117 protein-coding genes, 1 tRNA gene and 2 pseudogenes (2 of these 120 only partly in view) are annotated in these 109423 nt (G+C 62.4%); 75 read left to right on the plus strand and 45 right to left on the minus strand.

The annotated features are described in order from the left end of the window. From hisC to flhB, 30 genes and pseudogenes are all read left to right on the plus strand, one after another. A protein-coding gene (hisC, locus tag POR01S_RS00510) for a histidinol-phosphate transaminase (RefSeq protein WP_027601679.1) crosses the window boundary here: on the plus strand, positions 1–436 show its final stretch. The gene continues 677 nt to the left of window position 1, outside the view; the window shows 436 of its 1113 coding nt (coding positions 678–1113); its start codon lies beyond the left edge, outside the window; it ends in the stop codon at positions 434–436. After that, positions 429–1352 (plus strand): annotated as a pseudogene (locus tag POR01S_RS00515) (prephenate dehydrogenase/arogenate dehydrogenase family protein); the annotation flags it as partial. The gene hisC and the pseudogene POR01S_RS00515, both read left to right, overlap by 8 nt. A 20-nt stretch (positions 1353–1372) precedes the next feature. Beyond that, positions 1373–2059 carry a (d)CMP kinase gene (gene cmk, locus POR01S_RS00520; protein ID WP_007160398.1) on the plus strand — a complete coding sequence of 229 codons (687 nt, stop codon included), beginning with the start codon at positions 1373–1375 and terminating at the stop codon, positions 2057–2059. Between the two features lie 140 nt (positions 2060–2199). Then, complete coding sequence (gene rpsA / locus POR01S_RS00525; RefSeq protein WP_007160397.1) at positions 2200–3879, plus strand: 30S ribosomal protein S1; 1680 nt, start codon at positions 2200–2202, stop codon at positions 3877–3879. A gap of 186 nt (positions 3880–4065) precedes the next feature. After that, positions 4066–4353 (plus strand): integration host factor subunit beta, encoded by a 288-nt coding sequence (gene ihfB / locus POR01S_RS00530; protein ID WP_007160396.1) that lies wholly within the window; start codon positions 4066–4068, stop codon positions 4351–4353. A gap of 244 nt (positions 4354–4597) precedes the next feature. Further along, on the plus strand, positions 4598–4819 hold the full coding sequence (locus POR01S_RS00535) for a hypothetical protein (RefSeq protein ID WP_007160395.1): 222 nt from the start codon (positions 4598–4600) through the stop codon (positions 4817–4819). Positions 4820–4959: 140 nt separating this feature from the next. Beyond that, the gene (locus POR01S_RS00540) at positions 4960–5934 is read left to right on the plus strand and encodes an NAD-dependent epimerase/dehydratase family protein (protein ID WP_027601681.1); all 975 of its coding nucleotides are present in this window, start codon (positions 4960–4962) and stop codon (positions 5932–5934) included. After that, positions 5934–6980 (plus strand): MraY family glycosyltransferase, encoded by a 1047-nt coding sequence (locus tag POR01S_RS00545; protein ID WP_042133252.1) that lies wholly within the window; start codon positions 5934–5936, stop codon positions 6978–6980. The genes POR01S_RS00540 and POR01S_RS00545 overlap by 1 nt, the downstream gene beginning before the upstream one ends. A gap of 10 nt (positions 6981–6990) precedes the next feature. Continuing rightward, complete coding sequence (locus POR01S_RS00550; RefSeq protein ID WP_037006952.1) at positions 6991–8973, plus strand: polysaccharide biosynthesis protein; 1983 nt, start codon at positions 6991–6993, stop codon at positions 8971–8973. Between the two features lie 221 nt (positions 8974–9194). Continuing rightward, positions 9195–10259 (plus strand): dTDP-glucose 4,6-dehydratase, encoded by a 1065-nt coding sequence (rfbB, locus tag POR01S_RS00555; protein WP_027597984.1) that lies wholly within the window; start codon positions 9195–9197, stop codon positions 10257–10259. A gap of 72 nt (positions 10260–10331) precedes the next feature. After that, positions 10332–11213 carry a glucose-1-phosphate thymidylyltransferase RfbA gene (gene rfbA, locus POR01S_RS00560; protein ID WP_007160390.1) on the plus strand — a complete coding sequence of 294 codons (882 nt, stop codon included), beginning with the start codon at positions 10332–10334 and terminating at the stop codon, positions 11211–11213. After that, positions 11213–11749, plus strand: a complete 537-nt coding sequence (gene rfbC, locus POR01S_RS00565) for a dTDP-4-dehydrorhamnose 3,5-epimerase (RefSeq protein WP_007160389.1) — start codon at positions 11213–11215, stop codon at positions 11747–11749. Before rfbA ends, rfbC begins: the two co-directional genes overlap by 1 nt. Continuing rightward, positions 11746–12660: a dTDP-4-dehydrorhamnose reductase gene (gene rfbD / locus POR01S_RS00570; RefSeq protein ID WP_042132995.1), complete on the plus strand. Its 915-nt coding sequence runs from the start codon at positions 11746–11748 to the stop codon at positions 12658–12660. The genes rfbC and rfbD overlap by 4 nt, the downstream gene beginning before the upstream one ends. A gap of 59 nt (positions 12661–12719) precedes the next feature. Continuing rightward, positions 12720–13022: a ComEA family DNA-binding protein gene (locus tag POR01S_RS00575; RefSeq protein ID WP_042132997.1), complete on the plus strand. Its 303-nt coding sequence runs from the start codon at positions 12720–12722 to the stop codon at positions 13020–13022. A gap of 145 nt (positions 13023–13167) precedes the next feature. Further along, positions 13168–13509: a flagellar hook-basal body complex protein FliE gene (gene fliE / locus POR01S_RS00580; protein ID WP_007160386.1), complete on the plus strand. Its 342-nt coding sequence runs from the start codon at positions 13168–13170 to the stop codon at positions 13507–13509. A 14-nt stretch (positions 13510–13523) separates the two neighbouring features. Continuing rightward, the gene (gene fliF, locus POR01S_RS00585; RefSeq protein WP_027601686.1) at positions 13524–15332 is read left to right on the plus strand and encodes a flagellar basal-body MS-ring/collar protein FliF; all 1809 of its coding nucleotides are present in this window, start codon (positions 13524–13526) and stop codon (positions 15330–15332) included. Further along, a complete protein-coding gene (fliG, locus tag POR01S_RS00590; RefSeq protein ID WP_007160384.1) occupies positions 15319–16329 on the plus strand; it encodes a flagellar motor switch protein FliG in 1011 nt (336 codons plus the stop codon). Before fliF ends, fliG begins: the two co-directional genes overlap by 14 nt. A 67-nt stretch (positions 16330–16396) precedes the next feature. Further along, positions 16397–17176, plus strand: coding sequence for a flagellar assembly protein FliH (gene fliH / locus POR01S_RS00595; RefSeq protein ID WP_042133000.1), 780 nt, complete (start codon positions 16397–16399; stop codon positions 17174–17176). Then, positions 17166–18512 (plus strand): flagellar protein export ATPase FliI, encoded by a 1347-nt coding sequence (fliI, locus tag POR01S_RS00600; protein WP_027601688.1) that lies wholly within the window; start codon positions 17166–17168, stop codon positions 18510–18512. The genes fliH and fliI overlap by 11 nt, the downstream gene beginning before the upstream one ends. 6 nt (positions 18513–18518) lie before the next feature. Next, on the plus strand, positions 18519–18962 hold the full coding sequence (fliJ, locus tag POR01S_RS00605) for a flagellar export protein FliJ (protein WP_027597978.1): 444 nt from the start codon (positions 18519–18521) through the stop codon (positions 18960–18962). A 46-nt stretch (positions 18963–19008) separates the two neighbouring features. Beyond that, positions 19009–19365 carry an Hpt domain-containing protein gene (locus tag POR01S_RS00610; RefSeq protein WP_042133002.1) on the plus strand — a complete coding sequence of 119 codons (357 nt, stop codon included), beginning with the start codon at positions 19009–19011 and terminating at the stop codon, positions 19363–19365. Between the two features lie 76 nt (positions 19366–19441). Continuing rightward, on the plus strand, positions 19442–20845 hold the full coding sequence (locus POR01S_RS00615; RefSeq protein ID WP_027597976.1) for a flagellar hook-length control protein FliK: 1404 nt from the start codon (positions 19442–19444) through the stop codon (positions 20843–20845). A 119-nt stretch (positions 20846–20964) separates the two neighbouring features. After that, positions 20965–21486: a flagellar basal body-associated protein FliL gene (gene fliL, locus POR01S_RS00620; protein WP_027597975.1), complete on the plus strand. Its 522-nt coding sequence runs from the start codon at positions 20965–20967 to the stop codon at positions 21484–21486. 8 nt (positions 21487–21494) lie between these two features. Then, entirely contained in the window at positions 21495–22466 is a 972-nt protein-coding gene (gene fliM / locus POR01S_RS00625; protein WP_007160377.1) for a flagellar motor switch protein FliM, read from the plus strand. A gap of 56 nt (positions 22467–22522) precedes the next feature. Further along, on the plus strand, positions 22523–22978 hold the full coding sequence (gene fliN, locus POR01S_RS00630) for a flagellar motor switch protein FliN (protein WP_007160376.1): 456 nt from the start codon (positions 22523–22525) through the stop codon (positions 22976–22978). Between the two features lie 3 nt (positions 22979–22981). Beyond that, positions 22982–23395, plus strand: coding sequence for a flagellar biosynthetic protein FliO (gene fliO / locus POR01S_RS00635; protein WP_027597974.1), 414 nt, complete (start codon positions 22982–22984; stop codon positions 23393–23395). Beyond that, the gene (gene fliP, locus POR01S_RS00640) at positions 23392–24189 is read left to right on the plus strand and encodes a flagellar type III secretion system pore protein FliP (protein WP_027597973.1); all 798 of its coding nucleotides are present in this window, start codon (positions 23392–23394) and stop codon (positions 24187–24189) included. The genes fliO and fliP overlap by 4 nt, the downstream gene beginning before the upstream one ends. A gap of 28 nt (positions 24190–24217) precedes the next feature. Further along, positions 24218–24487, plus strand: a complete 270-nt coding sequence (gene fliQ / locus POR01S_RS00645) for a flagellar biosynthesis protein FliQ (RefSeq protein WP_027597972.1) — start codon at positions 24218–24220, stop codon at positions 24485–24487. A 3-nt stretch (positions 24488–24490) separates the two neighbouring features. Next, positions 24491–25267 carry a flagellar biosynthetic protein FliR gene (gene fliR, locus POR01S_RS00650; RefSeq protein ID WP_027597971.1) on the plus strand — a complete coding sequence of 259 codons (777 nt, stop codon included), beginning with the start codon at positions 24491–24493 and terminating at the stop codon, positions 25265–25267. Positions 25268–25279: 12 nt separating this feature from the next. Further along, on the plus strand, positions 25280–26428 hold the full coding sequence (flhB, locus tag POR01S_RS00655; protein ID WP_042133005.1) for a flagellar biosynthesis protein FlhB: 1149 nt from the start codon (positions 25280–25282) through the stop codon (positions 26426–26428). Here the strand turns inward: flhB and sodC are convergent. After that, the gene (sodC, locus tag POR01S_RS00660) at positions 26421–26948 is read right to left on the minus strand and encodes a superoxide dismutase family protein (RefSeq protein WP_007160370.1); all 528 of its coding nucleotides are present in this window, start codon (positions 26946–26948) and stop codon (positions 26421–26423) included. The two genes, flhB and sodC, sit on opposite strands and share 8 nt — an antisense overlap. A gap of 225 nt (positions 26949–27173) precedes the next feature. On the opposite strand from sodC, the gene flhA reads away from it, so the two are divergent. The 14 genes from flhA (at position 27174) to POR01S_RS00730 (ending at position 41461) form a co-directional block, all read left to right on the plus strand. Continuing rightward, on the plus strand, positions 27174–29300 hold the full coding sequence (gene flhA / locus POR01S_RS00665) for a flagellar biosynthesis protein FlhA (RefSeq protein WP_027601690.1): 2127 nt from the start codon (positions 27174–27176) through the stop codon (positions 29298–29300). A gap of 10 nt (positions 29301–29310) precedes the next feature. After that, on the plus strand, positions 29311–30639 hold the full coding sequence (gene flhF / locus POR01S_RS00670; RefSeq protein ID WP_042133008.1) for a flagellar biosynthesis GTPase FlhF: 1329 nt from the start codon (positions 29311–29313) through the stop codon (positions 30637–30639). 92 nt (positions 30640–30731) lie between these two features. Beyond that, positions 30732–31562, plus strand: coding sequence for a flagellar synthesis regulator FleN (gene fleN, locus POR01S_RS00675; protein WP_017642087.1), 831 nt, complete (start codon positions 30732–30734; stop codon positions 31560–31562). Further along, the gene (gene fliA / locus POR01S_RS00680) at positions 31559–32299 is read left to right on the plus strand and encodes an RNA polymerase sigma factor FliA (protein WP_027597968.1); all 741 of its coding nucleotides are present in this window, start codon (positions 31559–31561) and stop codon (positions 32297–32299) included. The genes fleN and fliA overlap by 4 nt, the downstream gene beginning before the upstream one ends. A gap of 87 nt (positions 32300–32386) precedes the next feature. Next, entirely contained in the window at positions 32387–32761 is a 375-nt protein-coding gene (locus POR01S_RS00685; protein ID WP_169853335.1) for a chemotaxis response regulator CheY, read from the plus strand. Between the two features lie 19 nt (positions 32762–32780). Continuing rightward, the gene (locus tag POR01S_RS00690; RefSeq protein WP_007160364.1) at positions 32781–33569 is read left to right on the plus strand and encodes a protein phosphatase CheZ; all 789 of its coding nucleotides are present in this window, start codon (positions 32781–32783) and stop codon (positions 33567–33569) included. A gap of 26 nt (positions 33570–33595) precedes the next feature. Further along, positions 33596–35839: a chemotaxis protein CheA gene (locus POR01S_RS00695; RefSeq protein WP_042133010.1), complete on the plus strand. Its 2244-nt coding sequence runs from the start codon at positions 33596–33598 to the stop codon at positions 35837–35839. An 82-nt stretch (positions 35840–35921) separates the two neighbouring features. After that, positions 35922–37040 carry a protein-glutamate methylesterase/protein-glutamine glutaminase gene (locus POR01S_RS00700; RefSeq protein ID WP_027597966.1) on the plus strand — a complete coding sequence of 373 codons (1119 nt, stop codon included), beginning with the start codon at positions 35922–35924 and terminating at the stop codon, positions 37038–37040. Between the two features lie 34 nt (positions 37041–37074). Continuing rightward, positions 37075–37815, plus strand: a complete 741-nt coding sequence (locus POR01S_RS00705) for a flagellar motor protein (RefSeq protein ID WP_027601693.1) — start codon at positions 37075–37077, stop codon at positions 37813–37815. A gap of 11 nt (positions 37816–37826) precedes the next feature. Beyond that, a complete protein-coding gene (gene motD, locus POR01S_RS00710) occupies positions 37827–38690 on the plus strand; it encodes a flagellar motor protein MotD (protein ID WP_042133012.1) in 864 nt (287 codons plus the stop codon). A 35-nt stretch (positions 38691–38725) separates the two neighbouring features. Then, positions 38726–39514 (plus strand): ParA family protein, encoded by a 789-nt coding sequence (locus POR01S_RS00715; protein ID WP_027597964.1) that lies wholly within the window; start codon positions 38726–38728, stop codon positions 39512–39514. A 57-nt stretch (positions 39515–39571) separates the two neighbouring features. After that, positions 39572–40492, plus strand: a complete 921-nt coding sequence (locus POR01S_RS00720) for a chemotaxis protein CheW (protein WP_027597963.1) — start codon at positions 39572–39574, stop codon at positions 40490–40492. Positions 40493–40565: 73 nt separating this feature from the next. Further along, a complete protein-coding gene (locus POR01S_RS00725; protein WP_007160357.1) occupies positions 40566–41045 on the plus strand; it encodes a chemotaxis protein CheW in 480 nt (159 codons plus the stop codon). Further along, entirely contained in the window at positions 41045–41461 is a 417-nt protein-coding gene (locus tag POR01S_RS00730) for a DUF2802 domain-containing protein (RefSeq protein ID WP_007160356.1), read from the plus strand. The genes POR01S_RS00725 and POR01S_RS00730 overlap by 1 nt, the downstream gene beginning before the upstream one ends. A gap of 34 nt (positions 41462–41495) precedes the next feature. Here the strand turns inward: POR01S_RS00730 and POR01S_RS00735 are convergent, their stop codons facing one another. Then, positions 41496–42419: an aspartyl/asparaginyl beta-hydroxylase domain-containing protein gene (locus tag POR01S_RS00735; protein ID WP_027597962.1), complete on the minus strand. Its 924-nt coding sequence runs from the start codon at positions 42417–42419 to the stop codon at positions 41496–41498. 170 nt (positions 42420–42589) lie between these two features. Here POR01S_RS00735 and POR01S_RS00740 point away from each other — a divergent pair, with 170 nt between their 5' ends. Beyond that, the gene (locus tag POR01S_RS00740; protein ID WP_007160354.1) at positions 42590–43129 is read left to right on the plus strand and encodes a DUF2058 domain-containing protein; all 540 of its coding nucleotides are present in this window, start codon (positions 42590–42592) and stop codon (positions 43127–43129) included. Positions 43130–43138: 9 nt separating this feature from the next. On the opposite strand, the gene POR01S_RS00745 is transcribed toward POR01S_RS00740, so the two are convergent. Both POR01S_RS00745 and POR01S_RS00750 read right to left on the minus strand, forming a co-directional pair. Beyond that, on the minus strand, positions 43139–43783 hold the full coding sequence (locus POR01S_RS00745) for a YciC family protein (protein ID WP_027597960.1): 645 nt from the start codon (positions 43781–43783) through the stop codon (positions 43139–43141). A 30-nt stretch (positions 43784–43813) separates the two neighbouring features. Beyond that, positions 43814–44380 carry a cysteine hydrolase family protein gene (locus POR01S_RS00750; protein WP_042133016.1) on the minus strand — a complete coding sequence of 189 codons (567 nt, stop codon included), beginning with the start codon at positions 44378–44380 and terminating at the stop codon, positions 43814–43816. A 273-nt stretch (positions 44381–44653) separates the two neighbouring features. On the opposite strand from POR01S_RS00750, the gene POR01S_RS00755 reads away from it, so the two are divergent. Beyond that, a complete protein-coding gene (locus POR01S_RS00755) occupies positions 44654–45439 on the plus strand; it encodes a DUF2076 domain-containing protein (RefSeq protein ID WP_042133018.1) in 786 nt (261 codons plus the stop codon). Between the two features lie 60 nt (positions 45440–45499). Here POR01S_RS00755 and POR01S_RS00760 read toward each other — a convergent pair whose 3' ends face one another. Next, positions 45500–45937: an Lrp/AsnC family transcriptional regulator gene (locus POR01S_RS00760; RefSeq protein WP_042133020.1), complete on the minus strand. Its 438-nt coding sequence runs from the start codon at positions 45935–45937 to the stop codon at positions 45500–45502. Between the two features lie 149 nt (positions 45938–46086). Here POR01S_RS00760 and yedA point away from each other — a divergent pair, with 149 nt between their 5' ends. After that, positions 46087–46992, plus strand: coding sequence for a drug/metabolite exporter YedA (gene yedA, locus POR01S_RS00765; RefSeq protein ID WP_042133022.1), 906 nt, complete (start codon positions 46087–46089; stop codon positions 46990–46992). Positions 46993–47191: 199 nt separating this feature from the next. Further along, positions 47192–47857: a YceH family protein gene (locus POR01S_RS00770; protein ID WP_027601701.1), complete on the plus strand. Its 666-nt coding sequence runs from the start codon at positions 47192–47194 to the stop codon at positions 47855–47857. Here the strand turns inward: POR01S_RS00770 and POR01S_RS00775 are convergent. Genes POR01S_RS00775 through POR01S_RS00800 form a run of 6 tightly spaced genes read right to left on the minus strand, consistent with a single transcriptional unit; the run spans position 47845 to position 54473 of the window. Then, positions 47845–49425: a BatD family protein gene (locus tag POR01S_RS00775; protein WP_027597954.1), complete on the minus strand. Its 1581-nt coding sequence runs from the start codon at positions 49423–49425 to the stop codon at positions 47845–47847. The genes POR01S_RS00770 and POR01S_RS00775 overlap by 13 nt on opposite strands. Beyond that, complete coding sequence (locus POR01S_RS00780) at positions 49422–51095, minus strand: tetratricopeptide repeat protein (protein WP_042133024.1); 1674 nt, start codon at positions 51093–51095, stop codon at positions 49422–49424. Before POR01S_RS00780 ends, POR01S_RS00775 begins: the two co-directional genes overlap by 4 nt. Then, the gene (locus tag POR01S_RS00785; RefSeq protein ID WP_007160345.1) at positions 51092–52090 is read right to left on the minus strand and encodes a VWA domain-containing protein; all 999 of its coding nucleotides are present in this window, start codon (positions 52088–52090) and stop codon (positions 51092–51094) included. Before POR01S_RS00785 ends, POR01S_RS00780 begins: the two co-directional genes overlap by 4 nt. Then, positions 52083–52577, minus strand: a complete 495-nt coding sequence (locus POR01S_RS00790) for a DUF4381 domain-containing protein (protein ID WP_007160344.1) — start codon at positions 52575–52577, stop codon at positions 52083–52085. The genes POR01S_RS00785 and POR01S_RS00790 overlap by 8 nt, the downstream gene beginning before the upstream one ends. Then, positions 52574–53512: a DUF58 domain-containing protein gene (locus POR01S_RS00795; RefSeq protein WP_007160343.1), complete on the minus strand. Its 939-nt coding sequence runs from the start codon at positions 53510–53512 to the stop codon at positions 52574–52576. The genes POR01S_RS00790 and POR01S_RS00795 overlap by 4 nt, the downstream gene beginning before the upstream one ends. Before the next feature lies 1 nt (position 53513). Continuing rightward, positions 53514–54473 carry an AAA family ATPase gene (locus POR01S_RS00800; RefSeq protein WP_007160342.1) on the minus strand — a complete coding sequence of 320 codons (960 nt, stop codon included), beginning with the start codon at positions 54471–54473 and terminating at the stop codon, positions 53514–53516. Between the two features lie 317 nt (positions 54474–54790). On the opposite strand from POR01S_RS00800, the gene POR01S_RS00805 reads away from it, so the two are divergent. Next, a complete protein-coding gene (locus POR01S_RS00805) occupies positions 54791–56881 on the plus strand; it encodes an LTA synthase family protein (RefSeq protein ID WP_042133029.1) in 2091 nt (696 codons plus the stop codon). 58 nt (positions 56882–56939) lie between these two features. Here POR01S_RS00805 and POR01S_RS23935 read toward each other — a convergent pair whose 3' ends face one another. The 3 genes and pseudogenes from POR01S_RS23935 to POR01S_RS00815 all read right to left on the minus strand — a co-directional run bounded on the left by POR01S_RS23935 (position 56940) and on the right by POR01S_RS00815 (position 58221). After that, entirely contained in the window at positions 56940–57155 is a 216-nt protein-coding gene (locus POR01S_RS23935) for a cold shock domain-containing protein (RefSeq protein WP_160923550.1), read from the minus strand. Positions 57156–57275: 120 nt separating this feature from the next. Continuing rightward, positions 57276–57584 (minus strand): annotated as a pseudogene (locus POR01S_RS24090) (cold shock domain-containing protein membrane protein); the annotation flags it as partial. Positions 57585–57750: 166 nt separating this feature from the next. After that, positions 57751–58221: a Dps family protein gene (locus POR01S_RS00815; protein ID WP_007160339.1), complete on the minus strand. Its 471-nt coding sequence runs from the start codon at positions 58219–58221 to the stop codon at positions 57751–57753. Between the two features lie 211 nt (positions 58222–58432). Here POR01S_RS00815 and aspS point away from each other — a divergent pair, with 211 nt between their 5' ends. From aspS to POR01S_RS00890, 15 genes are all read left to right on the plus strand, one after another. After that, positions 58433–60208 (plus strand): aspartate--tRNA ligase, encoded by a 1776-nt coding sequence (gene aspS / locus POR01S_RS00820; protein WP_042133032.1) that lies wholly within the window; start codon positions 58433–58435, stop codon positions 60206–60208. Positions 60209–60312: 104 nt separating this feature from the next. After that, complete coding sequence (locus POR01S_RS00825) at positions 60313–61059, plus strand: YebC/PmpR family DNA-binding transcriptional regulator (protein WP_042133034.1); 747 nt, start codon at positions 60313–60315, stop codon at positions 61057–61059. Further along, positions 61059–61619, plus strand: coding sequence for a crossover junction endodeoxyribonuclease RuvC (ruvC, locus tag POR01S_RS00830; protein WP_007160336.1), 561 nt, complete (start codon positions 61059–61061; stop codon positions 61617–61619). The genes POR01S_RS00825 and ruvC overlap by 1 nt, the downstream gene beginning before the upstream one ends. Before the next feature lie 46 nt (positions 61620–61665). Beyond that, positions 61666–62268 (plus strand): Holliday junction branch migration protein RuvA, encoded by a 603-nt coding sequence (gene ruvA / locus POR01S_RS00835; protein ID WP_007160335.1) that lies wholly within the window; start codon positions 61666–61668, stop codon positions 62266–62268. A gap of 4 nt (positions 62269–62272) precedes the next feature. Beyond that, complete coding sequence (gene ruvB, locus POR01S_RS00840; protein WP_007160334.1) at positions 62273–63325, plus strand: Holliday junction branch migration DNA helicase RuvB; 1053 nt, start codon at positions 62273–62275, stop codon at positions 63323–63325. A 51-nt stretch (positions 63326–63376) separates the two neighbouring features. Then, the gene (gene ybgC / locus POR01S_RS00845; protein ID WP_007160333.1) at positions 63377–63826 is read left to right on the plus strand and encodes a tol-pal system-associated acyl-CoA thioesterase; all 450 of its coding nucleotides are present in this window, start codon (positions 63377–63379) and stop codon (positions 63824–63826) included. A 2-nt stretch (positions 63827–63828) separates the two neighbouring features. Beyond that, entirely contained in the window at positions 63829–64521 is a 693-nt protein-coding gene (gene tolQ, locus POR01S_RS00850; protein ID WP_007160332.1) for a protein TolQ, read from the plus strand. A gap of 11 nt (positions 64522–64532) precedes the next feature. Beyond that, positions 64533–64979: a protein TolR gene (gene tolR, locus POR01S_RS00855; RefSeq protein WP_007160331.1), complete on the plus strand. Its 447-nt coding sequence runs from the start codon at positions 64533–64535 to the stop codon at positions 64977–64979. After that, on the plus strand, positions 64979–66082 hold the full coding sequence (gene tolA, locus POR01S_RS00860) for a cell envelope integrity protein TolA (protein ID WP_037006956.1): 1104 nt from the start codon (positions 64979–64981) through the stop codon (positions 66080–66082). Before tolR ends, tolA begins: the two co-directional genes overlap by 1 nt. After that, positions 66079–67377, plus strand: coding sequence for a Tol-Pal system beta propeller repeat protein TolB (tolB, locus tag POR01S_RS00865; protein WP_027597944.1), 1299 nt, complete (start codon positions 66079–66081; stop codon positions 67375–67377). The genes tolA and tolB overlap by 4 nt, the downstream gene beginning before the upstream one ends. Positions 67378–67436: 59 nt before the next feature. Beyond that, a complete protein-coding gene (pal, locus tag POR01S_RS00870; RefSeq protein WP_007160328.1) occupies positions 67437–67958 on the plus strand; it encodes a peptidoglycan-associated lipoprotein Pal in 522 nt (173 codons plus the stop codon). Positions 67959–67964: 6 nt separating this feature from the next. Then, entirely contained in the window at positions 67965–68792 is an 828-nt protein-coding gene (gene ybgF / locus POR01S_RS00875; RefSeq protein WP_042133036.1) for a tol-pal system protein YbgF, read from the plus strand. A gap of 71 nt (positions 68793–68863) precedes the next feature. After that, positions 68864–69514 carry a 7-carboxy-7-deazaguanine synthase QueE gene (gene queE / locus POR01S_RS00880; RefSeq protein ID WP_039975761.1) on the plus strand — a complete coding sequence of 217 codons (651 nt, stop codon included), beginning with the start codon at positions 68864–68866 and terminating at the stop codon, positions 69512–69514. 2 nt (positions 69515–69516) lie between these two features. Then, entirely contained in the window at positions 69517–70191 is a 675-nt protein-coding gene (gene queC, locus POR01S_RS00885) for a 7-cyano-7-deazaguanine synthase QueC (protein WP_042133038.1), read from the plus strand. 59 nt (positions 70192–70250) lie between these two features. Continuing rightward, positions 70251–70326: transfer RNA gene (locus tag POR01S_RS00890), tRNA-Lys, on the plus strand. 177 nt (positions 70327–70503) lie between these two features. On the opposite strand, the gene POR01S_RS24110 is transcribed toward POR01S_RS00890, so the two are convergent. Both POR01S_RS24110 and mobH read right to left on the minus strand, forming a co-directional pair. Next, positions 70504–71637, minus strand: coding sequence for a site-specific integrase (locus POR01S_RS24110; protein ID WP_081875133.1), 1134 nt, complete (start codon positions 71635–71637; stop codon positions 70504–70506). Beyond that, positions 71634–73499 (minus strand): MobH family relaxase, encoded by a 1866-nt coding sequence (gene mobH, locus POR01S_RS00895; RefSeq protein ID WP_042133040.1) that lies wholly within the window; start codon positions 73497–73499, stop codon positions 71634–71636. Before mobH ends, POR01S_RS24110 begins: the two co-directional genes overlap by 4 nt. 362 nt (positions 73500–73861) lie before the next feature. Between mobH and POR01S_RS24115 the strand changes: the two genes are divergently transcribed. Beyond that, the gene (locus POR01S_RS24115; protein ID WP_081875134.1) at positions 73862–74224 is read left to right on the plus strand and encodes a DUF3742 family protein; all 363 of its coding nucleotides are present in this window, start codon (positions 73862–73864) and stop codon (positions 74222–74224) included. A gap of 26 nt (positions 74225–74250) precedes the next feature. Here POR01S_RS24115 and POR01S_RS00900 read toward each other — a convergent pair whose 3' ends face one another. From POR01S_RS00900 to POR01S_RS23205, 12 genes are all read right to left on the minus strand, one after another. Further along, complete coding sequence (locus POR01S_RS00900) at positions 74251–75837, minus strand: conjugal transfer protein TraG N-terminal domain-containing protein (RefSeq protein WP_042133042.1); 1587 nt, start codon at positions 75835–75837, stop codon at positions 74251–74253. A gap of 9 nt (positions 75838–75846) precedes the next feature. Further along, a complete protein-coding gene (locus POR01S_RS00905; RefSeq protein WP_042133045.1) occupies positions 75847–76215 on the minus strand; it encodes a hypothetical protein in 369 nt (122 codons plus the stop codon). Then, positions 76212–77606, minus strand: coding sequence for an integrating conjugative element protein (locus POR01S_RS00910; RefSeq protein WP_081875135.1), 1395 nt, complete (start codon positions 77604–77606; stop codon positions 76212–76214). The genes POR01S_RS00905 and POR01S_RS00910 overlap by 4 nt, the downstream gene beginning before the upstream one ends. Beyond that, complete coding sequence (locus POR01S_RS00915) at positions 77603–78550, minus strand: TIGR03756 family integrating conjugative element protein (RefSeq protein ID WP_042133047.1); 948 nt, start codon at positions 78548–78550, stop codon at positions 77603–77605. The genes POR01S_RS00910 and POR01S_RS00915 overlap by 4 nt, the downstream gene beginning before the upstream one ends. Next, positions 78547–78984: a TIGR03757 family integrating conjugative element protein gene (locus POR01S_RS00920; RefSeq protein WP_052382599.1), complete on the minus strand. Its 438-nt coding sequence runs from the start codon at positions 78982–78984 to the stop codon at positions 78547–78549. Before POR01S_RS00920 ends, POR01S_RS00915 begins: the two co-directional genes overlap by 4 nt. A 485-nt stretch (positions 78985–79469) precedes the next feature. Beyond that, positions 79470–79745 (minus strand): Ada metal-binding domain-containing protein, encoded by a 276-nt coding sequence (locus tag POR01S_RS23180; RefSeq protein ID WP_222932028.1) that lies wholly within the window; start codon positions 79743–79745, stop codon positions 79470–79472. Positions 79746–79759: 14 nt separating this feature from the next. Further along, positions 79760–80461, minus strand: coding sequence for a 2OG-Fe(II) oxygenase (locus tag POR01S_RS24120; protein WP_081875136.1), 702 nt, complete (start codon positions 80459–80461; stop codon positions 79760–79762). 13 nt (positions 80462–80474) lie between these two features. Then, positions 80475–81539: a bifunctional DNA-binding transcriptional regulator/O6-methylguanine-DNA methyltransferase Ada gene (gene ada, locus POR01S_RS23190; protein WP_081875137.1), complete on the minus strand. Its 1065-nt coding sequence runs from the start codon at positions 81537–81539 to the stop codon at positions 80475–80477. A gap of 83 nt (positions 81540–81622) precedes the next feature. Continuing rightward, the gene (locus tag POR01S_RS23195) at positions 81623–82273 is read right to left on the minus strand and encodes a DNA-3-methyladenine glycosylase family protein (protein WP_081875138.1); all 651 of its coding nucleotides are present in this window, start codon (positions 82271–82273) and stop codon (positions 81623–81625) included. A 91-nt stretch (positions 82274–82364) separates the two neighbouring features. Then, positions 82365–82556, minus strand: coding sequence for a hypothetical protein (locus POR01S_RS00925; RefSeq protein WP_042133049.1), 192 nt, complete (start codon positions 82554–82556; stop codon positions 82365–82367). 41 nt (positions 82557–82597) lie between these two features. Further along, on the minus strand, positions 82598–83242 hold the full coding sequence (locus POR01S_RS23200) for an alpha-ketoglutarate-dependent dioxygenase AlkB (RefSeq protein WP_081875139.1): 645 nt from the start codon (positions 83240–83242) through the stop codon (positions 82598–82600). A 2-nt stretch (positions 83243–83244) separates the two neighbouring features. Then, the gene (locus tag POR01S_RS23205) at positions 83245–83979 is read right to left on the minus strand and encodes a 2OG-Fe(II) oxygenase (protein WP_081875140.1); all 735 of its coding nucleotides are present in this window, start codon (positions 83977–83979) and stop codon (positions 83245–83247) included. Positions 83980–84447: 468 nt separating this feature from the next. Here POR01S_RS23205 and POR01S_RS00930 point away from each other — a divergent pair, with 468 nt between their 5' ends. From POR01S_RS00930 to POR01S_RS24160, 9 genes are all read left to right on the plus strand, one after another. After that, on the plus strand, positions 84448–85866 hold the full coding sequence (locus POR01S_RS00930) for an iron-containing redox enzyme family protein (RefSeq protein ID WP_255211780.1): 1419 nt from the start codon (positions 84448–84450) through the stop codon (positions 85864–85866). Next, positions 85847–86143 (plus strand): Rieske 2Fe-2S domain-containing protein, encoded by a 297-nt coding sequence (locus POR01S_RS24125; protein ID WP_081875141.1) that lies wholly within the window; start codon positions 85847–85849, stop codon positions 86141–86143. Before POR01S_RS00930 ends, POR01S_RS24125 begins: the two co-directional genes overlap by 20 nt. Positions 86144–86189: 46 nt before the next feature. Further along, a complete protein-coding gene (locus POR01S_RS23215) occupies positions 86190–87155 on the plus strand; it encodes a 50S ribosomal protein L11 methyltransferase (protein ID WP_081875142.1) in 966 nt (321 codons plus the stop codon). Between the two features lie 69 nt (positions 87156–87224). After that, on the plus strand, positions 87225–88460 hold the full coding sequence (locus POR01S_RS23220) for an MFS transporter (RefSeq protein ID WP_042133052.1): 1236 nt from the start codon (positions 87225–87227) through the stop codon (positions 88458–88460). Positions 88461–88476: 16 nt separating this feature from the next. Then, positions 88477–89409, plus strand: a complete 933-nt coding sequence (locus POR01S_RS00945; RefSeq protein ID WP_042133053.1) for an alpha/beta hydrolase — start codon at positions 88477–88479, stop codon at positions 89407–89409. Beyond that, the gene (locus POR01S_RS00950; protein ID WP_042133054.1) at positions 89402–90682 is read left to right on the plus strand and encodes an ATP-grasp domain-containing protein; all 1281 of its coding nucleotides are present in this window, start codon (positions 89402–89404) and stop codon (positions 90680–90682) included. The genes POR01S_RS00945 and POR01S_RS00950 overlap by 8 nt, the downstream gene beginning before the upstream one ends. A 325-nt stretch (positions 90683–91007) precedes the next feature. Beyond that, on the plus strand, positions 91008–91901 hold the full coding sequence (locus tag POR01S_RS00955) for a DMT family transporter (protein WP_042133056.1): 894 nt from the start codon (positions 91008–91010) through the stop codon (positions 91899–91901). Positions 91902–91967: 66 nt separating this feature from the next. Beyond that, positions 91968–92918, plus strand: coding sequence for a PLP-dependent cysteine synthase family protein (locus POR01S_RS00960; RefSeq protein ID WP_042133058.1), 951 nt, complete (start codon positions 91968–91970; stop codon positions 92916–92918). Positions 92919–93461: 543 nt separating this feature from the next. Beyond that, the gene (locus POR01S_RS24160) at positions 93462–93746 is read left to right on the plus strand and encodes a hypothetical protein (protein ID WP_042133061.1); all 285 of its coding nucleotides are present in this window, start codon (positions 93462–93464) and stop codon (positions 93744–93746) included. 154 nt (positions 93747–93900) lie between these two features. On the opposite strand, the gene POR01S_RS00970 is transcribed toward POR01S_RS24160, so the two are convergent. From POR01S_RS00970 to POR01S_RS01020, 11 genes are all read right to left on the minus strand, one after another. Continuing rightward, entirely contained in the window at positions 93901–94212 is a 312-nt protein-coding gene (locus POR01S_RS00970; protein ID WP_042133063.1) for a hypothetical protein, read from the minus strand. Continuing rightward, positions 94209–97127, minus strand: coding sequence for a conjugative transfer ATPase (locus POR01S_RS00975; RefSeq protein ID WP_420893606.1), 2919 nt, complete (start codon positions 97125–97127; stop codon positions 94209–94211). Before POR01S_RS00975 ends, POR01S_RS00970 begins: the two co-directional genes overlap by 4 nt. 131 nt (positions 97128–97258) lie before the next feature. Continuing rightward, positions 97259–97705, minus strand: coding sequence for a TIGR03751 family conjugal transfer lipoprotein (locus POR01S_RS00980; protein WP_042133067.1), 447 nt, complete (start codon positions 97703–97705; stop codon positions 97259–97261). After that, the gene (locus POR01S_RS00985; protein ID WP_042133069.1) at positions 97683–99197 is read right to left on the minus strand and encodes a TIGR03752 family integrating conjugative element protein; all 1515 of its coding nucleotides are present in this window, start codon (positions 99195–99197) and stop codon (positions 97683–97685) included. The genes POR01S_RS00980 and POR01S_RS00985 overlap by 23 nt, the downstream gene beginning before the upstream one ends. Beyond that, positions 99181–100086, minus strand: coding sequence for a TIGR03749 family integrating conjugative element protein (locus POR01S_RS00990; protein WP_042133071.1), 906 nt, complete (start codon positions 100084–100086; stop codon positions 99181–99183). The genes POR01S_RS00985 and POR01S_RS00990 overlap by 17 nt, the downstream gene beginning before the upstream one ends. After that, positions 100083–100739 carry a PFL_4703 family integrating conjugative element protein gene (locus tag POR01S_RS00995; protein ID WP_042133073.1) on the minus strand — a complete coding sequence of 219 codons (657 nt, stop codon included), beginning with the start codon at positions 100737–100739 and terminating at the stop codon, positions 100083–100085. The genes POR01S_RS00990 and POR01S_RS00995 overlap by 4 nt, the downstream gene beginning before the upstream one ends. Continuing rightward, positions 100736–101116, minus strand: a complete 381-nt coding sequence (locus POR01S_RS01000; RefSeq protein WP_042133075.1) for a TIGR03750 family conjugal transfer protein — start codon at positions 101114–101116, stop codon at positions 100736–100738. The genes POR01S_RS00995 and POR01S_RS01000 overlap by 4 nt, the downstream gene beginning before the upstream one ends. A 15-nt stretch (positions 101117–101131) precedes the next feature. Next, positions 101132–101497, minus strand: a complete 366-nt coding sequence (locus POR01S_RS01005) for a TIGR03745 family integrating conjugative element membrane protein (protein ID WP_042133077.1) — start codon at positions 101495–101497, stop codon at positions 101132–101134. 18 nt (positions 101498–101515) lie between these two features. Then, entirely contained in the window at positions 101516–101755 is a 240-nt protein-coding gene (locus POR01S_RS01010; protein ID WP_042133079.1) for a TIGR03758 family integrating conjugative element protein, read from the minus strand. Then, positions 101752–102105 carry an integrative conjugative element protein, RAQPRD family gene (locus POR01S_RS01015; protein WP_042133081.1) on the minus strand — a complete coding sequence of 118 codons (354 nt, stop codon included), beginning with the start codon at positions 102103–102105 and terminating at the stop codon, positions 101752–101754. The genes POR01S_RS01010 and POR01S_RS01015 overlap by 4 nt, the downstream gene beginning before the upstream one ends. A 106-nt stretch (positions 102106–102211) precedes the next feature. Further along, a complete protein-coding gene (locus POR01S_RS01020; RefSeq protein ID WP_042133082.1) occupies positions 102212–102541 on the minus strand; it encodes a DUF4177 domain-containing protein in 330 nt (109 codons plus the stop codon). Between the two features lie 150 nt (positions 102542–102691). Here POR01S_RS01020 and POR01S_RS01025 point away from each other — a divergent pair, with 150 nt between their 5' ends. After that, on the plus strand, positions 102692–102985 hold the full coding sequence (locus POR01S_RS01025; RefSeq protein ID WP_042133083.1) for a hypothetical protein: 294 nt from the start codon (positions 102692–102694) through the stop codon (positions 102983–102985). Between the two features lie 972 nt (positions 102986–103957). Here POR01S_RS01025 and POR01S_RS01030 read toward each other — a convergent pair. From POR01S_RS01030 to POR01S_RS01055, 6 genes are all read right to left on the minus strand, one after another. Further along, the gene (locus POR01S_RS01030; protein ID WP_042133085.1) at positions 103958–105424 is read right to left on the minus strand and encodes a UvrD-helicase domain-containing protein; all 1467 of its coding nucleotides are present in this window, start codon (positions 105422–105424) and stop codon (positions 103958–103960) included. Between the two features lie 108 nt (positions 105425–105532). Further along, on the minus strand, positions 105533–106279 hold the full coding sequence (locus POR01S_RS01035; RefSeq protein WP_042133088.1) for a TIGR03747 family integrating conjugative element membrane protein: 747 nt from the start codon (positions 106277–106279) through the stop codon (positions 105533–105535). Continuing rightward, positions 106279–106761 carry a hypothetical protein gene (locus POR01S_RS01040; RefSeq protein WP_042133090.1) on the minus strand — a complete coding sequence of 161 codons (483 nt, stop codon included), beginning with the start codon at positions 106759–106761 and terminating at the stop codon, positions 106279–106281. Before POR01S_RS01040 ends, POR01S_RS01035 begins: the two co-directional genes overlap by 1 nt. Beyond that, a complete protein-coding gene (gene traD, locus POR01S_RS01045) occupies positions 106758–108923 on the minus strand; it encodes a type IV conjugative transfer system coupling protein TraD (RefSeq protein WP_042133092.1) in 2166 nt (721 codons plus the stop codon). Before traD ends, POR01S_RS01040 begins: the two co-directional genes overlap by 4 nt. A 2-nt stretch (positions 108924–108925) precedes the next feature. After that, the gene (locus POR01S_RS01050; RefSeq protein WP_042133094.1) at positions 108926–109183 is read right to left on the minus strand and encodes a hypothetical protein; all 258 of its coding nucleotides are present in this window, start codon (positions 109181–109183) and stop codon (positions 108926–108928) included. Positions 109184–109192: 9 nt separating this feature from the next. After that, positions 109193–109423 carry the end of an integrating conjugative element protein gene (locus tag POR01S_RS01055; RefSeq protein WP_042133095.1) on the minus strand. The gene runs 264 nt beyond the window's last position, so only the last 231 of its 495 coding nucleotides appear in the window; its start codon lies beyond the right edge, outside the window — the gene reads right to left on this strand; the stop codon is at positions 109193–109195.

Here is a 109423-nt window from a genome sequence, read left to right on the forward strand (position 1 = left end):
GACCTTTTCCAAGGCCTATGGCCTGGCCGCCCTGCGCGTCGGCTATGCCTTCTCCTCGCCGACCGTGGCCGATGTCCTCAACCGGGTGCGCCAGCCGTTCAATGTCAACAGCCTGGCCCAGGCCGCGGCCTGTGCGGCCCTGGCCGACAGCGACTACCTGGCCCGCAGCCGGGCGCTCAACGATGCCGGTATGGCCCAGCTGGAAGCCGGTTTCCGCGATCTCGACCTCAAGTGGATTCCCTCCCGTGGCAATTTCATCGCCGTGGACCTGGGGCGCGACGCTGCGCCGATCAATCAGGGGCTGCTGCAGGAGGGCGTCATCGTGCGGCCCGTCGCCGGCTATGGCATGCCCACCTTCCTGCGCGTCTCCATCGGCACCGAAGCGGAAAATGCCCGTTTCCTGGCGGCGCTGAGCAAGGTCCTGGGTCGTGGCTGAAGTGGCCACCCCCCTGATCGAACGTCTCGTCGTTGTCGGCCTGGGCCTGATCGGCGGCTCCTTCGCCAAGGGCGCCCGCGCCAGCGGCCTCTGCCGTGAGGTGGTCGGGATCGATCGCGATCCGGAGACCCGCCGGTTGGCGGTCGAGCTGGGCGTCGTCGACCGCTGCGTCGCCGAGCTGGCCGAGGCCTGCCCGGGTGCCGACGTCATCCAGCTCGCCGTTCCCATCCTGGCTATGGAGCGGGTGCTGGCCGAGCTTGCGGCCCTGCCGCTGCAGGGCGCCATCCTCACCGACGTCGGCAGCGCCAAGGGCAACGTGGTGCGCGCCGCGCGTCAGGCCTTCGCCGGCCAGTCGCTGCGCTTCGTGCCGGGTCATCCCATCGCCGGCTCCGAACGCAGCGGCGTGACGGCGGCCAACGCGGCGCTGTTCAATCGTCACAAGGTCATCCTCACACCGCTGGAAGAGACCCTGCCGGCCGATCTGGACAAGGTCGATCGGCTCTGGCGCGCCATAGGGGCCGATGTCGAGCACATGACCGTCGAGCACCACGACCAGGTCCTCGCCGCGACCAGCCATTTGCCGCATCTGCTGGCCTTCAATCTGGTGGACTCCCTGGCCAAGCGCAGCGAGAACCGCGAGATCTTCCACTATGCCGCCGGCGGCTTCCGCGACTTCACCCGCATCGCCGGCAGCGATCCGACCATGTGGCACGACATCTTCATCGCCAATCGCGAAGCCGTGCTGCAGGCCCTGGACACCTATCGCGCCGATCTCGACGAACTGCGTGGCGCCATCCAGGCCGGCGATGGTCAGTTCCTCATGGAGGTGCTGACCCATGCGCGCGGCGCACGCGAATATTTCGGGCGCATCCTCGCCAGTCGTACCCAGGCCGGCGCCCAGGTCGCCGCCCATCATTCTCTTACGGAGGGGCACTCATGAGCAGTACCGCACCCGTCATCACCCTCGATGGTCCCGGCGGTTCGGGGAAGGGCACCCTTGCGGCGCTGGTCGCCCGTCAGTTGGGCTGGAATCTGCTGGATTCCGGCGCGCTCTATCGCCTGCTGGCCTTCGCTGCGCGCAACCATGGCGTGGACTACACCAACGAGGAGTCGCTCAAGCTGCTGGCGGCCCATCTGGACGTCCAGTTCCTTGCCGGGCATGAGCACGGCCAGCGCATCATTCTCGAAGGCGAGGACGTCACCGACGTCATCCGGACCGAGGAAGTCGGCGCCGGTGCCTCCCAGGTCGCCACCCTGCCGGCCGTGCGCGATGCCCTGCTGCAGCGCCAGCAGGCCTTCCGTGAGGCGCCCGGTCTGGTCGCCGACGGTCGCGACATGGGCACCGTGGTGTTCCCGGACGCCGAGCTGAAGATCTTTCTGACCGCCGGTGCCGAGGAACGGGCACAGAGGCGTTATCTTCAGTTGAAGCAGAAGGGCGAAAATGTTAGCTTGCCTGCCCTCCTGGAAGAGATCCGTGAGCGGGACGCCCGCGATAGTCAGCGTAGCGTTGCTCCGCTCAAGCCGGCCGACGATGCCGTCGAGCTGGATTCCACGCATCTCTCCATACAACAGGTATTGGAACGCATCCTGACCCTGGCCGCCGAGCGCGACCTGGCGGGATGAAGGCCGAGACTCATCCGAGTCGTCGGTGAAAGCTGCCGGGAACCAGTCGCATCCCGGCAGCCGGATGGTAACCACTCACCCCGCATGGGCTGGTCATGCGGTAGCCGGATACATCGGGTATCCATACAACAGGTATGAACATGAGCGAAAGCTTCGCAGAACTCTTTGAAGAAAGTCTGAAATCCCTCGACATGCAGCCGGGCGCCATCATCGTCGGCACCGTGGTGTCGATCGATGGCGACTGGGTTGTGGTCGATACCGGCCTGAAATCCGAAGGCCTGGTTCCGCTCGAGCAGTTCTACAACGAACAAGGCGAGCTGACCATCAACGTGGGTGACGAAGTCCACGTAGCCCTGGATGCCGTCGAAGACGGTTTCGGCGAAACCAAAGTGTCTCGCGAAAAGGCCAAGCGCGCCGAGTCCTGGCTGGTCCTGGAAGCCGCGTTCAGCGCCGACGAAGTGGTCAAGGGTGTCATCAACGGCAAGGTCAAGGGCGGTTTCACCGTCGACGTCAGCGGCATCCGCGCGTTCCTGCCGGGCTCCCTGGTCGATGTCCGTCCGGTGCGTGACACCACCCACCTGGAAGGCAAGGAACTCGAGTTCAAGGTCATCAAGCTGGACCAGAAGCGCAACAACGTTGTCGTTTCCCGTCGTAGCGTCCTGGAAGCCGAGAACAGCGCCGAGCGTGAAGCGCTGCTGGAATCCCTGCAGGAAGGCCAGCAAGTCAAGGGTATCGTCAAGAACCTCACCGACTACGGTGCGTTCGTCGACCTGGGCGGCGTAGACGGCCTGCTGCACATCACCGACATGGCTTGGAAGCGCATCAAGCATCCGTCGGAAATCGTCAACGTCGGCGACGAGATCGACGTCAAGGTGCTGAAGTTCGACCGCGAGCGCAACCGCGTCTCCCTGGGTCTGAAGCAGCTGGGCGAAGATCCGTGGGTCGCCATCAAGGCCCGTTACCCGGAAGGCACCCGCGTTCAGGCGCGCGTCACCAACCTCACCGACTACGGCTGCTTCGCCGAGCTGGAAGAGGGCGTGGAAGGCCTGGTGCACGTGTCCGAAATGGACTGGACCAACAAGAACATCCACCCGTCCAAGGTCGTTCAGGTTGGCGACGAAGTGGAAGTCATGGTCCTGGATATCGACGAAGAGCGTCGTCGTATCTCCCTGGGCATCAAGCAGTGCCGCGCTAACCCGTGGGAAGAGTTCTCGGGTCAGTTCAACAAGGGCGACCGCATCTCCGGCACCATCAAGTCGATCACCGATTTCGGTATCTTCATTGGTCTGGAAGGCGGTATCGACGGCCTGGTACACCTGTCCGACATCTCCTGGAACGAAACCGGCGAAGAAGCCGTGCGTCGCTTCAAGAAGGGTGACGAGCTGGACACCGTGATCCTGTCGGTCGACCCGGAGCGCGAGCGCATCTCCCTGGGCATCAAGCAGCTGGAAGACGATCCGTTCTCCAACTACGCCTCCCTGAACGAGAAAGGCACAATCGTGCGCGGTACCGTCAAGGAAGTCGATGCCAAGGGCGCTGTCATCACCCTGGCCAACGAGATCGAAGGCGTCCTGAAGGCGTCCGAAATCAGCCGTGACCGCGTCGAAGACGCCCGTAACGTGCTGAAGGAAGGCGACGAAGTCGAAGCCAAGATCATCAGCATCGATCGCAAGAGCCGCGTGATCAGCCTCTCCGTCAAGTCCAAGGACGTCGACGACGAGAAGGAAGCCATGAGCTCCCTGCGTAGCAAGCAAGAGCCTGCTGCTGGCCCCACCACCATCGGCGACCTGATCAAGGCGCAGATGGAAAGCCAGAACTAAGTTCGAGCTTGAATAAAAGGCGACCCTTCGGGGTCGCTTTTTTTTGTCCGGAAGAAAGCGGGCAGGGTGGTCACGGCCCGTAAAAAGTTGTGGAGGTGAAGCCGCCGGCTTGACTTTTCAAAAATCGGCCAGCGTGCTAAAAGTCCTTGAAGGTGATCTAGCCGCTTGATAACGAAGGAAAAATCCATGACCAAGTCGGAGTTGATCGAGCGCATCGTTTCCTATCAGGGGCAGCTGTCGTCCAGGGATGTCGAGCTGGCGATCAAGACCATGCTGGAGCAGATGGCCCAGGCGCTTTCCACCGGGGACCGTATCGAGATTCGGGGCTTTGGCAGCTTCTCGCTGCACTATCGGGCTCCCCGTACCGGACGCAATCCCAAGACCGGCGAGTCGGTGCTGCTGGACGGCAAGTTCGTCCCGCACTTCAAGCCTGGCAAGGAGTTGAGAGACAGGGTCAATGAGCTGGAGCCATAAAGCCGTCGCCCCTTTTTCCTTTGTCCGCTGCTTTCTGGCAAACCACTGATTTCTCTGTATTTTTAGTTTCTGTTGCGGTCGTCAAAAAAGCGTTATCGAGCAAGCCACTAGCGGATTTTTGACGTTTACAAAAAAAGTCAAGTCTTTTTGATTTTTTTGTAGACGAGTTCCGATTTTTGTATGAGACTTCCTTCACATAAGGTCTTGGGTGACCTCGTAGTCCACGCCGAGTGAGGAAGTTGTCATGCGCCACTATCTTTTCATCTGGATCGGTATCGCCGCCTGCTTCACCAGCATGCAACTCGGTCACCCTTTCCTGGCTGTAGCCGCTCTGGCCGGTAGCTGGATGGTTGCCCTGTTCCTGCAGCCCGCTCAGCGCGTCGAGAGCTTCTCGCGCCACTACGTCGCCCAGCCGGCCGCGCGCTTCCAGGCCGTTGAAGTCCAGACTTCCGCCAAGACCTTCTAAGGTTCTCACGTTTTTTCGGCCCGCCGCGCTCAGGTTCGGCGGGCTTTTTTATGCCTGCGTTTTGCGTCGCTAGGCCCCTGCGGGGCAATGTCTTACCATAAGCGCCCTTTCCTGGCTGACTGGCACGGCGCAACGCATTGATGGAACGCAAGATTCTGGTGACAGGGGCAGGGGGCTTCGTCGGCGCGGCCCTGGTTCGGCAGCTGCAGACCCGGGGTTATCCGGTGGTCGCCGCGCAACGCCGACCGACAGCCGCCGCGGTCGATGGCGGGGTCATTCCGGTGATCCGCGACCTCTCCGCCGCTACCGACTGGTCCGCGCCTCTGGCAGGGGTAGACACCGTCATCCACCTCGCTGCCCACGTCCACCAGCTGGGCGAGCAGCCAGGGGCCGCCAGCGAGGCGCGCTACGACGAGGTGAATCGGGCCGCGACCCTCAAGCTGGCCCGGGACGCCCAGGCTGCCGGCGTCCGTCGCCTCATCTTTGTCAGCAGCATCAAGGTCAATGGCGACTGGACCCTCCCCGGCAAGCCTTTTCGCGCCGACGACCAGCCTGCGCCCACCGATGCCTACGCACGTTCCAAGGCGGCGGCTGAGCGGCAACTGCTGGCGCTGATGGCCGAGACCGGACTGGAGGTGGTCATCGTGCGCCCCCCACTGATCTACGGACCCGGGGTAAAGGCCAATGTGGCGCGCCTGCTGGACACCCTGGCGCGGGGCGTGCCGCTGCCCCTGGGGGGCGTTCGGCACAACAGGCGTAGCCTGCTGGCGCTGGAGAACCTGCTCGATCTGTTGATCCTGTGCATCACCGCGCCGGAGGCCGCTGGCGCCATCCTGCTGGTCAGCGACGATGAAGATATTTCCACCGCCGAGCTGCTCGAATTGCTCGGTGAAGGTTTGGGTCGCAAGCCCAGGCTGATCGCCGTTCCGCCCGCCTGGCTCGAATGGGGTGCCCGACTGCTGGGCCGAGGCGAGGTGGCGCAACGCCTCTGTGGTTCACTGCAGGTCGACATCCGACCCACCAAGACCCTGCTGGGCTGGCAGCCCCCCGTGTCGGCGCGAGCCGCCTTGCGTGCGCTGGGGGCGCAGCGGGCCGCTGCGGAGGGACGCAGATGATGCTGCTTCTCTTGCTCCTGGCCGGTGGCTGCAGTTGGCTGGGCACCGCGGCGCTCCGTCGCTACGCCCTGTCCGGCGGCCTGCTCGACGAGCCCAACGCCCGCAGTTCGCACCAGGTGGCGACGCCCCGCGGCGGTGGTCTGGCGATCGTCGTAACGTTCGTGCTCGGTTGTGTCGTGCTGCGCCTGCTGGGACAGCTTGATCCGGTTTCCTGCGGCGTCCTGATAGGGGCGGGGCTGCTGGTGGCCGTGCTCGGCTTCGTCGACGATCATCGGCACGTGGGCGCCGGCTGGCGTCTGCTCGGCCATTTCCTGGCCGCGATCGCTGCGCTGCTGTGGCTGGGCGGCTATGGCGCCTTGCCGGCGCAGCTCTCCGCGGTGCTGGGATTGCCCGACTGGCTGGTGATGACCCTGGGCGTCCTCTATCTGGTCTGGCTGCTGAATCTCTACAACTTCATGGATGGCATCGACGGCATCGCCGGCGGCGAAGCGCTCGTCGTCTGTCTGGGCATGGCGCTGATCTATGCCATGACCGGCCATGGGACCTTGCTGGGTGCGCCTCTGCTGCTGGCCGCGGCCGTAGGGGGGTTCCTGTGCTGGAACTTCCCGCCGGCGCGCATCTTCATGGGCGATGTGGGCAGTGGCTTTCTCGGCCTGATCCTCGGCATGCTGTCCTTGCAGGCGGCGCTGATCGAGCTGTCGCTGTTCTGGGCCTGGCTGATCCTGCTCGGCGTCTTCGTGGTCGATGCGACCTGGACCCTGTTGCGGCGTCTGAGTCGGGGCAAGAAACCCTACGAGGCCCATCGCACCCACGCCTACCAGTGGGCCTCGCGGCGGCATGGCGCCCATCGGCCGGTGACCCTGGCGGTGCTGGCCATCAACCTGTTCTGGTTGCTGCCTATCGCTTTGCTGGTGGGGCTGGGGCTTTTAAGTGCCATACTGGGGCTCTTGCTTGCCTATGGGCCCTTGCTTTGCCTGGCCCTCCGATACCATGCTGGGACCGATGAGGTAGCCATGGCTGCGCAGTCCACGGGATTCAGGGATTAGGGACACTGACATGTTGCGTGACCATCTGGTCAAGCTGAACCGGCGTACCAAGAGAGTCATCCAGGTCGCGGTCGACCTCCTGCTGATCTGGCTTTCGCTTTGGTTGGCCTTCTATCTGCGCCTGGGCTCCGTGCAGATGATCGAGCCTTTCAGCGGGCATGCCTGGCTGTTCATCACCGCGCCGGCCATCGCCATTCCCCTGTTCATTCGCTTCGGCATGTACCGCGCGGTCATGCGTTACCTGGGCAACGATGCCCTGATCGCCATCGCCAAGGCGGTGACGCTGTCGACGCTGCTGCTGTCGGTGGTCATCTACTGGTATCGCGATCTACCGGAGATCGTCCCGCGCTCGATGATCTTCAACTACTGGATCGTCAGCCTGATCCTGATCGGCGGCCTGCGTCTCGCGCTGCGCCAGTACTTTCTGGGCGACTGGTATCGCGCCATCACGGTGCCCTTCATCAAGCAGCCGGACGAGCTGCCGCGGGTTGCCATCTATGGCGCCGGCTCGGCGGGCAACCAGCTGGTCGCGGCGCTGCGCATGGGTCGCGCCATGCGTCCGGTGGCCTTCATCGACGACGACAAGAGCATCGCCAATCGCATCATCGCCGGGCTCAAGGTCTACACCCCCAAGCACATCCAGCAGATGATCGACGAGACGGGTGCCGAAGAGATCCTCCTGGCGATTCCCTCTGCCACCCGGGCACGGCGGCGCGAGGTGCTCGGCCTGCTGGAACCCTATCCGCTGCACGTCAGAACCGTGCCGCGGATCAGCGACCTGGCCTGCGGCAAGGTACAGGTGGACGACCTCCAGGAGGTCGATATCGCCGACCTGTTGGGACGGGATCCGGTCACGCCCCGGCCCGAGCTGTTCGCGCGCTGCATCACCGGTCAGGTGGTGATGGTGACCGGGGCAGGGGGGTCCATCGGTTCCGAACTGTGCCGGCAGATCATCGGCCAGAAACCGCGCACCCTGATCCTGCTCGACCACGCCGAATTCAATCTCTACAGCATCCATCGCGAGCTGGACGCCCATCTCCAGCGCGAAGCCCTGCCGGTCACCCTGGTGCCGGTGCTGGGCTCCATCCGCAACGCTCCGCTGCTCCTGCAGGTGATGCGGCACTGGAAGGTGGCCACCCTCTACCATGCGGCGGCCTACAAGCACGTGCCCATGGTCGAGCACAACATCGCCGAAGGGTTCGGCAACAACGTCCTGGGGACCCTGAATGCCGCCCAGGCGGCCATCCAGGCCGGAGTCACCAGCTTCGTGCTGATCTCCACCGACAAGGCGGTACGGCCCACCAACATCATGGGCAGCACCAAGCGCCTGGCCGAGATGATCCTGCAGGCGCTCAGTCGCGAAGCGGCGCCCGTGCTGCACGGCCAGGCCGACGGTATCCACCAGGTCAATCGCACCCGCTTCACCATGGTGAGATTCGGCAACGTGCTGGGTTCGTCTGGTTCGGTCATCCCGCTGTTCCGCACGCAGATCCGCAAGGGCGGGCCGGTCACCGTCACCCATCCCAAGATCACCCGCTTCTTCATGACCATCACCGAGGCCGCTCAGCTGGTCATTCAGGCCGGCGCCATGGGCGAGGGCGGCGACGTCTTCGTGCTGGACATGGGCGAGCCGGTGCGCATCGTCGAGCTGGCCGAGCAGATGATCAAGCTGTCGGGTCTGAGCGTGCGTTCGCCGGCCAACCCCCATGGCGATGTCGCCATCGAGTTCACCGGCCTGCGCCCCGGCGAAAAGCTCTATGAAGAGTTGCTCATCGGTGACGACGTGAGTCCGACGTCCCATCCCAAGATCATGCGTGCGAGTGAAGACTTCCTGGCCTGGGAGGCCTTCCGCGCCGCCCTCGTCGAGCTCAGTCGCGCGATCGATGCGGGTGATTACCTCCGCGTCCGGCAACTGCTGCGGGACGTCGTCGCCGGCTATTCCCCCGAAGGCGATATCGTCGACTGGCTGCACGGCAAGCGATCCATCGAGTGATCCCGTCCACGCTTTCTTTCGGCCTGGATTTGAAGCCGAGCACAGAAGCGGCAGCCTCCCCCCGCTAGGCTGAACTTTCTTTTCCTGCCACTGTTTAACTCAGGTCTTTGGGTACATAGCTGTAGCTGTGACCCGAGCCAGGGATGGCTGCGCCGTCCTCCGATGTCTCGCCCGCAGCGCCGGGCGCGATGATGTACAAATCGATATAGGCAGGATTCAGGATGAAGGTACTGGTAACAGGTGGCGCGGGTTTCATTGGTTCCGCCGTAGTACGTTTTCTTATCAACGAAACCCAATGCAAGGTTGCCAACGTCGACAAGCTGACGTACGCCGGTAACGTGGACTCCCTGGCCGAAGTCGCCGACTCCGACCGCTACGAATTCCACCAGGTGGACATCTGCGATTTCGCCGCGCTACAGCAGGTCTTCACGTCCTTCCAGCCCGACGTGGTCATGCACCTGGCTGCCGAGTCCCACGTGGACCGCTCCATCGAGGGCCCTGCCGCCTTCATCCAGACCAACGTGGTCGGTACCGGCGTCATCCTGGAAGTGACCCGTGCCTACTGGAACGAGCTGGCGCCGGAAGCCAAGGCGGCCTTCCGGTTCCACCACATCTCCACCGACGAGGTATACGGCGACCTGCACGGCACCGACGACCTCTTCACCGAGACCACCCCCTATTCTCCGAGCTCGCCCTATTCGGCCAGCAAGGCCGGCAGCGACCATCTGGTGCGCGCCTGGGGCCGGACCTACGGCCTGCCGGTTCTGGTGACCAACTGCTCGAACAACTACGGCCCCTATCACTTCCCCGAGAAGCTGATCCCCCACGTCATTCTCAATGCCATCCATGGCAAGCCGCTGCCGATCTATGGCGACGGCTCCCAGGTGCGTGACTGGCTGTTCGTCGAAGACCATGCCCGCGCCCTCTATACCGTGGTGACCCAGGGCGAGGTCGGTGAGACCTACAACATCGGCGGCCACAACGAGAAGCGCAACCTGCAGGTCGTCGAGACCATCTGCGACCTGCTCGAAGAGCTGGCGCCGCAGAAGCCTGAGGGCGTCGAGCGCTATCGCGACCTGATCACCTTCGTCAAGGATCGTCCCGGTCACGACATGAGATACGCCATTGATGCCAGCAAGATCGGCCGCGAGCTGGGCTGGACGCCGGCAGAGACCTTCGAGACCGGCATGCGCAAGACCGTCACCTGGTACCTGAACAATCGCGAGTGGTGGCAGCGGGTGCTGTCCGGCGCCTACCGCCTCGAGCGTCTCGGCGAAGCCGTTTAACGATCCTATCGCGGACACGCCCGTGGGCGTGTCCGACCGACAGCAACAGTCAATTTTCAGAGGACGATTGCCATGAGCAAATACAAGGGAATTCTGCTGGCCGGTGGCTCCGGTACCCGTTTGCACCCCATTACCCTGGGCGTGTCCAAGCAGTCGCTGCCGATCTACGACAAACCCATGATCTACTATCCGCTGTCCGTGCTGATGCTGGCCGGTATCCAGGAAGTGCTGATCATCTCGACGCCCGCCGACCTGCCGGGCTTCCAGCGCATGCTCGGCGACGGCAGCCACTTCGGCATGCAGCTGAGCTATGCCGAGCAGCCCAGCCCGGACGGCCTGGCCCAGGCCTTCATCATCGGTCGCGAATTCGTTGGCGATGACAACGTCTGCCTGGTCCTCGGCGACAACATCTTCTACGGCCAGCGCTTCAGCGAGACGCTGCTGAAGGCCGCGAGCGTGGAGAAGGGCGCCACCGTGTTCGGCTACTACGTCGCCGACCCCGAGCGTTTCGGTGTGGTCGAGTTCGACGAGCAGGGCAAGGCCCTGAGCATCGAAGAGAAGCCCAAGAAGCCGAAGTCCAACTACGCCGTCACCGGTCTGTATTTCTACGACAACGACGTGCTGGATATCGCCGCCAACATCAAGCCGTCGCCCCGCGGCGAGCTGGAAATCACCGACGTCAACAACGAGTACCTGCGCCGCGGCTCGCTGAACGTCTCCCTGCTGGGCCGTGGTTTCGCCTGGCTGGATACCGGTACCCATGACGCCCTGCTGGAAGCCGGCCACTTCGTTCAGACCATCGAGAAGCGTCAGGGGCTGAAGGTCGCCTGCCTCGAAGAGATCGCCTTCCAGAAAGGCTGGATCACCTGCGAGCAGATGGCGCTGCAGGCCGAAGCCCTGAGCAAGACCGGTTATGGCCAGTACCTGGCGCGTCTGTGCAAGGAGCAGGACTGATGCAGGTCTTCGAAACCGCGATCCCGGACGTCAAGCTGATCGAACCCAAGGTCTTCGGTGACGACCGCGGCTTCTTCCTGGAATCCTTCCAGGCGGAGCGCTATGCCGAGCAGGCGGGGATCACCCTGGCGTTCGTGCAGGACAACCACTCGCGTTCCGCCCGCAACGTGCTGCGTGGCCTGCACTTCCAGCGCAGCAAGCCGCAAGGCAAGCTGGTGCGTGTCGTGCGTGGCGAGGTGCTGGACGTGGCCGTCGACATCCGTCGCGGTTCGCCCACCTTCGGCAACGTGGTCGCCGAGATCCTCTCGGAAGACAACAAGCGTCAGCTCTGGATACCGCCGGGTCTGGCCCACGGCTTCGTGGTGCTGTCGGAAACCGCTGATTTTGAATACAAGTGCACAGATTATTACGATCCCTCTGATGAAGGGTCTTTGATCTGGAATGATCCGGATCTGAATATCGACTGGCGGGTTACGGATCCCATCCTGTCCGCCAAAGATGCACAAGGCCTTCGATTGGCGGAGCTGTATAGATGAAGATACTGGTTACCGGAGCGAACGGTCAGGTCGGACGTTGTCTGACCGATCGTCTTCAGCGTTCAGAACTGGCATGGGAGGCCCATGGACGTGCCACTCTGGATATCGCTGACGAAGGCTCGGTAACCAGCCATCTCGAGCGATTCGCTCCCGACGTCGTGATCAACGCGGCCGCCTACACGGCGGTCGACAAGGCCGAGCAGGAGCCGGAGATCGCTGCCCGCGGCAATATCGAAGGCCCTGCGGTGCTTGCCCAGGCCTGCGGCGCCGCCGGCATCGCGCTGCTGCACCTGTCTACCGACTACGTGTTCGACGGCACCGCCACCGAACCCTATCAGGTCGAGGATCCGGTCAGCCCGTCCGGGGTCTACGGCATGACCAAGCTGGAAGGGGAGAACCGTGTGCTCTCCGCCTGCCCGCGCTCGGTGGTGCTGAGAACCGCCTGGGTGTTCAGCGAACACTGCAACAACTTCCTCAAGACCATGCTGCGGCTCGCTGCCGATCGCGACGAACTGCGGGTGGTGAGTGATCAGGTGGGTTGCCCGACCTACGCTGGCCATATTGCCGACGCCCTGCTGCAGATCGCCGCCCAGGCTCATGCTCAGCCTGAGCAGACCGCCTACGGCCTCTATCACTTCGGCGGTGACAGCGGCCTGAGCTGGTGCGACTTCGCGCGCTACATCATCGACGCCGGCCAGGAGCTGGGCATGCTGGAGCGGGCGCCGCTCATCACCGGCATCGCCACCTCCGAATTTCCGACCCTGGCCAAGCGTCCGGCCTATTCCATGCTGGATTCCAGCGCGCTGGAGCAGCGCTTCGGCATCCCGCCCAGCGACTGGCGCCAGGGCGTTCGCCAGACCCTGCTGGCGCTGCGGACCGAGCGTGCCCAGGCGGGCTCGCTGGTGAGTTGACCGCCTGACCCGTTGCGTTAAGCTCTGCGAATCAAACAGCGGAACACGGAGGTTCCTCTATGAGATTCGTCTGGATAGTCACCTTGCTCGCTCTGTTCGGCTCCTGGGCCAATGCCTGCGAGTCCGGCCCGGGGGCTGCAACCAAGCCAGCCTCGACGGCCAGCCTGGCGCCCCTGAACATCAATGTCGCCGACGCCACCGCGCTGCAAGGGCTGCGGGGGATAGGGGCCGTCAAGGCCCAGGCGATCGTCGACCATCGCCAAGCCCATGGCGCCTTTGCCTCGGTGGACGAGCTGCTCGAGGTCAAGGGGATCGGCAAGGCCCTGCTGCAGCGCAACCGCGACCGCCTCAGCGTCGACTGATTTTCGGCAAACTTTAGTCGGTTCTCGGCACCTTTTTACCAAGCCATTGTTTTCGCTGGATTTTTTAGGATCTGGCACAGGCATTGCTCTATCTCTGACACGAGTGGGTACGGCGTCAATTTCCCGTGCCAGAGGAGCAGAGCAAATGGTTCAAGGTGTCGAGTTCAATCGGTTGATGCTGGAAATGCGTTCCATGCAGACCGAAGCCATGGCCCGGTCGAAAGCCGTCGTAGCTCCGGCTGCCGGCGCGGAACAGGTCCAGGGTCCGAGCTTTGCCGACATGCTCAGCAAGGCCGTGGGCTCCGTCAACGAAACCCAGCAGACCGCCGGCGAGCTGGCCAAGGCCTTTGAGCTGGGTCAGGGCGGCGTCGACCTCACTCAAGTCATGATCGCTTCGCAGAAGGCCAGCGTCTCCGTGCAGGCCTTGACCCAGGTACGCAACAAGTTCGTGCAGGCGTACCAAGACATCATGCAAATGTCGATTTGAGGACGGTCTAGAAAATGGCCGACGCTCTTACCAACGCACCCGTCCCGACGACCCAACCTGCGGCTGAAGACAAGCCCAAGAAGTCGCTGCTGGGTCTCAGCTTTCTCGACAACCTGTCCGACATGCCGCTGCTGCGGCAGATGGGGCTGCTGATCGGCCTGGCCGCCAGCGTCGCCCTGGGTTTCGCCGTGGTGCTCTGGACCCAGCAGCCGGACTATCGGCCGCTGTACACCAGCATGAACGGTCTCGACGCCAACCAGGTGCTGCAGGCCCTGGGCGCGGCCGACATCGGCTACAAGGTCGATCCGAATTCCGGTGCCCTGCTGGTCAAGTCCGATGACCTCGGCCGGGCGCGCATGAAGATGGCCGCGGCCGGCATCACCGCCTCCGATGGCAACGTCGGCTTCGAGCTGCTGGACAAGGAGCAGCCGCTGGGCACCAGCCAGTTCATGGAGGCGGCCAACTACCGTCGCAGCCTGGAAGGCGAACTGGCCCGGACCATTTCCAGCCTCAACAACATCAAGGGCGCCCGGGTGCACCTGGCGATCCCGAAGAGTTCGGTGTTCGTTCGTGACGAGCGCAAGCCGAGCGCCTCGGTACTGGTAGAGATGTACCCTGGCCGTACCCTGGATGCCGGTCAGGTCATGGCCATCATCAACCTGGTCGCCACCAGCGTGCCGGAACTGGACAAGTCCCAGGTCACCATCGTCGACCAGAAGGGCCAGCTGCTGTCCGACCAGCAGAATCTTTCCGAGCTGTCGATCGCCGGCAAGCAACTGGACTACACCCGCAAGATGGAAGGCTCCCTGACCCAGCGCGTGCAGAACATCATGCAGCCGGTGGTGGGCAATGGCCGCTTCAAGGCCGAAGTGGCCGCCGACGTGGACTTCAATGCCGTGGAGTCGACCTCCGAGCAGTTCAACCCGGATCAGCCGGCGTTGCGCAGCGAGCAACAGAACAGCGAACAGCGTCAGACTTCCGGCGGCGGCGCCCAGGGCGTGCCGGGGGCCCTGTCCAACCAGCCGCCCGGTCCGTCCTCGACCCCGGAAAAGGCCGGTGCCCAGGGTGGCGGTGCGAACTACATCGCTCCCGGCCAGCCGCTGCGCGACGCCAATGACCAGTTCATCTACGACAGCAAGACCAGCCTGCCGGCGACCCTGCCGTACCCGACCGACAAGCGTGAGCAGAACACCCGCAACTACGAACTGGACCGCAGCATCAGCTACACCCGTCAGCAGCAGGGTCGTCTGCGTCGGCTTTCCGTCGCCGTGGTACTGGACGACCAGGTCAAGGTCGATGCCGCCGGCAAGGTCAGCCACCAGCCCTGGACCACCGAAGACCTGGCTCGCTTCACCCGTCTGGTGCAGGATGCCGTGGGCTTCGACGCCAGCCGTGGCGACAGCGTGAGCGTGATCAATGCGCCCTTCGCCCCGGTGCAGCAGGAAGAGATCGAGAGCATTCCCTTCTACCAGCAGCCCTGGTTCTGGGGTGTGGTCAAGCAGGCCCTCGGCGTCCTCTTCATCCTGGTGCTAGTCTTTGGGGTGCTGCGTCCGGTGCTGAAGAACCTGTCCGGCGGCAACACCAAGGACGCCGCTGCCCTGGCCGCTGCCGGTGGTGCCGGTGCCCTGGGTGCCGGTGGTCTGGATGGGCTGTCGGACGATCTGGCCGACGACAAGGTGAGCCTGGCCGGTCCTGCGCCGCTGTTGCTGCCCAGCCCCAGCGAGGGTTATGACGCTCAACTGACCGCCATCAAGCAGCTGGTCAACGATGATCCGGGCCGTGTCGCCCAGGTAGTGAAGGATTGGATCAATGGCGACGAATGACGCGCAACTTTCCAAGGTCGAGAAGGCCGCGATCTTCCTCCTGTCGCTGGGTGAGGCCGATGCCGCGCAGATCCTGCGCCACATGGGACCCAAGGAGGTACAGAAGGTCGGTACCGCCATGGCGCAGATGCGCAACGTCAACCGCGAGCAGGTCGAGCGGGTACTGGGCGACTTCATCGAGGTGGTGGGCGACCAGACCAGCCTGGGCGTGGGCGCCGACGGCTACATCCGCAAGATGCTCACCCAGGCCCTGGGCGAGGACAAGGCCAGCGGCCTGATCGACCGCATCCTGCTGGGCGGCAACACCAGCGGCCTGGACAGCCTGAAGTGGATGGAGCCGCGGGCGGTGGCGGACGTGATCCGCTACGAACACCCGCAGATCCAGGCCATCGTGGTGGCCTATCTGGACCCGGACCAGGCGGCCGAGGTGCTCGGTCACTTCGATCACAAGGTGCGCCTGGACATCGTCCTGCGCGTTTCCTCGCTGAACACCGTGCAACCGGCGGCGCTCAAGGAGCTGAACCTGATCCTGGAGAAGCAGTTCTCCGGCAGCGCCAGCACCACCCGTACCGCCCTGGGCGGCGTGAAGCGCGCCGCCGACATCATGAACTACCTGGACAGCTCGGTCGAAGGCCCGCTGATGGATGCGATCCGCGACGCGGACCAGGATCTGTCGGGGCAGATCGAGGACCTGATGTTCGTCTTCGACAACCTGGCCGACGTCGACGACCGCGGCATCCAGGCGCTCCTGCGCGAGGTGTCTTCCGATGTGCTGGTGCTGGCGCTCAAGGGCGCCGACGACGGCATCAAGGAAAAGTTCTTCCGCAACATGTCCAAGCGCGCGGCCGAGCTGCTGCGCGACGACCTGGAAGCCAAGGGCCCGGTGCGACTGTCCGAGGTGGAGGGCGCGCAGAAGGAGGTCCTCGCCGTGGCTCGTCGCATGGCCGATGCCGGCGAGATCGTTCTGGGCGGCAAGGGTGGCGAGGAAATGGTCTGACGGCTTGCCGGGGTTGGCCTGTGCTTTGCTAATGTCTGCTCAGTAGCGGTTTTCTGACGGACAGGTAATGAGCAAAGAAGCGGCGAGCGAACTGATCAGGGCGCGGGATCTGGAAGCCTTCGATGTCTGGCGACTGCCGGCCTTCGACAGTTTCGACGAGCCCGAGGAGATCCCTGCGCCCGCGGCCGCCGAGCCCGAGCTCCAGCCGGAGCCGCAGATCGAAGAAGTGCCGGTCGAAGAGGTCCAGCCGATCACCCTCGAAGAGCTGGAGGCGATCCGCCAGGAGGCCTACAACGAAGGCTTCGTCACCGGCGAGCGCGACGGCTACCACGCCGGTCAGCTCAAGGCGCGCCAGGAGGCCGAGGCGGCGCTGACCGCCCGGCTGGCCAGCCTGGAAACCCTGATGAGCCATCTGCTCGATCCCATCGGCGAACAGGACCAGGCCCTGGAAGCCGGGATGGTGCAGCTGGTCCGGCACATCACCCGCGAAGTCATCCAGCGCGAACTCACGCTAGACTCCAGTCAACTGGGTCAGGTGGTGCGCACGGCGCTGAAGCTGCTGCCCATGGGGGCCGAGAACATCCGCATCCAGGTCAGCCCCCAGGACTTCGAGCTGATGAAGGCCCTGCGTGACCGCCACGAGGAGAAATGGCGCATCCTCGAGGACGAGACCCTGATGCCTGGCGGCTGCCGGATCGAGACCGAGAGCAGCGTCATCGATGCCAGCATCGAGACCCGTCTGACCCAGGCACTGACGCAGCTGGCCGAACAGCAGCGTCACCAGGCGACCCAGCCCCAGGAAGCCGATCTGCACATCGACATCGAGGATGCCCCCCATGCGTCTTGAGCGTCTGAGTTTCGAACGCCGCCTCGGCGGTTACGATGAAGCCATCCGGGTCGAACAGCAGCCGGTGATCGAGGGCCGCCTGCTGCGCATGGTCGGCCTGACCCTGGAGGCCGAGGGCCTGCGTGCCGCCGTCGGCAGCCGCTGCCGGCTGATCAATGGCGGTGGCTACCAGCCGGTGGAAGTCGAGGCCGAGGTGATGGGCTTCAACGGCAACAAGACCTTTCTCATGCCGGTGGGCAGCCTCGCCGGTATCGCGCCCGGCGCCCGGGTGGTGCCGGTGCCGGATACCGGCCGTCTGCCCATGGGCATGTCCATGCTCGGTCGCGTGCTGGATGGCCTGGGCAATGCCCTGGACGGCAAGGGCCGCATGCGTGCCGAAGACTGGGTGCCGATGGACGGCCCCACCATCAACCCGCTCAAGCGCGAGCCCATCAGCGAGCCCCTGGACGTCGGCATCCGCAGCATCAACGGTTTGTTGACGGTGGGTCGCGGCCAGCGTCTCGGTCTGTTCGCCGGTACCGGCGTGGGCAAGAGCGTGCTGCTCGGCATGATGACCCGGCTGACCAAGGCCGAGATCATCGTGGTCGGGCTGATCGGCGAACGGGGCCGCGAGGTGAAGGAATTCATCGAGCACATCCTGGGCGAGGAGGGCATCAAGCGGGCGGTGGTCGTGGCCTCGCCGGCGGACGATGCGCCCCTGCTGCGCCTTCGTGCGGCCATGTACTGCACCCGCATCGCCGAATACTTTCGCGACAAGGGCAAGAACGTGCTCCTGCTGATGGATTCCCTGACCCGCTATGCCCAGGCGCAGCGGGAGATCGCCCTGGCCATCGGCGAGCCGCCGGCGACCAAGGGCTATCCGCCGTCGGTGTTCGCCAAGCTGCCGCGGCTGGTGGAGCGGGCTGGCAATGCAGAAAAAGGTGGGGGTTCGATCACGGCGTTTTATACTGTGCTCTCGGAAGGCGACGATCAGCAGGATCCCATCGCCGACTCGGCGCGGGGCGTGCTGGATGGCCACTTCGTGTTGTCGCGGCGGCTGGCCGAGGAAGGCCACTATCCGGCGATCGACATCGAGGCGTCCATCAGCCGGGTCATGCCCCAGGTGGTCAGCCCGGAGCACCTGCGCAACGCCCAGCGCGTCAAGCAGCTCTGGTCGCTCTATCAGCAGGCCAAGGACCTGCTCAGCGTCGGTGCCTATGTGCCCGGCGGAAATGCCGAAACCGATCTGGCGATCGCTCGCTACGCCCCCATGCAGCACTTCCTGCGCCAGGGGCTGCGCGAGAGCGAATCGCTGGAACAGAGTGCCGCCAATCTCCAAGCTGTGTTGGGAGGCTGATAGATCATGAAAGGCAGAGCCGAACGTCTGGGCCCCGTGGTGGAGATGAGCGAGCGCGACGAGCGTGACGCGGCCCAGCGCCTGGGGCAGTGCCAGCAGCAACTGGCCCAGGCCGAGTTCAAGCTCGGCGAATTGCAGCGCTATCGCGAGGATTACCAGCAGCGCCTGGTGGCCAATGGCAGCCGCGGCGTCACCGGCCAGTGGCTGATCGGCTATCAGCGCTTTCTCAGCCAGCTGGAAGAGGCTATCGGCCAGCAGGAGCGCAACGCCCAGTGGCACCGCGATGTGGTGGCCAAGGCCCGCACCCAGTGGCAGGAGCACTATGCGCGCCTCGAAGGCCTGCGCAAGCTGGTCGAGCGCTATCGCCAGGAGCAGCGCCTGGTCGAGGACAAGCGCGAACAGAAACAGATGGACGAATACGCCCAGCGGGCGCGCTCGACCTATATCTAGGCCGGGCCTTGCCCCTCGTCCCTTGTCTTAGCCAGTGAGAATGCCGATGTTTTCCTCCCATATCGATCCGGAAACGCTCGCCGCCCTGCGCGACTGCATGGAGGAGGAGTATGTCGACCTCATCGAAACCTTTCTGGTGGATTGCGAAGAACGTATCGCCGAACTCAAGCGCAGCGTGATCGGCGGCGATGCCGAACAGGTCCGCCAGCTGGCGCACAGCTTCAAGGGCAGTGCCGGCAACATGGGGGCCGCACCGCTGGCGGAGCTGTGCCGAGCCGTGGAGGAGGGCGCGCGGCGTCGGGCGACCACCGCCGAGCTGGCCATGGGGGTATCCGCCATGGAGCGCGAATTCGCCATCGTCCGCATCCTGTTCAAGGTCGAGCGGCAACGCTACGCGGGCTGACCTCGTCAAAGCGCTGGCGTTTAGGGCTGGCGCGCAACTTGCTAGTTATCCGAAAACCCGTCCTTCGGAGTCCTCCATGGCCGTCGTGCCCGATTTCCTTCTGAACACCGCCACCTCGCCAGCCAGCACCGGCCGGGCGGCGGCCAAGACCCCTTCCCAGGATCGCCCGGCCGCGCAGGAGCGCTTCGCCGATGTCTTTGCCCAGGAGCAGCCGCGTGAGCCGGTGCGCAGCGAAAAGCCGCGTGACACCAGCGACAGCAAGGCCCCCAGCCAGGCGCGCAAGAGCGAATCCGGGCGTGCCCGTGATGGGGATGACCGGGTGAAACGCGCGGGCGATGACGACCGCACGGCGGACGCCAAGCCCGAGGCCGACAGCACCGCCAAGAGCGACGCGCCGTCGGCAACCACCGCCGACGACAGCGGCAAGACCTTGCCGGTGGCCCAGGGCGAAGACGCCAAGGCGCCGGTGGACGCGGTTCTGGATCCGCTGTTCATGTTCGGCATGACCGGCCAGTTCCCGCAGCCGGTAGCCACGCCTGTGGCAACGCCTCAGCTGCCCACCGGGACGGCCGCGGACGCCGCAGCCACCGCCACTGCCCAGGCCCTGGATCCGGCGGCGCTGCTGGGCGCTGCCGTGGCAACCGTAGCCCAGACGACCACCCCGGGTATCGGCGCGGGCGCCACGGCCACCCCGGCCAAGCCCGGCGAGCAGCAGACGACCGACGATGGTCTGGCACAGCTGCTGGGCCAGGTGCCCCAGGCCCAGGGTGACGCCGCCAAGCTCACCAGCAACGCCAACAACCTGGCGGCCACCCAGCTGCAAGGGCTGTTGCCGGCAGATGGCACGCCCGCCCAGGCGGCGGATCAGGCAGCCAGTGCGGCCCTGGCCGCGACCCTGGACAAGGGCGATGGTCAGGACGCGGCGGCCCCGAGCAAGACCGATGCCTTCGCCGACAAGCTCACCGCCCTGTCGCAGGCGCTCAGCAGTCCGGCGCAGACCGCTCGTCCGGTCACCGCTGCCGTACCGGGCCAGCCGCTCAATCCCCAGGCCGGCAACTTCAGCGAGGCGGTGGTCGACAAGGTCATGTGGATGTCCAGCCAGAATCTCAAGACCGCCGACATCCAGATGGAGCCGGCGCAACTGGGCAAACTGGAGGTGCGCATCGACATGACCCAGGACCAGACCCAGGTCACCTTCGCCAGTCCCCACGCCGACGTGCGCGAGGCGCTGGACAACGGCAGCCAGCGCCTGCGGGAGCTCTTCGCCCAGCAGGGCATGAACCTGGCCAACGTCAACGTCTCCGATCAGTCGTCCGGCCAGGCCTGGCAGCAGTCCCAGCAGGGCGCTCAGCACGAGGGCTCGCGCCGGGGCCGCGGGGGTGTCGCAGGGGATGGCGCGGACGAAGCGGTGGCGAATGTCGCCGAAACCCGCGGCTCGGCGACCCTCGCCGCGCGCAGTCTGGTCGACTATTACGCCTGACGGGCCAACGGCTCCCAGGTGACAGCCTGGGCCGCACCTGCTATATCCCCTTCGTATCAATAGGTTAGCTGCGTCACCCAACAGGGTTGACGAGCCGCACAGGATTCGGTCGAACACTTATGGCGAAGAAGCAGGCGCCCGCGGCAGAGGGCGCAGCCGCGGAAGGCAAGGGCAAGGGCAAGCTCAAACTCATCATCATCATCGTCGTGGCCCTGCTGCTGGTCATAGGCGCTTCGGTGGGTGCGACCTGGTTCCTGCTCGGCAAGAAAAGCGCCGAGCCCGAGCACGCCGCGCCGGCCGCTCCGGCGGCACCGGTGCATCTGGCCGCGGTCTACCAGGCGCTGGTGCCGGCCTTCGTGGTCAACTACAACGCCGACGGTCGCCAGCGCTACATGCAGGTCACGGTGACCCTGATGGGACGCGACCAGGCGCAGATGGATGCGCTCAAGGCGCAACTGCCGCAGGTCCGCAACCAGCTGGTGATGCTGTTTTCCGGGCAGGACTTCAATAGCCTGCTGACGCCGGTAGGCAAGGAGATGCTGCGCCAGCAGGCCACCAGCAAGGTTCAGGAACTGGCGAAGAAACTGACCGGCCAGACTGCCATCGAACAGGTATTGTTCACCAATCTCGTCCTGCAATAGGTAACGCCATGGCCGTGCAAGATCTGCTCTCTCAGGATGAAATCGATGCCCTGCTGCACGGGGTCGACGATGGCATCGTCGAGACCGAGACCGATGCCGAGCCGGGCACCATCAAGGGCTATGACCTCACCAGCCAGGATCGCATCGTCCGCGGACGCATGCCGACCCTGGAAATGATCAACGAACGCTTCGCCCGCTATACCCGGGTCAGCATGTTCAACCTGCTGCGGCGCTCGGCGGACGTCTCCGTGGGTGGGGTGCAGGTCACCAAGTTCGGCGAGTACATCCACTCGCTGTACGTGCCCACCAGCCTCAACATGGTCAAGATGAAGCCGCTGCGCGGTACCGCGCTGTTCATCCTCGATGCCCGCCTGGTATTCAAGCTGGTGGATAACTTCTTTGGCGGCGATGGGCGTCACGCCAAGATCGAAGGCCGCGAATTCACCCCCACCGAGTTGCGCGTGGTGCGCATGGTGCTCGACCAGTGCTTCATCGATCTCAAGGAAGCCTGGGGCGCCATGCTCGACTGCCAGTTCGAGTACATGAACTCCGAGGTCAACCCGGCCCTGGCCAACATCGTCAGTCCCAGCGAAGTGGTGGTGGTGAGCACCTTCAACATCGAACTGGATGGCGGCGGCGGCGAATTGCACGTGACCATGCCCTATTCGATGATCGAGCCGATCCGCGAGATGCTCGACGCCGGCTTCCAGTCGGACGTGGACGATCAGGACGAACGCTGGGTCAAGGCCTTGCGCGAGGACCTGCTCGATGTGCGCGTGCCCCTGGAGGCGACGGTTGTCCGGCGCCAACTCAAACTCCGCGATATTCTCAACATGCAGCCCGGCGACGTGATTCCGGTGGAAATGCCCGAGGAAATGCTCATGCGCGCCAATGGCATGCCCACCTTCAAGGTCAAGATGGGCGCGCGCAAGGGCAACCTGGCCCTGCAGATTCTCGAACCGGTCAGCCGCGGCCGCTGAGCGACAACCGTTTTTTCCGTCCGGGCCCGGGCCCGGCGTAGCACGAGACCCAGACGATGGCAGACAACCCAGAAGAACAAGCCCTGGCGGACGAGTGGGCCGCGGCCCTGGCCGAAGCCGGTGACGCCAGTCAGGACGACATCGACGCCCTGATGGCCCAGGGTACCCAGGTCGAAGCCCCCAAGCCGCCCAAGGCGCCGGTGGAAGAATTTGGTCAGAGCAGTGGGGGGTTGGCAGTGAGCGGCATGGAAGGGCCCAACCTGGATGTGATCCTGGACATCCCGGTGACCATCTCCATGGAGGTCGGCCACACCGACATCTCCATCCGCAACCTGCTGCAACTCAACCAGGGCTCGGTCATCGAGCTCGACCGTCTGGCTGGCGAGCCGCTGGACGTGCTGGTGAATGGTACGCTGATCGCCCATGGTGAAGTGGTGGTGGTGAACGAGAAGTTCGGGATCCGCCTGACCGACGTCATCAGCCCCACGGAACGTATCAAGAAGCTGCGGTGATCCATGAAGAGTCTGCTCCTGCCGCTGGGTCTCCTGCCCCTGACCGCGCGTGCCGCCGAAGCCACCTCGCCGGGGCTGGATGTGGGGGCGCAGGTCGGTCAGTTGCTGCTCGGTCTGCTGTTGGTGATCGCGCTGATTCTCGGCCTGGCCTGGCTGGTGCGCCGGGTGCAGCAGCAGGGTCCGCGCGGTCAGCAGGTGATCAAGGTCATCTCCACCCAGCACCTGGGCCCGCGCGAGCGGCTGGTGCTGGTTCAGGTCGGCCAGGAGCAGTTGCTGATCGGTGTCGCCGGCGGACGGATCACGCCGCTGCACAGCCTGCGCGAGCCGGTGCGACCGGGCGAGACCGAGGCGCCGGCGCCGGAATTCGCCCAGCGCCTGCTGGAACTCATCAGCCGCGATCCCAAGGCGAAACCATGATCTCTTCGCGTCTCCCGGCCAACCTCGGGCGCACCCTGGGCTGGCTGCTGGGCCTGGCCGTGCTGCTGTTCGCGCCCCTGGCGCTGGCGCAGCAGGCCGGGCAGGCCAATCCGCTGTCGATCCCGGCCATTACCCTGAGCACCAACGGCCAGGGGCAGCAGGAGTATTCGGTCAGCCTGCAGATCCTGCTGATCATGACGGCGCTGAGCTTCATCCCGGCGTTCGTCATGCTGATGACCAGCTTCACCCGCATCGTCATCGTCTTCGCCATCCTGCGCCAGGCGCTGGGCCTGCAGACCACGCCGTCCAACCAGGTGCTGGTGGGCATGGCGCTGTTTCTCTCGCTGTTCATCATGGCGCCGGTGTTCGACCGCATCAACAGCACCGCCGTGCAGCCCTATCTGAACGAACAACTCAGCGCCCAGGACGCCATCGCCCGGGCGCAGGTGCCGATGAAGGACTTCATGCTGGGGCAGACCCGGCAATCGGACCTGGACCTGTTCATGCGGCTGTCCAAGCGCACCGACATCCCCAGCGCCGACCAGGCGCCCTTGTCGATCCTGGTGCCGGCCTTTGTCACCTCCGAACTCAAGACCGCCTTCCAGATCGGCTTCATGATCTTCATTCCCTTCCTGGTCATCGACCTGGTGATCGCCAGCGTGCTGATGGCCATGGGCATGATGATGCTGTCGCCGATGATCATCTCCCTGCCGTTCAAGCTGATGCTGTTCGTGCTGGTGGATGGCTGGGCGCTGATCATGGGTACCCTGGCCAGCAGCTTCGGCACCGTCTAGCGGTGCCCCCTTTGCGTGGAGAAGCGAAATGACCCCTGAAGTCGCCGTCGATCTGTTCCGCCAGGGTCTCTGGCTTACCGCGCTGCTGGTGGCGGTGCTGGTGGTGCCGAGTCTGATCGTCGGTCTGATCGTGGCGGTCTTCCAGGCGGCGACCCAGATCAACGAACAGACCCTGAGCTTTCTGCCGCGGCTGATCGTCACCCTGTTGACGCTGATCGTGCTGGGGCCCTGGATGGTCCGGCAACTGATGGAATTCATCCAGACCTCGGTCGCCAACATCCCGCGGCTGATCGGCTAGCCCATGCTCGCCCTCAGCGACGCCCAGATCGGCGGCTGGGTCGGCAGCTTCCTGTTTCCGCTGTTTCGCATCGCCGCGCTGCTGATGACCATGCCGATCATCGGCACCACCCTGGTCCCGGTGCGGGTGCGGATGTATCTGGCCCTGGCCCTGAGCCTGGTGCTGGTGCCGACCCTGCCGCCGATGCCACAGGTGGATGCCATCAGTCCCCAGGCGCTGCCGCTGATCGTCGAACAGATCCTCATCGGCGCGGTGATGGGGTTCAGCCTGCAGCTGTTCTTCCATGTCTTCGTGGTGGCGGGGCAGATCATCTCGACCCAGGCGGGTCTGAGCTTCGCGTCCATGATCGACCCGGTCAACGGCGCCTCGGCCCCGGTCATGGGCCAGTTCTTCACCATGCTGGTGACGCTGCTGTTCCTGGCCATGAACGGCCATCTGGTGGTGTTCGAGATCCTCGCCGAAAGCTTCGTTACCCTGCCGGTGGGCGATACCCTGAGCGTCGAGCACTTCTGGCAGGTCGCCGGGCGGCTGGGCTGGGTCATGGGCGCCGGCATCCTGCTGGTGCTGCCGGCCATCACCGCGCTGCTGGTAGTCAACATCGCCTTTGGCATCATGACCCGCGCCGCGCCGCAGCTGAACATCTTTTCCGTCGGCATGCCGCTGATCGTGGTGCTGGGCATGGTCATCGTCTGGCTCGGCACCGCCGACATCCTCTCCCACTATGAAAGTCTCGCCAGCGAGGCGCTGCAATGGCTGCGCGAACTCGCCCGAGCCCGCTAGGAGATATGCCGCATGGCTGAATCCGATGGCGAAGACCGTACAGAAGACCCCACAGAGAAACGCAAGCGTGATTCCCGGGAGGAGGGGCAGCTCCCGCGATCACGCGAACTCGGCACGGTGGCGGTCATGCTTTCGGGGGTCGGCGGCCTGCTGATGTACGGCGCCTTCCTGGGCGGCAAGCTGCTGGAGGTGATGCGCAGCAACTTCTCCCTACGGCGCGAAGAGGTCATGGACGAACGCTTCATGGGCACCTTCCTGCTGGCCTCGGGCAAGGCGGCGATGATCGGGATGCTGCCGATGATCGCCTTGGTGGTGATCGCCGCCATCGTTGGCCATATCGCCCTGGGTGGCTTCCTGTTTTCCGGCAAGATGCTGGCGCCCAAACCGAGCCGGATGAATCCCATGTCCGGCATCGCCCGGATGTTTTCCAAGAATTCCCTGGTGGAATTGCTCAAGGCCCTGGGCAAGTTCTTCATCATCCTCGGCGTGTCGGTGCTGGTGCTGATGAGCGAGCGCACGGCCCTGCTGCAGATCGCCAAGCTGCCGACCGAGCAGGCGCTCCTGCACAGCATGCAGGTGGTGGGGCATGCCACCCTGCTGCTGGCCCTGGGGCTGCTGATCATCGCCGCGGTGGACGTGCCCTTCCAGATCTTCAGCAACCGCAAGAAGCTGATGATGACCAAGCAGGAGATCAAGGACGAATACAAGGACGCCGAGGGCAAGCCCGAGGTCAAGGGCAAGATCCGCCAGATGCAGCGGCAGATGGCCCAGCGTCGGATGATGGCCGAGGTGCCCAATGCCGATGTGGTCATCACCAACCCGACCCACTTCGCCGTGGCGCTCAAGTACGACGTGGCCAAGGGCGGGGCGCCGGTGCTGGTGGCCAAGGGCAGCGATTTCACCGCGCTGAAGATCCGCGAGATCGCCCAGGAACACCAGGTCTCGCTGCTGGAATCGCCAGGGCTGGCGCGCGCGGTGTATTTCTCCACCGAGGTGGATCAGGAGATTCCGGCCGGACTCTATGTGGCCGTGGCTCAGGTCCTGGCCTATGTCTATCAGCTCAGGCAATTCCGGGCCGGACGCGGGCGCAAGCCCAAGCTGTCCGATCTGCCCATCCCGCCGGATCTGCGGCGGGATGAGGAGGGGAAGGCGCCTACTTGATGACGCCGCAGGCGACGCGTGCGCCGCCACCGCCCAGCGGCTTGGGCTGGTCGGCGTAGTTGTCGCCACCGGCATGCACCATCAACGCATGGCCCTTGAGCTCTTCCAGGCGCTTCAGGCGGGGCGCCAGCACCGGCTGGGTGGCCTGGCCGTCGGCGGTCACGTAGAGCGCCGGCAATTCGCCCAGGTGGCCGTCGTCCGACCAGGGCGCGCTATGCTTGCCGGTGTTGCGCGGATCCAGATGGCCGCCCGCCGCGCCGCCCGCGGTCAGGGTGCCGTTCACCTCGGCCGCGCCGCAGTTGGGCTTAGTGTGAACGTGGAAGCCATGGATACCGGGCTCCAGGCCCTTGAGATCCGGCGTGAAGACCAGACCGTACTTGGAGCGGGTCACCTGCACGCTGCCGACACTTTCGCCCACACCGTCGGTCGTGACCTTGTTCAGCGGGATCGTCAGGGATTCGGCTGCCTGGGCGGTGCCGACCAGGCAGGTGGCCAACAGGGTCGCGGTCCAGATTTTCATGGTGATGTTCCTCGGATAGGCGCGCTAGCGCGGGTCCCTAGACAGACTCATGGCCTCCGCCCACGGTTCAGCCGACGAGTCCGGCGATCCGTAACCAGTCCTGTATCACCTCTCGGAAAACCTCGCTGATTCAAGGTCTTGAGCAGTTGGCCCGGAGCTTGCTCAAGCCCCTGCGAACAGTGCGCTGCGTCAACTTTCCGTGACGACGGCACCGGCAAGCGAGGAATGGGTGTGAAAGTCGACAAATCCATGATGATGGGCAACATGCGCGGTCTGGCTCGCGGCAACCTGGGCGTGCCGCTGGCCGTCCTGGCGATGCTCGCCATGATGACCCTGCCGATGCCGCCGTTCCTGCTGGACGTGCTGTTCACCTTCAACATCGCCCTGTCGATCGTGGTCCTGCTGGTCAGCGTCTACGCCCTGCGGCCGCTGGATTTCGCGGTCTTCCCGACCATCCTGCTGGTGTCGACCCTGCTGCGCCTGGCGCTGAACGTGGCCTCGAGCCGCGTGGTGCTGTTGCACGGCCAGGACGGTCACGACGCCGCGGGCAAGGTCATCCAGGCCTTCGGCGAGGTGGTGGTCGGCGGCAACTACGTGGTCGGTGCGGTGGTGTTCGCCATCCTCATGATCATCAACTTCGTGGTGGTGACCAAGGGTGCCGGCCGCATCTCCGAGGTGTCGGCGCGTTTCACTCTGGACGCCATGCCCGGCAAGCAGATGGCCATCGACGCCGACCTGAACGCCGGCATCATCGACCAGGCCGAAGCCAAGAAGCGTCGGACCGAAGTGGGCCAGGAAGCCGACTTCTACGGTTCCATGGACGGTGCCAGCAAGTTTGTCCGTGGTGACGCCGTCGCCGGTCTGCTGATCCTCTTCATCAACCTCATCGGCGGCATGGCCATCGGCATGGCCCAGCACGGTCTGCCGTTCGGCGAAGCGGCGCGCATCTACGCCCTGCTGACCATCGGTGACGGCCTGGTCGCCCAGGTTCCCTCGCTGCTGCTGTCGGTCGCCGCAGCCATCATGGTCACCCGGGTGTCCTCTGCCGAAGACATGGGTCAGCAGGTCAATCGTCAGATGTTCGCCTCGCCCAAGGCGCTGGCGGTCTCGGCTTTCATCATCATCGCCATGGGCCTGGTGCCGGGCATGCCGCACCTGCCGTTCCTCGGCCTGGGTGGCGCCGCCGCTGCCGGTGCCTGGCTGATCTACAAGCGTCAGCGCCAGGCCAAGCAGACCGCCGAGGTCGAAGCCAAGAAGCAGCAGGACCTGGCTCCCGTGCAGCGTCCGGCCGAGGCCAAGGAGCTGGGCTGGGACGACGTCACCCCGGTGGACATGGTCGGTCTGGAAGTCGGGTACCGGCTGATCCCCATGGTCGATCGCAACCAGGGTGGCCAGTTGCTGGCGCGGATCAAGGGCGTGCGCAAGAAGCTGTCCCAGGACCTCGGTTTCCTCATGCCGTCGGTACACATCCGCGACAACCTGGACCTGCTGCCCAACGCCTATCGTCTGACTCTTATGGGCGTCAGCGTGGCCGAAGCCGAGATCTATCCCGATCGCGAACTGGCCATCAACCCCGGTCAGGTCTATGGCTCCCTCAACGGCGTCGCCGCCAAGGATCCGGCATTCGGTCTGGAGGCGGTCTGGATCGACGTCACCCAGCGCGACCAGGCCCAGTCCCTCGGCTACACCGTGGTCGATGCCAGCACCGTGGTCGCCACCCACCTCAACCAGGTGCTCTTCAAGCACGCCCACGAGCTGATCGGCCACGAGGAGGTCCAGCAACTGCTGCAGGTACTGGCCAAGAGTTCGCCAAAGCTGGCCGAGGAGCTGGTGCCCGGCATCGTCTCCCTGTCGACCCTGCTCAAGATCCTCCAGCAACTGCTGCAGGAGCAGGTCCCGGTCCGCGACATCCGTACCATCGCCGAAGCCATCGCCAACGTCGGTCCGCGGAGTCAAGATCCCGCCGCCATCGCCGGTGCCGTACGGGTCGCCTTGTCCCGCGCAATCGTCCAGAACATCGTTGGAATGGAGCCTGAGCTGCCTGTTATCACCCTTGAGCCAAGGTTGGAACAGATGTTGCTAAGTAGTATGCAGAAGGCCGGTCAAGGCGCCGAGGACGGCATGTTCCTCGAGCCTGGCATGGCTGAAAAACTGCAGCGTTCCCTCATCGAGGCAGCGCAGCGTCAGGAAATGATGGGTAAGCCAGTGGTGCTGCTGGTAGCCGGTGCGATCCGCGGGATGATGTCCCGCTTCGCGCGGATGGCGGCGCCGAACATGAGTGTACTGGCCTACCAGGAAATTCCGGACAACAAGCAGGTCACCATCGTCGCTACCGTTGGCCAGAATGGCTGAGGTCTAGATCATGCAAGTCAAACGTTTCTTCGCCGCCGATATGCGTCAAGCCATGAAGCTGGTACGCGACGAGCTGGGCCCGGATGCCGCCATCCTCAGCAACCGCCGGGTCGCCGGTGGTGTCGAGCTGACCGCGGCGCTGGACTACCAGGCTCCGGCACCGGCCGCGCCCAACGCGGAGCTGCAGGCGGAGTTGCGCAAGACCCATGCGAAGATCGCCCAGGCCCATGCCGACCTCAGCATCCGCGCGCCGGGCGTGCCCTCGGCCGCACCCAAGGACAAGCAGCTGCTCGGCGCCATCAGCGCCGCCGACAGCCGTCGCGAGCCGGTGATCGCCCCGCCGCGTGCGCCCCAGCCGGCCGCCGCCGCCCCTGCCGCCAGCGCCGCGCCGGAAGACCGCCGCGCCCTGGAAGCCATGCGCAGCGAACTCAGCGGCCTGCGTGAACTGCTGGAAGTCCAGCTCGGCTCCATGGCCTGGACCCAGGTGCAGTCCACCCGTCCGCAGCAGGCCGGCCTCTGGCGTCGTCTGCAGCGCATGGGTCTGCCGGCCGATCTGGCCCGCCACCTGCTCGACAGCGTCGCCAAGATCCAGGACCCGCGCCATGCATGGCGCATGCTGCTGGCCAACTTCGCCCAGCTGGCCAAGACCACCGACGCCAAGATTCTGGAGGAGGGCGGTGTCGTCGCCTTCGTCGGTCCGGCCGGCATGGGCAAGACCACCACCCTGGCCAAGCTCGCCGCCAGCTACGTGCTCAAGTACGGTCCCCAGAGTCTGGCGCTGGTCAGCATGGACAGCTTCCGCATCGGTGCCCAGGAGCAGATCAAGACCCTCGGCCGTATCCTCGACGTGCCGGTGACCCTGGTCGACCCGGGCCAGTCCCTGGCCCAGGCGCTGGCACCCCTGGCACGCAAGCGCCTGGTGCTGATCGACACCGCGGGCATGCCCGCCAATGATCCGGCGCTCAAGGTGCAGCTCGAAGCCCTGGCCAACCGCCAGCTGAAAATTCGCAACTATCTGGTATTGGGTGTCACCAGCCAGAGCCAGGTGCTCAAGGCGGCCTACCACAGCTATCGGCGCTGCGGCCTGAGCGGCTGCGTGCTGACCAAGCTGGACGAAGCCGCCAGTCTCGGCGAAGCCCTGGGTCTGGCCATCAGCCAGCGCCTGCCGGTGGCCTACATCGCCGACGGCCCGCGCATCCCGGACGACCTGCATCCGGCCCGCAACCACCAGCTGGTGAGCCGCGCGGTGAGCCTGCAGGCCCCCGAGGAACCGAGCGAAGAAACCATGGCGGGCATGCTTGCCGGCCTGTATCAGAGCAATGCCCGCCGCGCCGGTTAGCGCAGACGAACGGTAGTGGTGCATCGCATGCCTGGGCACGCCAAATGCACTTGGTCTAAAGTGTGACGGATTTCAATCAAAGGTATCAGGCAATGGGTAGCATGCATCCCGTCCAAGTCATAGCGGTCACGGGCGGTAAAGGCGGTGTCGGCAAGACCAACGTGTCGGTCAACCTGGCCTTGGCCCTGGCCGATATCGGGCGGCGCGTCATGCTGCTCGACGCCGACCTGGGCCTTGCCAACATCGACGTTTTGCTCGGCCTGTCGCCCAAGCGCACCCTGGCCGACGTCATCTCCGGCGAGTGCGAGCTGCGCGACGTGCTGCTGCACGGCCCGGGCGGCATCCGCATCGTCCCGGCGGCCTCGGGCACCCAGGCGATGGTCAATCTGACGCCGGCCCAGCACGCCGGTCTGATCCAGGCCTTCAGCGACATCAGCGAAAACCTCGACGTGCTCATCGTCGATACCGCGGCCGGCATCGGCGACCAGGTGGTCAGCTTCGTTCGCGCCGCCCAGGAAGTCCTGGTGGTGGTGTGCGACGAGCCCACTTCCATCACCGATGCCTACGCCCTGATCAAGCTGCTCAATCGCGACCATGGCGTCACCCGTTTCCGGGTCCTGGCGAACATGGCGCTGACGCCCCAGGAAGGTCGCAATCTCTTTGCTAAGCTGACCAAGGTGACCGACAGATTCCTGGATGTCGCCCTCCAGTATGTGGGCGCCATTCCGTTCGACGAGGCGGTGCGCAAAGCCGTGCAGAAACAGCGCCCCGTGTTCGAAGCCTTTCCGCGTGCCAAGGCCTCGCTGGCCTTTCGTGCGGTAGCTCAGAAAGTCGATGGCTGGCCGTTGCCCGCCAATCCGCGCGGCCATCTCGAGTTCTTTGTCGAGCGCCTTGTGCAACCAGCCATCGGTACCCACGCATGACAGCATCCAGCGGGCTTCGCATGTACAGCAAAACCTCGGAACGTACCCAGCAGGAGCAACTCATCAACCGCTATGCGCCGTTGGTGAAACGCATCGCCTACCACCTCCTGGCGCGACTGCCGGCCAGTGTGCAGGTCGAGGACCTGATGCAGGCCGGCATGATCGGCCTGCTGGAGGCCTCGCGCAAATATGACGCCGGCAAGGGCGCCAGCTTCGAGACCTACGCCGGCATCCGCATCCGCGGCGCCATGCTCGACGAGGTCCGCAAGGGCGATTGGGCACCACGCTCGGTGCACCGCAACACGCGCATGGTCACCGACGCCATTCGCGCCGTGGAAGCGCGCACCGGTCGCGACGCTAAAGATTCCGAAGTCGCGGCCGAACTTAAATTGAGTCTGGATGAGTACTACGGCATCCTTGGCGACACCATGGGGAGTCGCCTGTTCAGTTTCGACGACCTCATGGAGGGTGGTGAGCATGGGCTCGAGGAGAGCGGTTCGCATGAACTCGAACCCGGTCGCGGTCTGGAGGACGAGCGCTTCCGCAAGGCCCTGGCCGACGCCATCGCCAATCTTCCGGAGCGTGAACGTCTGGTGCTCTCGCTGTATTACGACGAGGAACTCAACCTCAAGGAAATCGGCGAGGTGCTGGGCGTGAGCGAGTCACGCGTCTGCCAACTTCACAGTCAATGCGCGGCACGCCTGCGGGCGCGGCTGGCGGAATGGCGTTCGCGTTAACCGGCTGGTACTCAGGCTACTACGATTGCTTAGACGCGCCTTGCGGCGTGTGTGCGGATTAGGACGGAGGTCGACTTGGACAAGAACATGAAAATCCTCATCGTGGACGATTTTTCCACGATGAGACGCATCATCAAGAATTTGCTGCGCGATCTGGGATTCACCAATACCGCCGAAGCAGACGACGGCAACACCGCGCTGCCGATGTTGCAGAGCGGCAACTTCGATTTTCTCGTCACCGACTGGAACATGCCCGGCATGACCGGCATCGACCTGCTGCGCCAGGTGCGCGCCGATGCGCGCCTGAAGACCCTGCCAGTGCTGATGGTGACCGCCGAAGCCAAGCGCGAGCAGATCATCGAAGCCGCTCAGGCCGGCGTGAACGGCTATGTGGTCAAGCCTTTCACCGCCCAGGTGCTGAAAGAAAAGATCGACAAGATCTTCGAGCGGGTGAACGGCTGAAGAAAGCCGCGGGGACGTTATGGATCAGCTTGGCTCCAACAGCTTCAGCGACTTCGAGTCGAATCTCAAACAGCACGCCCAAGAGCTGGTGAAATGCCTGGAAAGCGGCGATTTCACCCAGGCCGTGCACGTCATCAATGAACTCAACCAGTTGCGCGATCGGGGTCTCTACCAGGAAGTCGGCAAGCTGACCCGCGAGTTGCACAACGCCATCGTCAACTTCGAGATCGATCCGCGCGGCATGGCCGGCGAAGAGGTCTCCCAGATCAGCGATGCCACCGATCGTCTCTCCTACGTGGTGAAGATGACCGAGAACGCCGCCAACCGGACCATGGATCTGGTGGAGGAGAGCGCTCCGCTGGTAGGCAACTTCGGCGACGAAGCCCGGGCCGTGCATGCCGACTGGAAGAAGTTCATGCGCCGGGAAATGGGCGCGGACGAATTCCGCGAGCTGGCCAAGCGCGTCGACGCCTTCCTCAGTCACAGCGAGAGCAGCGCCGAGCAACTGTCGGCCAAGCTCAACGACATCCTCCTGGCGCAGGACTACCAGGACCTTACCGGTCAGGTGATCAAGCGCGTGGTCAATCTCGTCGGGCAGATCGAGAAAGACCTCGTCAAGCTGGTGATGATGGCCAGCCAGGTCGATCGCTATACCGGCTTCAGTCACGATCACACCGCGCTGATCGAACAGAATCGAAAAGAAAAGACGATGAAGGGTGAAGGTCCGCAGATTCATGCCGATAAGCGTGAAGACGTCGTGGCCGCTCAGGTCGACGTCGACGATCTTCTATCCAGTCTGGGCTTTTGACCCAGACCCTCTTGGGGAGTGCAGGAATGAGCTTCGACGCCGATGAAGAGATCCTCCAGGATTTCCTGGTAGAGGCCGGCGAGATTCTCGAACAGTTGTCCGAACAATTGGTCGAGCTGGAAAGCCGCCCGGATGACATGGATCTGCTGAACGCCATTTTCCGTGGCTTCCATACCGTAAAGGGCGGTGCCGGTTTCCTGCAGCTCCATACCCTGGTCGAGTGCTGCCATATCGCGGAAAACGTTTTCGACATCCTGCGCAAGGGCGAACGCCGCGTGGATGCCGAGCTGATGGATGTGGTGCTGCAAGCACTGGATTCCGTCAACGAGATGTTCGGTCAGGTCCGTGAACGCGAAGAGCCGACCCCGGCCTCGCCCGAATTGCTGGCGGCCCTGGCCCGCCTGGCCGAGCCCGCCGGCAGTGCGCCGGCGCCGGCTCCGGTTGCGCCCGTGGCTGCCGCTCCGGCAGTGGTCGCGGAACCGGCTCCGGTCGCCGCTGCGGCGGCCGAGCCGGAATTGAGCGATGCCGATTTCCAGAATCTGCTCGATGCCCTGGGCAGCGAGCCGAGCGCGGCAGCGGAAACGCCGGCAGCCGCCGGTGGCGACGACATCACCGATGACGAATTCGAAGCCCTGCTCGACCAGCTGCATGGCAAGGGCAAGTTCCAGGAGGCGCCGGCCGCCGCGCCAGTTGCCGCTGCGGCCCCTGCCGCGGCCGCGCCCGGTGGCGACGACATCACCGACGATGAATTCGAGGCCCTGCTCGACGAATTGCACGGCAAGGGCAAGTTCGTCGCCAGCGAAGCCGCGGCACCCGTCGCTGCAGCCCCGGCCGCAGCGGCTCCGGCAGCCGCAGCGAGCGGTGACGAGATCACCGACGACGAATTCGAATCCCTGCTCGACGAATTGCATGGCAAGGGCAAGTTCAGTGGTCCCGCGGCAGCCGCGGAAGCGGTAGCCGCTCCGGTGGCCGCTGCGCCGGCACCGGTGGCCGCACCTCAACCGGCGGCTCCCGCACCGGCGCCGAAGCCGGCGCCAGTGGCCGAGGCCGCGGTGCCCAAGCCGGCAGCCGCCGCGCCTGCCGAGCGTCCCACCAGCGAGGCGGAGACCACCGTGCGGGTCGACACCGCGCGGCTGGACGAGATCATGAACATGGTCGGCGAACTGGTGCTGGTGCGTAACCGCTTGGTACGCCTGGGCCTGAACAGCGGCGACGAAGCCATGGCCAAGGCCGTGTCCAACCTCGACGTGGTCACCGCCGATCTGCAGACCTCGGTCATGAAGACCCGGATGCAGCCGATCAAGAAGGTCTTTGGTCGCTTCCCGCGCCTGGTCCGCGATCTGGCGCGCAGCCTGAAGAAAGAGATCAACCTGGAACTGGTCGGCGAAGAAACCGACCTGGACAAGAACCTGGTCGAGGCCCTGGCCGATCCGCTGGTGCACCTGGTGCGCAACGCGGTCGACCACGGCATCGAAGGACCGGCCGAGCGTGAAGAGAACGGCAAGTCCCGTGCGGGGCGCGTAGTGCTCTCCGCCGAGCAGGAAGGCGACCATATCCTTCTGTCGATCTCTGATGACGGCAAGGGCATGGACGCGGATCTGCTGCGCAACAAGGCCGTGGAAAAAGGTCTGCTCGACCGCGACGCGGCCGATCGCCTGACCGAGACCGAGTGCTTCAACCTGATCTTCGCCCCGGGTTTCTCCACCAAGGCCGAGATCTCCGACATTTCCGGTCGCGGTGTGGGCATGGACGTGGTCAAGACCAAGATCAGCCAGCTCAACGGCACGCTGAACGTCTTCTCGACCAAGGGCCAGGGCTCCAAGATCGTCATCAAGGTCCCCCTGACCCTGGCGATCATGCCGACACTGATGGTGATGCTGGGCAACCAGGCCTTCGCCTTCCCGTTGGTCAACGTCAACGAGATCTTCCACCTCGACCTGTCCCGCACCAACGTGGTGGATGGCCAGGAAGTGGTGGTGGTGCGCGACAAGGCGCTGCCGCTGTTCTACCTCAAGCGCTGGCTGGTGCCCAATGCGGCCCATGTGGAGCAGGGGGAGGGGCATGTGGTGATCCTCTCGGTGGGCACCCAGCGCATCGGCTTCGTGGTCGATCAACTGGTGGGCCAGGAAGAGGTGGTCATCAAGCCACTGGGCAAGATGCTGCAGGGAACGCCCGGCATGTCCGGGGCGACCATCACCGGCGACGGCCGCATCGCGCTCATCCTCGATGTGCCCAGCATGCTCAAGCGCTACGCCCGTCGCGGGCTCTGAGTCGGTCGGGTACGAGCGGCGTCGGGCCCGTGCCCGGCGCCATCGGGTGGCCTGCGCCGCCCAAGGTTAGGAGTTTCAACGTATGCCGGTAAAAGTACTGGTGGTGGACGATTCCGGCTTCTTCCGGCGTCGGCTCAAGGAGATCCTGGCGGCCGATCCCAACATCTCGGTGGTGGGCACGGCCAGCAACGGGCGCGAAGGGGTCGACCAGGCCCTGGCGCTGCGACCCGATGTCATCACCATGGACTACGAGATGCCGATGATGGACGGCATCACCGCGGTCCGCCACATCATGCAGAAGTGCCCGACCCCGGTGCTGATGTTCTCCTCGCTCACCCATGAAGGCGCCCGGGTCACCCTGGACGCCCTGGATGCCGGCGCGGTCGACTACCTGCCCAAGAATTTCGAGGACATCTCGCGCAATCCGGCCAGCGTGCAGAAGCTGCTGTGCGAGAAGATCCATCATATCGCCCGGTCCAATCGGCGCTTCGCCGTGGCGCCCAGCGTCGCGCCGGCAGCGCCCGCAAGCGCCGCCGCGGCGCCGGCCACGGCCCGCCCGGCAGCGCGTCCGGCTGCGCCTAGCGGCGCTGCAGCAGGTCATGCACCCGCCGCCCCGGCTTCGCCGCCGCCCAAGCGCAAGCACTATCGCCTGGTAGCCATCGGCACTTCCACTGGCGGGCCGGTGGCTCTGCAGCGGGTGCTTACCCAGTTGCCAGCCAATTTCCCGGCGCCTCTGGTGCTGATCCAGCACATGCCTGCCGCCTTCACCAAGGCCTTCGCCGAGCGCCTGGACAAGCTCTGCCGCATCAGCGTCAAGGAAGCCGAGGACGGTGACCAGTTGCGTCCGGGCCTGGCCCTGCTGGCACCAGGTGGCAAGCAGATGATGGTGGATGGCCGCGGCATGGTGAAGATCCTGCCCGGTGACGAACGCCTCAACTACAAGCCCTGCGTCGACGTGACCTTTGGCTCCGCGGCCAAGGCCTATGCCGACAAGGTGCTGGCGGTGGTCCTGACCGGCATGGGCGCCGACGGCCGCGAAGGCGCCCGGATGCTCAAGCAGGTCGGCAGCCAGGTGTGGGCCCAGGACGAAGCCAGTTGCGTCATCTACGGCATGCCCATGGCCATCGCCAAGGCCAATCTGGCCGACGCCATCTATGGCCTGGACGACATCGGCAGACACCTGACCGAGGCCTGTTCGTGACGGCAGGCGTTCTCCGGCCAGAAGGGCATTGAGCGTGGATGTTCTCAGTCTCATCGGCATCCTGCTGGCCTTTACCGCCATCATGGGCGGCAACCTGCTGGAGGGCGGCTCCTTTACCGCCCTGGCCAATGGCCCGGCGGCATTGATCGTGGTCGGCGGCACCCTGGGTGCCGTCCTGCTGCAGACCCGCCTGCCGGTGCTGCGGCGCGCCCTGACCATGCTGGCCTGGGTATTCATGCCGCCGCGGCTGGACCTCACTGGCGGTATCCGCAAGGTGGTCAACTGGAGCAACGTGGCGCGCAAGGAAGGTCTTCTGGGGCTCGAGCCCCTGGTCGCTCGCGAAGCCGATCCCTATGCCGCCAAGGGCCTGCAGCTGCTGGTGGATGGCACCGAGCCCGAAGCCCTGCGCAGCATCCTCGAGGTGGACCTCTACGGCCAGGAAGACCGCGACATCGCCGCCGCCAAGGTCTATGAGGCCATGGGCGGCTATGCGCCCACGGTGGGCATCATCGGCGCGGTGATGGGCCTGATCCACGTCATGCAGAATCTTGCCGATCCCTCGCAACTGGGCAGCGGCATCGCCGTGGCCTTCGTGGCCACGATCTATGGTGTCGGCTTCGCCAACCTGCTGTTGCTGCCCGTCGGCAACAAGCTCAAGGCGCTGGCGCAGCAACAGTCCCGCTACCGGGAAATGCTGCTGGAAGGGCTGATGTCCATCGGCGAGGGCGAAAATCCCCGCTCCATCGAAATGAAGCTGCAAGGTTTTCTGGACTAGGAGGACGCCGCATGCCTCGTCGCCGCCGCCGTCCCGAAGAGCACGAGAACCACGAACGCTGGCTGGTCTCCTACGCGGACTTCATCACCCTGCTGTTCGCCTTCTTCGTGGTCATGTATTCCATTTCCTCGCTGAACGAGAGCAAGTACAAGGTGCTCTCGGACAGCCTGTCGGGCATCTTCAGCCAGCCGGAGCGTTCGCTCAAACCCATCCCCCTCGGCGACCAGCGTCCCGCCGGCGTGACGCCGACGGTGATGGATGCCAGCGCCGCCCAGCCGGCCAAGGGTACCCCCAGCGATCCGCTGCAGCAGATCGCCGACAGTGTGCGGGCCACCTTCGGCGATCTCATCGCGGGCGATCAGCTGAACATCAAGGCCAGTGAGATGTGGCTGGAAATCGAGCTCAGCTCCAACCTGCTGTTCGCCAGCGGCGATTCCCTGCCGAGCAATCCCGCCTTCGGCCTCATGGAGAAGGTGGCCAAGATTCTGGCACCCTTCAAGAATCCGATTCAGGTCCAGGGTTACACGGACGACCGGCCGATCAGCACGGCGTTGTATCCCACCAACTGGGAGCTGTCGGCAGCCCGGGCCGCCAGTATCGTGCGCCTGCTGATCGGCAATGGTATCGCGCCGCAGCGCCTGGCCGTGGTGGGCTATGGCGCCTATCAGCCGGTGGTCGACAACACCAGTGACGTCAACCGCGCCCGCAATCGGCGGGTGGTGCTGCTGATCTCGCGCAATCTCGATCTGTTCCGGCCGCAGAGCACCTTGCAAAATCCGTCGACTGGCACACAATCTGCAGCATCGCCTGGAGAACCGGCGCCCGGAGTGGCGCCTGTCAAATCTTCGTCGCCGGCCCCAACGCCGGCACCTTGACCCGGCTGGTCGTGTCGTCGGGAGGAAGTCTGCACATGAGAGTCTGGGCTGTCGCCAATCAGAAGGGTGGGGTGGGCAAGACCACCACCACCGTTGCCCTCGCCGGGTTGCTCGGCGATGAGGGCAAGCGCGTCCTGCTGGTGGATCTCGATCCCCACGGTTCCCTGACCAGCTATTTCGGTCAGGATCCGGACAGCCTCGAACACAGCGTGTTCGACCTGTTCCAGCACGGGGGTCAGGTTCCGGAAGGCCTGCCGCAGCGTCTGCTGCTGCCCACCAGCCATCCGCAGCTGTCCATGCTGCCATCCAGCACGGCCCTGGCCACCCTGGAGCGGCAGTCGCCTGGCCAGAGCGGCCTGGGGCTGGTGATCTCCAAGAGCCTGGCGCAGCTGTGGAACGACTTCGATCACGTGTTGATCGACAGTCCGCCGCTGCTCGGCGTACTCATGGTCAATGCCCTGGCAGCCAGCCAGCATCTGGTGATTCCCACCCAGACCGAATTCCTCGCGCTCAAGGGGCTCGAACGCATGGTCAACACCCTGACCATGATCAACCGTTCGCGCAAGCAGGCGCTGCCCTACACCATAGTGCCGACCCTGTTCGACCGCCGTACCCAGGCCTCCATCGGCACGCTCAAGGTCCTGCGCAACACCTATCCGGCCCAGCTGTGGCAGGCCTTCATCCCCATCGATACCCGGCTGCGCGATGCCAGTCGCTCCGGCCAGGTGCCGTCGCGCTACGAGCTGAACAGCCGCGGCGTCATCGCCTACCGGGCGTTGCTGCGGCATCTGCTCGACGGTGCGCCCAGCAGCCAGGTCGCCTGATTCAAGTTTTCCACTCCGCCGGCCGATAGGCTGGACAACTCACTCACGTAGATCGCCATGAGCCAACCGACGTCCCTCGACAATCGTCCTCAGCGTGTCCTCCAGGGCTATCTCGATGCCCTGCTGCTGGACGCGTTCCTGGAACTGCCGACTGCCGAAGCCACGCCTGTCGTGGCGCCGGTGGTGGTGCCGGCCGCGCCGATCGCCAGCGTGAGCGAAGACGAATTCGCCGCCGCGGTACGCGAAGAACTCGAGCGGGATGCCGCACGGCAGCCGCGGGTCGTGCCGCTGGCCGCCCGGCGTCCCGCGGTCGCCCTGGCCGAGCGCGTCCTGCCCGAGGTCCTGCTGCCTGCACCCCAGCCGCTGCTCGCGCCCGAAACCGATATCGAACTGGACTGGCGCGTCCCCGAACTGGCACCGGTCGCCGAGCCGGCCCGTCCGGCGGTGGAAGGCATCGCTGTGGGCACCCCGGCTACGCAGCCCGTGGCAGCGGCTGGCGTACCGCCCAGCGCCGTGCATCTGGACGGTCGCCCGGAGTGGGGTGAAGAGCCCTTCGAATGCCTGCTGTTCGACGTCGCCGGCCTGACCCTGGCCGCACCCCTGGTGTGCCTGGGTTCCATCTATCCGCTGGCCGACGAAGAGTTGACGCCGCTGTTCGGTCAGCCAGACTGGTTCCTGGGCCTGCTACCCTGCCAGGCAGGTAATCTGCGTGTGCTCGACGCGGCGCGCTGGGTGATGCCCGAGCGTTACCGTGACGACTATCGCGAGGGGCTGAAATTCGTGATATCGCTGCAAGGCCTGGATTGGGGCCTGGCCGTGCACGGCGTCAGCCATTCGGTACGTCTGGATCCCGCCGAGGTCAAATGGCGGAACCAGCGCGCTACCCGGCCGTGGCTGGCCGGTACGGTGATCGATCAGATGTGTGCGCTGCTGGATGTGGCGGCGCTCGCTGAACAGGTGGTGGGTGGCCGTCGCTAGGGCTGCCCGCTGCAACTAACCGGCGGGTTCGCCCGCTTCGCCGCACGTGCGGTATTTGACGAGGCTAGGGAACATGAAAAAAACGTCCGCACAGGGTTCCGAAGATCCGGTCCTGCAATGGGTCACCTTCCGCCTGGATAACGAGACCTACGGCATCAACGTGATGCAGGTCCAGGAAGTCCTGCGCTACACCGAAATCGCTCCGGTCCCGGGTGCGCCGAGCTATGTGCTGGGCATCATCAACCTGCGTGGCAACGTGGTGACGGTGATCGACACCCGTCAGCGCTTCGGTCTGCTGCCCACCGAGGTCACCGACAACACCCGTATCGTCATCATCGAGGCCGACAAGCAGGTCGTTGGCATCCTGGTCGACAGCGTGGCCGAGGTGGTCTACCTGCGGCAGTCGGAGATCGAGACCGCACCGAACGTCGGCAATGACGAATCCGCCAAGTTCATCCAGGGTGTGTGCAACAAGAACGGCGAGCTGCTGATCCTGGTCGAGCTCGACAAGCTGATGACCGAAGAAGAGTGGTCGGAGCTGGAAAGCATCTGATGCTCGTCGGGCTTATCCTGCTCAGCGTCGCCCTGGGGCTGGCCTGTGCCGGCCTCGGCGGTTGCTGCTGGCTGCTCTGGCAACGCCAGCAGCAGCAGGCGGCCAAGCTGGCCGAGCGGGAGGCCCTGGTCGACAAGCGCATGCAGATCCTGCTCAAGCGCCTGGAAACCTACCAGGCCGGACAGGTACGCATGGGTGAACAGGTGCAGGGACTGGCCAAGGTGGTGGCGCCCTTGCCCGATCGGTTGACCCAGATCGAGCAGAGCGACCCTACCAGTCTGTCGTTTTCCCAGGCTGCGCGCCTGGTGGGACTGGGCGCCAGCGCCGACGATCTCACCCAGGCCTGTGGTCTGTCCCAGGCCGAAGCCGAGCTGGTGGCCCGGCTGCACCGACAGCGCCAGCAGCGTTCCGGCTAGGAGCCGCTGACGCCACCGGCGCGGGATCGCCGCCTCAGCTGACGATCCAGCGGTAGAGCGCGATCACCACCAGCACCGCCAGCACTGGCTTGGCAATGCGATAGGCCTTGGGATGGCGCCGCTTGAATTTCTTCACGCCGCCACCGATACGATCCCCGAATCTCTTGCTGAAGGCATAGGCCTGGTTGATGCCGCCGACGCGTTCGCCTTCGACGTTCTGCGGCGCCGTGGCGCTGCCCAGGAAGCGGCTGACCGCCTGGTTGACGCGGGTCAGCAGGCGATTGCGCAGCGGCCGCTCGACGTCGCAGAAGAGGATGACCCGGGTCTGGTCGGTCTCGTTCTTCACCCAGTGCACATAGGTCTCGTCGAACATCACGTCCTCGCCGTCGCGCCAGGCATAGGGCTGGCCGTCGACATAGATGCGGCAGGCATCCGAGTTGGGCGTGGCCAGACCCAGGTGGTAGCGCAGCGAGCCGCCGAAGGGATCGCGATGGGGATTCAGGTGGCTGCCGCCCGGCAGCAGCGCGAACATGGCGCCCTTGACGTTGGGGATCTGCCGCACCAGCTCCACGGTGCGCGGGCAGAGGGTCTGGGCGGAGGGCAGCGGCTCGCCGTACCAGGTCAGGTAGAAGCGCTTCCAGCCCTTCTTGAAGAAGGAACCGAAGCCGGCATCATTGTCCTTTTCCGCCGCGCGGATGTAGCCCTCGTCGAACAGCCGCAGGGCCTCGACGCGAATCTCCTGCCAGTTGTCCTTGAGCACATCCAGCTCGGGAAAGCGGCTGCGATCCAGATAGGGCTTGGACGGCACGCTGGAGAACAGGTACATCAGGGCGTTGTACGGCGCGAACACCGCCGAGTGGTTGACCAGCTGACGCAGGAAGGGCAGGCGAGCGCGTCCGCGAAGGTGAACGAAAAGCACGCTGGCGACGAAGAGCAGGACGATCGCTAAGGTAATCATGGGCGAATTGTGATCGGCAGCGCCCGAACCAGGGGCGGATAGGTCATGACCGCATTATTTCACCCCAGAGAAAGGCTTGCACTCGGTTCGTCGGCTGCGCAGGATGGACACCCTGGCGCGCGGCCGCTTCCGAGCTGCGCCCCCTTGGATGATCTAGACGAGTCGTATCGATGAGCATGTCCCTACGCGACCAGCTGCTGAAAGCCGGATTGGTCAATGAAAAGCAGGCCAAGCAGGCCGTCAAGCAGAAGCAGAAGCAGAACCGCATGGAGCATCGCGGGCAGGCGGAAAAGGATCGCTCCCAGGAGTTGGCCGTCCAGCAGGCCCAGGCGGAAAAACTGGCCAAGGACCAGGAGCTCAATCGCGCTCAGGAAGAGAAGAAGAAGCGCAAGGCCGAGCAGGCGCAGATCAAGCAGCTGATCGAAACCAGCCGCCTGCCCAAGCTGACCACCGAGGACTACTACAACTTCGTCGACGACAAGAAGGTCAAGCGCCTGTCGGTCAACGTCATGATGAGAGACAAGCTCAGCAAGGGCAGTCTGGCCATCGTGCGCTACGAAGGCCGCTACGAGGTGGTGCCCCGGGCTACCGCCGAACGCATCCAGGAGCGCGATCCCAAGCGGGTGGTGCTGCTCAACGTGCAGAGCGGCGAGCCTGATCCGGACGATCCCTACGCCGCCTACCAGGTGCCGGACGACCTGATGTGGTGAGTGGCCTGGTCAGGCCTTCTGCCTGACCAGCATGTAGATGCGGTAGACGGCGATGCTGGGGATCAGCTGCAGGAAGCCCGACAGGGTCTGCAGCACGATCTCCGGCACCGCGGCCTCGGCGAAATGCCGGGTGATCCAGGCGTCGAGCAGCCAGGCCGGCAGGACCGTGGCCAGGATGCACGCCAGCAGGGTGAAGAAATGCCCGCGGCTCAGCCGGAAGCTGCCGCGCAGGGCGTCCAGCGGCGCCCGTCCCTCCAGGACCAGCAGGTTCTCGGCAAAGGCCAGCTTGGCCATGATCAGAAAGCCCGGCACGATCAACAGCGAAAATCCCAGCATCACCAGCCCCGAGGTCACGGCGGCGAGGACGGCGAAGCGCGGCCAGAGCAGCAGGGCGGCTCCCCATACGCCGCTCAGGCGCGGGGTGTTGCCCTGGGTGCGCGCCTCCAGAAAGATCAGCAGTGCGGCGGTGTAGAGCGGATAGCAGAGCAGACTGACCAGCATGTCCCACAGGCCGCCGTTGGCGCCGAAGCGCTCCAGCACCTGATAGCGCAGCAGGGCTTCGAGCAGCAGCCAGGGCAGGGTGAGGACGGCCAGGGGGCGCAGATTGCGGGCAAAGAAGGACAGCGAGTCGCGCAGGATATCGACAGGGTTCATGCAACGCTTCCAGACGGGCAGGGGGGCAGTCTAGCAGGGCGACCCGCTCGCTCGCAGGCGTTCGAGCATGGCCGCGGTGGAGGTGACGGTGGCGTACTCGCCGTGCAGGTTGGCCATGGCCATCGCATGGACCTCCTCGGCACTGCGGGGCCGCCCGGCGAAGTCGGTCTTGGCGAAGGTGTAGCAGGCGTCTTCGGCGACCCAGGTGGTGAAGTCCAGATTGCCGGCGCTGCGGGCCGTGGACTCCACCGAATTCTCGCTGGCCACGCCGCAGATCAGCAGCGACGCGATGCCGCGCTGATGCAGCCAGCGCTCCAGCCCGCTGTTGGCGAAGGCGTCCGGGACCTGCTTGTCGAACACCGGCTCGCCGGGCAGGGGCGCCAGGGCCGGCTGGAATTCCACGCCGGGCTGCCCTGGCCAGAACACCGAACGCGGATCGCGCGACAGGTGCCGGACATGCAGCAGGGGCGCGTGGGCCTGGCGCCAGGCCGCCAGCAGCTCGGCCAGGCGCTGCTCGGCTTCGGGGTGGTTGCGTGGGCCCAGGTGCGGGGCGCGGATGCCCTGTTGCTGGTCGATCAGGATGAGCAGGGGCGGCATGCGCAGGCCTCGCGGGCAAAGACTCAGACTCCCGCAGCGCCGGCCGGTTGTCCAGTCCTGGACGCCACCCGGAACTCCCTGGCAGGGCCGCTCTTCAGATGGGAAGGGCGCCAGTGGCCTCTGGCTGAACCTGTGCTGAATGCCTTGCGAACGCAACTTGAAAAGCAACCGCTGCGCCTTTATCTGGCATAACAGTGCGCAGCCTTGCGCCTTTCGACATCCAGGCCGCTCCTCGGGGAAGGCCGCCAGTAGACCGTCTGCGGGAGGGTCATCATGCAACGCGAAGAAAGCCAGCTGATCGAAGGTCTGTTCGACCGTCTCAAGACCACGGAAGCCCAGACCGCGCCCCGTGACCGGGAAGCCGAGGCGCTGATCCAGCAGCGCCTGCGCGAGCAGCCCGCGGCACCCTACTACATGGCCCAGGCGATGCTGATCCAGGAAGCCGCCATCAAGCGGCTGGACCAGCGCGTCCGCGAACTGGAAAGCCAGATGGCCCAGGTCCAGCAGAATCGCCCGAGCAGCGGTGGCTTCCTGTCCAGCCTCTTCGGTGGCGGTAGCAGCCAGCCAGCGGGCGGTCAGGCAGCGGCCAACGCGGCGCCGTCGCGTGGCTGGAATGATCCGGGTCCGGCGGCGTCGCGGCCCGCCAATCCGGGGTATGCCCAGCCCAATCCAGGGTATGCCCAGCCCAATCCCGGCTATGGCGCACCCCAGGCAGCGCCCTCGCGCATGGGCGGTTTCATGGGCGGTGCGCTGCAGACGGCGGCCGGGGTAGCCGGTGGCGTGCTGGCGGCTCAGGCGATTTCGGGCCTGTTCCACCATTCGCAACCCGAGGAGATCGTCAACGTCATCAATGAGACCCCGGCTGCCGACCAGGGCCTGGCCGATGCCGGCTCCCAGGGAGGCTGGGCGGACAACGCCAGCTACGACAATGGCGGCGGATTCCAGGACGCCGGTGGCTATCAGGATAACGGGGGCTTCCAGGACGCTGCCGACTATGGCGATACCGGCGGCGGTGGCGGCTTCTTCGACGACAGTGGCGACGACGACTCCTTCATCTGACGGGGCGTCGCTCCGCCAGCCCTGGTGCCGCGAGGCGCCGGGGCTTTTTTCTGCGTGCCGTCAGCCGGGCAGGAGCGGCAGGGGGCGCTCGAAGGGCGTCGACAGCACCACCACGGTACGGCTCATGCCGAACTGGTTCAGCTGATCGATGAGGCTCTCCAGTTCACCCATGTCGCGTACGGCGACGCGCAGCATCAGGCAGTCTTCACCCGTGACCCGGTGGCAGGCGAGCAGCTGGGGCAGGGCCTCCAGCTTCTTCAATACCGGGCCCTGACTGGTGCTGTGCAGGCGCAGGGAGATCAGGCATTCGGTGCCATAGCCCAGGGCGCGGCGATCGATACGGGCGCCATAGCCGGTGATGATCCCGGCGTCTTCCAGCTTGGCGATGCGCTCGGCGATGGCTGGCGCGGAGAGTCCCAGCCGGCGACCCAGGTCCGCGTAGCTGGCGCGGCCCTCCACCAGCAGCAGGTCGATGAGACGGCGATCGATATGGTCCATGTCCGTTCCCCTGCCTTCGAATCGAAGGTCTTTGCTCCTAAAGTCTGCTGAATCAAAGCCTGATCGGCCCTTTATCCCCTGACTGTATCTTAGCCGTCCCGGCGTGCGCTCCTACAATGGCTGCCTGACCCCTCAGGAATCCCTCGCGCATGGACACCTCCGCCTCGCCCTGCCTCGCGCCGCGCCTACCTCGCTGGCTGCCCCTGCTGGCGGCCTTTTTCGCGCTCTATGTGGTCTGGGGTTCCACCTATCTGGTGATCCGCATCGGCGTGGCCCACTGGCCACCGCTGCTGATGGCGGGGCTGAGGTTCCTGATCGCCGGAAGCCTGCTGCTGGGCTGGCTGCGCCTGCGCGGAACCCCCTGGCCGACGGCGCGCGAGACCGCCGCGGCCGCGGTGATCGGCATCCTGCTGCTGGGTATCGGCAACGGCGGCGTGACCCTCGCCGAGCACTGGGGCGTGACCTCCGGCATCGCGGCCTTGTCGATCGCCACGGTGCCGCTGTTCACCCTGCTGTTCGGCCTGCTCTGGGGACAGCGCAATACCCTGTTGGAATGGGCCGGCATCGCCCTGGGTCTGTTGGGTATAGCCCTGCTCAACCTGGGCGATACCATGAGCGCCACGCCCCTGGGTGCGGCGGTGATCCTGCTCGCCGCGGCGGCCTGGGCCTTCGGCTCGATCTGGAGTCGCTACCTGCCGTTGCCGCGCGGAGCCATGGCCAGCGCCGTGGAGATGCTGGTGGCCGGTGCGGCGCTGCTCGGCGCCAGCTACCTCAGCGGTGAGCGCCTGCAGCACTGGCCGGCCCTGGGCGGCTGGCTGGCCTTGGGCTATCTGGTGGTGTTCGGCTCCCTGATCGCCTTCAGCGCCTATCTCTATCTGCTGGGGCGGGTACGACCGGCGGCCGCCACCAGCTATGCCTACGTCAATCCGGTGGTGGCGGTGCTGCTGGGCACCCTGTTCGTCGGTGAACGGATCGGGCCGGCGGAGATGCTGGCCATGCTGGTCATCGTCGGCGCCGTGGTGCTGATTGGGCTGCCGCAGTGGCGACGGCGCTGAGAGCCTGATCAAAGTCTGCTGCGCGTCGGCCAAACTGCGTTGAAAATGGCCTGGAAGGCCAGCCCCGTCGGAATGCTCATTTATCGCTCGTAAACTCCGCTTCCTCAGCCATTTTCGCCTTGCTTGGCTCTAGCTCGCGAGACGTTGAACAGGCTCGGAGGGCAGGCTAGGCTGGCGCGTCATCCAAGCGGAGTCCGCCATGAGCCAAGCAGTCACCCCCGCCTTTGCCGAAGAGCCGCTGGAGGCCAACGAGATCCGCGTTCTCGGCAGCCTCATCGAAAAGCAGCTGACCACGCCGGAAAGCTATCCCCTGACCCTCAATGCGCTGGTGCTGGCCTGCAATCAGAAGACCAGTCGCGAGCCGGTGCTCAATCTTACCCCGGGCGAGGTGGGGCAGGGGCTGCGGCGCCTGGAAGAACGCGGTCTGGCGCGCCTGGTGATGGGTAGTCGGGCGGATCGCTGGGAACAGCGGCTGGACAAGGCGCTGGAGCTTCCGCCACCCCAGTGGGTGCTCTGCGCGCTGCTGTTCCTGCGCGGCCCCCAGACCCTGGGGGAATTGCTGGCCCGCAGCGGCCGGATGCATGCCTTCGACGATACCGAGCAGGTGCGTCACCACCTGGAGCGGTTGATCGCTCGTGGCCTGGCCACCGGTCTGGGGCGGCAACCCGGCCAGCGCGAAGAGCGCTATCTGCATCTGTTCGGCAACGCCGCGGAACGCGATGCCCAGGTCGCGCAACTGGGTAGCGCCGCCGAAGCCAGTGCGCCCGCGGGTGGGCGCGAAGGACGGCTGGAGGCGCTGGAAGCCCGGCTCGCCGCGCTCGAAGAGCGGCTGGCGCGCCTGGAGGAAGGCGCTCAGCGCGGATAGAGCGGCGGCAGGGTGTCGTGCACGGCTGCGGGCGTCAGCGGCGGCAGGGCATTGATCGCCTGCCACAGCGTCTCGCCCTGCCAGCGCTGACCGGCTTCGCTGTAGAGCGCACCGTTGAGGTCATCGAGGGCCGCGGCCAGGGGTTCGAAGCGCGCGCCCATGGCCGCCAGGGTCTCCGGCTGCTGTCGTGCCCAGGCGTCCAGGGCGTGGCGGGTCGCGTGGGGGTCGTTGCTCTGACAGGCGCGGCGCAGCTCTTCGCGCTGCAGGCGGCTGTCGAGATCGGGCACCGTCGGCAGGACCGCCGGCTGCCGGCGGGCACGCCACCAGAGGCCGAAGCCGAGCAGGGTGGTCAGGGCGAAAAAGGCCGTTGCCAGCTGCCAGCGCCAGAGGCCGCGGTCATTGCCGCTTATCTTGGCCGCGGCGGTCGCCACCGGCTGCAGCGTCGGATCCTCGGCGACCACCAGGGTCTGGGCGGGCAGGGTGGCGCGTTCGAGGGTGTCGGTCTCGGTGTTCCACCAGACCACCTCCACTGGCGGCAGGACCTTGTCCCCCGTGGAGGTGGGAATCAGGGCGACACGCTCTTCGCGTTGCCCGACCAGCCCACGCGCCTGGGTCTGCATGGACAGCCGCGGCTGTTCGGCATAGCGCTTCACCCCCTCGGTCTCGGGCAGCACCAGTGGGGGCAGCTGGCCAGGCGCCAGGCCTTCGGCACGCACCTGCAGGGTGCGGGTCAGGGCACTGCCTTCGCGAGCCTCTGCCGGGGCGGGATTCCATTGCTGCGTCAGGGTCAGGTTGCGCGCCGGCAACCAGGGCGTCTGTGGCGGATAGCTGGCGGGCTGTGGCAGGACGTCCAGGGTCAGGGCCGGCGTGCGCAGCTGGATCGGCTGGCCGGCCCTGGAGCTGTCGTCGAGACCGCCGGCCAGGGTGGCGCTGAAGGTCTGGGGCGGCAATACCAGGGTGCCGCTCTGCAACGGATGGATGGCGTAGCGCCACTCGATCACGCCATGGCGTACGCCCTCGACGTCACGTTCGTAGACCTGCGGCGTACCGAGCAGATCCACCCGCGCCTCGCTGGGATTGGGCGGGGTGAGCACATGATCGTCATAGAGCGCCACGGCGTGGTAGAGGCGAATGGTCAGGATGGTTTCCGCCTGCACATAGAGCCGGGTGCGCTCCACCGAGGCTTCCAGATAGACCGGCTCACGGGCCTGGCGTTTGGCGGCGCTGGCCTCCACGGTGACGGTCAGCGGCTGGCTGCGGGCGCCGTCGAGGGTCAGGGCGGGAATGGTCAGGGCACCGCTGGCCTTGGGTTGCAGGGTGACGTTCCAGCGGGTGGTCACCCGCTCGCCGGGCGGCAGGCTGTTCTGGCGGACCCCGAGCACCCGGAAGTCCTGCTCCAGCGGGCCGAGATCGGGCTTGCCGAACTGCGCGGGATCGGTGGTCTCGAGAATGAGTTCGAGCGTCTCGTTCTGGCTGAGCTGAGTGCGCTCCAGGCGGGCGCTGAGGTCCGCCGCCTGCACCAGGGGCGCGAGCAGCGCGAGGGGCAGCAGCAAGGGATAGGCCTTCATTGCAGCGCGTTCTCCTCGCGTTGTTGTTGCTGGTACCAGAACTTGCGGCGCAGCAGCTCGGCCGGGTTGTCGGGAATCTCCCGCAGCCACTGTTCGGCGGCCTGACGCTGTTCCTCCGCCAGGGGATCTTCGGCGTAGGACGGACTGACGAGCCAGTCCGCGCCGGCCTGGGCCTGCTGCTGCGGGCTGGCCGCAGCGGCCGCGGTGGACGGCGGGGTACTGCTGCTGGCCGGCTCGTCCGCCTGAGCGCTGCTCTGACTGGCGCTCTGGGCCTGGCGACTGCGGGCGGCGGCCTCGGCCTGGGCCGCGGCACGCTGGGCGAGCAGGCGTTCGAGGCGGTTGCGATTGCGTAGGGCGGGGGTCAGATCCGGACGCAGCACCAGCGCCGCCCGGTAGGCGCGCAGGGCCTCGTCCAGGCGTCCGGCCATGGCCAGGGCATTGCCGCGATTGTAGTGGCCGTCCGCCGAGGGATCCCGGGCGAAGGCCGCGGCGGCACCGCTGAAATCGCCGGCGCGATAGAGCGCCACGCCGCGCCAGCGCTCGTCGGTAAAGAGGTCGGCGGCCGCGCCAGCCTGGTCGTCGGCCAGCAGCTGCAGGGCCTGCTGGTCGCGACGCAACCAGAGATCGTCCCAGCTGCCAGCCTGGGCCGGAGGCGGCGTCAGCAAGAGCCAGAAGGGCAGGCATAGCAGCCAGCCGCGGCGTGCGCCACAGGCGACCAGGACCAGCAGGGGCAGGAGCAGCAGGTAACCCTGGTCGCGCCAGTCGGAAGGTCCCTGACCCTCGCTGGCCCGCACATCGTCGGGTCGCTCCAGTAGACCGAGGCGACGCAGGTCGCTGTCATCGCGTTGCAGGCGCTGATAGCGGCCACCCAGCTCGCGGGCGACGTCCTGCAGGCGGCCTTCGGCCAGGCGGGCGATGCGGATGCCGCCGGCGGCGTCGCTCAGGTAGTTGCCGGCCTCGGCGGCCACCGGGGCACCCTGGGGCGTACCCGGGCCGAGGATCGCCAGCTGGCGCAGCCGACCCTGCAGCTGGCGCTCGAGGCCCAGCCGCTCGCGGTCGTCCAGTTCGCTGGCGATGAGCAGCAGCCGGGCGCTGGCGCTGGGCGCTGGGCCGAGCAGCTCCAGGGCCTGGGCGATACCCAGGTCGGCGCGCTGGCCGGGCACCGGCATGATCGACGGCCGCAACGCCTTGAGCAGGTTGTCCATGGTCGGCAGGTCGTCGGTCAGGGGCACCAGGGTATGGGCGCTGCCGGCATAGACGACGATGGCGGTCTCGCCGTCCTGGCGCGCCTTGAGCAGGTCCTGCAGCTTGCGCTGCACGGCCAGCAGGCGATTGGGGGTGACGTCGGTGGCGAGCAGATCGGGCGTCAGCGCCAAGACCACCACCAGCGGATCGTTGCGCCGAAAGTTCTGCGCTTCGCCCTGCTGCCAGCTGGGACCGGCCAGGGCCAGACAGGCCAGTACCCCGGCCAGACCCAGCAGCACCAGCCCGAGGGGCGAGCGCTGGCGATCGCTGTCGCTGAGCAGCCAGGGTTGCAGCGCCGGGGGCAGCAGCGCCTGCCAGCGCCCGTGGCGATGCCGGCGCCGACGCAGCGAGCCGATCACCAGGGCGACCGGCACCAGGGCCAGCAGCCACCAGGGACGCAGGAGCAGCGGCAGCCAGTCGCTCATCGGGCCTTGCCTCCACGCTGCCAGCGTGTCGGCCACGGCAGGCGGCCAAGCGCTAGGGCCAGGCCGAGCAGCAGTGCCCCGGCCAGCGGCCAGGCATAGAGTTCGCGGGTGGGGCGGGCCTGGTCCGGTTGCTGGCGGATGGGTTCGAGACGATCGAGCTGGCGTGACACGGCGGCCAGCTCGGTACTGGATCTCACCCGGAAATAGGCGCCGTTGGTGACCTCGGCGAGGTGGCGCAGCATGGGTTCGTCGAGATCGCTGGGCGTCGCGCCGGCGCCCAGGGTGTCCGGATCGGCGCCGATGCCCAGGGTATAGACGCGGACCCGCTCGCTGGCCGCCAGGCTGGCCGCCACCTCGGGCGTCACCACGCCGCCGTTGCTGGCGCCGTCGGTGACCAGGATCAGGGTGCGACTGTTGTCCGGGCGCTTGCGCAGGTGCTTGACCGCCAGGCCCACGGCGTCGCCCACCGCGGTGTTGCGCCCGGCCAGGCCGATCTGGGCTTCTTCCAGGAGCGCATGCACGGTGCGCCGGTCGGCGGTCAGCGGTGCCTGCAGATAGGCCTGGGAACCGAACAGGATCAGGCCGACGCGATCGCCCTGGCGACTGTCGATGAAGCGGCCGAGCAGTTGCTTGACCAGGCTCAGGCGGCTGACGTTCTCGTCGCCCAGTTGCATGTCCGGGGTGTCCATCGAGCCGGAGACATCCACCGCCAGCAACAGATCGCGCCCGCTCACGTCCAGCGGCTGGGGTGGCCCCACCCACTGCGGACGCGCCGCGGCGGCCAGGATCAGCAGCCAGCCCAGCAGAAAGGGCAGCAGACGGCGGGCGCCGCTCAGGCCGCCGGTGTGGCGGGTGCGCCCACCCAGGTGTTCGAGTTCAGCGAGGAATTCCACCCGCAGGGCGGCCTGGCCGCTGTCGGCCGCCGGCAGGAGCACGCGCAGCGCCCATGGCAGCGGCAGCAGCAGCCACAACCAGGGCCAGGCGAATTCAAACATGCTTGCGGATCCAGGTGGCGACGGCGTCCTGCAGGCCGTCGATGGCGCGGTCATCCAGCCGGCAATCCGGGCGATAGCCGCCGTCGACCAGGATCATGTAGCGCGTCAGGCCGGCCGCCGGACAGCGCGAATCGAGAAAGGCCAGCCAGTCGCGGCCGCTCAGGGTCTGGCTGAGCTGATCCGGATAGCTGGCGCGGCAGAGGCGCTTGAGCAGGGCGTTGAGCGCCTGCAACCAGGGTCCGGCCGGCGCGCCATAGGGGCGCGGCAGGCGGGCCAGTTCGGCCAGGGCGGTGGTGCGCAGATCCTCTTCGGTGGTCGCCTCGGCGAGGGGCGCGCTGACCAGCGGCCGCCGGCCATGGCGATGGCGCAGAAAGAAGCCCAGCGCCACCACTACCAGCAGCAACAGCCACCAGCCCGGCGCCGGTGGCCAGAGGGTCGGCTCCGGCGGCAACCGCAGCGGCTCCAGATTCGGCAGGCCGGGGGTCACGAGGTGTACCCCGGACGGTGCTGGCGTAGGAGGTGCCGCAACTGCTCGACCAGGTCGTCCGCCGTGGACAGCGGCAGCAGCGGAATGCCCAGGCGCAGGCTGAGTTCGGTCCAGCGTTCGCGGCGCTGCGCGGCCTGCTCGGCGTAGCCCTGGCGCACGTCGGCGCGGTCGGTGTCCAGTTCCACTTCCGCCGGACCGCTGGTGAAGCGCAGCAGGCCGGCCTGGGGCAGTTCGTGATCCAGCGGATCGGAAAGCGGCAGCAGGACCAGGTCGCTGTGCCGCGAAAGCAGCGTGAGGTGCTGCTCGGTGGCCACGTCCAGGCTGCGCTCGTCGCAGATCACCAGGGCCAGGCTGCCGGGACGCAGCACCTCGCGGGCGCGGCGCAGGACCTGGTTGAAGGTGATGCGCGGCACCTGGGCCAGGGCCGGATCCTGCAGCGCCCGATTGGCGTTGATCAGGTGATCGAAGAAACGCAGCAGATTCTGCTTGCTGCGCCTTGGCCGTACCTCGTGCAGGCGTTCGCCGCCAAAGATCATGCCGCCGATGCGGTCGTTGTGCTCCAGCACCGCCCAGCCGATCAGCGCGGCCAGGCGCCCGGCCAGTACTGACTTGAATTGCTGGCGGGTGCCGAAGAAGGTGCGCGGACTCTGCTCCAGCAGGAGATAGACCGGTCGCTCGCGTTCTTCGTGGAACAGCTTGGTATGGGGCTCGCGGGTGCGGGCGGTGACGCGCCAGTCGATGGCGCGCACGTCATCGCCGGGCTGGTAGGCGCGCACCTGGTCGAAGTCCACGCCGCGCCCGCGCAGGCGCGAGTGGTGCAGGCCGATCAGCGGACTGCGCCGTCCGGCGGCGGAAAACAGCTGCACCTCGACCACCCGGTGGCGCATCTCGATGAGCTCGGCCAGGCCCAGGGTCACGCCGTTGCGCTCGGCCATCTCAGGCCACGGCCACCAGATCGAGGATGCGCTGCACCACCCGGTCGTGGTCGATGCCGGCGGCTTCCGCCTCGAAGGACAGGATGATGCGGTGGCGCAGGACATCGAAGACCACCGCCTGGATATCCTCCGGGCTGACGAAATCCCGCCCGGCCAGCCAGGCGTGGGCGCGGGCGCAGCGATCCAGGGCGATGGAACCGCGCGGACTGGCGCCGTAGGTGATCCAGTGCGCCAGGTCCTGATCGAAGCGCCCCGGGGTGCGGGTCGCCATGATCAGTTGGACCAGGTATTCCTCCACGGCGTCGGCCATGTACAGCCCGAGCACCTCGCGCCGGGCCGCATTGATCGCCGCCTGGGTGACCCGCTCGGTCGGCAGGGTCTCGCCGTCCAGGGCTTCGCCACGGGCCTGGGCGAGGATGCGGCGTTCCACCGAGGCGTCGGGGTAGCCGATCTTGACGTGCATCAGGAAGCGGTCGAGCTGGGCCTCGGGCAGGGGATAGGTGCCTTCCTGCTCGATGGGATTCTGGGTGGCCATCACCAGGAAGAGGTCGGGCAGGGCATAGGAGGTGCGACCGATGCTCACCTGGCGTTCGGCCATGGCTTCCAGCAGCGCGGATTGCACCTTGGCCGGCGCCCGGTTGATCTCGTCGGCCAGCACCAGGTTGTGGAAGATCGGCCCCTGCTGGAAGGAGAAGGTCGCCGTGTCGGGGCGATAGATCTCGGTGCCGGTGATGTCGGCCGGCAGCAGGTCGGGGGTGAACTGGATGCGGTGGAAATCCGCTTCCAGGCCTTCCGCCAGGTCCTTGATGGCCTTGGTCTTGGCCAGCCCGGGGGCGCCTTCCACCAGCAGATGACCGTCCGCCAGCACCGCGATGAGCAGACGCTCCACCAGGGTTTCCTGGCCAAGGATCTGGCTGGTGAGGTAGGTGCGAAGCACCTGCAGAGCGTCACGGTGAGCCATGGGGCATCCTGAATACGGCGCTGGAGCGGTCGAGGGTGCTGGATTTTACTGCAAGCGGCGGCTGCCGCCCATGCCTGCGCTGACGTCGCATCCAGAGCAGTCCTTGACGAAATTTTGACGAGCTCCTGCTCAGGCTGGGCGCTGGTCGGCGCGGCGGAGGTCTCGCTTCGCCCACGTCGCGCAGCCCAGGACTGGCGTGATCGCGCCGGATGGTTAAACTCCCACGCCTGCCGACCGCGCCCGAGGCCTCTGCGTGGCCGATCCCGAGCCGCTGGCCACGCGCCGCGAATCCCTGCTGCTTTTGACAAGGTGTTTTCATGTCGCAAACGGAAGTCCCCCACACCCCGCGCACCGCTGGCATCCGACCGGTGCCGACGCTGGGCAGCCACCTCAGCTTCGTGCTGGGTTGCGCCCTGGCGCTGATGGTCATGTTCACCCTGCTGCGCTTGGCGCTGCTGGGCTACAACACCGATCTGATCGGCGACTCGCCCTTCGCCACCTTTGCCGAGGCCTTCTTCAACGGCGCCCGCTTCGACCTGCGCCTGGTGGTCTATATCTGCGTGCCCTCGCTGCTCTGCCTGCTCAGCGCCAGAGCCATGGCCGCCCGCCGCCTGCAGGCCGGCTGGTTCACCCTGGCCGCCAGCCTCTGCCTGCTGCTGGGCGTCGGCGAGCTGAACTTCTACCGTGAATTCCACCAGCGCCTGAACAGCCTGGTGTTCCAGTACATGCAGGAAGACCTGCACACCGTCACCAGCATGATCTGGAACGGCTTCCCGGTGCTGCGCCTGCTCCTGGCCTGGGCCGTGGCGACCCTGCTGCTGGGCCTGGTGTTCTTTGGCGTGGAGCGAGCCACCCGCCGGTATGCCGCGGCGCGACCGGCCGCCTGGTATCGCCGGGGCGCGGTGTTTCTGCTCTGCCTGGTGGTGGCCGTCATCGCTGCCCGCGGCACCCTGAGATCCGGGCCGCCGCTGCGCTGGGGCGACGCCTACACCACCGATTCCATGTTCGCCAACCACCTCGGTCTGAACGGCACCCTGACCCTGATCAATGCCGCCGAGAACAGCTTCTCCGACCATCGCGACAACAGCTGGAAGGCCACCATGCCGGCCGCCGACGCCCTGGCGGTGACCCGGCAACTGCTGCTGACCCCGCGTGACGAGCTGATCGACGCCGACAAGGCCGCCATCCGCCGGATCTACACCCCGCCCACCGACGGCCAGTTGCCCAAGGTGCGCAACGTCGTGGTGATCCTCATGGAAAGCATGGCCGGTCGCTATATCGGCGCCCTCGGCAACGAAGACGGCATCACCCCGAACTTCGACGCCCTGGCCAAGCAGGGCACGCTGTTCACCCGCTTCTTCTCCAACGGCACCCATACCCACCAGGGCATGTTCGCCACCATGGCCTGCTTCCCCAACCTGCCGGCCTTCGAGTACCTGATGCGCATGCCCGAGGGCGCGCACCAGTTCTCTGGTCTGCCGCAACTGCTCAGCACCCGCGGCTTCGACGACGTCTACGTCTACAACGGCAACTTCCAGTGGGACAACCAGTCCGGCTTCTTCAGCAACCAGGGCATGACCCGCTTCGTCGGTCGTGAGGACTTCGTGAATCCGGTGTTCATGGATCCGACCTGGGGCGTCTCCGACCAGGACATGTTCGACCGCTCGGTGCAGGAGTTGGACAAGCTGGCCAAGGCGCCGGACGGCAAGCCCTTCTATGCGCTGTTGCAGACCCTGTCCAACCACACCCCCTATGCGCTGCCCAAGGACCTGCCGGTCACCCCGGTCACCGGTCACGGCTCGCTCGACGAACACCTCACCGCCATGCGCTACGCCGACTGGTCGCTGGGTCAGTTCTTCGCCAAGGTCAAGAACGAGCCCTGGTACCAGGACACCCTGTTCGTCATCGTCGGTGACCACGGCTTCGGCAACAACGAGCAGATCACCGAGATGGACCTGTCGCGCTTCAACGTACCGCTCCTGCTGATCGGTCCGGGCGTGCAGGAAACCTTTGGCGCCCGTCGTGACACCGTGGGTAGCCAGATCGACGTGGTGCCCACGGTGCTGGCCCGCTTCGGCAAGCCGACCCAGCACCAGTGCTGGGGCCGTGATCTGCTGGGTCTGCCCCAGGGCGATCCGGGCGTCGCGGTGATCAAGCCGTCGGGCAGCGACCAGACCGTGGCCCTGGTCACGGGCGATCGCATCCTGGTCAAGCCGCGCGACCGCGACGCCGTGCTCTATCGCTATCACCTGGGCACCCAGGCCGGTGGCGAGGTGCTCAAGGGCGACGCCAGCGCGCCCGAGCTGCAGAAGCGCCTGGAGGCCTTCATCCAGACCGCGACCGCCAGCCTGCTGGGTAATACCACCGGCATGACTGACAGCAAGGCCGCCGAGGCTCAGCGGCAGTAGTCTCGTCGCCTATGAAAAAGGCCGCCCGAGGGCGGCCTTTCTTTTTTGCCGGCAGCGATCAGGCCGCGATGACCACGTCTTCGGCCTGCAGGCCCTTGTCGCGCTGGATCACCGAGAATTCCACGCGCTGGCCTTCCATCAGCACCCGATGACCTTCGCCACGGATCGCGCGGAAGTGCACGAAGATGTCGTCGCCGGTGTCGCGGGAGATGAAGCCGAAGCCCTTGGAGGTGTTGAACCACTTCACCGTGCCGCGCTCGCGGTCATCGGCCAGCGGACGGGCCGGAGCGGCGGCGGCAGGGGCGGAACGCGCCGCCTGACGCGGACGAACCTCGCTGTCGGCCACCGCGGCGTTGCCCGCCGGGGCACGAAACTTTTCCGGCAGGCTGGCCAGGGCGGCGACCAGGGTCAGCCCCAGCGGCAGCAATTCGGCCGGCAGGCCGCCGATCTGCTCGAGGGGCGCTAGCAGGATAAAGGTCTGGGCCACCACGGCGATCACCAGCAGGGCGCTGGCGAGTTTCTGGGCACCGCTGCTGCGGCTGCGGGAGAAAGGCGTGAAGAGGAGGGTGGCAAGACCCAGCAGGGCCAGATGGATGGACTCGGGTTGATCGAAGGACGAGGTGTCGGACTGCAGTCCGGGAATTGCCGATAACAGGAGCGCGGCAGCGCCCACCACGACATGGACAGTAGATAACGTGTTCAATGTGAAATCACCTTGGGATAGAGAACACGGGTCTGCCGAAACTGCCGGAGCGGTGCCCGACAGCGGAGTGACCCGGCGCGAAAAGCGCGTCCTTATTTAACCCAAAAGGTGAGGGCCGCTCAATCGTGGCACCGTCGCGGGCCGCGGCCCGCGACGGCAGCCGGAGCTAGGCGGCGAGCAGGCTGCGCAGCATCCAGGCGGTCTTCTCGTGGGTCTGCATGCGCTGGGTCAGCAGATCGGCGGTGGGCTCGTCGCTGACCTTGTCCAGCAACGGGAAGATGCCCCGCGCGGTGCGCACCACGGCTTCCTGACCCTGCACCAGCAGGCGGATCATGTCCTGGGCGTCCGGCACCCCTTCCTCTTCCTTGATGCTCGACAGGCGGGCATAGGCGGCGTAGGTACCCGGCGCCGGGAAGCCCAGGGCGCGGATGCGCTCGGCGATGTCGTCCACCGCCACGGCCAGCTCGGTGTACTGGGTCTCGAACATCAGGTGCAGGGTGTTGAACATCGGCCCGGTCACGTTCCAGTGGAAGTTGTGGGTCTTCAGATACAGGGTGTAGGTGTCGGCCAGGAGGCGCGACAGGCCCTCGGCGATCTGGGCACGATCCTGTTCGGCGATTCCGATGTTGATTTCCATGCTGACGGCTCCTGTGCGTCGGTTGCGAAGGGCTCCGAGGCTATCACAGAACCGCTGGCCGTTTAGCCAGTGTTCGCACGTCGAGCTGCGTGCCCGGCTACGGTAAAATCGTGACGGATGATATAGAATCTCCCGTTCAGTCGAGCGCCCGGTCTTGCCGGCCCGGCGCCTCCACGCATTCAGCCTGTTCTAGAGAAGCGAAACCACGACCATGATGCGCAGCCACTATTGCGGCCAGTTGAACGAGAGCCTGGACGGCCAGGAAATCACCCTCTGCGGTTGGGTCCACCGCCGCCGTGACCACGGCGGGGTCATCTTCCTCGACATCCGCGATCGCGAAGGCCTGGCCCAGGTGGTGTTCGATCCGGATCGCGCCGAAACCTTCGCCAAGGCCGACCGCGTGCGCAGCGAGTACGTCGTCAAGCTCACCGGCAAGGTGCGCCTGCGTCCCGAAGGCGCGCGCAACGCCAACATGGCCTCCGGCGCCATCGAGGTGCTGGGCTACGAGCTGGAAGTGCTCAACGAGGCGGAAACCCCGCCGTTCCCGCTCAACGAATACACCGATGTCGGCGAAGAGACCCGCCTGCGCTATCGCTTCATCGATCTGCGCCGTCCGGAGATGGCCGAGAAGCTGAAGCTGCGTTCGCGCATCACCTCCAGCATCCGCCGCTACCTGGACGAGAACGGTTTCCTCGACGTGGAAACCCCGATCCTGACCCGGGCCACTCCCGAGGGTGCCCGCGACTACCTGGTGCCCAGCCGCACCCACCCCGGCAGCTTCTTCGCCCTGCCGCAGTCGCCCCAGCTGTTCAAGCAGTTGCTGATGGTCGCCGGCTTCGATCGCTACTACCAGATCGCCAAGTGCTTCCGCGACGAAGACCTGCGGGCCGACCGCCAGCCGGAATTCACCCAGATCGACATCGAGACCAGCTTCCTCGATGAAAAAGACATCATGGACATCACCGAGACCATGGTGCGCAACCTGTTCAAGGAGGTCCTGGACGTCGAGTTCGGCGAGCTGCCGCACATGACCCTGGCCGAGGCCATGCGTCGCTTCGGTTCCGACAAGCCGGACCTGCGCATCCCGCTGGAACTGGTGGACGTGGAAGACCAGCTCAAGGACGTCGACTTCAAGGTCTTCGCCGGTCCGGCCAACGATCCCAAGTGCCGCGTCGCCGCCCTGCGCGTACCGGGCGGGGCGAGCATGCCGCGCAAGCAGATCGACGACTACACCAAGTTCGTCGGCATCTACGGTGCCAAGGGCCTGGCCTACATCAAGGTCAACGAGCGCGCCGCCGGCGTCGAGGGCCTGCAGTCGCCCATCGTCAAGAACATCCCCCTGGACAACATCAACGTCATCCTCGACCGCGTCGGCGCGGTGGATGGCGACATCGTGTTCTTTGGCGCGGACAAGACCAAGATCGTTTCCGAGGCCCTGGGCGCGCTGCGCATCAAGCTCGGTCACGACCTCAACCTGCTGACCTGCCAGTGGGCGCCGCTGTGGGTGGTCGACTTCCCGATGTTCGAGGAAAACGACGATGGCAGCCTGACCGCCATGCACCACCCCTTCACCTCGCCCAAGTGCGGCCCGGACGAGCTCAAGGCCAACCCGGGTGCGGCGCTGTCGCGCGCCTACGACATGGTGCTCAACGGCACCGAGCTGGGCGGCGGTTCCATCCGCATCCACGACAAGAAGATGCAGCAGGCGGTGTTCGAGGTGCTGGGGATCAGCGCTGAGGAACAGGAAGAGAAGTTCGGCTTCCTGCTGGACGCCCTGAAGTTCGGCGCGCCACCCCATGGCGGCCTGGCCTTCGGCCTGGATCGCCTGGTGATGCTGATGACCGGCGCCTCGTCCATTCGTGAAGTCATCGCCTTCCCGAAGACCCAGAGCGCCGCCGACGTCATGACCCAGGCGCCCGGCGCCGTCGACGCCAAGGCGCTGCGCGAGCTGCACATCCGCCTGCGCGAGCAGCCCAAGGCGGAATAAGCCTTATCGGAGGAGGGCGCCCGGACGGGTGCCCGCCGTTTCCCTTTTCAGTGCGCCGCGGTCATCGCCGCGGCGCCGTCTTCGTCAAGACATTGGAGTAGCTTATGGCCGGTCATTCCAAATGGGCCAACATCAAGCATCGCAAAGAGCGTCAGGATGCCAAGAAGGGCAAGATCTTCACCAAGATCATCCGTGAGCTGACCGTGGCCGCGCGCCAGGGTGGCGGCGTTCCGGCCGACAACCCCCGCCTGCGCCTGGCGGTGGACAAGGCGCTGACCGCCAACATGACCCGCGACACCATCGACCGGGCCATCGCCCGGGGCGTGGGCGCCGGCGAAGGCGAGAACGTCGAGGAACTGACCTATGAAGGCTACGCCCCGAGCGGTGTCGCCATCATCGTCGAGGCCATGACCGACAACCGCAACCGCACCGCGGCCGAAGTCCGCCATGCCTTCAACAAGTGCGGTGGCAACCTGGGCACCGACGGTTCGGTGGCCTATCTGTTCGAGCGCAAGGGCCAGATCAGCTACGCCCCCGGCCTGGACGAGGACGCCCTGATGGAAGCCGCCCTGGAAGCGGGTGCCGACGACGTGGTCGCCAACGACGATGGTTCCATCGACGTCTTCACCAGCTTCGCCGACTTCATCGCCGTCAACGAAGCCCTGACCGCCGCCGGCTACAAGGCCGACGAAGCCGAGGTGACCATGATCCCCTCGACCTCCGCGACCCTGGATCTGGAAACCGCGCAGAAGGTGCTCAAGCTGATCGACATGCTCGAAGACCTGGACGACGTGCAGAACGTCTACTCCAACGCCGACATCCCCGGGGATGTCATGGCGCAGCTCGGCTGATGTCCCTCTACGAGCGCCTGCCGCCCGATGCGCCCGGCACCCTGGTGCTGGGCATCGACCCGGGTTCGCGGCTGACCGGCTTCGGCGTGGTGCGCGACACCGGGCGCGGCTGCGAGTACGTCGCCTCCGGCTGCATCCGGACCGGTAACGGTCCGTTGCCGGAGCGGCTGCAGATCGTCTATCGCGGCGTGCGCGACGTCATCGCCCAGTACGGGCCGGTCACCATGGGCATCGAGCAGGTGTTCATGGCGCGCAACGCCGATTCGGCGCTCAAGCTGGGTCAGGCCCGGGGAGCGGCCATCGTCGCCGGCGCCGAAGGTGGTCTGGAGATTTCCGAATACACCGCGAGCCAGGTCAAGCAGGCCGTGGTCGGCAATGGTGGGGCGGACAAGCAGCAGGTGATGCTGATGGTCATGCACCTGCTGCGCCTGACCGAGAAACCCCAGATCGACGCCTCCGACGCCCTGGCCATCGCCCTGTGCCATGCCCACACCCGGCAGAGCCTGGTTCCCCATGGCCTGCTGGCGACCCGCCGCCGTGGCGGTCGCCTGCGTCTCTAGCGCCATCCGCTCTCTCATCTCGCTCCAACGTTAGGAAGGTATCCCAGTGATCGGTCGTCTACGTGGCACCCTGGCGGAAAAGCAGCCGCCCCATCTCCTGCTCGACGTGGGCGGAGTCGGCTACGAGGTCGAAGTGCCCATGACGACCCTTTATCGGCTGCCGGCCCAGGGCGAAGTCGTCACATTGCATACCCACCTCGTGGTACGGGAAGATGCGCACCTGCTCTATGGGTTCGGGGAAAAACGCGAGCGAGAGCTGTTTCGCGAGTTGATCCGACTCAATGGTGTCGGCCCCAAGCTGGCCCTGGCGTTGATGTCCAGTCTCGAGGTGGATGAATTGGTTCGCTGTGTGCAAGCCCAGGACACGGCCGCCCTGGTCAAGGTGCCCGGGGTGGGCAAGAAGACCGCCGAGCGTCTGCTGGTCGAGCTCAAGGACAGGTTCAAGGCCTGGGAAAATCTGCCCGCCATCGCCCCCCTGGTCCTGCCGAACCAGGCCGCCGTCGCGGCCAGCGCCGAGGCCGACGCGGTCAGCGCCCTGGTCGCCCTGGGCTTCAAGCCCCAGGAAGCCAGCCGCGCCGTCGCCGCCGTGGAAGGGGAAGACCTTTCCAGCGAGGAACTCATCCGTCGCGCCCTGAAGGGCATGGTCTGATCCCATGATAGAAACCGATCGTCTCATCTCGGCCGGTGGCCGCGACCGCGAGGAAGTCCAGGATCGCGCCATTCGCCCGGTGCGGCTGGCGGACTACATCGGTCAGCCGGTGGTGCGCGACCAGATGGGCCTGTTCATCCAGGCGGCCAAGGGCAGGGGCGAGGCCCTCGACCACACCCTGATCTTTGGCCCGCCCGGTCTGGGCAAGACCACCCTGGCCAACATCATCGCCCAGGAAATGCGGGTGTCCCTGAAGAGCACCTCCGGTCCGGTACTGGAACGCCCGGGCGATCTCGCCGCGCTGCTGACCAACCTGGAAGCCGGCGATGTGCTCTTCATCGACGAGATCCATCGCCTCTCGCCCATCGTCGAGGAGGTCCTCTATCCGGCGATGGAGGACTACCAGCTCGACATCATGATCGGCGAAGGGCCGGCGGCGCGCTCCATCAAGCTGGATCTGCCGCCCTTCACCCTGGTCGGCGCGACCACCCGTGCCGGCATGCTGACCAATCCGCTGCGCGACCGCTTCGGGATCGTCCAGCGCCTGGAGTTCTACGGCACCGCGGACCTGGCCACCATCGTCACCCGCTCCGCCGGCATCCTCGGCCTCGCCATCGAAGCCGAGGGCGCGATGGAAATCGCCCGCCGCGCACGGGGCACGCCGCGAATCGCCAATCGCCTGCTGCGGCGGGTGCGCGACTTCGCCGAGGTGCGTGGGCAGGGCCATATCAGCCACGACATCGCCAGTCGCGCCCTCGACCTGCTGGACGTGGATGCCCAGGGCTTCGATCACCAGGATCGCCGGCTGCTGCTGACCATGATCGACAAGTTCGACGGCGGTCCGGTGGGTGTGGACAGCCTGGCGGCGGCCATCAGCGAAGAGCGTCACACCATCGAAGACGTGCTGGAACCCTATTTGATCCAGCAAGGCTATATCATGCGCACGCCGCGCGGGCGGGTGGTGACCCGGCATGCCTATCTGCACTTCGGACTCAACCTGCCGACGCGTCTGGCCCAGGGCGGTACGCCCGATCTGTTCGAGGTCAATGGTAACTAAATGCAGTTGCGAACATTTCTGATTGGCAACGGCGAGGCTAGGTTCTAGAGTATGCACGCGCAATCGCGGAGCCCGTCGCCGTCCGTCCTCAGGTGTCGTGTCTACTACGAAGATACCGATGCCGGCGGCATCGTCTATTACGTCAACTACCTCAAGTTCATGGAACGCGCCCGCACCGAGCGACTGCGCGCGCTGGGCTATGCCCAGTCCGAACTCGCCCGGGACGGTCTGCTCTTCGTCGTCCACAGCAGCGAAGCGCGCTACCATGCGCCCGCGCGGCTGGATGACGAGTTGCTGATCGGTGCCGAGGTGGTCGAAGCGAAGCGCGCCAGCCTCAGGTTTCACCAGGAGGTCCGGCGTGCCACGGACGATGTCCTGCTCTGCGAAGGGTGGGTAACGGTCGCCTGCGTGCGTGCTGACAGCTTCAGGCCGAGGGCCATGCCCGAAGCCATGCGAACGGTTCTTGCCGGAAGTCCGGCGTCAATTCAATCAGGAGATTAAGCGTGCAACCCAACGTCGACCATACGTCCATGTGGAGCCTCATCGCCAACGCCAGTCTGGTGGTGCAACTGGTGATGCTCATCCTGGTCGCAGCCTCTGTCACGTCCTGGATCATGATCATCCAGCGTGGCAACGCCATGCGCGCCGCCAAGCGTTCCCTGGATGCCTTCGAAGAGAAATTCTGGTCGGGCATCGATCTGTCCAAGCTGTACCGCCAGGCTGGCAGCAACCCCGATCCGGATTCCGGCGTCGAGCAGATCTTCCGCGCCGGTTTCAAGGAATTCTCCCGGCTGCGTCAGCAGCCCGGCGTGGATCCCGATGCGGTCATGGAAGGTGTCTCCCGCGCCATGCGCGTGGCCATCTCCCGCGAGGAAGAAAAGCTCGAGCAGGCCCTGCCGTTCCTGGCCACCGTCGGCTCCACCAGCCCCTACGTGGGTCTGTTCGGTACCGTCTGGGGCATCATGAACTCCTTCCGCGGCCTGTCCACCGCCCAGCAGGCGACCCTGGCCACCGTGGCACCCGGCATCGCCGAAGCCCTGATCGCTACCGCCATCGGTCTGTTCGCCGCCATTCCTGCCGTCGTGGCCTACAACCGTTTCGCCGCCCGCTCGGAAATGCTGATCAACCGCTACTACACCTTTGCGGATGAATTCCAGGCCATCCTGCACCGCAAAGTCCACACCAGCGACGAATAAAGAGGTATCCCATGGTCCCTCGCCGCCAGAAACGCAAGCCCGTCGCCGAGATGAACGTGGTGCCCTACATCGACGTGATGTTGGTGCTCCTCGTCATCTTCATGGTGACGGCGCCCATGCTCAACCAGGGCGTCAAGGTCGACCTGCCCAAGGTCGACAGCCAGGCCCTGCCGCAGGACAACGACAAGCAGATCCTCACCGTCTCGGTGAAAGCCGACGGTACCTACTACTGGAACGTCGGTTCCGAGGTGGATACCGATCAGAAGGCCAAGTCCTCCACCGCGGTGTCCCTGCCGCAACTGAGTCAGCAGGTCGGTGCCATCATGCGTCAGCGTGCGGACACCCAGGTGTTCATCCGCGGTGACAAGGCCGCCAACTATGGCGTCGTCGCCGGCGCCATGGGTGCCTTGCAACAGGCCGGCGTCCCCAACGTCGGGTTGATTACCGAGGCGCCTTGATGCGACACCGCGAGCGTTCGTCGTCCGAAAGTTATTTCTGGCCGGTCATCTGGGCAGTCGCCCTGCATGTGCTGATCTTCGGCCTGCTGTTTGTCAGCTTCGCCTTCACCCCTGAATTGCCCCAGTCGCGTCCGGTCGTCCAGGCGACCCTGGTCCAGCTCAAATCCAAGAGTTCGGCGCAGGTGCAGACCGAGCAGAAACTGGCGGGGGAGGCGAAGAAGACCGCGGCCAAGCAGTACGAGCAGGAACAACTGGAGCAGCGTCGTCAGCAACAGGAAGCCCAGCGTGAAGCGGCGGCGGCCAAGGCGGCTCAGCAACAGAAGGAAGCCCAGCAACAGGCCGCGGAACAAAAGAAAGCCGACGACGCTCGAAAGGCGCAGCAAGCGGAAGCGGCGGCCAAGGCCGCCGAAGCCAAGGCTGAGGCCGAGAAACAGTCCGAGGCCGCCAAGGCGGCTGCGGAAGCCAAGCAGGCCGCCGAGCAGAAGAAGCAGGCGGACATCGCCAAGAAGAAGGCTGACGAAGCAGCCAAGCAGAAAGCGGCTGAGGAAGCCGCGAAGAAGGCTGCGGCAGAGGCAGCCAAGCAGAAGTCGGCCGAAGAAGCCAAGCAGAAGGCTGCAGCCGAGGCGGCCAAGAAAGAGGCTGCTGCGGAGGCCGCCAAGAAGAAAGCGGCGGACGACGCCAAGAAGAAGGCTGCCCAGGCGGCTGCGCGCAAGGCAGCGGAAGACAAGAAGGCGCAGGCCCTCGCCGAGTTGTTGTCCGATGATACCCAGCGGCAGCAGGCACTGGCCGAAGAGCAGGGCGACGAGGTGGCGTCGAGTTTCGATGACCTGATCGTGCGGCTGGTCAGCGAGCAGTGGACGCGTCCGCAGTCGGCGCGCAACGGCATGAGCGTCGAGGTGCAGATCAACATGCTGCCGGACGGCACCATCACCAGCGCGACGGTGACCCGCTCCAGTGGCAACAAGGAATTCGATAATTCAGCGGTATCGGCCGTGCGTAACGTCGGTCGTATCCGTGAGCTGCAGCAGCTGGATCGCAAGACCTTCGATCAGCTGTATCGTCAGCGCCGCATGATCTTCAAACCGGAGGACCTGAGTCTGTGAACACCCTGATCCGTTACATCCTGCTGGGCCTGGTCCTGGTGGTGGGCTCCGCCCAGGCGGCCGATCCGCTGGTGATTTCCAGCGGTAGTGATCGCGCCATCCCGATCGCCGTCGTGCCCTTCGGGTGGCAGGGTGGTCAGCCACTGCCGGAAGACCTGGCCAACATCGTCAGCGACGACCTGCGCAATTCCGGGGTGTTCTCGCCGATTCCGCGCCAGAACATGCTGAGCCAGCCGAGCCAGGCCAGCGAAGTCATCTTCCGTGACTGGAAGGCCCTGGGTGCCAACTACGTGCTGGTGGGCAACATCGTGCCCAATGGCGGTCGGCTGCAGATCAACTACGCCCTGTTCAACGTTTCCACCGAACAGCAGGTCCTGACCGGCAACGTCGGCGGCGGCACCGATCAGCTGCGCGACATGGCCCACTTCATCTCCGACCAGGCCTATGAAAAGCTGACCGGTGTGAAGGGTGCCTTCTCGACGCGCATCCTCTATGTGACCGCCGAGCGTTTCTCCGCCACCAACACCCGTTACACCCTGCAGCGCGCCGACTATGACGGTGCCCGTGCCGTTACCCTGCTGCAGTCGCGCGAGCCGATCCTGTCGCCGCGTTTCGCGCCGGATGGCAAGCGCATCGCCTATGTTTCCTTCGAGCAGCAGCGCCCGCGCATCTTCATGCAGTACATCGACACCGGTCGCCGCGAGCAGCTGACCAACTTCGAAGGCCTGAATGGCGCGCCGGCGTTTTCGCCCGACGGCAATCGCCTGGCCTTCGTGCTGTCCAAGGACGGCAACCCTGAGATCTACGTGATGGACCTCGGCTCGCGTGCCATTCGTCGTGTGACGAATGACTCGGCCATCGATACCGAGCCCTTCTGGGGCAAGGATGGCCAGACCATCTATTTCACCTCAGACCGTTCCGGCAAGCCGCAGATCTACAAGACCAACGCCAATGGCGGGGGTGCTGAGCGCGTGACTTTCGTCGGTAACTACAACGCCAACCCGAAACTTTCGGCGGATGAAAAGACGCTGGTCATGGTGCATCGCCAGGAAGGTTTCACCAACTTCCAGATCGCTGCGCAAGACCTCCAACGCGGCTCTGTGCGGGTACTTTCCAACACCAGCCTCAACGACTCGCCCACTGTTGCGCCCAATGGCACCATGCTAATCTACGCCACCCGCCAGCAGGACCGAGGCGTCCTGATGCTTGTCTCCATCAATGGTCGCGTCCGGATTCCGATTCCCACCGCCCAGGGTGACGTGCGCGAGCCTTCCTGGTCTCCTTACCTGAACTGACGGCTAATTAGAAAAGTCCTTAGTTACACCAACATTGCGGTTCTTTTAGGAGTTACATGATGGAAATGCTGAAATTCGGCAAGTTCGCTGCACTGGCTCTGGCCATGGCCGTGGCCGTGGGCTGTTCCTCCAAGGGCGGCGACGCCTCCGGTGAAGGCGCTGGTGCTGGCGCTGGTGCCGGTGCTGTCGACCCGAACGCTGGCTACGGCGCCAACTCGGGTGCCGTTGACGGCAGCATGGGCGACGAAGCCGCTCTGCGCGCCATCACCACCTTCTACTTCGAGTACGACAGCTCCGACCTGAAGCCGGAAGCCATGCGCGCTCTGGACGTTCACGCTCGTGACCTGAAGGCCAGCGGCCAGCGCGTCGTTCTGGAAGGCAACACCGACGAACGCGGTACCCGCGAGTACAACCTGGCTCTGGGCGAGCGTCGTGCCAAGGCCGTTCAGCGCTACCTGGTGCTGCAGGGCGTGTCCCCGGCTCAGCTGGAGCTGGTTTCCTACGGTAAAGAGCGTCCGGTTGCCGTCGGTCACGACGAAGCTTCCTGGGCTCAGAACCGTCGCGTCGAGCTGAAGAAGTAATAAACGATGTCCAAGCGCCTGCAGTTCTTGATCGCCCTGACTCTTGGTGTACCGGTTGTCGCCGGGGCTCAGGTTCCCGTACAGGATGGTAGTTATGGCGTTGCCCAGTCCGCTGGGCAAGGTTATGGCAACGCAGGCGCGGCCAGTGCCGGAAACGGGGCTCCCGTTTCCGGCATGGGTCAACTGTTCATGCAGTTGCAACAGATGCAGGACGATATCGCTCGCCTGCGTGGCCAGGTCGAGGTTCAGGAAAACGAGATCCGCCAGCTCAAGCAGGAAGGATTGGATCGTTACCAGGATCTGGATGGCCGTATTTCCCAGCTTTCTTCCGCGCCTGCCAATGCGGGCGCCGGAGCCGCTGCCGGTGCTGCCCAGGGTGGTGCCATCGCGGCCAACAATGCGCCGACGCCGCCTGCTTCCGCAGGAGCACCGGCCGCCAGCAGTGAACCGGGTGATCCGGCGAAGGAAAAGCTATACTACGACGCTGCCTTCGATCTGATCAAGGCCAAGGATTTCGACAAGGCCAGCCAGGCATTCAATGCCTTCCTGCGCAAGTATCCCAACAGCCAGTATGCGGGCAATGCCCAGTACTGGCTGGGTGAAGTGAATCTGGCCAAGGGCGATCTGCAGGCTGCTGGCCAGGCCTTCGCCAAGGTCAGTCAGGCCTATCCCACCAGCAACAAGGTGCCGGATTCGCTGTACAAACTGGGTGGCGTCGAGCAGAAGCTCGGCCGCACCGATCGGGCCAAGGGCATGTACCAGCAGGTCATCAGCCAGTATCCCGGAACCTCCGCTGCGCAACTGGCGCAGCGGGATCTGAAAAGCCTGCCCTAGCGCAGGCTTTTTTCTTCTATCTACCGCAACGGAGGCGGATGGCCTGTGTAGCCGTCACGCCCGTGGCTTCCATGCAAAAAGATACCCTACGTCTTACCGAGATTTTCTATTCGCTCCAGGGTGAAGCCCGCACCGCCGGTCTTCCTACCGTCTTCGTCCGGCTCACCGGCTGCCCGCTGCGTTGCCACTATTGCGACACGGCCTATGCCTTCACTGGCGGCGAGATCCATCACCTCGATGCCATCCTGGAGCAGGTTGCGAGCTACCGGCCGCGGCACATCTGCGTGACCGGCGGCGAGCCGCTGGCCCAGCCCAACTGCCTCAAGCTGCTCGAGCAGCTGTGCGACGCCGGCTACGAGGTGTCGCTGGAAACCAGTGGCGCCCTGGATGTCAGTGGCGTGGACGGGCGTGTCAGCAAGGTCGTCGACCTCAAGACGCCGGGCTCGGGGGAGGTGGGGCGCAACCTGTACGCCAACCTCGACCACCTGACGCCCAACGATCAGGTCAAGTTCGTCATCTGCTCCCGCGAGGACTATGACTGGGCCGTCTCCAAGCTGATCGAGTATCGCCTGGAGCAACGGGCGGGCGAGGTGTTGTTCTCGCCCAGCCATGGCCAGGTGGTGCCGCGTGAGCTGGCGGAGTGGATCGTGGCGGACAACCTGCCGGTGCGCTTCCAGCTGCAGCTGCACAAGATTCTCTGGAACGACGAACCGGGACACTGAGCATGAGTCAGCCTAAAGCGGTCATCCTTCTTTCCGGCGGCCTGGATTCCGCCACCATCGTCGCCATGGCCAAGGCCCAGGGCTTCGCCTGCTACACCATGAGCTTCGACTACGGCCAGCGCCATCGCGCCGAGCTGCAAGCCGCCGAACGCGTGGCGCGCCAGCTGGGCGTCGTCGAGCACAAGGTGATCGGCCTGGATCTCAATGGCATCGGTGGCTCGGCGCTCACCGACCCGGACATCGCCGTCCCGGAGACCCCGGGCGAGGGCATCCCGGTCACCTACGTGCCGGCACGCAATACCGTGTTCCTGTCCCTGGCCCTGGGCTGGGCCGAGGTGCTCGGTGCCCGTCATCTCTTCATCGGGGTGAATGCGGTGGACTACTCCGGCTATCCGGATTGCCGGCCGGAGTTCGTCGAAGCCTTCGAGCGCCTGGCCAATCTCGCCACCAAGGCCGGTGTGGAAGGGGATACCTTCAAGATCGAAGCCCCGCTGCAGTTCCTTTCCAAGGCGCAGATCGTCCAGGCTGGCAGCCAGCTGGGCGTCGACTATGCCCTGACCGTCTCCTGCTACCAGGCCGACGATGAAGGCCAGGCCTGCGGTCGCTGCGACAGCTGCCGCCTGCGCGCCGAAGGCTTCAAGGCGGCGGGAATTTCCGACCCTACGCGCTACCAGTAAAAAATTTCATCTAGGGTGTTGATTCTCCTGAGAAAATCGCTAGAATGGCGCCCACTAACGGGTCGTTAGCTCAGTCGGTAGAGCAGTTGGCTTTTAACCAATTGGTCGTAGGTTCGAATCCCACACGACCCACCATCTTCACCAGAAACCCTCCGCAATGGAGGGTTTTTGCGTCCTCGCAGCCGAAACAAGCAGCCGTCTGCGACGGAATCTAGCCCTGCGGTTTGATGATGTCAAACTGAATCAGCTGGCGCCCAGAGCCTGGCGCCGCGTGGCCTTGGCGCCATTTCGTATGTCAGCTCCGCTGTGTAGCTATCCACGCCTTCCTACCGCTGTAAGCGGTCTTGCCCCATTGCTGATCCATTCTGAGAGCTGATCGAACGCTTCTGGCGTAGAGGGGCCGGAGATGCTCCACGGTTGCTGAGAGGGTAGGGAAGGGAGTGGCTTAGGTAGATCCAGTCGCTGTTCCTGGTGTTGCCGCGCGCTGTAATCCACTCGAGCGATCAGGTTCCTCGGTACCTTATCGGCACGTTCTTCGAGGACATGACGCATCTGGTGTGGATCCGTCTCGATGTATTCCATCGTGGTAGCGATGCTCGAGTGGTTCAGCAGGGCCTTGGCTACGTGAATGTTGCGATCCGCTTGTCGCATTAGGTCGGTCGCCAGGGTGTGCCTGAACCGATGGGGGGTCATCCGAGTGCCTACTATCGCCGTCAGCTTTCTATACATTGCCTCAATCTGATTTATATCCATAGTTTCTCGTCTGTAGTGCGAGGAGAACCTATTGACGTTGAATAGCTGGTCCGTGGCTTTGAAATGCAGAGAGTCTGCCCACGCTACAATGCGGTCTATATGCTCATAAAGAGGTCCAGGAATGGGTAGGAGAAATTCTTTGTGAGTCTTGTCTCCTTCGCTTCGAACATTAATGGTTCTACGTCTTAGGCAGACGTCTCGTCTCTGTATACTTAATAAAGAATTCAGGCGAATTCCGGTGTAGTGAAAGGTTTCGTAGACAGATAGCCAGAACCAAGCTGGGGTTATGCTACTACGTTCGCCTGATACCCGTTCGATCTCTTGTAGCCTGATAAGCTGGTTGCGACCCTGAGTAATGGCCTCGTGAGGTACAGTTTTTTTCCGCTTTCTGGGTGGAACTACAGAGGTGTCAGTGAAGGGGTTTTTACGGAGCGTCAATAGGTCTTGAGAAATGGCGTATCCGAAAAGCGTTTTGAGATGACTCGCGTACGTGTTCCAGCTGCGCTTGGCTAAGCCTGAATCCAAGGCCTCCTTCCGCCAGATCAGAACATCTCGATGATGTAGCTTTTCGAGTTCGACGTCATCGCCGAATCTCCGGGTTAATGCTCGAGCAGCTGCTAGGTATATAATTCTAGTCGCTGGCCTGAGGTCGTGAGTGTCATTGTATTCGCTAGCGATATCGATGATATTCAACTTTCGCTAGCTCCCATATCCTGCAATCGAAGGCTTATATTATCGAATGGCGGATGCGTGAAGATTGCACCAGGGTCCTTCAAAAGATAGCCTTTGAGCAGTTTGGATTTCCGTGGGCCGATCACCTCGCATGTCCATATATTGAGATTGTCCGGTGTCTTGCGGTTAGTTTTGAGTTTTTCAAATCCGCGTTGAACTAGCTGCCAGGTTTCAATTCCTCTCGCCTTGGCTTCCCTCTGTAGGTGAGGATGCTCCGAGGCATAGCGCTTGAATAATCCGGGGCTGACGAGGAACGCAGTGCCATTCACTGTGTGAATCATTGCTTTGGCATCGTTGATAACTAGCGTGTGTGAAAGCACGCCCTGCCGCGCCCAAGCTATGAAAGCTTGGCCGAGGTCAGCTGTGTCCTTGGCCGAAATTGCCTCTTCAGCTGAGTGCTCGGCGATGCAATCAGTGAAGCTGTCTTCAGTGACGTCAGGGAGCAGCTGAGAAGTTGGAATTTCTGAAGATGAAGCCGCTTCACCAAAGAGCTCATCTGCTAGTGCAAGTGTCTCGTCCATGGGGTCCAAACCGGTTTGGAATGCGGGCGGCGGCAGTGTTTCGGATGAGGACGCCTCTTGTGAAGATGTGACAAGCGTCACGCGTTGTGGTATCGGGAATGATGGCGTAGTGATATCGTTCGCGGGTGCAGGCCGCTGCTGATCTAGCTCGGTGTCTTCCGGCTGCTCGAGTGTGAAAATGCCGGTAAACGGAGCTGGTCGATCTGCAGGATCTGGCCAAATCAGCGCGGGGGAGACCTTGAGTAAGGTGAAGGTGTTCTTCCAGCCGCGGCCGGTGTCGATCGTTGCCTTCCAGATAGCCTTGTCCTGAGCGTTGACCTGGATAATGGCCTGGTCCTGAATCAGGTTGAAGAATGGGGCGTTCGAGGCGGGGATACCTTCTACGCCTTGGGAGAGCATCAGTGCCCGCAACTGGTCTGAGGCCGGCTTGCTGACGAGCCATAGCGCATCCTGGGTCAGCCACCCGTCCGAGGGCCCTTCTGGCTGGTTCAGCTTGAATTTCTCAATGACCAGGGTGCGCAACCCATCTGCCAGTTGACGCTGGATCGTATTCTTGGGGGCTTCCATCGCACGTTGCGGGTTGGCGCCGAGCTCTTGGGCGACACTCGCCTGGTCGGCCTGGACGATCATCTCGCCCAGTACGCCGGCATGCTGGTATTGCCCGGCCAAGACGAAGATCAGCGATGACCATAGCTCGCGGTAGCTACTGAGCCAGTCCAGCACGTGAAGCGGCAGCACCTGGAAATAGACGAGTGCTGAAGCAGCGCCATGAAGCTGATAGTCGCGACCTTTGACGTATCTGAAGCGGTAGGGCTTCTCAATGCGACCGTGCCAGGGGTGCCATGGCTTGCCGTCTTCGAGGACGACCTCGATGTCGACGGCGATCTTGCCCAAGTCGTGGAGGAGGGCGCCGTAGGCTACCGCTGCTGACCATGCTTCGGCCTGGGCTGCTTGTGACTCAGGCGGTGCGCCGATGGGTAGTAGGTAGTTCTGCCGGATCTTCAGTGCGTAGGCGACGATCTCCAGCCCGTGGTCGAGCAGGCCCCCGGGATAGGCATGGTGGTGGTTTTCCGAAGCTGGAAGCTGCTGGACCAGATCGGCGTAGCGTTCGAGGGGGTCGCGGTAGAGCGAGGCGAATTGCTCGCGGGACAGCGACGTCCGCTGCCAGATGTTCTCGATGAGTTTCTGCCGGCGGGGGAGTGCCAGGAGATCCCTACCCGGGGACGGCTGCGTGAAACCCTGTTTGCCTGAGCCCGGAGGAGGGGATGGTGGGGCTTTCTTCCTGAAGATGAGATCGAACATGGCATGCCATTGGTAGTTCTTGGGCCTGCGTTGTCGATCAGCGAGGTCGGCCGGACAATGGTAAACCGCTATCACTACTCAGGAGGTTGGGGCGGCGGATGGCTACTATGATCGGTAGCCTGGGGACCCTTTGCTCTTCGCAGCCAACGGCGGAGCCCTTTCTGGTAGGGCTTTTACCCTTAAAGCCCCCTTCCATTCCCTCCTTTGCTTCAGCCCATTTCCGCTCCTATCCCTTGCTTGATGCGACGGGCATCTCATTTGGCGGCAGGCTCTAGCGCGATGGAGCTGTTGCAGGCTAGTTAGCTGGGGCGTATAAGTGATGTCATAACGCAATCCCTCTAACGGTATCATTGGGGTCGTCTATGACCAGATCGCATACACATGAGTCTCGCGCGGTGAGAGTAGGCCGCTGCATCGCGATCCCATTTCGTATTGAGGCCGCATTCTGGCGATTATTTGTGCGAGAAGGTACGCCCGGTATTCTTGGTCAAGCTATCAAGTGGTCAGTCCGTGTTGTAGCTGTAGCTGCATTTGCATACTACCTACTGCCGCTGTTCTTACTAGCAGTCGTATCTGTCGCAGCTGTCTACATGATGGGTGGGATTCACGGTTCTGCCTCCGAATCATTCGTTTCTCGGGATGAGCATCGTTTCTTCGAGGAGGAGGGTTTGAGAGACGGTCTGTTTGGGCATGGTCATTACGATAAAGACGGAAACAGGTGGTAGGGCTGTATATAGCCCTACCTGAATCTCTAGCCTTCGCTTGATGACCGTGAGATTCCCTTTGTTGCAGCAGTCGTCGCTGCACTGCTAGCCTGCCGACCAATAGCTCCGCTTTCTCCCTTAGCAGCCTGCGCGCCAGTCGCCAATGAGCTAGCTAGGTTTCCTGTCTGATACCCCGCCCAAGTCATCGCAGTCATCCAAAACGCCGGCAGGATCAGAAACATCGCTCCCATCACGTAGTTCAGCAGCATGTCTCCCTGCATGTTGCTCAGGCCGATGATGGGGTCGAAGTTCGCGTGCGGTGCGGTGTTATTTACCTTGTAGATCCCGGTGCCATACAGCGCGTCCATGATGGTACTGTCGACCCACCTCGCCAGCTGCAGCCAGAAATCCACGAAGATCAGTGCAAACTGGGCAAAGGTAAGTGTCATGGCCACCTTGAGGTCATAGGTCCCCAGTACCAGTACGATGGGGATGCAGATGATGAACGCCATCTTCAGGAAGGCCATCACCATCGGCGCGGCTTGCCGGACGCTGTCCATGGCCGGGAAGTACGCGAGCGAGCCCACTGCCTGTCCCAGGCCAGCTGTGACCCTGGCGGCGTCGTTGTACAACGAGCTGCCGATCTGGCCACCATAGTCCCCGTAAACCTGCCCCTGCGTCAGCGTCTGCTTCTTCGGCGACACCAGGTCCCGAATCACTGAGTCATTCACTTCGTCCTGAGACATGAAGCTTGCCCACTTGGCCAGCTTGGTCAGGATGTCCGGTTCAACCTGTGCAAGCAGTCGTGCTCTGAGGCCCTTGGAATCGTCCGACCACCACTGGGAGCAGGTAGGGTATCCACCACCGCCCGTGGTCTGTGCCAGGCCCGCGTCCCGGGTTGCATCGTAGGGCCATGCCGTACGCGGGGTATGGGAGCGGAAGCCCGAGCTGCCATCGCTGTAGTAACCACTGGTGCCGAGGAAATACTTCGAGCCGATCCAGCTGACGTCCAGGTACTGCTTGTCGGTCAGGGTGGGCTGGGTCATGAACAGCTTGGCGCGAGCCCGGGCGTAGCAGTCGTTGGTGAAGTCGGCGACCTCCTGGGCGAGGAGGGGATTGTCGATCCGCTCGGCGTTGACCTCCATGCGGAGCTGCTGCAGATCCTGACCACAGGGAATGCTGGCCACAGCACCCGCCGCCATGCCCTTCGACAGGGCGTGGACCACCATCCACCAGACCGGCACTTGGGCGCTCTTGCCGTTGAGGGTGCTGAACGACGTCCCCCAGCCCGTTCCGTCCGGCTTGGGCACGTCGACCTGGCATTGCTTGGAGCGAGTCTGGTCGTACTGGATGGTCGAGAAGCTGACGTTTGCATTCGGGAGCGGCATCAGGCCGAGCATGATGACGACCAAGGCCACGAAGAACCGGTTCTCGATGCGCGCCAGGCTCAAAGCACCCTTGTTGCCTTCGTCTTGGCCTTCGCCGCGGGCGCGCAGCCACTCCTGGATGATGATGGCGGCGAACGGCGCGGCAAACAGTCCGGTCCCACCGATCATCTCCCAGATGCCGCTGTTGATGATCCAGCCCACGAGGGTCAGGTAGTACTCGAGGTAGTCGTTGGTATAGAGCTGCATGGCAATCTCCTACAGCATGCCGGCGTTGCGCAGTTCAAAGAGGCCAATGACCGCCAGGGCCAGCGCCTCGCAGCGGTAGATACGGCCGCGCTCATCGGTGGCCGCTATCAGCCGACGTCTCACTGGCCACCAGCAGCAGATCAGTCCGGCGTACAGGCACAGCCGCCACACCAGGAAGTGGGCATGGTGATCGGCCTGCCACTGGCGGTAGCTCTGCAGGTCGCCGAAGCCCCAGGCCGTCACAAGCACGAAGCCCAGGGCGATCGCTACCGCCAGCAGGAAGGGCAACAGCAGTGACCAGGTCAGGCCTAAACTGCGCCGACCGAAGCTGAGCACCGCTTGGGCGCGGCGAGACCAGGAGGAAGTTGTCATGGTCATTCGCCCTTCTTCGCCGGGTTCTCGGTGCGATCCAGGCGATTCGGGAGCGGATCGCCCTGGAAGATGCCTTTGGAGGCGTCCTTGCGGATCGAGGCGCGCTGCAGGATGGTGGTCGGCGAGTTACCAGCCAGCTCCCGGCGCATGTCCAGCTCGGTCTTGAGGTTCTGGATCTCGGCCTGCAGGTTGGCGGCGTTCTGGTCGACCTGCGTCTGGGCAACCTGGTTGGCGGCGACGTTGGGCTCCTGGCGGCCAGCGGCCAGGGTACGGACCAGCGACAGCGCCTTCTCGATCACATCGGCCAGGGAGACCTCGGACACGAGCCGCTTGGCCAGCACGTCCTGGTCCTGCTCGGTACGCAGCGACTCGATGATGCCGCGGGTGATCGGGATGGAGTTGCTGCCGGCCGCGGCCAGGTTCTCAGCCGTCATCGGCTGGGTGCCGGCGATCAGCGCATTCACCGCCTTGAGCTTGGTGTCATAGGTCTCCTGAATCAGCGGGGTGAGCCCCACTCCGGCCTGCGTCACGGTCTTCTGGCAGTTGTCGCAGGTCTGCTGCTGTTGCTCGCCGAGTACCCGGGTGGCAAAGGTCGCGGCCTCTTGCGGCGACGACCAGGTGCTGCAGACGAGGCCGCCCTTGCAGCTGCTGGCCGGGATCGAGCCAGTGGCAGTGGGCGAGCGGCCACTGAGCAGGTTGTAACCCGCCTTGGTGACGTCGCTGACCACCTTAATGGGCTGCTGGCCGCTGCCTCCGGCCTTGCTCCCGCCGACCCAGGTCACGCCCTCATTCCCGCTCTTCTGCTCGACCTGGTTGATCGCGGCGACGGCGTCGGTGGTGCCGGCAGCGGCCGACTTCATTGCCTCCCCCTCAGCGAGCTTGTTCCAGCCGACCTGGCCGCCGGCGACATCGAGCATCTTGTCGGCGATCGCGCGGCAGGTGCCCTTCGAGCGATCGAAGTCCAGGCGCGCCTGGCCAATGCCGTTGGTGATGAGGTTGTACAGGCCCGGGTTGGCACGCTGCAGGATCAGGCCGGGTAGGGAGGCAACGGCACCGGTGGCATTCTGCAGCACCGAGCTCATGATGGTCTGGAAGCCCTGAGTGGCCCCGTTGAGCTGGTTCTGCAGGGTGTTGGTGAGGCTCATGTTTCCGCAGATCAGGTTGGTGTTCCAGCCACCGCCAATCTGGATGCTGTCCATGTTTCCGACGCTGCCCATCGACACGGCATTGCCGCCGCCGATGCTGTAGAGCACGTCGTCACCGATGACGCTGCCCTGGGACTGCACACGGTAGGGCTCGGCTGCCTGGACAGCGCTGCTGAGAAGAAGGCCGGCCAAGCAGGTGCTGGCCAGCAGGGTGAGGCGAGAGGTGTTCATGATCGACGGCTCCCTGATCATTGAAAGTCGGTGCTGCCCAGGAAGACCTGGCCTTCACGCTTGCAGCAGCTGTAGGGGCGCCACAGCGCCCAGGCATAGGCGCCCACGGCGTCTTGGACGTAAGGGCCCGGGTTGGGAAAGGCAGCGCAGCTCTGGCTCAGCGTGGGCGTGAGCTCCTGCCACTTGCCGGTGGTGGCATCGCCCTCGAGCAGCTCGCCCGCGGGCCAGTAGCCGTTTTCTGGCTGGGCCAGCAGCGGCTGGTAGACGTGGATCTGGCCAGAGCGCGTAACCACATCCCCGGCGCGCTGGGCCATGACCGCCGCGGCCTTGTAGTCGTCGGGCTGATGCAGGAAGCCGCTGCGCGGATAGACGTTGCCCCACAGGTCGCCGGACAAGGTGCCGCCCACTTCGCGCTTGCCCGGGATGAGGGCCTCCGGGTAGACGGCTTCGGGGATGCCGTATCGCCAGGCCAGGTAGTCGTAGTTGCTAAGCAGGTAGGGCATATACGCGGTACCGGCACCCTTGCAGACGTAGCCCGAGCCGCTGGCGAACTGGCTAAACGCATAGCCGCCCGGGTGGCCGATGACATCGGTGTTCTTGAAGCGGGCGCTGATCGTGGTGTTGGCCTGGGTCGCGCTGTCGCCCGGGTCATTGCCGCCGGCGGCAACACTGCTGACCGGGCTGAAGGACGCCATCTCGGTCCATGGGTTCTCGCCGGTATTGGCGTAGCTGGACACCACTGCATCGGGCACGAAGTGCCGTACCTTGGCCGAGGTCTTCACCTTGCAGCCATAGGGGGTGCAGAACAGCCAGTAGCAGATGCCGACCACCTTGTATTCGAGGCAGTCGGGCGAGAGCGAGGACGACACGATGGTCGCGGTGGTGACCGCCGCTGTAGCCTGCAAGCTGGTGGCCAGCGGGATCGCCAGGGCAAAGCGCCTTAGACGTTGCAGCTGCCGACTCATCGTCCGCTACTCCGGTAGCGCTCGATGCTGGCCACGGCGGCCGCCACGTCGGGCTGGCCATAGACCACATACTGGCGATCCACCACGACTGCCGGCAGCTTGACCGCACCCAGGCTCCAGGCATCAGCCACGTTCTGGTGCGCTCTGGCAAGTTCCCGCCCCAGCTGCTGCGCCGAAGCCGAACGCATCCGCTGCTGCATGATGGCTACGGCCTGTCGTGGATCCGCCGGCAGGCCTTCGGAGAGCTGCTGCTCAAGGCGTTCCGGGGCATCCAAGAGCACAACCCGGGCGCCGGCGCTGTTGAGGAGAGGATGAGCGGCGTCGGAGATGGCCAGCACACCCGCTGTGGCAAAGGGGATTCTGCAGTTGTCCAGGACAAAGCCCAGCAAAAGGGCTTTCAGGCCTGCTGAGATGGTATGAGGAGAGATGGGCATGCGCGGTACCAGGCAGAGGAGTGGCTGGTACAGGAAACGCGATCAGAAGAGCTGGGTCAGCGGAAAACCATATCTACGTCGCTGGAGGTTGCAGCTAAGACGGAACGTAACGCAATGGATACATTTAATGATGATTATCAACGCGCCCGCCGATAGCTACGCCTTAGCTGCCATAGGGAATCTCAAATTAAGCCTGCGTGGAGGTTTCGCGGCCGTTTAGGATGCACGCAGACAGCGTCCCCTAGACCATTCACGTTTACGACTAGCGATGCTTCGACTACAGGTGGTCGACGTAAAGTCGGCGTTTTGAATAAGAATTTATTGATTAAATGCGGAAGAATTAATTATTGAAAAGGCGGAAAAAGAGCGCCGAAAAAAAGCATGCAATGATTGTGATTGGAAGATCTATAATAATTAAAATAATAATAAATGATGGAGTGCAAATTTCGATGTTATCGGCAATATTTGTTAAAAACTATAGTTAATTAGTCAGATGCTGTACGGCTCTTCCAGAGATCGTACGCGGCGCGCATGCAAACGTAACACGGCCTGTAACCGGCAGATATCGCAGCGGCCTCGTTAGCAAAAAAAACCCTATGTCGTTTATACGTACCTGACGCCAATGCTCTCAGCGCGGCGCGGCAATCCAGCCGTCCGTATATTTTAGTTTTCCGATGCCCACCAAACGTTCCTGGAATTTCACTTAGATATGAGATGCCGTTAGAATCAAGTAGGCGGTAGAATTTTTTAATTTCACTCAAGTGAGACCTCTATCTTACCATGCATCAAGCGACAGCTCTATGCCGAATCGGTTTCCAGATTCAATGCGACTTATAGCATGTTTGGCGGTAACGCTATAATAGCTTTGGGTTCCTTTAACTGGTCGCTGCGATATGGCAACCAGTGCGATATCGCCTTTCCGCAACGTGATTACTCTAGCGCGTGACTGCATTCGTGGGCGCTGTTCAACAATTACGACCTCGCCACCGATGAAATCCCGACCGTTGTGAGCCATACTGCCAATTAGTTTTATAGGAAACTCAGCGCTTTTTTTCATGCCATCTCGGAGCGAAATGTAATCACCCGGGCCCAGCTTTGAAAGATAAGATCGAGCGCCGTAATTATCGTTGTTTGAATTTACTCCCTGAAAGAGAGTGAGATTAGCCAAGTACCTATTTTTAACAGATAGAGCTTTACACCACCTCTCAGCAGTCGATGCGACGTGGCAATAAATTGCGGAGCGTAGACTACCCAAATCTGGAAGCTCTTGATCTCTAATTTCAAGGAGTTTCCCGGATCCACACGCATTCTCGGATAGATCTAACAACAAATTTAGGCTGGCATCCCAGTGTGCGCCGAGTCTAGCGATAGTGATTTCGTCCAACACATCTGGTATTACCGCGTAGCCGTTTAAGTCAAGGTCGTTATTTATCTGAGCCCAGTCTAACCTAGCGAGTCTCGCTTCAATAGATTCCATGGTATGTACTAATCTAGTTAGAAGATTCGCGGCGAAGTAGCTCGCGCTTGCGTTCGACACCCCAGCGATACCCGCAAAGATCGCCGTCTCTACGAACGACTCTATGGCATGGAATTGCTACAGCGATCATATTTGACCCGCATGCCTTGGCGACAGCGCGTACACTTTTGGGCGACCCGATCAATATTGCGATATCGGTATAGCTTACAGTTGTCCCGGGCGGAATGTCTCTAAGGGCGCGCCATACGCGCTCTTGAAAAACGGTTCCTCTTACATCCAGCGGCAGGTCCAGTCCGATGGATGGATCTTCAACGAAACCTACGACTTGGGCAATTAATTGCTCGAATTCTCCATCGCACCCGATAATTTCAGCGCTAGGAAATTTATCTTGTAGTTCGCGGGCCAACAAATCGGGATCATCTCCTAATAGGATGGAGCATATTCCTATCTGGCTTTGCGCCACAAGGATAGAACCTAATGAGCATTCACCAACAGCAAAACGTATGACGGCACCGACACCGCCAGCTCGATAGTCGCGTGCACGCATGCCGAGAAGCTGATTCGACGTTTCATAAAATCGGCTATTCGAATTGAACCCGGCGCCGTATATCGCCTCAGTAATGGAAGCATTCGGAGTTGCCAACTCGTCACGTAGCTTTCGGGCTCTGTACGCTGAGCTGTACCCTTTGGGCGTTAATCCAGTCGCTGCTTTAAATATTCGATGGAAATGAAAAGCGCTAACGCCTACCTCGGCTGCCAAATTATCCAATGAAGGAGGCGTTTCCGACGTTTCGATTAACCGGCAGGCGCGCTCCACCACTGCAGCGTGCCGAGGTGATATGCCGCTGTCCCGCCGACGGCCACGAAGACTGCAACGGTAGCCAGCGGCCTCAGCTGCGCTGGGAGAGTCGAAAAACTCAACGTTCTCTCTCTTGGGCAGACGCGACCTTGCGCTGGGATGGCAATAGACGCCTGTGGTGCGCACCCCGTAAACGAAATGGCCATCTGCCGACGGATCTCGCCTCTCGACCGCAAACCACCTCTGATCTTCAGTCTGGTAAATTGTGCTCACTTTCATGACGTCCGTCCTTTTTCAGCCATCTTCTACCTGAGGTTAGGGCCGCAAGATAGCCTGCGCACTCGACTTCTTGCTGCGCTAAGTCAGTGCTTGGGCACACGCCATAAATACCAGGTTGCGACAGTGCGATACGGACTCCAATCAGCACCTACTTCTTCCATGACACTGGCGCTAGGGCGGGCTTGGAGTTTCTTCAGCCTCCGGTAACCTTCGCGAACACCAAAGTCGTCAGTAGGTAGGACATCAGGTCGTCCAAGTGTGTAGATCAAGGCCATCTCAACGGTCCACTTGCCAACGCCAGAAATGGACGTCAACCGAGTAATGAGATCGTGATCGGAGCACGTATGCGCTTCCGGAAGCGCGGGGATAACTCCATCTATCGCAGCTTGCGCAATTTCGTGGATCGTTAAAGCCTTCCTGAGAGAAAAACCACAGGAACGTAGCACTGACGACTCGCAAGAAAGGAGCTGCTCAGGACTCGGGAACGAACGCCCGGAAAAAATATTTGTAAGTCTTCCTAATATCGAATCGCCGGCCTTAGCAGTTAGCTGTTGATATGCGACAGCTCGAATCAGTGCTTCATATGGTTCTCGAGTCGGCTTAGTAGTTAACGTGCACGCTCCAGTACGCGCAACATGCGTAGACCAGCACTCGTCTATCTTTGATAAATACGTTTCCGCCTCTGCGCATCTGAATGTTTCTGGCGGCGTCTCATTACACCCCAAATTGACCATGGCTATCGCCCACTATGTTAACTTTAAGTCATTAGCTGGAGAAGTATAATAATGTTTTGAATGATCGGTATGGCGGGGAAGCACTGATTGTTTAGTGCGTGCGAGTTATACCGATGTCGCCAATGATGTACGTCTCTCCGGTGATCAGTCTTAGCTCAGTCTGACCATCTTTGTTCACCTGCCAGTGGGCCTGGCCAGACTCGACCAGCAGTTCAAAATGTACCTGGACGAACCGGCGTGCTTCAGCTAATTTACCATGATAAAGAACATCGTCATCATCCATCTTAAAATCGCCTGCCCGTCTTCTACACTTGATCCATCGAGCTAGCCTGCGTGTCTGAAATTTAGGCTTATGCGTTGATGATCCAAAAGATCATGAGGGGATCCGTGCACCGGCGTAATTCCATGTACTCTCAAGCGATCAATGCCGCAAAGAACCACCACATCACCGTGATTTAGCTGAATTTTCGCCACAGGTGTATTTTTTGCCAAGCCGCCTAGTAAAAAAAAGGCGCTCATCCCTAACGACACCGAAACGGTAGGAAATGATAGGTCTCGCTCGCATTTATCCTGGTGCAGTGAGAGCCCGGCCCCAACCTTATATTTATTTATCAAACAGCTATCAGCAATGAAATCATCATATCCTGCTAGACAGGCAGCAATCGTGGCGAGTCGAGAATAACAATTTGGCATACCAGGCCAAGGCCCATTTGTGAGTGGGTCAATGGCGGAGTACCTGTAGCCGAACCTGTCAGACAGCCATCCCAGTGTTCCGCAGTTTGTCATGGAGGCAGAAAGAACGCGCCCACTCGCAGTCGTCATATTTCGTAACGGGGATTGGGCAATGATATGGCTAAGATTAATTAGTAGCTCTTCCATGTACGGTAAGGCCAATCCTCGTACCAATAGTGCGTTTTGCCCGAGCGCTACGCGGCCTTGTGTATCCTCAAAAAGGTCGAAGGTTGTCATTTCTACCGTGCATCGTGAAATATTATGCCGAGAGCATACCTGTCGCCTCGAAATATCTGACTAACGCCGTGGCGCATGAGACATTGTCGGAAGCCCCTACGTCCAGGTGTCGGCCTGCTGCTTACCGAAAATATAATTGCGTCTCCTTTATGAAGGGAAAATGCGGTAGCGCTATAATCAGCGTTGGATTTCTGAGTTAGCACGAATTCCCCTCCGACAAAATCAATTCCAGGCTCTGAGAGCAAGATAGCGACTTGCAGGGGAAAGTGTATTTCTCCATACAAATCTTGATGCAAGCAGTTAAAGTCGCCTTCGCCGTACTTGAGAATCAACGGCGTGGGGCGATTTTGCCCGGCGGCATCGCACTCCGCCAGAAAGATGTCTAGTTGCGCGGGGTAACTAAAATTTTTATTACACAGCCTGTTCCATAAGTTGGCGATAACAGCAAGTCGTGGATAAAACGAAGCACGAGCAGCGCTAACTGTATCAGGTAGCGGATACCGAAAATATTTATATTCGCCGCTGCCAAATCCATGCCGCGCCATAGTTACGCGTGATCTAAAGTATTGCTCCTGATCGTATAGTTTTTTGACGGTATCACAATCTCGCTCTTCAAGCGCGCCCTTGAGAACCGCATAGCCGTCGATATTTAACGAGCTCTGTATCGCAAACCAGTCATAACCATCGTCGATAGCGCAGGGGGCGCGTGTGCGCCTTTTGTGAAAATGTACAATCATTCCATCACCTTAAAGCGCGTTTGCTAGTAATTTCCGAAATATTCTATGGAACTCCGTATATTAGAGATCGAACGTTTGTAGCGAAATCGTACTTTTCACCAAATAGCCACGATCATGTAGTAAATCTGCCATATCTATCGTAAGCCTGCGCTTAAGCCATTGAATCTTGCCAGCGTTCCGGCGGGGCGTTCGCCATATCTTCGTATCTGGGCTACGTCGAAAAACATCCGTTTCTTGCTATTAATCCTCTTGTTTTAAGGTTCTGCGAACGGTCATGAGCAAGCGCAAGGCTGGTACCGGTTTCGTGATGTTTAGAATTTGAATAGCAAGAAACAGAGTTTTGACATTGTCGGCTGAAAATAGCTTCAACTTCGGTAGCAAGGACGCGGTAGAAACAGCACTAGGACGGCTCTTGTGGCGTAAGCGAGAGGCTACCAGATGGCAACACTTAATCAGGGGTGATCAGGTATGGAAGCAACAGAAAGCTTAACTCCGAATGAAGGTCCAAGGATTAACGATCTTATGGAAAGGCTTGGGGACCACGAGATCTTTCGAGACGGCCATGATTGGGTTGAAGCAGCAGACGTCTGGAAAAGACCTCTCAGGCCGCAGGTGTTTAAGTACCAGTCTTTTGAGGCAACTACTACCTCAACGGTACTTAGCTACGACTCTCTCACGATGAATAGAACGCTGACTGCGCTCTATGAGCAAGACTTCCTATATCTACCTAGTACCTCAGAAAAAAACCTCCTTTCAATGTTGCGCGCGGCATACAACAGAGAACTGCGTGCGTTAGCAGCGGCGGTAACGCCTGAGTTAGAAGAAAGAGTCTTTCGCAATATTCGCAAAGAACTAGTGGTTGGTGGCGTATGGACAGCAGAAGCGTTTAAAAACTACTTCTATTCAAAGCTGGATACCGCGCAAACTCAAAGTGGACCGTCTAGCATCAATCTTGTTATGTCGTCAGAAGACCGCCCCTTAATGGCTAAACTGTTGTTAATACAGCACGCAGTCGATTTTCTACCTGAGTCTTCTCACATGGCCCGATTTGTAAAGGGAGACTACGGCGAAGCCCAATCCGCCATGTTCAGGGTCCTTATAGATGAATTTGGCTACGGAAAACATGAGGTCAAACATAGCTCTCTGTTTAAAGAAACACTAAAATCAGTGGGGATGTTGGATAACTCCCATGCATATTGGAATTACTACCTGACCTCGACGTTGCTTAATAACAACTATTTTCACTACTTAACAAAAAGCCCAGAGCGTTTCTTTGAATACGTGGGGGCGATTACTTATGCCGAGAACGCTTTTGGCCCTTACTGCAACAAAGTGGGTAGGCTTTTGAAGTCTTGCTTCGCAGAAGTGGATGCTCGGTATTATATCGAGCATTACCATATTGACGGCTATCATGGTTCAATGACTCTTAATGAGATATTGATTCCTTTGGCGGAGCGATTCGGGCCTTCCGTATATACCGAATTCGTTAAGGGGGTTGAAATGTCGTGCTTGCTCGGCACGATCATGGAGGAGGACTTATGCGCCCAAATTGTTTGGATGGAAAAGAAAAACCAATACAGGCAGCTCGCTGAAGATATCAGAGATTCTGTTCTCGCAGATATTGATAATCTCACTGTCATGCTGCTCGATGAGCCAAAAGGTGAGTTGTCCGTACCACATGTGCACGACGGCGATGAGTTTTGTATTGTAGATGAGGGTTTGCTTCGTTTCTGCCACGGACCTAACTGCTTTAGCGACTTGGGGCCTGGTGACTGTGTGGTAATTGCGAAAAACAGAATGCACGGTGCATTGGTTTTATCTGATCGCTGCCGTTACCGGATTTTATCTATCAAGGACTATCAGAATTATGCTGATTACAGCCTTTGACTTATCCGCTCGCCCACTGCTGATCAAAACATCCGAAAAATACATCCAGATCACTCAATCCTCGCTAGGGGAAATACACATGCGGGATATGACTTGCAGTCACAGAGGTGGTCCCCTGACGCATGGGGTTGAAGTAAACGGAGTTATAACCTGTCCTTGGCACCGACTGCGGACTGAAGCCTGCAAATTGAAGACGCTTGCGATTCCGTATGTGCGCCATCGGAATTACCTGTGGATAGGGCTTGATACGTTCGAGAGAGTTATTCCAAACGCGTGAGATTCCGTCTATACGTCCCAGTACCACCGATTTTGGAGAGCCCGTAATGATTATGGAAAATGACTTCAATGTTTTCACTCATGTCAGTCCGGCAGTCAGAGCAGATTCGGTCGAGGATATCCCACGCTGGCACTTCGCGATGCTAAATGATCGGGAGAGAAATCACGCGTTTTTTAATGCAATCTGCTCTGCAGATCTCGAAGGAAAAACCGTCCTGGATATCGGTACAGGATCAGGCCTTTTGGCTATGATCGCGGCGCAAAGGGGCGCAAAGCATGTGTACACCTGCGAATCTAATCCGCTTATTGCCCAAAAAGCACAAGAAATCATTTCGCAGAACGCTCTAAGTGAAAAGATCACGGTAATCCCAAAGTTATCAACTGAACTGGTGCCAGGCGTAGACCTTCCGAATAATATTGATGTACTTATTTCGGAAACTGTTGACTGCGGTTTTTTTGGTGAAGGTTTCGGATTATCGCTAGTTCATGCGAAGGAGAAATTGCTAAAGCCGGATGCAGAAATAATTCCGCAAGGGGTTGAGCTGTTTGCGGGCTTACTGTCTAGCCAAGATATAGCCAATTTAAATTCTGTAAATTCAAAAATTCTTGGTTTGGATGTGAGCTCGTTCAATGCTTTTAGCACCTCTGGTTATTTTCCTGTACGCCTGAATACCTGGAGCCATTCCTTTAAAAGCGCGCCTGTTCGGTTTTACCGCGCAGGATTTACTGAAAGCTTTACCTTTGAAAATTCAAGTAAAGTGCAGTTTGTTTCTAACGCAGAGGGAATATGCCATGGTATTATTTTTTGGTTTAAGATATATCTCTACGATAACATAACTCTATCAAACGATCCTGGGAACTTTAACTCGCACTGGATGCAAGCGGTCCATTTGCTAGATGATCCAGTCATGCTGTGTTCTGGCCGCGCATACGCTTTGGATTTAGAGATGTCTGTGCATGGAATTAAGTTTTCTAAGAGGCTTTGCTATTCTGACTTAGATAGTGCCGCGTAGGAATACCGTGCCCACGGACGGGCTTAATGTGTGCTCAGAGTTTTTATATTGGCAAGTGAGCTACAACCCATGGCGAATGCAAGTAAGATAAAAAACTTCAATCTGCTATGGATTGGTCAGTCCTTTAGTTTTGTCGGCGATCACATAATGGTTGTTGGGATGCCTTTTTTAGGGCTCTCTGTTGCTAATCTTAATGCCGCTCAAGCTGCGTTGTTGCCATTCTTTATCTATCTTCCGTTTTTATTGTTCGGTCTGCCGGCCGGCGCAATAGTCGACTGGTGGCCAAAACGGAGGGTTATGCTCTACGCCGAAATTTCTCAGGTTGTTATATGCTTGTTCTTGTTATATCTTGTAATTATAGAGGCGCTAAGTTACAGCTCGATGGCTTTTGTTTGCGCGTTGCAGGGCCTAACTAACGTTTTCTTTCAAATAGCTTACAATTCAATTCTTCCTGAGCTCGGATGTACTAAGTCGGAACTTCAATCGATGAATTCGAAGTTGTTTTTTTCTGAATCGTTGGCCAGGTCCGCTGGGCCTGCTAGCGCGGGGCTTTTAATTAATTTTTTTGGTATTTTTTCTTTGCCGGTTGCAAATATGGTTTCATTTATAATTTCTGCGTCATCGATTTATTTAATGAGTGTTGTGGAGCCAATTAGAAGGCCGTTATTCAACTGGCGAGGCTATAGGGATATTCCGGATCAAATTCGCGACGGCGTAGCGTTTGTTAGACACCATTCTGTTTTAGAACCAATATTTTTGTGCGGAACTTTATATGTGGTTTTTTTAACCTGTACGAATGTGGGGCTTTTGTTATATTGCAAAGAGATACTAGGCATGGACCCATTTTCAATTGGGCTACTGGTAGGTGCCGCAGCATTTGGATTTCCAATCGCGAACATCCTTTCGCCTTACATACTTAATAGCTTAGGCACCGGACGGACGCTTATCTTCTCGGCGACGCTTTCGGTGTTTGGCCTGTGCGCCCTAGCTTTGGGTGGCTCGCTTGGGTCTGTACCAATAATGCTGGTTGCGAGCGTTATGCACGGGTTGGGTGAGGGGGTTTTCGGTCCTGCCGCTTTGACCGCACGACAGCTGGTTACTCCTGCAAATTTGCTTGGCCGTGTTAATTCCATTCAAAAATTTTTAATTTGGGGGGGGATTGCTATCGGAAGCGTAGTTGCTTCCGCGGTCGTAAAGTTCTTCGGCGTTGAATGGATCTTATGGGCGGGCGGGATTGGGACTATTTTATGCTTAATTCCTTTGCTGCGTAAATGTGCGTTCGAGAATTTAGAATTTAACCAGTAAGCTAACGGAGGTTAATATGGCTTTTGCGGAAGGAATAGAAGAGTTTATAGACCGTTGCAACCGGGTCATGCCGCCAAATTCTTACCAGCTGCCTATAGCAATGCAGCGAAAGCTATATTCGGATCTTCTGAGCGAATTTCCCTATAAGATTCCTGCTGAGATTTCCTGGGAGGATATATCTAAGTCGCAAAATGGCCGCGCGGTAAAGTTTCGTATTTATCGCCCAGTCGGAGGTACTCCGCTGGGGCTTGTCTTCTATATCCGAGGAGGCGGGTATGTGATGGGTTCTCTCGACTCTCACCATTCTGTTGCTGCGGAAATGGCGCTTTATTCTAACGCCACAGTAATTGCCGCCGACTTTAGACTTGCGCCGGAGCACCCTTTTCCTGCCGCTTTGGAAGACTGCTATAATATTTTGACATATATTGAAGGTGCTTCCGCCGAGTTAAATTTAGATCTGAGCAGAGTGGTAGTAGCTGGCGATAGTTCGGGTGGCAATATGGCGGTTGTACTAGCGATGATGTGCCGTGATAGGCGCGGGCCGAAGATCACTGGCCAAGCGCTTATCAGTCCTGTTCTAGACTTTACCCGCTGGAGGAAGGGAGGGGAAGACGTTCCCCTCTTAACTGGGGGAGAGATGGAGTTTTATACCGCCTGTTACTCCCCAGACATCCACGCCGTGTCATCCCCGCACGTCTCGCCACTTGTCTCCGGTAATTTTTCTGAACTTCCAGAAGCTTATATTATGGGCGCAGAAATGGACTCTCTTGTCATCGATGCGGTCGAATACGCTCGATTACTGCGGGAGAACGGCATTGATGCCGAACTGGTGATTGAACCCGGGTTGGTTCATGCCGCTGTGAGAGCTCGTTCTTTAAGTCCCGCCGTGCAAAATGCATGGATTCGTTTTTGTTATAAAATTCGACGCATGGTGAACGCCGATGTCTAATCCTTATGAAAACAAGTATGTTGTCATTGTTGATCCATATTCTTCTGGAAATTTATACGCGGCTGAGTTTAAAAAATTCTCATGCAAATTAATAGCAGTGATGACTGCGCCTGAACCTCCTGAAGTGTACGCAAGCTCATTCAAACCTGACGATTTCGATGAAATTTTTGTCGCTTCTGACATGTCGATCGCTGATTTAGCATATTCGTTGAATATTTTTCATCCAATATATATTTGTGCCGGTTGCGAATCCGGAGTAGAGCTAGCAGACAAGATTGCGCCTTTACTTCCGCCTAGATTTTTCAACGACCCTTCGCTCGCGATTGCGCGCCGCGATAAGTGGTTAATGGCGCAAGCCGTCATGCGTTCCGGCGCTCCTGTGATGAAACAGATTTGTAGTAGCGACTTCCTCGAGGTTCAGTCGTGGGCATTGGACAATAACTTGTCCGATACCTTTCTTGTTGTGAAGCCACCTAAAAGCGCCAGTACTGACGGCGTGGTAAAGGTCCATGGCCTCGATGGTCTCGAATTTGCTTTTAATAACTTGCTAAATAAGAAAAACCGGTTAGGTATTCTAAATGATAAGGTGCTTGTTCAAGAGTATCTCTCTGGTGTTGAATATGTGGTCGATACCTTCAGTTATGATGGTGTGCATACAGTATGTAGCGTATGCCGGTACGGTAAATTATCCAATATAAACGGCATGGCGATCTATGAGAGGCTAGATTGGCTAGACCCAGAAGCGCCCATTGTCGAGGTGCTTTCCAATTATGCCATGACTGTACTATCCGCGGTCGGAATTAGTTGGGGTAGCGCTCATATTGAGATCATGCATACTGCTAATGGGCCGCGCCTTATCGAATTGGCAGCTAGACCCCACGGGGGAGGCCATCCTCGTCTTTGCTATTCTGCAACCGGCGATAGTACGATTCATAGAACTGTCCGTTACTTTGTCAATCGGGTTCTTCCTCCCTCTTGCTATCGACTTATCGAGAACATGTCGGTGGTATTTTTTCGGGCGGAGCGGGCGTCAGTTGTAGTTGGCGTTGATCGGCTCAAGAGTCTCGCCCAATTGCCAAGTTTTTCTGAGGCAGTAATCCGCGTTGCGGATGGTGATTTTGTGCCTGCTACGGTCGATTTGTTCGGCACGCTAGCAATAGGTTTTGTCGTATTGAAAAATAAATGCTTGGTCCAACTTGAGTCGGACGCGTTGCATGTAAGGCACGTTGAATCACTGGTGTTTCAACCGGCCTCTTCTACGTTCGTTAATTAACTATTTTGCATTTGTTGTCATATTAATACCGGTCTGCTGAGTGCCTATACATCCACGCGTTAATTCTTCGCGCGACCATTGCTTGGGTATCGAACTAAATAGACTATGGTATTCCGATCATTTGCATTGAGATTGCCTGATCTTATTGTTTAAATGCCTGCTTTGGTACTTCTTGTTTAGTTTTTTATTTCAATAGCAAGAAACCGAGATCGCAAGGCTTCCCCTTTAGCTATTCTACCAACTAATGGCCGTTTGGTTAGCAAAGCGACCTTTGGGATTTGTTGGCTTTTTGGCATTCCTTTTTTAACGCATTCTGGAGGTGATCGTGCGAGCGTCGGATGTCGGCAGGTTGTTTTTGCTAGCAGCTCTGTGGGGCGGCAGCTTTCTTTTTATGCGTATCGCCGCCCCTGTATTTGGTTCATTCAATACTGCATTTTTGCGGGTTTTTTTCGGTGCAATCGGTCTTTTTTTAATTTTGTTTTTTTTTCGAAGTAATTTCAATTTTTCGGGTAAAGGCAAAGCTAGTCTGTTGCTTGGTGTGGTTAATTCGGGGATCCCTTTTTTCATGTATTGCGTTGCGGCAAAGTATATCCCCGCTGGCTATTCGTCTACTCTCAATGCTACTACGCCCCTCATGGGGGCAATCATTGGTGCATTGGTATTCGGTGAGAAGCTTCCATACAGGCGGTGGTGCGGTGTATTTCTGGGAATTATTGGTATCGCTATTATCACCGCCAATGGCAGTAGCGAAGTTGGCAGTGGTGTTGCGGTAGGTATCCTAGCCTGCCTTATCGCTACCTTTTGTTATGGGTTTGCCGGTTTTCTCACTCGGCGGTGGATCACTAACCGCGGGGGACTCGATGCCAAGTTGGTCGCGTTTGGTAGTCAAGTCGGCGCGACGATATTCTTATTGCCGTTGTTTGTTTGGTCCATAGCAACGGATAGTTCTGTTGATTGGTATCGCCTAGATGTCTGGGGGTGTATTTTGGCCGTCGGGCTTTTGTGTACGTCTTTCGCGTACATTCTGTATTTTCGTTTGATAGCTGACATCGGTCCTCTCAGGTCCCTTACGGTGACGTTTTTGATACCGCCTTTTGGTGTGTTGTGGGCGTATCTTGTTCTTGGTGAGACGATAAATCGTGGATTTATTATCGGGTCGGCTGTCGTATTGCTCGCGGTTGTTCTCGTCGTCATGCCAGCGCAGGAAAACAATAGCTGATAGTTTTGAGTTGAAATTTTCTTGGTGCTATATCCTTTCTTTAGTGCTCTGTTCTTTGGAGGCAGCATGAATAGTTTTCGTGATCGCTCGGGTATCCTAGGTTGTGTTGGTAATACTCCCCTTGTTGAATTGAGCAATAAAATAGTTCCCAGGACTGGTGCGCGAATATTCGCTAAGTTAGAGCTTGCCAATCCTACCGGAAGTATGAAGGATCGTATGGCTCTTGCTATGATTGAGGAGGCGGAAAAGAGGGGGGCGTTGAAGGTTGGGGATAAGGTTGTAGAGTACAGCTCCGGCAGTACCGGCACATCTCTCGCTCAGATATGTTCGCTGAAGGGTTACCCTTTGCGGATTGTTACTTCCGACGCATTTAGTGCGGAGAAACTAAATCACATGAGAGCTCTTGGGGCAGAGTTGGTTCTCATTGATAGTAATGGAGGTGGAATTACCAAAGAGCTATTTACTGAGATGATTGAGCATACTCGGGCGCTCAGTCAGGAGTCCGGTGTTTACTGGACCGATCAGATGAACAATCACGACATGCTTGTGGGCTATCAAAGGTTAGGGCAAGAAATTTTGGAGCAGACTGACGGTAAAATTGGCGCTTTCGTCCACGGCGTTGGTACCTGTGGGTCTCTTCGAGGTGTTTCCAAGGAGCTGGTCAAATATAATCCCGATGTCGTCATCGGCGCGGTTGAGCCTAAAGAGTCTCCGGTCTTATCAGGCGGGAATGGAGGGGGGCATTCGATTGAAGGCATTGGTGCGGGTTATCTTGTCCATCATTGGGACCAAAGCTTAGCGCAGAAAATTTTCAGCATTTCCACTTCTGAAGCGTTTGCTATGTCAAGGGAGCTTGCACGCACCGAGGCGATATTTGCTGGTCCTTCTTCTGGTGCTAACGTTTGTGCAGCTCTCCAGCTTGCTCAGACTCTGCCGCCAGACGTTATTGTTGTGACCATTCTATGCGACTCGGGCTTTAAGTATCTGAGTACGCCACTGTATCGGTTTAGTTGTTAGTATTTGCGTCCAACGCATTTTTGTGGATGCCTACATTTGCTACCGGGTTTCGAGAGCGAGTGTTTCTATAGTGCAGGTAGGTGCTATATGCATTTTTCAACTGGTAATTTAGTGATTTAAAGCAGTCCCAGTTAAACAGTGGGGATGATTGAGGCGACTGTTTTGAGGCGAACCGCGGTAGTTGATGCCTTTGGGTATATTGCTACGCGTAATTTGCGCATTGTTTTTCCGCTGCAGTTGGGGGCGGCGGCTGTTGAGCCGCCTCAGCATTTGACCGGACAAGTTTGCCGTCCAAGGGGGATGCGATTGAAGTTGCTGCGCATTCGGATATTCTTAACTTGCCGGCCAGTCCATGGCCGATAGCATGCCGGCGTCCTCCAGGAGAGCTAGAAGCAGGATCGTGCGGTCAGATCGGTTGTCTCGGTGCTCGAAGAGTGTTGTGGCATTGGTCCTCTTCTGCACAGCGGTTGCGGTCTGCTCAGCAACTACCGGGCGCACTGTCGTGTTGCCCTGATTGCACGTCTGTAGGTGCGGCAGCGATAAATGAAGTTGCAGGCCGAGTTGTTCGATCGGAACTACCAGGCCGACGCCGTTTCCACGGCTGTGCTGGTAGACGGATTCGATCGCCTGTCAGAACGCCTGATTGCCGCCCATCCATCCCGCATACGTGACCAGGCGTGCCTGCTGCGCTTCTTTGCCGTGCATGAGCAGCGGCAGGTGATGCCACTGCCAGTTCGCCGGTTTCTGCCGATCAATCAGCTGCTTGACCTGCGTGTAGGTTTCCTTGCAGTAAGGGCATTCCGGGTCGCCGTACTCCGCGAGAGTTAAGCGTGTGCTGGTACTTCCGTAGATGAACGTTGCTCGGGAGTAACTCGTGGCTCTACTGCTGCAAGCCATCCAAATAGGGTCCAAAGGGCATACAGCAACACGGCCAGCAACATGGGTGCCGTTGCTGCCGGTTGCCGTGAAAGCGCACCCCTAATCATGCCGATGCCTCTTTAGCAGGAGGTTGATCCGGCTGCCGGCCCAGTACATCCCTGTGCAGGGCCTCGATCAGCGCATGCTGGGCTTCATCCGGCTGCGGATGCTTGGCCAACCAGTCCTTGAGCGCCGTGTCGAGCTGGACCTCTATCTCGCGGCGATCCACCGCGCGTGATTTCACCGCCTGCAGGTTGCTGATCAAGACCGGCGCACAGATCTGCAGGACGTCGAGCGTCTCCGGCAGATGTGGCTGCCGAAGCAAGCCGGTCAGGCTGTCGATAAGGTCCTGGGTAAATTGGTCCATCACTCTCATCGTCGAGCTCCTCGAGCCGATGGCAGCTTGAAGGGGTAGGGTTCGATCCCTCGTAGCCGGTCCAAACGGGCGGCGACGGCCAGCGCGGCGCCCAGCTCGTCGGTGCCGAGCTCTTCCATCAGCTGGGCGCGCTCCGCCTTCTCCTCAGGCTCCGTCATAGCCAGGGCTAGATAGAGACTGGGTGGTACCGCGCGGAAGAGCGTCTCCATGGACTTGGAGAGCACCACGCCTTCGGTATAGGCGCCGCTCTGCTTGCGCGCCGACAGCATCAGCTCCTTCTGAGCGGTACTCAGATTGCGGAATTTGGAGATCTTCTCGACTTCATCCGGCGGCATGTTCAGGCAGATCCACCACTCGATCATGTTGAGCATCGGCGCGCCGGAAATCGGGATGTCATCGATGTTCTGGGTCGCCAGCCAGAACCAGGCGCCGAGCTTTCGCCACATCTTGGTGATCTTCATCGCATAGGGCAGCAGCAGCGGGTGCTTGGTGATGATGTGGCCTTCGTCGGTCAGCTTGATCAGCGGCCGGCCCTTGTACTGGTCACGCTCAGCGATGTTGTTGATCGAGTTCAGCAGCGAGATGTAGGCGATGCCGAGCTGCGCCTGATAGCCCTCTCGAGCGTAGGTGGCGAAGTCCACCACAGTCAGGTCAGCCTCTGGCCAGGGCGTGCCGGGGCGGTTGAACATCTCGCCGTCGGCGCCCATGCAGAACATCTCCATGGCTTCGGCCATCTCCTGCAGGCGCTCCCGTCGTGGCGCTGGCAGGCGTTCGTCACGTGAAGCTTCGCTCAGTGCGTCGCGCACATCTTGGGTGAGGACCGTCTTCTCTGCCTTGGAGCAGGCCTTGGCGGCATTGATGATGGCGTGCCGGATGGCAGCGCGGTCGGCGCGTGTCATGCGCGCGTCTTCTTTCTCTTCGCCGCCGGTGATCATCAGGCGAGCCACGATCTCCATCTCGCCGAGCACGTCGCGTTGATCGTCCTCCAGGTCGGGCTTCGGACTGCTGGCTTTGTCTGAGGCGTCGAGGTCCTCGGCATCGAGCACGGCCACGTGAGCCGGATCCTCAGCCAGGCGGATGGCGTCGGCGAAGGGCGCCAGGCTGACGCCAGCGCCGGGGACAAGACGGACCTTATGGACGGTCAGGCCGAGGCGCTGGGCAAAATCCGCCAGTAGCCCGAAGCTGTTACCGGCTTCGGCCACGAAGATGCGCGGCCGGTAGATGGCCAGCCACTGGATCAAGAGGTTGTTGAGGGTCGCCGATTTGCCAGCACCGGTAGGACCGAAGACGAAGCCGTGTGCATTCATCTGCCGATCGAGCTTGCTGAGCGGATCGAAGGTCAGCGGACTGCCACCGCGGTTGAATTGAGTGATGCCCGGATGCCCCGTTCCGGTTGAGCGGCCCCAGATGGGCGTCAGGTTGGCGACATGCTGAACCAGCATAAGCTGGGTGTACCACTGCAGCGCTCGTGGCTGGTTGGGGTCAAAGTTGCCGGGCAGCCAGCGCAGGTAGCTGTTCAGTGCAGCCACCTCATCCTCAGGCCGCACAGGCTCGATGCCGGCGCTGGTCAGGGTGTTGGTGAGGTCGTTGCAGCGCTGCTCCAGCTCCTGCTCGTCCTTACCCCGGACATAGAAGGCCACGCTGCCCTGGTAGAGCTTGTGCTTGCGCCCGATCAGCTGACGGGCGTCCTTGATGGCCTCCCGGGTGAGGGCAGAGGCTTGGTTGTCGCCGACAGCCTTCTTGTGCAGGTTGTTGAGATGGGCTTCGAGCGTGTCCTGGGGCGTGGCCACCAGGGTGATGGCCAGCACGGTGTCCTCGGGCATCTCGTCGAATAGGGCGTGCAGGGCATCACCAAAGTTGCGCTCGCCGGTCATGTGACCGGTCCTCGGCGCGGTGCGCAGCCGATCCAGCATCACCACACGATGAGGTTGGCCATCGAAGAACCACAGGCCCTTCTGGGCATCCGAGCGAGGCTCACGGTACATCAGGCACTGGGAGAAATCGGTCCCACTGGCCAGGAAGGGAAGGGTGCCTTCGGCTAGCAACTCGTCCTGGTCGAAGGCGCTGTTGACCACCTCGAAGAACCGCTGCTGGTCCTTGGCCGAGGTGCCCAGGTGATCCGGGCATGGATTGAACCACTGCAGGAGCCAGTAGCGAATGGCGCGCTCGTCCATCCGGTGAGCCGTCACGCCGGCATTACGCAGCGCGCCGGTCAGCCGGCTGCAAATGTTCGCCAGGTAGGCAGCGGGCGCCTGCCCCCTGACCAGACCGTCGCCGATGCTCCGGCGGGAAACGACCATCCGGACGCGCCGATGCTGACCACGCCAGGGCAGGTGGGATACGGCCGTGTCATTGAATAGACCGCCAGGCTTAGCGATGGCATGCAGGTGGTGCTTCATCAGACTCTGATAGAGCTTGGTGAATTCGGAGCCGCGGGCGCGCGGCTGGATGTAGTTGGCCAGCCCCGTGAGATAGCCGTCGAACTGGGTCTCGTCGCGGGCATAGAGCTGGATGACCCAGGGACTCTGCTCCAGCTCATCGAAAGCATCCTGCAGGGCGTTCTCCAGGGCGTCGCGGGCCTGGCGAAGCCAATTGGCCTCGCGGCCCTCGGTGCCGATCGGCACCAGGTCGAAAAAGGCGGCCAGGGACTTGCCGTCTTCCAGCAGCATGGCCTGGTGCTCGGGCAGGTATTCGACCCAAGGCAGCAGGTTGGTGAAGCTGGGATTGACGTCGTAGAGCCTGGCCACATCTGCCACGGTCGCCGGTTTTTCCTTGCCGGTCATCCAGGCACCTGGCTCAGGGATACCGTGTGCTCTCAGGCGATCCAGGTAGCGCTGGTAGGCGGCTTCCTCGTCGACCTCGAGGGCGCGGGTGGCACGGATGGATTCAGGGTGAGGACCCTCTGTAGCGGGCATCGAAAGGACCGACTCAGGTTCTGGCACATGCAGCTCTGAACCCGGATCATCCATCTGATCCGATTCCACTCTGGGTTCGGCTGCAACAGTGTTAGCCGCCTTGCGGCCACGCAGGCGTTCGAAAATGCCCATCAGTAGTTCTCCACCCGCTCACCGGGCATGGCGTACTGCACACGCTGGTAGAGCGGGAAAACGGTGGTATAGCCGGGGATGGGTGCCGGGTCGGAGCCGGCTAGGTGCGGGAAGACGTACATGACCAGGTCCGGATTGGGCAGGCGCTTGAATTGGCTATAGATCTCGTTCTGCGCGGTGCGCGAATAGCCTGCGTTGTCAGCCAGCGGCCGAGCCTGGGCCGTGTCCACAGGACGGCGTAGCTCTGCCCGGGCATCGACGAGTTGGCGCCCCTGGCTGCTGCCGGCCGAACCGGTGGTACCGGCGTTCCAGACGTCCATCATGGTCTGGTCGCCATGGGGCAGCATCTTCTCCTTGTCGACCGCGCAGCCGCTGGTCAGCAGGGACAAAGCCAGTACAGCCGCTATCTGGAGTCGTGTGCGATTAATCGAGGGCAGCCGAGGCATGGCGAGCTCCTGTCCGATAGTCGACCTTGCGGCCCTTGAGTTCGTAGTCGATGGCCAGTTCCTGGTCGAGGTGGATGGCCACCTTCGCCCCGGGCTGCACGTAGACGGCGGCAAAGGCCTGGCCGTAGAGCTTGTTCACCCAGGTCGAGATGTCGCTGACGCCCTGGTTCAGGATCTTGCCCATGGCCTCGTTGCCGGACATGCCGGTCGTGCCAATGGTGCCGTTCGGGGTCTGGACGTAGCTGGAGCTGGTGCCGTCGTTCTTGATGAGCGAAGCGGCGCCGGCGCCGGCAGCGGTGATGAGCGCCTGGGAGCCGATGTATTGGGAGGCGTTGCTACGGCGCTCGCCGGCGATGCAGGGGATGCCGTACGGATCGCTGATCCAGCCCATGCCACCCTGGACAGCTGCGGGCTGGCCATTGGTGGAGGCGTTCTGGTTGTTCTGGCCGTTGTTCTGCTGACCGCCGTTCTCCTGCGGTGCCGGCAGGGTGCGCACGGTGCCGTCGGTGAAGACGAAGGTCATGCTGCGGATCTGGCCGCGCACGCAGGACAGCGTCCAGTCACCCGAGGCGGTCCCGCTCACCACGGCACCGGCGACATCGGGCAGGTCGATGCCGTTGGCGGTCAGGTTGTCGGGGCCGATCAGGATCTTGAAGGGGTAAGGGTCGTTGACTGTACCGTCAACCGGCACGCGGCCCACCAGGGCGGTCATGGACACCGAACCCATCAGCGTCGAGTTCTGCGGCAGGGTGTAGACCTTGCGGACCTTCTTGCGGGATGGCTCATCGCCCGCCATGCCATCAGCTGCGCGCTGAGCGCCACCTGAGGCAGCGTCCAAGGTCTTCTGGCCGGCGGCGCCGAAGGCAGTCGGAAAGGCGAAACCGCTGGCGGCCTGACCGCTGCCGGCAGCAAGGGGCTTGCCATTGGCGTCGACTGCGGTGCCATCCTGCGGCTCGATCCAGACGAGATCCGAGCCACCTTTCTTGAACTGATTGCCTTCCCCAGGAGCGATGCCAAGTCCGATGGGCATGTCGGCGCTGGAGCCGGTACCACTGCCCGTCTGGTTGCCCATCTGCGATAGGGTGTTGAGCTGCTTCTGCAGGCCATCAAACAGACCCTGCGTCTGCTTCTGCTGGTTCTCCAGGCTCTGGTTGATGCCCGCCTGGATGCGGCTGTCGACCGAAGTGTTGATGTTGCTCAGCTGAGCCTTGAGGCCTTCGTTCTCCCGCTTGGCTTCCTCGTTGTCCCTCAGGACCTTGTTCAACTGCTCTTTCAGCTGGCGACTTTCGACGACGATGGTGCGCAGGGTGTCGTTGGCCGTGTCGCCCTCGATCCCCAGCGCCTTGGCCTGTTCAGGCGTGAGCTGGGCGGATTGTGGTTGCTCGGGCGTTTGTGGCTTGCCCTTACCAACTAGGGTCACGCCGACATAGACCACTAGGACCAGAACCCCGAGCAGCGCATACTTGAGGAGCGGATTACTTCTGAGCTGCATGACGGGCCTCCGCGGTGACGCGAGGATCTGCGGCGCCCAGGCTGGGCAGCAGTGACTGGCCAAGGCCATGATCCCGGGTGACCAGGTAGAGCACCGTGGTGTCGCTGGCATCGCCCCGGGCGCCGAGGTAGGGGTGCTGGAAGGTTGCGGTAGCGAAGTCGCCCATGAGCTCGCGCGGATCCAAGGCCAGGCGCTGGCCGGTCTGGTTGCGCAGCTTCACGGCGGTCACCCAGTGATCGTCCAGGCGCCAGGCGCCTAGCTGGCTTGCCTCAACCGGCAGCGCCGGCAGCAGCGTCGACAGGTCCAGGCGCTTATCAACTTTGACCTGGGCGACGCCCTCCACCGGCTCAACAGTGCGTAGCGGCGCATAGAGCATCTGGGCGGCGTATCGCGTGAGCACAATGGGGATCGGCGTTTCGCGCTTCGGCGCGGCCGGCTCGTCATCATCTTCTTCGGCCTGGCGGCTGGCCTTGGCCGTCGATTTCGGAGCCGCTGCAGCGGCATGACCGTAGCGAGTAGGCGTGGTGTCGCCTGGCACGATCTTGATGGGCTCAAGCGCAGCCTGGCCTTCCTGCGCCGGCGTGGCAGCGATGTCGACCAGCATGATCTCGCCGGTAGCCGCATTCTGCAGCTGCAGCCGGCTGGGCTCGATCGGGTCTTTAGCCCGTAGATAGATCGCGCCGCCGGTGCTCTGCACCCTGAGCTTGTCAGCGATGGCGGGAGGGACGCCGACGCGCACGTTGGCATCAACGAATAGGATTAGCTCCTGACCAACCACGAGCGGAATGGCCAAGGGGACACGTTCCCACTTGCGGATCTCGATGGCCTGGGCAAGGCTGGTCAGCAGCAGGCCGCCCAGCACCAGGGCGAGGGAGTAGCGGGATCTCATGGCGTACCTCGAGCTTTGACTTCGACGCCGGCCTCGATCCGCTGTGGCTGACCGCTGTAGCAGTCCCACTTCATGCCCCAGGGGTTCTTCTCGGGATCGACGTCGGATCTGACGACATGGAGTGGGTAGCGCGTGAGCGCCGTCTTGACCTTCTCACCGCCCAGGTACTCGTTCGCAACGACGTCGAGCATGACCGTCCACTCGCTATTGCCAAGCACCTGGACACGCCGAGTCGGATCGTCGCCGTACCCTGATCCAGGGATCTCCGCGACGTTGCGCACTCGCTTGCGCAGCTCGCCACTGTTGCGTTTGAGCGCTTCATCTCCTTCCAGATAGGCCTTGCAAGAAGGGGTGATGAAAGGCGTCAGGCGAGTGATGTTGTCGCTGTAGTTCTTTTCGCCATCGGACGGCCAGCTGTTCATCTGCTGGAAGATGTAGAAGGCGTAGGAATAGACCGACTCGGGAGGGATCTCCCACCAGGGACGTGTGCTTCCAGATCGCAGGTCCGGCGGCACGTGCACGGTCAGATCCTTGGGCGCGCTGTACCAGCCGTAGCCGTTCCAGATCGCGATGCCGCTGACCAGGCCCAGGGCAAGGCGCAGGGTCGTGATATGGGCGCGCTGCGACTCGGACAGCTTCCACGCGCGGCTCATAGCCCCACCATCCGCTTGCAGGTCCAGGCACCACTGCGGATGACCAGGCGGCGACCCGCCAGCCCCCAATGCGCGAGGCGCCACTCGACTTGGCGCCAGAGCCAGGTTTCCGGGCGGCCGCGCTTCCAACGGCGCAGGATCCGTCCTGCGGATACCAGGCCAAGCGCGCCACACGCCAGCGCGGCGAAGATCGGCATGGCCGGTGTGACGAAAAACGCAAACGGGATGCCGATTGCGAATCCAAATGCAGCACAGATGCCGACCGTGGCGAACATCTCGTCCGTGGTCAGGCCGCCGACGACGACGGGTTGGGTGTTGAGGCGATTCGGCAGGAAGCGAAGGGTGCCGTCCTCATGCAGGTCTTGGGAGATGTCCATCGACGCCGTCCTGCCTTACATGATGCCGGTGGCTTTGGTGACTATGAAGATCACCAGGCCGATGAGTACGACACCGATGCCCACTGTCACACCGAGGTCTTTCCAGGTTTTCTTGCCCAAGTGGATCTCGTGGTAGACGGTAATGCCGTGAGCGGCAACGACGATCAGGCATAAGGCGCACAAGGCCAGCGCAAACAGCGAGACGATGTCGAAACCGTAGTTCTTCAGCGTTTCCAGCCAGTTAGACCCTTCGCCTCGCGAGGGGGCTTGGGCTTGGGGAAGGGCAGCTTGGCTGATTGCCGGTAGCAGGACGGCGCTTAGCAGGGCGACTTGTGTTCCGGCGCGGGCGCCGAGGGTGAGCAGGTGTCTGAGGGACAGCATAGATTTCTCCTCGAGGGGTTAATGCAAAATGAGCCAGGACAGTGCGCAGTAGAGGAGCAGCCCGCGAATGAGGGCGCCCTTGGCAGCGGCGGCTTTGAGGTTCTGGTTCGCCCAGCCCTTGTAGAGACTGATGGAAAGCCAGGCGAACCAGAGGGTGACGACGGCCATGGCCACCGATAGCCAGAAGGTGTTGCTGGCCGCCGGCGTAAGGCCGCTGGCCGCCTGAAAGGCAGCGGTCTGCGCGGCGGTCATGCTCATGGCTGGGCGCCTTCACGCTGGTACTGGCCGGAAAGCTCGGCTGCATCGCGAGGCTGGGCACGGCTTGGAGCCAGGTAGTCCTGCAGGCCCTGGCGGATCCGGGCGATGTCGGCGGCGAGACGGTTGTAGTCCAGGTGATAGCGGGAGCTGCCATCGCTGGGCAGCTCAGCGCTGCGCCTGGCGACCGCCTCGACAGCGTTGAGCTGGCGGATCATCACGTCGACGTTGGCTTGCTCGCTGGCGGTGCCGGCGGCGCGAGCGGCGCCCGTCGTGAGTCCAAGCGTGAAGACTAGGCTACTGACGAGACGGAAGCGGGCGAAGAGCTTGCGTGGAGGAGGGGACAGTTTCACAACGGGGCCCTAGGCAGCGGGTTGATGCCGCACAGGATGCCGAGGGCCACCAGGGAGGTCAGCGGGAAACCATTACTGCACCCAAATAGGTTGCAAACCCGCTTGATTATTGGCTCTGCGAAGGGATGATGAGGCGCTTGAAAAACAGCAGAAAGCCGGTGGCCACCGCGTAGCCTACGCCCCACCCCTGGTTGCCCTGGGCGGTCTGCTGACCGATCTGGGCCCGGCCTTCCAGCACCGGCTGCACGCTGACCAATTCCCAACCGTCAGCGCCCAGAGCCTGCAGGCGAGCCTGCCGTTCTGGATCGGCCAGGAAAGCAGCGACGTCTGGGGTCCCGGTCTGCTGTTCGTGCTTGAACATGAGCCAGCCGCGCTCTTGGACGCGGTAGGTGAGAGGGGAGAATTCAGTGTGGTATTCGAAGCGGGCAGGGGACATGGACGGCTCCAGTTCGATGGGGTGGCCATCGTCCTGTGGTCCACAGTAGCCTCACCAGGCTAAACCGTATCCAGGTCTCATGAGGTTACGATCAGGGCGTCGAACGATCCGCTTGGCTATGCTGTCATCAGACAAATAACGGGAGGTCGTATGACCGACATTGCGTTTCTTCCCGAAGATGCCAGACAACGCTGGCGGGACCTGACTAATGCGATGGCTGTCATGGGGCTAGGGCATCTGGCCAGGCTGTACGGTCAGCTCGAAGGCTATATTCTCGCGCTGCTCGACTTTGGGTGTGTCACCGCACCGCAAGGCAAGCAGTTGCTCAAGGTGGCGGCCGACCTATTCAGTCAGTGTCGGTCTGAATACCTGAAGCACAAACAAAAGCCGCGTCGGCATATCGCTGGCGCAGTGGGGGAACGTATCAGGCTGAGTCAGCGTTGATCCTAGTTCCCTTGCCGAGCATACCTATCGGCTTCATCAACGTTCTGTCCGACCACGCGCCCAATCCAAGAGCGCTTGCTGCAGCTCCTTTATCGTCGATAGGCAAAGCGTCACGAAAAGCGAAAAAAGGGGGGCTTGCGCCCCCCTTTACTCACTTCTACCACTCAAGTGGCAGAGGGATCTGCGGCTCCGGCATGCTACGGAAATGCCACCGGACGTCTTCCCAACGACCAAGACGAAAGCGGCGATAGCGACGGACATAGACGGATTTGACGCGAGGTATTTTACGCCGACGACGGCTGCTGAAGTGGTGTCGCATGTCTGGTCTCCTTGAGCAGACAAACAGCATTACGATCAGCTACCGGATGATCAGCAATACATTGACCCGAAGTCGACGTAGAGCGATAGAATGAATTCCCCGGTAGCGCCTAGGTGTTGCCTGGAACCACGAGTGGCTGCGTTTAAGCCGTGAGAAGCGCGCAGCTCACTCGTTCTTCTAACGATCCTTGTCAGCAAAGATGGCGTCCTGCCTCAGGGGCTGACAGCTCACCCCCCGAAATCTATAACTCGGGCGACAGGTTAAGCCCTCCACGTTAGGGAAGACAGTCTTGACAGAGGGGTGTTTCGCCGTCCCGAGCACTATAGTTATCTGTGGATAAAGCGCTAGGTCGTCCACTATGAGTGGATTTCGTATGGAGACAACTTGTGGATAAAGTTTGTATAAGCTGTGATTAAGGCCTCCGGCGATGACCTAAATTTCACTGTATGTCTGACCTTTTTATGAACTTTATTCGCGCTGGTTATTTTTTGATCAAATTTAGGATGACGGTTCGCAGATCGCCGTCACCTTATTCCTGCGTGTGATGCTCATTCTTTTTCTTATATGAAATCGGTATTGTCTTAGGATTAGACGCTCGCTGAAACCCGTTCTGTATTCCGCAATCTGTTCACTCGATAAGTAGGCTTAGGCATTCATTTCGGCGTCGGCGCGAGGCTTCCATGCAGCTCCTTGTACCGCTGCATGATGTCGATCACCAACGAATTCACCGCCAGGATGTGCATGGCTCGGGTCACGGAGACGTAGAGCAGGTTCAGCTCATCGTCGCGGCTGGCTCGGTCGATCTCCGGTGCCAACGGATCCGCGCTGAAGTCGTCATAGAGCCCTACGAAGTCCCATTCCAGGCCCTTGGCCTTATGCGCTGTAGTCAGGGTGACGGTGGCATCCAGCTCGCTGGCCACCGCGCAGCGCCGCAGCTGTTCGATGCGCTTAGGCAGGTCGAAGTAGGCCTCGATGCTCCGCACCGAGCGCTGCATCTCTGGATCCTGAGTAGCCTTGGCGATCTCCTGGTACTGCTCGAAGTCCCGGTAGTCGCGCAAGAGCTTTTTCTGCTGCACCAGGTCATTGCGACCTCGGCTGAACTGGAACAGGTCCTCGAGCTCGCGCAGCGAATAGCTGTCGATCCCGCCAATCCAGTACATGCGGTGGCCACCCTGTTTTTCCAGGCGAAGAGCGTTCTCGATCACCCCACTGACGGTGCGATGCAGCCAGGTGCGGTGGGCGAGGTCCTCAGGAAGCGATCGCTTTACCAGGGTGCGCTGGCCGAGGCCCTGCAGCTTCACCGTCTCGCCCTTGAACGACAGGATGACGTTGGCCACGTGGGCCACCGCCGGGCCGAAGCGGAAAGACTGGGTCAGGTAGTGCTTCTCGGCGTCCGCCATCCAGGTCGCGCTGAGGGCATCCTGGGCACCACGAAAGCGGTAGAGCTGCTGGTGGCGATCGCCGACCATGACCTGGATGGTGCGCTGCCGCTGCACCAGGTCGGCGATTACCGGGTTCACGTCCTGGCCCTCATCGAGCAGGATGGCGCCGAAGCGGTTGGACAGGTCCGGGCGACTCATCTGGTAGAGCTTGAGATAGCCGTCGTGGGTGATCTGCACGCCGGCGTCCTGCAGGTCGATCATGCGCTTCCAGACGCTGATGGCCATGCCCACCACCTGGGTGATCCGTCGCTCCTGCAGCGGCGTCAGGCCGCGGCCTTCGTAGCGGGCGAAGTGGCGACCGTCTAGGGCCATGTCGGCGCTTGCCATGAAGGTGTTGAGAGTGTTGACCACGTCCCTGGCCAGCTCCCAGTCCTGGGTGTCCAGCACCCGGGCAACCTCGGTGATGCGCAGATTGCCGGCCTGCTTGTGCTGGTACTGGGTGCCATAGACGGCATAGGCGAGGCCGTGGGCGGTCTTGCAGGTTACGTTGCGCGGAAAGCGATTCTTCGCCGCCATCTCCACCGACTTGTTGTAGCAGAGGTAGAGCATCTTCACGTCCGCATGGGCGCTGGCGTAGCCCACCAGGGTAGTGGTCTTGCCGGTGCCGGCAAAGGCCTGGATCAGCAGCTTGCGCGCGTTTGACGCGATGGCGGGGGCTTGCTCAGAGGTCCACTGCATGGGGTATCTCCAGATCGGCTGGGACAGGGGTTCAATACCACCCCTGCATATTGATGGGCATGAAGGCGCTCCTTGTGGCCAGGTTGCGGCCACGGAGCACGCCGGTGGCTACAGGTATTTCTTGAACGAAGCGGTAGTGAGGTTCACCGACAAGGCCAGCAGCGCTGCACACGGCAGCAGCACCAGGAGCGGGCTCACGCTGAACGGCAAGGCGAGGTAGAGCGACCAGGGCAGCAGGGCCAGCGGCAACATGGTGCTGCGGGCCTTGTGGTAGAAGTAGCTCGACTCCCGGCCGGCGCTGAACTTGCGGATGTCGCGTCGCACCAGGCCATCAATGAAGCCGACCAAGGCGGCCATGGCGAAGAGCGGTACCGCCAGGATAAGGATCACCAGGCGCACGCAGAACACCAGGATGGTGAAGAGGGCAGATAGGCCATAGGTCTGCACCGTCGTGACACTCTGCGCGGCCAGGTAGCGCACATCGAGCTCGCTCCGCGGGCCGGCAGCCGCCAGTTGCTGCATCCCGGTCAGCCACTGAACCAGTCCTGTTTTCACAAAGAGCCAGTCGTAGAGCAGCCCTACCAGCCAGGTCGCCGTGTGCCCGGGCTCCTGAACCACGACGCTGGAGAGAAATCCCTGGGACAGCCAGCCCAGCTCGTGATCAAGCATGCCTTTCGCGTGGTGCCAGCCAGCCTCCGGCCAGAAGAAGTAGAGGCAAAGCCAATCAACCAGGATGGCACCGCCCAGGGACAGGAACATCACGCCGATGAAGTGAAAGGGGAAGCTGAGCACCGACCCGATAAAGGTCTGCTCCTTGACCTGCTGTTGCTGAGCGCGCTGGGCGACGTCGGCCATTATCGGCGTCCTCGAGGAGCGGCGCTGGCGCGCCGGGCGATGGAGAAGAGCGCCTGGCGCTCGGCGGCAAGATCCGACTGATGCTGGAAGGCTTCCCACTCAGTGCCACCGGCTCGCCCTGCCGGCGGCCAGAGGTTGCCGCGGGGCCGCACGACCTCGGCCACCTGGCGGCCGGTGGCCACCAGCAAGCCCCAACCCGATGGGAGATCAGCCGCCTGCAGCAGCCCCTCGGGACAGAGGTAGAAGCGGTAGAGCCCTAGCCCGCCGGCGGCCCGCTCGGGCTTGTTGCGATCGGCCAGGAAGTCCGCACGGCTGGTCTTTACCTCGATCAACGTTGAGCAGTTGCTACGAAAGCCCAGCACATCGGGCTGCTCGCGTGATCCGAAGCACCGCAGCTCGGTGGCGACGAGGGGAAAGCCCTGCCGGCGCAACCAGGCGGCGCCCAAGGCGATGAGGCGGGCATGATCGAGATCGCTGGTCATGCCGCGTCTCCTTCGTCAGCGGCGCCTTGGGCCATCTGACGGAAGTCGTCCTGCAGGTCCAGGGGCAGGTCGTCTGCGACCCGGCGCTGGCCTGGAGCCTCCCACCACTCACTGCCGGTGGCCTGGCCCACCTGGTAGGCCGTGCGCATCTTCTCCGCGAGCTCCTGCAGGTCCTTGGGCATCGCTTCATCCGGATCCACCGCCGGCAGCGGCATCCGCACCTTCCACAGGTTGCCGCCCTCGATCAGCGCGTAGCACTGGCCCTTGGGTAGGCCCACGACATGGGCGGGCTCCAGCATGGGCACGCTGGTGGCGCTCAACTGGTCATGGGTGTTGGAGGTGAAGGCGGTCTTGCCGTTGACGGCGTCGCTCGCGCTGCTTGCTGGCGTAGCGGTGAAGACCTGCACCTTGGGCAACTGGTTGGTCAGCAGCTCAGCCGTCGCCGTCTCGCGGACCCGCAGCATGAAGAGGTTGTTGAAGTTGCCGATGATCTGCCCGGCCTTGGCGCGGTTGCCGATCTTGGCCTCGATGTCGGACAGGGTCTGAGTGTAGGCCGTCACCTGCAGACCGGCGCCGCCACCCTTGTTGATCATGGGGATGAACTCATCGCCGATCAGCTCGTTGAACTCGTCGGCGTGCAGGTTGATGGCCACCTTGCCGCTGGCCTCCCCGGGCAAGCCATCATCGATGCCGTACTTGTAGATGTGGCCGGCAACCGAGACCAGGTCTGAGAACATGGAGTTGCCAACCGCCGCGGCGACCTCGGTGTCGGAGAGGGCGTCCAGGCCGACGTAGACCACGGCGCGTTTGCGCACCACCTGCATCCAGTCGAAGATCGGTCGGGGATCGTTGACGTCGTGGTAGTCCGGAGCGATCAGCTCCGCCATGCGGCCGGTGGTGAGTTTTTCTAGCAGCGGCAGCAGCGAGGCGACGATCTTGTCGAAGTAGGTCTTGTCGTAGCGCACGGCGCTACGCAGGCCGTCCATAACCGGATCCAGCACTCGCGTCTGGTTCAGGTACTGGTCGATGGCGATGACCCGCAGGGGGCGGCCCTTCATGTTGAAGGGGACGTTCTTATCGTTGAGCTTGCTCTCGATGAAGATGATCTTTTCCCAGGCCTTGGGATCATGCTCGTCGAAGTATTTCTGGGCGTATTCCAGGAACAGCCCCTCGATGTTGATCACGTGCTGCTGGATCTGCAGGTAGTCCGGCCGCCGACCGAGGGCGACCAGGGCCCGGGCGATGATGTTGACGAAGCGCCAGGCGAATTCCTTGAACGCTGCCGAATTGCCCTCGCTGGACAGCTGGCCCGCGACGCGAGTGGCCACCTCCGAGATCCGGCCAAAGCGGCCCACAGCGTTGTAGCGCGCAGAGTGGTCCGGCCAGCCCAGGTGGAAGACGTAGAACTCGTTGGCCCGGCCGGCGCGCTCGCACTCGACGTACATGCGCTTAAGGAGGTCAGCATCGCCCTTAGGATCGAAGACGATCACCACCTCATGCTGGCCGCGCCGCTTGCGGCGGATGTCCTGGGTGATGAAGAGCTCGGCCAGGCGCGTCTTGCCCACACGAGTGGTGCCCATGACGATGGAGTGACCCACCCGCTCGCCCAACGGCAGGGTAACGTCGTGCTCCTCAGGTTCAATGCCGTGCAGCCGCGGGAGGCCGCCCACCGGAGGCAGGGGGCGGAACGGGTTCGCCGCGTTGTCCCAGGCGGTGGCCTTGGCCAGTAGGGTGAGTGGGAAAGGCGCGAATTCCAGGCGCGCCTCGAGTCGCCGCGCCTTGTTGGTCCATTCCGACGGCTCGACATAGGGCGCGTACTGCGGCAGGTAGGTGTCGACCAGGCGCTGGGTGTGCTTCTGCTCCCACCGAAAGCCCTTGCCCACGAACAGCCGCTCATTGCTGACCGGGATCTCCTTGCTGGTCATGCTGTAAAACGACAGGCGTCGGATGTTGCGTCGGTAGCGCAACACGCGCAGCGCCTGGCGCAAGCGGTAGATCCCGAAGCCAAGAAAGGCCACGGCCGTGACCAGGCCGAACAGCGGGGTCAGGGCGACAGCCCAAGGTGCGAACACGCACAGGAAGGCCATCGCCAGGCACACCTGCACCGTGTAGAGCTCCACAGCAGGCCGCAGCAGCGTGTCCAGTGCATGGTTGCGGGCCATGGTCAGTGCTCCAGCTCGTCAGCGCCTGGCAGCGGCAGGGCCGCGGCGTGCTCTTTGCGGATAGCCTCGGCTTCGTCACGCGGCAGCGCTGCTTCGAAGCGCTCACAGAGGGTCAGCTCATCATCCAGCGAGCGTCCCGTGATCTCCCCGCCATGGAGGTCGATCAAGACGCCGAGGTCGCCTGCGAGCGCTTCACGAGCAGCGGCTCCGGCGGGCATGCGGATCACCAGCGTTACATACGGGGATGCGGGGCTAGGCATGGGAGACTCCTATTGCTCCAGAGCGGTGGGGGTGATGAGCACGGGGTAGTGGTCGAGCCCGAGGCGGGCAGCCAGGTCATCGCCGACTACAGGGCTAATGGCCAGCCCGGGGGCCCAGCTGCGGATTGCAGCCAGGCGCTGGGCGCTGGCGACATTGACCGCCAGGCCAGCGGCGCCGAGGCGCTGCAGAGTCTCGCCACGGCTGGCTAGCCACTGGCGAGACAGGTCGTCATCACCGAT

Source organism: Pseudomonas oryzihabitans NBRC 102199 (assembly GCF_000730625.1).
In the GTDB taxonomy this organism is placed as follows: Bacteria; Pseudomonadota; Gammaproteobacteria; order Pseudomonadales; family Pseudomonadaceae; genus Chryseomonas; species Chryseomonas oryzihabitans.

What these genes read in the sequence shown, in the direction of transcription:
- cmk (WP_007160398.1), top strand. Translation starts at nt 1,373, where the DNA reads ATGAGCAGTACCGCACCCGTCATCACCCTCGATGGTCCCGGCGGTTCG.
- rpsA (WP_007160397.1), top strand. Translation starts at nt 2,200, where the DNA reads ATGAGCGAAAGCTTCGCAGAACTCTTTGAAGAAAGTCTGAAATCCCTC.
- ihfB (WP_007160396.1), top strand. Translation starts at nt 4,066, where the DNA reads ATGACCAAGTCGGAGTTGATCGAGCGCATCGTTTCCTATCAGGGGCAG.
- POR01S_RS00535 (WP_007160395.1), top strand. Translation starts at nt 4,598, where the DNA reads ATGCGCCACTATCTTTTCATCTGGATCGGTATCGCCGCCTGCTTCACC.
- POR01S_RS00540 (WP_027601681.1), top strand. Translation starts at nt 4,960, where the DNA reads ATGGAACGCAAGATTCTGGTGACAGGGGCAGGGGGCTTCGTCGGCGCG.
- POR01S_RS00545 (WP_042133252.1), top strand. Translation starts at nt 5,934, where the DNA reads ATGCTGCTTCTCTTGCTCCTGGCCGGTGGCTGCAGTTGGCTGGGCACC.
- POR01S_RS00550 (WP_037006952.1), top strand. Translation starts at nt 6,991, where the DNA reads ATGTTGCGTGACCATCTGGTCAAGCTGAACCGGCGTACCAAGAGAGTC.
- rfbB (WP_027597984.1), top strand. Translation starts at nt 9,195, where the DNA reads ATGAAGGTACTGGTAACAGGTGGCGCGGGTTTCATTGGTTCCGCCGTA.
- rfbA (WP_007160390.1), top strand. Translation starts at nt 10,332, where the DNA reads ATGAGCAAATACAAGGGAATTCTGCTGGCCGGTGGCTCCGGTACCCGT.
- rfbC (WP_007160389.1), top strand. Translation starts at nt 11,213, where the DNA reads ATGCAGGTCTTCGAAACCGCGATCCCGGACGTCAAGCTGATCGAACCC.
- rfbD (WP_042132995.1), top strand. Translation starts at nt 11,746, where the DNA reads ATGAAGATACTGGTTACCGGAGCGAACGGTCAGGTCGGACGTTGTCTG.
- POR01S_RS00575 (WP_042132997.1), top strand. Translation starts at nt 12,720, where the DNA reads ATGAGATTCGTCTGGATAGTCACCTTGCTCGCTCTGTTCGGCTCCTGG.
- fliE (WP_007160386.1), top strand. Translation starts at nt 13,168, where the DNA reads ATGGTTCAAGGTGTCGAGTTCAATCGGTTGATGCTGGAAATGCGTTCC.
- fliF (WP_027601686.1), top strand. Translation starts at nt 13,524, where the DNA reads ATGGCCGACGCTCTTACCAACGCACCCGTCCCGACGACCCAACCTGCG.
- fliG (WP_007160384.1), top strand. Translation starts at nt 15,319, where the DNA reads ATGGCGACGAATGACGCGCAACTTTCCAAGGTCGAGAAGGCCGCGATC.
- fliH (WP_042133000.1), top strand. Translation starts at nt 16,397, where the DNA reads ATGAGCAAAGAAGCGGCGAGCGAACTGATCAGGGCGCGGGATCTGGAA.
- fliI (WP_027601688.1), top strand. Translation starts at nt 17,166, where the DNA reads ATGCGTCTTGAGCGTCTGAGTTTCGAACGCCGCCTCGGCGGTTACGAT.
- fliJ (WP_027597978.1), top strand. Translation starts at nt 18,519, where the DNA reads ATGAAAGGCAGAGCCGAACGTCTGGGCCCCGTGGTGGAGATGAGCGAG.
- POR01S_RS00610 (WP_042133002.1), top strand. Translation starts at nt 19,009, where the DNA reads ATGTTTTCCTCCCATATCGATCCGGAAACGCTCGCCGCCCTGCGCGAC.
- POR01S_RS00615 (WP_027597976.1), top strand. Translation starts at nt 19,442, where the DNA reads ATGGCCGTCGTGCCCGATTTCCTTCTGAACACCGCCACCTCGCCAGCC.
- fliL (WP_027597975.1), top strand. Translation starts at nt 20,965, where the DNA reads ATGGCGAAGAAGCAGGCGCCCGCGGCAGAGGGCGCAGCCGCGGAAGGC.
- fliM (WP_007160377.1), top strand. Translation starts at nt 21,495, where the DNA reads ATGGCCGTGCAAGATCTGCTCTCTCAGGATGAAATCGATGCCCTGCTG.
- fliN (WP_007160376.1), top strand. Translation starts at nt 22,523, where the DNA reads ATGGCAGACAACCCAGAAGAACAAGCCCTGGCGGACGAGTGGGCCGCG.
- fliO (WP_027597974.1), top strand. Translation starts at nt 22,982, where the DNA reads ATGAAGAGTCTGCTCCTGCCGCTGGGTCTCCTGCCCCTGACCGCGCGT.
- fliP (WP_027597973.1), top strand. Translation starts at nt 23,392, where the DNA reads ATGATCTCTTCGCGTCTCCCGGCCAACCTCGGGCGCACCCTGGGCTGG.
- fliQ (WP_027597972.1), top strand. Translation starts at nt 24,218, where the DNA reads ATGACCCCTGAAGTCGCCGTCGATCTGTTCCGCCAGGGTCTCTGGCTT.
- fliR (WP_027597971.1), top strand. Translation starts at nt 24,491, where the DNA reads ATGCTCGCCCTCAGCGACGCCCAGATCGGCGGCTGGGTCGGCAGCTTC.
- flhB (WP_042133005.1), top strand. Translation starts at nt 25,280, where the DNA reads ATGGCTGAATCCGATGGCGAAGACCGTACAGAAGACCCCACAGAGAAA.
- sodC (WP_007160370.1), bottom strand. Translation starts at nt 26,948, where the DNA reads ATGAAAATCTGGACCGCGACCCTGTTGGCCACCTGCCTGGTCGGCACC.
- flhA (WP_027601690.1), top strand. Translation starts at nt 27,174, where the DNA reads ATGGGTGTGAAAGTCGACAAATCCATGATGATGGGCAACATGCGCGGT.
- flhF (WP_042133008.1), top strand. Translation starts at nt 29,311, where the DNA reads ATGCAAGTCAAACGTTTCTTCGCCGCCGATATGCGTCAAGCCATGAAG.
- fleN (WP_017642087.1), top strand. Translation starts at nt 30,732, where the DNA reads ATGGGTAGCATGCATCCCGTCCAAGTCATAGCGGTCACGGGCGGTAAA.
- fliA (WP_027597968.1), top strand. Translation starts at nt 31,559, where the DNA reads ATGACAGCATCCAGCGGGCTTCGCATGTACAGCAAAACCTCGGAACGT.
- POR01S_RS00685 (WP_169853335.1), top strand. Translation starts at nt 32,387, where the DNA reads ATGAAAATCCTCATCGTGGACGATTTTTCCACGATGAGACGCATCATC.
- POR01S_RS00690 (WP_007160364.1), top strand. Translation starts at nt 32,781, where the DNA reads ATGGATCAGCTTGGCTCCAACAGCTTCAGCGACTTCGAGTCGAATCTC.
- POR01S_RS00695 (WP_042133010.1), top strand. Translation starts at nt 33,596, where the DNA reads ATGAGCTTCGACGCCGATGAAGAGATCCTCCAGGATTTCCTGGTAGAG.
- POR01S_RS00700 (WP_027597966.1), top strand. Translation starts at nt 35,922, where the DNA reads ATGCCGGTAAAAGTACTGGTGGTGGACGATTCCGGCTTCTTCCGGCGT.
- motD (WP_042133012.1), top strand. Translation starts at nt 37,827, where the DNA reads ATGCCTCGTCGCCGCCGCCGTCCCGAAGAGCACGAGAACCACGAACGC.
- POR01S_RS00715 (WP_027597964.1), top strand. Translation starts at nt 38,726, where the DNA reads ATGAGAGTCTGGGCTGTCGCCAATCAGAAGGGTGGGGTGGGCAAGACC.
- POR01S_RS00720 (WP_027597963.1), top strand. Translation starts at nt 39,572, where the DNA reads ATGAGCCAACCGACGTCCCTCGACAATCGTCCTCAGCGTGTCCTCCAG.
- POR01S_RS00725 (WP_007160357.1), top strand. Translation starts at nt 40,566, where the DNA reads ATGAAAAAAACGTCCGCACAGGGTTCCGAAGATCCGGTCCTGCAATGG.
- POR01S_RS00730 (WP_007160356.1), top strand. Translation starts at nt 41,045, where the DNA reads ATGCTCGTCGGGCTTATCCTGCTCAGCGTCGCCCTGGGGCTGGCCTGT.
- POR01S_RS00735 (WP_027597962.1), bottom strand. Translation starts at nt 42,419, where the DNA reads ATGATTACCTTAGCGATCGTCCTGCTCTTCGTCGCCAGCGTGCTTTTC.
- POR01S_RS00740 (WP_007160354.1), top strand. Translation starts at nt 42,590, where the DNA reads ATGAGCATGTCCCTACGCGACCAGCTGCTGAAAGCCGGATTGGTCAAT.
- POR01S_RS00745 (WP_027597960.1), bottom strand. Translation starts at nt 43,783, where the DNA reads ATGAACCCTGTCGATATCCTGCGCGACTCGCTGTCCTTCTTTGCCCGC.
- POR01S_RS00750 (WP_042133016.1), bottom strand. Translation starts at nt 44,380, where the DNA reads ATGCCGCCCCTGCTCATCCTGATCGACCAGCAACAGGGCATCCGCGCC.
- POR01S_RS00755 (WP_042133018.1), top strand. Translation starts at nt 44,654, where the DNA reads ATGCAACGCGAAGAAAGCCAGCTGATCGAAGGTCTGTTCGACCGTCTC.
- POR01S_RS00760 (WP_042133020.1), bottom strand. Translation starts at nt 45,937, where the DNA reads ATGGACCATATCGATCGCCGTCTCATCGACCTGCTGCTGGTGGAGGGC.
- yedA (WP_042133022.1), top strand. Translation starts at nt 46,087, where the DNA reads ATGGACACCTCCGCCTCGCCCTGCCTCGCGCCGCGCCTACCTCGCTGG.
- POR01S_RS00770 (WP_027601701.1), top strand. Translation starts at nt 47,192, where the DNA reads ATGAGCCAAGCAGTCACCCCCGCCTTTGCCGAAGAGCCGCTGGAGGCC.
- POR01S_RS00775 (WP_027597954.1), bottom strand. Translation starts at nt 49,425, where the DNA reads ATGAAGGCCTATCCCTTGCTGCTGCCCCTCGCGCTGCTCGCGCCCCTG.
- POR01S_RS00780 (WP_042133024.1), bottom strand. Translation starts at nt 51,095, where the DNA reads ATGAGCGACTGGCTGCCGCTGCTCCTGCGTCCCTGGTGGCTGCTGGCC.
- POR01S_RS00785 (WP_007160345.1), bottom strand. Translation starts at nt 52,090, where the DNA reads ATGTTTGAATTCGCCTGGCCCTGGTTGTGGCTGCTGCTGCCGCTGCCA.
- POR01S_RS00795 (WP_007160343.1), bottom strand. Translation starts at nt 53,512, where the DNA reads ATGGCCGAGCGCAACGGCGTGACCCTGGGCCTGGCCGAGCTCATCGAG.
- POR01S_RS00800 (WP_007160342.1), bottom strand. Translation starts at nt 54,473, where the DNA reads ATGGCTCACCGTGACGCTCTGCAGGTGCTTCGCACCTACCTCACCAGC.
- POR01S_RS00805 (WP_042133029.1), top strand. Translation starts at nt 54,791, where the DNA reads ATGTCGCAAACGGAAGTCCCCCACACCCCGCGCACCGCTGGCATCCGA.
- POR01S_RS00815 (WP_007160339.1), bottom strand. Translation starts at nt 58,221, where the DNA reads ATGGAAATCAACATCGGAATCGCCGAACAGGATCGTGCCCAGATCGCC.
- aspS (WP_042133032.1), top strand. Translation starts at nt 58,433, where the DNA reads ATGATGCGCAGCCACTATTGCGGCCAGTTGAACGAGAGCCTGGACGGC.
- POR01S_RS00825 (WP_042133034.1), top strand. Translation starts at nt 60,313, where the DNA reads ATGGCCGGTCATTCCAAATGGGCCAACATCAAGCATCGCAAAGAGCGT.
- ruvC (WP_007160336.1), top strand. Translation starts at nt 61,059, where the DNA reads ATGTCCCTCTACGAGCGCCTGCCGCCCGATGCGCCCGGCACCCTGGTG.
- ruvB (WP_007160334.1), top strand. Translation starts at nt 62,273, where the DNA reads ATGATAGAAACCGATCGTCTCATCTCGGCCGGTGGCCGCGACCGCGAG.
- ybgC (WP_007160333.1), top strand. Translation starts at nt 63,377, where the DNA reads ATGCACGCGCAATCGCGGAGCCCGTCGCCGTCCGTCCTCAGGTGTCGT.
- tolR (WP_007160331.1), top strand. Translation starts at nt 64,533, where the DNA reads ATGGTCCCTCGCCGCCAGAAACGCAAGCCCGTCGCCGAGATGAACGTG.
- tolA (WP_037006956.1), top strand. Translation starts at nt 64,979, where the DNA reads ATGCGACACCGCGAGCGTTCGTCGTCCGAAAGTTATTTCTGGCCGGTC.
- pal (WP_007160328.1), top strand. Translation starts at nt 67,437, where the DNA reads ATGGAAATGCTGAAATTCGGCAAGTTCGCTGCACTGGCTCTGGCCATG.
- ybgF (WP_042133036.1), top strand. Translation starts at nt 67,965, where the DNA reads ATGTCCAAGCGCCTGCAGTTCTTGATCGCCCTGACTCTTGGTGTACCG.
- queE (WP_039975761.1), top strand. Translation starts at nt 68,864, where the DNA reads ATGCAAAAAGATACCCTACGTCTTACCGAGATTTTCTATTCGCTCCAG.
- queC (WP_042133038.1), top strand. Translation starts at nt 69,517, where the DNA reads ATGAGTCAGCCTAAAGCGGTCATCCTTCTTTCCGGCGGCCTGGATTCC.
- mobH (WP_042133040.1), bottom strand. Translation starts at nt 73,499, where the DNA reads ATGTTCGATCTCATCTTCAGGAAGAAAGCCCCACCATCCCCTCCTCCG.
- POR01S_RS24115 (WP_081875134.1), top strand. Translation starts at nt 73,862, where the DNA reads ATGACCAGATCGCATACACATGAGTCTCGCGCGGTGAGAGTAGGCCGC.
- POR01S_RS00900 (WP_042133042.1), bottom strand. Translation starts at nt 75,837, where the DNA reads ATGCAGCTCTATACCAACGACTACCTCGAGTACTACCTGACCCTCGTG.
- POR01S_RS00905 (WP_042133045.1), bottom strand. Translation starts at nt 76,215, where the DNA reads ATGACCATGACAACTTCCTCCTGGTCTCGCCGCGCCCAAGCGGTGCTC.
- POR01S_RS00910 (WP_081875135.1), bottom strand. Translation starts at nt 77,606, where the DNA reads ATGATCAGGGAGCCGTCGATCATGAACACCTCTCGCCTCACCCTGCTG.
- POR01S_RS00915 (WP_042133047.1), bottom strand. Translation starts at nt 78,550, where the DNA reads ATGAGTCGGCAGCTGCAACGTCTAAGGCGCTTTGCCCTGGCGATCCCG.
- POR01S_RS00920 (WP_052382599.1), bottom strand. Translation starts at nt 78,984, where the DNA reads ATGCCCATCTCTCCTCATACCATCTCAGCAGGCCTGAAAGCCCTTTTG.
- POR01S_RS24120 (WP_081875136.1), bottom strand. Translation starts at nt 80,461, where the DNA reads ATGGAATCTATTGAAGCGAGACTCGCTAGGTTAGACTGGGCTCAGATA.
- ada (WP_081875137.1), bottom strand. Translation starts at nt 81,539, where the DNA reads ATGAAAGTGAGCACAATTTACCAGACTGAAGATCAGAGGTGGTTTGCG.
- POR01S_RS23195 (WP_081875138.1), bottom strand. Translation starts at nt 82,273, where the DNA reads ATGGTCAATTTGGGGTGTAATGAGACGCCGCCAGAAACATTCAGATGC.
- POR01S_RS00925 (WP_042133049.1), bottom strand. Translation starts at nt 82,556, where the DNA reads ATGGATGATGACGATGTTCTTTATCATGGTAAATTAGCTGAAGCACGC.
- POR01S_RS23200 (WP_081875139.1), bottom strand. Translation starts at nt 83,242, where the DNA reads ATGACAACCTTCGACCTTTTTGAGGATACACAAGGCCGCGTAGCGCTC.
- POR01S_RS23205 (WP_081875140.1), bottom strand. Translation starts at nt 83,979, where the DNA reads ATGATTGTACATTTTCACAAAAGGCGCACACGCGCCCCCTGCGCTATC.
- POR01S_RS00930 (WP_255211780.1), top strand. Translation starts at nt 84,448, where the DNA reads ATGGAAGCAACAGAAAGCTTAACTCCGAATGAAGGTCCAAGGATTAAC.
- POR01S_RS24125 (WP_081875141.1), top strand. Translation starts at nt 85,847, where the DNA reads ATGCTGATTACAGCCTTTGACTTATCCGCTCGCCCACTGCTGATCAAA.
- POR01S_RS23215 (WP_081875142.1), top strand. Translation starts at nt 86,190, where the DNA reads ATGATTATGGAAAATGACTTCAATGTTTTCACTCATGTCAGTCCGGCA.
- POR01S_RS23220 (WP_042133052.1), top strand. Translation starts at nt 87,225, where the DNA reads ATGGCGAATGCAAGTAAGATAAAAAACTTCAATCTGCTATGGATTGGT.
- POR01S_RS00945 (WP_042133053.1), top strand. Translation starts at nt 88,477, where the DNA reads ATGGCTTTTGCGGAAGGAATAGAAGAGTTTATAGACCGTTGCAACCGG.
- POR01S_RS00950 (WP_042133054.1), top strand. Translation starts at nt 89,402, where the DNA reads ATGTCTAATCCTTATGAAAACAAGTATGTTGTCATTGTTGATCCATAT.
- POR01S_RS00960 (WP_042133058.1), top strand. Translation starts at nt 91,968, where the DNA reads ATGAATAGTTTTCGTGATCGCTCGGGTATCCTAGGTTGTGTTGGTAAT.
- POR01S_RS24160 (WP_042133061.1), top strand. Translation starts at nt 93,462, where the DNA reads ATGAAGTTGCAGGCCGAGTTGTTCGATCGGAACTACCAGGCCGACGCC.
- POR01S_RS00970 (WP_042133063.1), bottom strand. Translation starts at nt 94,212, where the DNA reads ATGAGAGTGATGGACCAATTTACCCAGGACCTTATCGACAGCCTGACC.
- POR01S_RS00975 (WP_420893606.1), bottom strand. Translation starts at nt 97,127, where the DNA reads ATGCCCGCTACAGAGGGTCCTCACCCTGAATCCATCCGTGCCACCCGC.
- POR01S_RS00980 (WP_042133067.1), bottom strand. Translation starts at nt 97,705, where the DNA reads ATGCCTCGGCTGCCCTCGATTAATCGCACACGACTCCAGATAGCGGCT.
- POR01S_RS00985 (WP_042133069.1), bottom strand. Translation starts at nt 99,197, where the DNA reads ATGCAGCTCAGAAGTAATCCGCTCCTCAAGTATGCGCTGCTCGGGGTT.
- POR01S_RS00990 (WP_042133071.1), bottom strand. Translation starts at nt 100,086, where the DNA reads ATGAGATCCCGCTACTCCCTCGCCCTGGTGCTGGGCGGCCTGCTGCTG.
- POR01S_RS00995 (WP_042133073.1), bottom strand. Translation starts at nt 100,739, where the DNA reads ATGAGCCGCGCGTGGAAGCTGTCCGAGTCGCAGCGCGCCCATATCACG.
- POR01S_RS01000 (WP_042133075.1), bottom strand. Translation starts at nt 101,116, where the DNA reads ATGGACATCTCCCAAGACCTGCATGAGGACGGCACCCTTCGCTTCCTG.
- POR01S_RS01005 (WP_042133077.1), bottom strand. Translation starts at nt 101,497, where the DNA reads ATGCTGTCCCTCAGACACCTGCTCACCCTCGGCGCCCGCGCCGGAACA.
- POR01S_RS01010 (WP_042133079.1), bottom strand. Translation starts at nt 101,755, where the DNA reads ATGAGCATGACCGCCGCGCAGACCGCTGCCTTTCAGGCGGCCAGCGGC.
- POR01S_RS01020 (WP_042133082.1), bottom strand. Translation starts at nt 102,541, where the DNA reads ATGTCCCCTGCCCGCTTCGAATACCACACTGAATTCTCCCCTCTCACC.
- POR01S_RS01025 (WP_042133083.1), top strand. Translation starts at nt 102,692, where the DNA reads ATGACCGACATTGCGTTTCTTCCCGAAGATGCCAGACAACGCTGGCGG.
- POR01S_RS01030 (WP_042133085.1), bottom strand. Translation starts at nt 105,424, where the DNA reads ATGCAGTGGACCTCTGAGCAAGCCCCCGCCATCGCGTCAAACGCGCGC.
- POR01S_RS01035 (WP_042133088.1), bottom strand. Translation starts at nt 106,279, where the DNA reads ATGGCCGACGTCGCCCAGCGCGCTCAGCAACAGCAGGTCAAGGAGCAG.
- POR01S_RS01040 (WP_042133090.1), bottom strand. Translation starts at nt 106,761, where the DNA reads ATGACCAGCGATCTCGATCATGCCCGCCTCATCGCCTTGGGCGCCGCC.
- traD (WP_042133092.1), bottom strand. Translation starts at nt 108,923, where the DNA reads ATGGCCCGCAACCATGCACTGGACACGCTGCTGCGGCCTGCTGTGGAG.
- POR01S_RS01050 (WP_042133094.1), bottom strand. Translation starts at nt 109,183, where the DNA reads ATGCCTAGCCCCGCATCCCCGTATGTAACGCTGGTGATCCGCATGCCC.